The sequence below is a fragment of the Streptomyces sp. NPDC055103 genome, from assembly GCF_053607625.1.
Genome location: NZ_JBSGTX010000025.1, coordinates 1 through 105423, shown reverse-complemented (window position 1 = coordinate 105423; position 105423 = coordinate 1). Strand labels below are relative to the sequence as shown.

General features: G+C 72.0%; 102 protein-coding genes, 1 tRNA gene and 1 pseudogene. 34 read left to right on the top strand and 70 right to left on the bottom strand.

The annotated features are described in order from the left end of the window. Positions 1–78 precede the first annotated feature (78 nt). Positions 79–537, bottom strand: a complete 459-nt coding sequence (locus ACWFR1_RS18105) for an ATP-binding protein (RefSeq protein ID WP_358471494.1) — start codon at positions 535–537, stop codon at positions 79–81. A gap of 14 nt (positions 538–551) precedes the next feature. Then, entirely contained in the window at positions 552–905 is a 354-nt protein-coding gene (locus tag ACWFR1_RS18100; protein WP_015034520.1) for an STAS domain-containing protein, read from the bottom strand. Positions 906–985: 80 nt separating this feature from the next. Here ACWFR1_RS18100 and ACWFR1_RS18095 point away from each other — a divergent pair, with 80 nt between their 5' ends. Continuing rightward, a complete protein-coding gene (locus tag ACWFR1_RS18095) occupies positions 986–3442 on the top strand; it encodes a DEAD/DEAH box helicase (RefSeq protein ID WP_453552207.1) in 2457 nt (818 codons plus the stop codon). On the opposite strand, the gene ACWFR1_RS18090 is transcribed toward ACWFR1_RS18095, so the two are convergent. The 7 genes from ACWFR1_RS18090 to ssd all read right to left on the bottom strand — a co-directional run bounded on the left by ACWFR1_RS18090 (position 3405) and on the right by ssd (position 8581). After that, entirely contained in the window at positions 3405–3716 is a 312-nt protein-coding gene (locus ACWFR1_RS18090) for an Rv3654c family TadE-like protein (RefSeq protein WP_453552205.1), read from the bottom strand. The genes ACWFR1_RS18095 and ACWFR1_RS18090 overlap by 38 nt on opposite strands. Before the next feature lie 95 nt (positions 3717–3811). Further along, complete coding sequence (locus ACWFR1_RS18085; protein WP_453552203.1) at positions 3812–4183, bottom strand: TadE family type IV pilus minor pilin; 372 nt, start codon at positions 4181–4183, stop codon at positions 3812–3814. Further along, complete coding sequence (locus ACWFR1_RS18080; protein WP_453552220.1) at positions 4170–4454, bottom strand: DUF4244 domain-containing protein; 285 nt, start codon at positions 4452–4454, stop codon at positions 4170–4172. Before ACWFR1_RS18080 ends, ACWFR1_RS18085 begins: the two co-directional genes overlap by 14 nt. A gap of 50 nt (positions 4455–4504) precedes the next feature. Beyond that, a complete protein-coding gene (locus ACWFR1_RS18075; protein WP_453552201.1) occupies positions 4505–5302 on the bottom strand; it encodes a type II secretion system F family protein in 798 nt (265 codons plus the stop codon). Then, positions 5299–6159 carry a type II secretion system F family protein gene (locus tag ACWFR1_RS18070; RefSeq protein WP_453552199.1) on the bottom strand — a complete coding sequence of 287 codons (861 nt, stop codon included), beginning with the start codon at positions 6157–6159 and terminating at the stop codon, positions 5299–5301. The genes ACWFR1_RS18075 and ACWFR1_RS18070 overlap by 4 nt, the downstream gene beginning before the upstream one ends. A 38-nt stretch (positions 6160–6197) precedes the next feature. After that, a complete protein-coding gene (locus tag ACWFR1_RS18065; protein ID WP_453552218.1) occupies positions 6198–7373 on the bottom strand; it encodes a TadA family conjugal transfer-associated ATPase in 1176 nt (391 codons plus the stop codon). A 41-nt stretch (positions 7374–7414) separates the two neighbouring features. Next, positions 7415–8581 (bottom strand): septum site-determining protein Ssd, encoded by a 1167-nt coding sequence (gene ssd, locus ACWFR1_RS18060; protein ID WP_453552197.1) that lies wholly within the window; start codon positions 8579–8581, stop codon positions 7415–7417. 447 nt (positions 8582–9028) lie between these two features. On the opposite strand from ssd, the gene ACWFR1_RS18055 reads away from it, so the two are divergent. Beyond that, positions 9029–9880: an HAD family hydrolase gene (locus tag ACWFR1_RS18055; protein ID WP_453552195.1), complete on the top strand. Its 852-nt coding sequence runs from the start codon at positions 9029–9031 to the stop codon at positions 9878–9880. 358 nt (positions 9881–10238) lie between these two features. Here ACWFR1_RS18055 and ACWFR1_RS18050 read toward each other — a convergent pair whose 3' ends face one another. Further along, positions 10239–11099, bottom strand: coding sequence for an oxidoreductase (locus ACWFR1_RS18050; protein ID WP_453552193.1), 861 nt, complete (start codon positions 11097–11099; stop codon positions 10239–10241). 102 nt (positions 11100–11201) lie between these two features. Between ACWFR1_RS18050 and ACWFR1_RS18045 the strand changes: the two genes are divergently transcribed. After that, positions 11202–12188, top strand: a complete 987-nt coding sequence (locus tag ACWFR1_RS18045; protein ID WP_453552191.1) for an ATP-binding protein — start codon at positions 11202–11204, stop codon at positions 12186–12188. 201 nt (positions 12189–12389) lie between these two features. Here ACWFR1_RS18045 and ACWFR1_RS18040 read toward each other — a convergent pair whose 3' ends face one another. Further along, positions 12390–13718, bottom strand: coding sequence for a hypothetical protein (locus ACWFR1_RS18040; RefSeq protein WP_453552189.1), 1329 nt, complete (start codon positions 13716–13718; stop codon positions 12390–12392). Positions 13719–14044: 326 nt separating this feature from the next. Between ACWFR1_RS18040 and ACWFR1_RS18035 the strand changes: the two genes are divergently transcribed. The 6 genes from ACWFR1_RS18035 to ACWFR1_RS18010 all read left to right on the top strand — a co-directional run bounded on the left by ACWFR1_RS18035 (position 14045) and on the right by ACWFR1_RS18010 (position 22229). Beyond that, on the top strand, positions 14045–16573 hold the full coding sequence (locus tag ACWFR1_RS18035; RefSeq protein WP_453552187.1) for a SulP family inorganic anion transporter: 2529 nt from the start codon (positions 14045–14047) through the stop codon (positions 16571–16573). A gap of 193 nt (positions 16574–16766) precedes the next feature. Continuing rightward, positions 16767–18722, top strand: a complete 1956-nt coding sequence (gene acs / locus ACWFR1_RS18030) for an acetate--CoA ligase (protein WP_453552185.1) — start codon at positions 16767–16769, stop codon at positions 18720–18722. Between the two features lie 245 nt (positions 18723–18967). Next, the gene (gene nhaA / locus ACWFR1_RS18025; RefSeq protein ID WP_453552183.1) at positions 18968–20392 is read left to right on the top strand and encodes a Na+/H+ antiporter NhaA; all 1425 of its coding nucleotides are present in this window, start codon (positions 18968–18970) and stop codon (positions 20390–20392) included. Positions 20393–20481: 89 nt separating this feature from the next. Continuing rightward, complete coding sequence (locus tag ACWFR1_RS18020) at positions 20482–20967, top strand: phage holin family protein (protein WP_453552181.1); 486 nt, start codon at positions 20482–20484, stop codon at positions 20965–20967. Beyond that, complete coding sequence (locus ACWFR1_RS18015; protein ID WP_453552179.1) at positions 20964–21899, top strand: alpha/beta fold hydrolase; 936 nt, start codon at positions 20964–20966, stop codon at positions 21897–21899. The genes ACWFR1_RS18020 and ACWFR1_RS18015 overlap by 4 nt, the downstream gene beginning before the upstream one ends. A 135-nt stretch (positions 21900–22034) precedes the next feature. Continuing rightward, positions 22035–22229, top strand: coding sequence for a hypothetical protein (locus ACWFR1_RS18010; protein ID WP_453552177.1), 195 nt, complete (start codon positions 22035–22037; stop codon positions 22227–22229). A 33-nt stretch (positions 22230–22262) separates the two neighbouring features. Here ACWFR1_RS18010 and ACWFR1_RS18005 read toward each other — a convergent pair whose 3' ends face one another. The 3 genes from ACWFR1_RS18005 to nth form a co-directional block, all read right to left on the bottom strand. Continuing rightward, a complete protein-coding gene (locus ACWFR1_RS18005; RefSeq protein WP_453552175.1) occupies positions 22263–23462 on the bottom strand; it encodes a MarP family serine protease in 1200 nt (399 codons plus the stop codon). A 46-nt stretch (positions 23463–23508) separates the two neighbouring features. After that, a complete protein-coding gene (locus tag ACWFR1_RS18000) occupies positions 23509–24228 on the bottom strand; it encodes an NUDIX hydrolase (protein WP_453552173.1) in 720 nt (239 codons plus the stop codon). Between the two features lie 132 nt (positions 24229–24360). After that, positions 24361–25281 carry an endonuclease III gene (gene nth, locus ACWFR1_RS17995; RefSeq protein ID WP_453552171.1) on the bottom strand — a complete coding sequence of 307 codons (921 nt, stop codon included), beginning with the start codon at positions 25279–25281 and terminating at the stop codon, positions 24361–24363. Between the two features lie 282 nt (positions 25282–25563). Between nth and ACWFR1_RS17990 the strand changes: the two genes are divergently transcribed. Beyond that, a complete protein-coding gene (locus ACWFR1_RS17990; RefSeq protein WP_015034542.1) occupies positions 25564–26238 on the top strand; it encodes a Crp/Fnr family transcriptional regulator in 675 nt (224 codons plus the stop codon). Positions 26239–26319: 81 nt separating this feature from the next. Here the strand turns inward: ACWFR1_RS17990 and ACWFR1_RS17985 are convergent, their stop codons facing one another. The 5 genes from ACWFR1_RS17985 to ACWFR1_RS17965 all read right to left on the bottom strand — a co-directional run bounded on the left by ACWFR1_RS17985 (position 26320) and on the right by ACWFR1_RS17965 (position 30128). Continuing rightward, positions 26320–27198 (bottom strand): prohibitin family protein, encoded by an 879-nt coding sequence (locus ACWFR1_RS17985; RefSeq protein WP_453552169.1) that lies wholly within the window; start codon positions 27196–27198, stop codon positions 26320–26322. A 241-nt stretch (positions 27199–27439) separates the two neighbouring features. Next, positions 27440–28270 carry an MBL fold metallo-hydrolase gene (locus ACWFR1_RS17980; protein WP_453552167.1) on the bottom strand — a complete coding sequence of 277 codons (831 nt, stop codon included), beginning with the start codon at positions 28268–28270 and terminating at the stop codon, positions 27440–27442. Beyond that, positions 28267–29151, bottom strand: a complete 885-nt coding sequence (locus tag ACWFR1_RS17975; protein WP_453552165.1) for an NUDIX hydrolase — start codon at positions 29149–29151, stop codon at positions 28267–28269. Before ACWFR1_RS17975 ends, ACWFR1_RS17980 begins: the two co-directional genes overlap by 4 nt. Before the next feature lie 351 nt (positions 29152–29502). Further along, the gene (locus tag ACWFR1_RS17970; protein ID WP_125747240.1) at positions 29503–29973 is read right to left on the bottom strand and encodes a RidA family protein; all 471 of its coding nucleotides are present in this window, start codon (positions 29971–29973) and stop codon (positions 29503–29505) included. Further along, positions 29970–30128 (bottom strand): DUF4177 domain-containing protein, encoded by a 159-nt coding sequence (locus tag ACWFR1_RS17965; protein ID WP_015034547.1) that lies wholly within the window; start codon positions 30126–30128, stop codon positions 29970–29972. Before ACWFR1_RS17965 ends, ACWFR1_RS17970 begins: the two co-directional genes overlap by 4 nt. A 73-nt stretch (positions 30129–30201) precedes the next feature. On the opposite strand from ACWFR1_RS17965, the gene ACWFR1_RS17960 reads away from it, so the two are divergent. Beyond that, entirely contained in the window at positions 30202–31164 is a 963-nt protein-coding gene (locus tag ACWFR1_RS17960) for an ArsA family ATPase (protein ID WP_453552163.1), read from the top strand. Positions 31165–31409: 245 nt separating this feature from the next. Beyond that, on the top strand, positions 31410–32711 hold the full coding sequence (locus ACWFR1_RS17955) for an ArsA family ATPase (protein WP_453552216.1): 1302 nt from the start codon (positions 31410–31412) through the stop codon (positions 32709–32711). A gap of 58 nt (positions 32712–32769) precedes the next feature. Here the strand turns inward: ACWFR1_RS17955 and ACWFR1_RS17950 are convergent, their stop codons facing one another. Further along, a complete protein-coding gene (locus tag ACWFR1_RS17950) occupies positions 32770–33114 on the bottom strand; it encodes a WhiB family transcriptional regulator (RefSeq protein ID WP_015034550.1) in 345 nt (114 codons plus the stop codon). A 519-nt stretch (positions 33115–33633) separates the two neighbouring features. On the opposite strand from ACWFR1_RS17950, the gene ACWFR1_RS17945 reads away from it, so the two are divergent. Further along, positions 33634–34272, top strand: coding sequence for a hypothetical protein (locus tag ACWFR1_RS17945; RefSeq protein ID WP_453552214.1), 639 nt, complete (start codon positions 33634–33636; stop codon positions 34270–34272). Positions 34273–34445: 173 nt separating this feature from the next. Next, the gene (locus ACWFR1_RS17940; protein WP_453552161.1) at positions 34446–36674 is read left to right on the top strand and encodes a transglycosylase domain-containing protein; all 2229 of its coding nucleotides are present in this window, start codon (positions 34446–34448) and stop codon (positions 36672–36674) included. A 148-nt stretch (positions 36675–36822) separates the two neighbouring features. Here ACWFR1_RS17940 and ACWFR1_RS17935 read toward each other — a convergent pair whose 3' ends face one another. After that, entirely contained in the window at positions 36823–37287 is a 465-nt protein-coding gene (locus ACWFR1_RS17935; RefSeq protein WP_453552159.1) for a GatB/YqeY domain-containing protein, read from the bottom strand. 74 nt (positions 37288–37361) lie between these two features. Here ACWFR1_RS17935 and ACWFR1_RS17930 point away from each other — a divergent pair, with 74 nt between their 5' ends. From ACWFR1_RS17930 to ACWFR1_RS17920, 3 genes are all read left to right on the top strand, one after another. Further along, positions 37362–38300: a metallophosphoesterase gene (locus tag ACWFR1_RS17930; RefSeq protein ID WP_453552157.1), complete on the top strand. Its 939-nt coding sequence runs from the start codon at positions 37362–37364 to the stop codon at positions 38298–38300. Between the two features lie 17 nt (positions 38301–38317). Continuing rightward, the gene (locus ACWFR1_RS17925; protein WP_453552155.1) at positions 38318–39067 is read left to right on the top strand and encodes a Pr6Pr family membrane protein; all 750 of its coding nucleotides are present in this window, start codon (positions 38318–38320) and stop codon (positions 39065–39067) included. A gap of 38 nt (positions 39068–39105) precedes the next feature. Beyond that, positions 39106–39179, top strand: a tRNA-Pro gene (locus ACWFR1_RS17920). Between the two features lie 112 nt (positions 39180–39291). Here the strand turns inward: ACWFR1_RS17920 and ACWFR1_RS17915 are convergent. Together ACWFR1_RS17915 and ACWFR1_RS17910 are read right to left on the bottom strand one after the other, a co-directional pair. Beyond that, on the bottom strand, positions 39292–39597 hold the full coding sequence (locus tag ACWFR1_RS17915) for a carboxymuconolactone decarboxylase family protein (RefSeq protein ID WP_453552153.1): 306 nt from the start codon (positions 39595–39597) through the stop codon (positions 39292–39294). A gap of 65 nt (positions 39598–39662) precedes the next feature. Further along, on the bottom strand, positions 39663–40043 hold the full coding sequence (locus ACWFR1_RS17910; protein WP_453552151.1) for a DoxX family protein: 381 nt from the start codon (positions 40041–40043) through the stop codon (positions 39663–39665). A gap of 133 nt (positions 40044–40176) precedes the next feature. Between ACWFR1_RS17910 and ACWFR1_RS17905 the strand changes: the two genes are divergently transcribed. Continuing rightward, positions 40177–40710, top strand: coding sequence for a TetR-like C-terminal domain-containing protein (locus ACWFR1_RS17905; protein ID WP_453552149.1), 534 nt, complete (start codon positions 40177–40179; stop codon positions 40708–40710). A 31-nt stretch (positions 40711–40741) separates the two neighbouring features. On the opposite strand, the gene ACWFR1_RS17900 is transcribed toward ACWFR1_RS17905, so the two are convergent. Together ACWFR1_RS17900 and ACWFR1_RS17895 are read right to left on the bottom strand one after the other, a co-directional pair. After that, positions 40742–41620 carry a glycosyltransferase family 2 protein gene (locus ACWFR1_RS17900; protein ID WP_453552147.1) on the bottom strand — a complete coding sequence of 293 codons (879 nt, stop codon included), beginning with the start codon at positions 41618–41620 and terminating at the stop codon, positions 40742–40744. A 94-nt stretch (positions 41621–41714) separates the two neighbouring features. Continuing rightward, entirely contained in the window at positions 41715–42317 is a 603-nt protein-coding gene (locus ACWFR1_RS17895; RefSeq protein ID WP_453552145.1) for a gamma carbonic anhydrase family protein, read from the bottom strand. A gap of 146 nt (positions 42318–42463) precedes the next feature. On the opposite strand from ACWFR1_RS17895, the gene ACWFR1_RS17890 reads away from it, so the two are divergent. Then, entirely contained in the window at positions 42464–43657 is a 1194-nt protein-coding gene (locus ACWFR1_RS17890) for a protein kinase domain-containing protein (protein ID WP_453552143.1), read from the top strand. 19 nt (positions 43658–43676) lie between these two features. Here ACWFR1_RS17890 and ACWFR1_RS17885 read toward each other — a convergent pair whose 3' ends face one another. Next, positions 43677–43958 carry a hypothetical protein gene (locus ACWFR1_RS17885; protein WP_453552141.1) on the bottom strand — a complete coding sequence of 94 codons (282 nt, stop codon included), beginning with the start codon at positions 43956–43958 and terminating at the stop codon, positions 43677–43679. A 179-nt stretch (positions 43959–44137) separates the two neighbouring features. On the opposite strand from ACWFR1_RS17885, the gene ACWFR1_RS17880 reads away from it, so the two are divergent. Further along, on the top strand, positions 44138–45976 hold the full coding sequence (locus ACWFR1_RS17880) for an alkyl/aryl-sulfatase (protein ID WP_453552139.1): 1839 nt from the start codon (positions 44138–44140) through the stop codon (positions 45974–45976). 49 nt (positions 45977–46025) lie between these two features. Here ACWFR1_RS17880 and ACWFR1_RS17875 read toward each other — a convergent pair whose 3' ends face one another. Both ACWFR1_RS17875 and ACWFR1_RS17870 read right to left on the bottom strand, forming a co-directional pair. Then, positions 46026–47033, bottom strand: a complete 1008-nt coding sequence (locus ACWFR1_RS17875) for a YdcF family protein (protein WP_453552137.1) — start codon at positions 47031–47033, stop codon at positions 46026–46028. A gap of 109 nt (positions 47034–47142) precedes the next feature. Further along, complete coding sequence (locus ACWFR1_RS17870; RefSeq protein WP_453552135.1) at positions 47143–48597, bottom strand: tetratricopeptide repeat protein; 1455 nt, start codon at positions 48595–48597, stop codon at positions 47143–47145. A 304-nt stretch (positions 48598–48901) separates the two neighbouring features. Between ACWFR1_RS17870 and ACWFR1_RS17865 the strand changes: the two genes are divergently transcribed. Next, the gene (locus ACWFR1_RS17865) at positions 48902–49945 is read left to right on the top strand and encodes an Lrp/AsnC family transcriptional regulator (protein WP_453552134.1); all 1044 of its coding nucleotides are present in this window, start codon (positions 48902–48904) and stop codon (positions 49943–49945) included. A gap of 125 nt (positions 49946–50070) precedes the next feature. On the opposite strand, the gene ACWFR1_RS17860 is transcribed toward ACWFR1_RS17865, so the two are convergent. Beyond that, positions 50071–50901: a class I SAM-dependent methyltransferase gene (locus tag ACWFR1_RS17860; RefSeq protein WP_453552132.1), complete on the bottom strand. Its 831-nt coding sequence runs from the start codon at positions 50899–50901 to the stop codon at positions 50071–50073. 62 nt (positions 50902–50963) lie between these two features. On the opposite strand from ACWFR1_RS17860, the gene ACWFR1_RS17855 reads away from it, so the two are divergent. Both ACWFR1_RS17855 and ACWFR1_RS17850 read left to right on the top strand, forming a co-directional pair. After that, complete coding sequence (locus ACWFR1_RS17855; protein WP_453552130.1) at positions 50964–52811, top strand: prolyl oligopeptidase family serine peptidase; 1848 nt, start codon at positions 50964–50966, stop codon at positions 52809–52811. Between the two features lie 65 nt (positions 52812–52876). Continuing rightward, on the top strand, positions 52877–53617 hold the full coding sequence (locus tag ACWFR1_RS17850; protein WP_453552128.1) for an SURF1 family protein: 741 nt from the start codon (positions 52877–52879) through the stop codon (positions 53615–53617). Between the two features lie 69 nt (positions 53618–53686). On the opposite strand, the gene ACWFR1_RS17845 is transcribed toward ACWFR1_RS17850, so the two are convergent. The 10 genes from ACWFR1_RS17845 to ACWFR1_RS17800 all read right to left on the bottom strand — a co-directional run bounded on the left by ACWFR1_RS17845 (position 53687) and on the right by ACWFR1_RS17800 (position 64672). Beyond that, a complete protein-coding gene (locus ACWFR1_RS17845; protein WP_453552126.1) occupies positions 53687–55096 on the bottom strand; it encodes a hypothetical protein in 1410 nt (469 codons plus the stop codon). Further along, positions 55093–55821: a SigE family RNA polymerase sigma factor gene (locus ACWFR1_RS17840; RefSeq protein ID WP_453552124.1), complete on the bottom strand. Its 729-nt coding sequence runs from the start codon at positions 55819–55821 to the stop codon at positions 55093–55095. The genes ACWFR1_RS17845 and ACWFR1_RS17840 overlap by 4 nt, the downstream gene beginning before the upstream one ends. Positions 55822–56076: 255 nt before the next feature. Next, complete coding sequence (locus ACWFR1_RS17835) at positions 56077–57156, bottom strand: aspartate-semialdehyde dehydrogenase (RefSeq protein WP_453552121.1); 1080 nt, start codon at positions 57154–57156, stop codon at positions 56077–56079. Continuing rightward, on the bottom strand, positions 57153–58424 hold the full coding sequence (locus tag ACWFR1_RS17830) for an aspartate kinase (protein WP_453552118.1): 1272 nt from the start codon (positions 58422–58424) through the stop codon (positions 57153–57155). The genes ACWFR1_RS17835 and ACWFR1_RS17830 overlap by 4 nt, the downstream gene beginning before the upstream one ends. 115 nt (positions 58425–58539) lie before the next feature. After that, positions 58540–60459, bottom strand: coding sequence for a tetratricopeptide repeat protein (locus tag ACWFR1_RS17825; protein ID WP_453552116.1), 1920 nt, complete (start codon positions 60457–60459; stop codon positions 58540–58542). Continuing rightward, positions 60456–60893, bottom strand: coding sequence for a hypothetical protein (locus ACWFR1_RS17820; RefSeq protein WP_453552113.1), 438 nt, complete (start codon positions 60891–60893; stop codon positions 60456–60458). The genes ACWFR1_RS17825 and ACWFR1_RS17820 overlap by 4 nt, the downstream gene beginning before the upstream one ends. 18 nt (positions 60894–60911) lie before the next feature. After that, on the bottom strand, positions 60912–62924 hold the full coding sequence (locus ACWFR1_RS17815; protein WP_453552110.1) for a tetratricopeptide repeat protein: 2013 nt from the start codon (positions 62922–62924) through the stop codon (positions 60912–60914). 43 nt (positions 62925–62967) lie between these two features. Next, on the bottom strand, positions 62968–63630 hold the full coding sequence (locus tag ACWFR1_RS17810) for a DUF5063 domain-containing protein (RefSeq protein WP_453552107.1): 663 nt from the start codon (positions 63628–63630) through the stop codon (positions 62968–62970). A 35-nt stretch (positions 63631–63665) separates the two neighbouring features. After that, a complete protein-coding gene (recR, locus tag ACWFR1_RS17805; RefSeq protein WP_017240166.1) occupies positions 63666–64265 on the bottom strand; it encodes a recombination mediator RecR in 600 nt (199 codons plus the stop codon). 71 nt (positions 64266–64336) lie between these two features. Next, positions 64337–64672 carry a YbaB/EbfC family nucleoid-associated protein gene (locus ACWFR1_RS17800; protein WP_453552103.1) on the bottom strand — a complete coding sequence of 112 codons (336 nt, stop codon included), beginning with the start codon at positions 64670–64672 and terminating at the stop codon, positions 64337–64339. Positions 64673–64942: 270 nt separating this feature from the next. On the opposite strand from ACWFR1_RS17800, the gene ACWFR1_RS17795 reads away from it, so the two are divergent. Next, on the top strand, positions 64943–65710 hold the full coding sequence (locus tag ACWFR1_RS17795) for an SLATT domain-containing protein (protein WP_453552212.1): 768 nt from the start codon (positions 64943–64945) through the stop codon (positions 65708–65710). A 70-nt stretch (positions 65711–65780) separates the two neighbouring features. Here ACWFR1_RS17795 and ACWFR1_RS17790 read toward each other — a convergent pair whose 3' ends face one another. From ACWFR1_RS17790 to ACWFR1_RS17780, 3 genes are all read right to left on the bottom strand, one after another. Further along, positions 65781–66431 carry a hypothetical protein gene (locus tag ACWFR1_RS17790; protein ID WP_453552100.1) on the bottom strand — a complete coding sequence of 217 codons (651 nt, stop codon included), beginning with the start codon at positions 66429–66431 and terminating at the stop codon, positions 65781–65783. Positions 66432–66576: 145 nt separating this feature from the next. After that, positions 66577–67284 (bottom strand): GntR family transcriptional regulator, encoded by a 708-nt coding sequence (locus ACWFR1_RS17785; RefSeq protein WP_453552097.1) that lies wholly within the window; start codon positions 67282–67284, stop codon positions 66577–66579. A gap of 104 nt (positions 67285–67388) precedes the next feature. Then, on the bottom strand, positions 67389–68753 hold the full coding sequence (locus ACWFR1_RS17780) for an aminotransferase class III-fold pyridoxal phosphate-dependent enzyme (RefSeq protein ID WP_453552094.1): 1365 nt from the start codon (positions 68751–68753) through the stop codon (positions 67389–67391). Between the two features lie 143 nt (positions 68754–68896). Between ACWFR1_RS17780 and ACWFR1_RS17775 the strand changes: the two genes are divergently transcribed. Together ACWFR1_RS17775 and ACWFR1_RS17770 are read left to right on the top strand one after the other, a co-directional pair. Beyond that, positions 68897–69502 (top strand): DJ-1/PfpI family protein, encoded by a 606-nt coding sequence (locus ACWFR1_RS17775; RefSeq protein ID WP_453552092.1) that lies wholly within the window; start codon positions 68897–68899, stop codon positions 69500–69502. Next, entirely contained in the window at positions 69499–69954 is a 456-nt protein-coding gene (locus tag ACWFR1_RS17770) for a MarR family winged helix-turn-helix transcriptional regulator (RefSeq protein ID WP_453552089.1), read from the top strand. The genes ACWFR1_RS17775 and ACWFR1_RS17770 overlap by 4 nt, the downstream gene beginning before the upstream one ends. A gap of 23 nt (positions 69955–69977) precedes the next feature. On the opposite strand, the gene ACWFR1_RS17765 is transcribed toward ACWFR1_RS17770, so the two are convergent. The 5 genes from ACWFR1_RS17765 to ACWFR1_RS17745 form a co-directional block, all read right to left on the bottom strand. Next, the gene (locus ACWFR1_RS17765; protein WP_453552086.1) at positions 69978–70421 is read right to left on the bottom strand and encodes a PIN domain-containing protein; all 444 of its coding nucleotides are present in this window, start codon (positions 70419–70421) and stop codon (positions 69978–69980) included. Beyond that, a complete protein-coding gene (locus tag ACWFR1_RS17760; protein WP_453552083.1) occupies positions 70418–70684 on the bottom strand; it encodes a ribbon-helix-helix domain-containing protein in 267 nt (88 codons plus the stop codon). Before ACWFR1_RS17760 ends, ACWFR1_RS17765 begins: the two co-directional genes overlap by 4 nt. 86 nt (positions 70685–70770) lie before the next feature. Beyond that, a complete protein-coding gene (locus ACWFR1_RS17755) occupies positions 70771–71187 on the bottom strand; it encodes a hypothetical protein (RefSeq protein ID WP_453552080.1) in 417 nt (138 codons plus the stop codon). 28 nt (positions 71188–71215) lie between these two features. Beyond that, a complete protein-coding gene (locus ACWFR1_RS17750) occupies positions 71216–72007 on the bottom strand; it encodes a DUF2785 domain-containing protein (protein ID WP_453552078.1) in 792 nt (263 codons plus the stop codon). A 47-nt stretch (positions 72008–72054) separates the two neighbouring features. Then, the gene (locus ACWFR1_RS17745; protein WP_453552075.1) at positions 72055–72501 is read right to left on the bottom strand and encodes a hypothetical protein; all 447 of its coding nucleotides are present in this window, start codon (positions 72499–72501) and stop codon (positions 72055–72057) included. A 144-nt stretch (positions 72502–72645) separates the two neighbouring features. On the opposite strand from ACWFR1_RS17745, the gene ACWFR1_RS17740 reads away from it, so the two are divergent. Both ACWFR1_RS17740 and ACWFR1_RS17735 read left to right on the top strand, forming a co-directional pair. Beyond that, positions 72646–73494, top strand: coding sequence for a helix-turn-helix domain-containing protein (locus tag ACWFR1_RS17740; RefSeq protein WP_453552072.1), 849 nt, complete (start codon positions 72646–72648; stop codon positions 73492–73494). Next, the gene (locus tag ACWFR1_RS17735; protein ID WP_453552069.1) at positions 73491–73727 is read left to right on the top strand and encodes a DUF397 domain-containing protein; all 237 of its coding nucleotides are present in this window, start codon (positions 73491–73493) and stop codon (positions 73725–73727) included. The genes ACWFR1_RS17740 and ACWFR1_RS17735 overlap by 4 nt, the downstream gene beginning before the upstream one ends. Positions 73728–73730: 3 nt before the next feature. On the opposite strand, the gene ACWFR1_RS17730 is transcribed toward ACWFR1_RS17735, so the two are convergent. The 4 genes from ACWFR1_RS17730 to ACWFR1_RS17715 all read right to left on the bottom strand — a co-directional run bounded on the left by ACWFR1_RS17730 (position 73731) and on the right by ACWFR1_RS17715 (position 77163). Further along, on the bottom strand, positions 73731–74621 hold the full coding sequence (locus ACWFR1_RS17730; RefSeq protein WP_453552066.1) for a glycoside hydrolase family 19 protein: 891 nt from the start codon (positions 74619–74621) through the stop codon (positions 73731–73733). 197 nt (positions 74622–74818) lie between these two features. Continuing rightward, positions 74819–75667 carry an NAD(P)H-binding protein gene (locus ACWFR1_RS17725; RefSeq protein WP_453552063.1) on the bottom strand — a complete coding sequence of 283 codons (849 nt, stop codon included), beginning with the start codon at positions 75665–75667 and terminating at the stop codon, positions 74819–74821. Positions 75668–75848: 181 nt separating this feature from the next. Further along, positions 75849–76064, bottom strand: a complete 216-nt coding sequence (locus ACWFR1_RS17720; protein WP_453552060.1) for a hypothetical protein — start codon at positions 76062–76064, stop codon at positions 75849–75851. A gap of 157 nt (positions 76065–76221) precedes the next feature. Beyond that, a complete protein-coding gene (locus tag ACWFR1_RS17715) occupies positions 76222–77163 on the bottom strand; it encodes an NADP-dependent oxidoreductase (protein WP_453552057.1) in 942 nt (313 codons plus the stop codon). A gap of 181 nt (positions 77164–77344) precedes the next feature. Here ACWFR1_RS17715 and ACWFR1_RS17710 point away from each other — a divergent pair, with 181 nt between their 5' ends. After that, the gene (locus ACWFR1_RS17710; RefSeq protein ID WP_453552210.1) at positions 77345–78886 is read left to right on the top strand and encodes a substrate-binding domain-containing protein; all 1542 of its coding nucleotides are present in this window, start codon (positions 77345–77347) and stop codon (positions 78884–78886) included. Between the two features lie 25 nt (positions 78887–78911). Beyond that, positions 78912–80843: a serine/threonine-protein kinase gene (locus tag ACWFR1_RS17705; protein WP_453552054.1), complete on the top strand. Its 1932-nt coding sequence runs from the start codon at positions 78912–78914 to the stop codon at positions 80841–80843. Positions 80844–80893: 50 nt separating this feature from the next. Here the strand turns inward: ACWFR1_RS17705 and ACWFR1_RS17700 are convergent, their stop codons facing one another. The 3 genes from ACWFR1_RS17700 to ACWFR1_RS17690 all read right to left on the bottom strand — a co-directional run bounded on the left by ACWFR1_RS17700 (position 80894) and on the right by ACWFR1_RS17690 (position 83799). After that, positions 80894–81238, bottom strand: coding sequence for a hypothetical protein (locus ACWFR1_RS17700; protein ID WP_453552051.1), 345 nt, complete (start codon positions 81236–81238; stop codon positions 80894–80896). Then, positions 81238–81876 (bottom strand): DUF6232 family protein, encoded by a 639-nt coding sequence (locus ACWFR1_RS17695; RefSeq protein WP_453552048.1) that lies wholly within the window; start codon positions 81874–81876, stop codon positions 81238–81240. The genes ACWFR1_RS17700 and ACWFR1_RS17695 overlap by 1 nt, the downstream gene beginning before the upstream one ends. 639 nt (positions 81877–82515) lie before the next feature. Then, positions 82516–83799, bottom strand: coding sequence for an adenylosuccinate synthase (locus tag ACWFR1_RS17690; RefSeq protein ID WP_024760101.1), 1284 nt, complete (start codon positions 83797–83799; stop codon positions 82516–82518). Between the two features lie 142 nt (positions 83800–83941). On the opposite strand from ACWFR1_RS17690, the gene ACWFR1_RS17685 reads away from it, so the two are divergent. Next, a complete protein-coding gene (locus ACWFR1_RS17685; protein WP_453552045.1) occupies positions 83942–84811 on the top strand; it encodes a diacylglycerol kinase in 870 nt (289 codons plus the stop codon). 89 nt (positions 84812–84900) lie between these two features. Here the strand turns inward: ACWFR1_RS17685 and ACWFR1_RS17680 are convergent, their stop codons facing one another. Next, positions 84901–85440, bottom strand: a complete 540-nt coding sequence (locus tag ACWFR1_RS17680) for a GbsR/MarR family transcriptional regulator (protein WP_453552042.1) — start codon at positions 85438–85440, stop codon at positions 84901–84903. 84 nt (positions 85441–85524) lie between these two features. Between ACWFR1_RS17680 and ACWFR1_RS17675 the strand changes: the two genes are divergently transcribed. Next, on the top strand, positions 85525–86424 hold the full coding sequence (locus ACWFR1_RS17675; RefSeq protein WP_453552039.1) for an ABC transporter ATP-binding protein: 900 nt from the start codon (positions 85525–85527) through the stop codon (positions 86422–86424). Further along, a complete protein-coding gene (locus tag ACWFR1_RS17670; protein WP_453552036.1) occupies positions 86421–87992 on the top strand; it encodes an ABC transporter permease in 1572 nt (523 codons plus the stop codon). Before ACWFR1_RS17675 ends, ACWFR1_RS17670 begins: the two co-directional genes overlap by 4 nt. Before the next feature lie 96 nt (positions 87993–88088). On the opposite strand, the gene ACWFR1_RS17665 is transcribed toward ACWFR1_RS17670, so the two are convergent. The 14 genes and pseudogenes from ACWFR1_RS17665 to ACWFR1_RS17600 form a co-directional block, all read right to left on the bottom strand. After that, positions 88089–89324, bottom strand: a complete 1236-nt coding sequence (locus ACWFR1_RS17665; protein WP_453552033.1) for a cytochrome P450 — start codon at positions 89322–89324, stop codon at positions 88089–88091. Positions 89325–89351: 27 nt separating this feature from the next. Beyond that, positions 89352–90017, bottom strand: a complete 666-nt coding sequence (locus ACWFR1_RS17660) for a response regulator (RefSeq protein WP_453552030.1) — start codon at positions 90015–90017, stop codon at positions 89352–89354. Beyond that, positions 90014–91384: a sensor histidine kinase gene (locus tag ACWFR1_RS17655; RefSeq protein WP_453552027.1), complete on the bottom strand. Its 1371-nt coding sequence runs from the start codon at positions 91382–91384 to the stop codon at positions 90014–90016. The genes ACWFR1_RS17660 and ACWFR1_RS17655 overlap by 4 nt, the downstream gene beginning before the upstream one ends. Positions 91385–91550: 166 nt before the next feature. Next, positions 91551–92420 carry an alpha/beta hydrolase gene (locus tag ACWFR1_RS17650; RefSeq protein ID WP_453552024.1) on the bottom strand — a complete coding sequence of 290 codons (870 nt, stop codon included), beginning with the start codon at positions 92418–92420 and terminating at the stop codon, positions 91551–91553. 114 nt (positions 92421–92534) lie between these two features. Beyond that, positions 92535–93737: a kynureninase gene (gene kynU / locus ACWFR1_RS17645; RefSeq protein ID WP_453552021.1), complete on the bottom strand. Its 1203-nt coding sequence runs from the start codon at positions 93735–93737 to the stop codon at positions 92535–92537. Then, positions 93730–94623, bottom strand: coding sequence for a tryptophan 2,3-dioxygenase family protein (locus ACWFR1_RS17640; protein WP_453552018.1), 894 nt, complete (start codon positions 94621–94623; stop codon positions 93730–93732). Before ACWFR1_RS17640 ends, kynU begins: the two co-directional genes overlap by 8 nt. Before the next feature lie 124 nt (positions 94624–94747). Then, a complete protein-coding gene (locus ACWFR1_RS17635) occupies positions 94748–95569 on the bottom strand; it encodes a DUF3152 domain-containing protein (protein ID WP_453552015.1) in 822 nt (273 codons plus the stop codon). A gap of 318 nt (positions 95570–95887) precedes the next feature. Continuing rightward, positions 95888–96301: a DUF3151 domain-containing protein gene (locus ACWFR1_RS17630; RefSeq protein ID WP_453552012.1), complete on the bottom strand. Its 414-nt coding sequence runs from the start codon at positions 96299–96301 to the stop codon at positions 95888–95890. Positions 96302–96310: 9 nt separating this feature from the next. Then, positions 96311–97792 (bottom strand): MFS transporter, encoded by a 1482-nt coding sequence (locus ACWFR1_RS17625; RefSeq protein WP_453552009.1) that lies wholly within the window; start codon positions 97790–97792, stop codon positions 96311–96313. Between the two features lie 123 nt (positions 97793–97915). Beyond that, complete coding sequence (locus ACWFR1_RS17620; protein ID WP_453552007.1) at positions 97916–99910, bottom strand: YncE family protein; 1995 nt, start codon at positions 99908–99910, stop codon at positions 97916–97918. A gap of 132 nt (positions 99911–100042) precedes the next feature. Continuing rightward, positions 100043–100957: pseudogene (locus tag ACWFR1_RS17615) on the bottom strand (MalY/PatB family protein); the annotation flags it as partial. 133 nt (positions 100958–101090) lie between these two features. Then, entirely contained in the window at positions 101091–101432 is a 342-nt protein-coding gene (locus ACWFR1_RS17610) for a hypothetical protein (protein WP_453552004.1), read from the bottom strand. A gap of 246 nt (positions 101433–101678) precedes the next feature. Then, entirely contained in the window at positions 101679–102833 is a 1155-nt protein-coding gene (locus ACWFR1_RS17605; RefSeq protein WP_453552001.1) for a serine hydrolase domain-containing protein, read from the bottom strand. Between the two features lie 48 nt (positions 102834–102881). Then, positions 102882–103889 carry a hypothetical protein gene (locus ACWFR1_RS17600; RefSeq protein WP_453551999.1) on the bottom strand — a complete coding sequence of 336 codons (1008 nt, stop codon included), beginning with the start codon at positions 103887–103889 and terminating at the stop codon, positions 102882–102884. A gap of 264 nt (positions 103890–104153) precedes the next feature. Here ACWFR1_RS17600 and ACWFR1_RS17595 point away from each other — a divergent pair, with 264 nt between their 5' ends. Continuing rightward, positions 104154–104882 (top strand): MarR family transcriptional regulator, encoded by a 729-nt coding sequence (locus ACWFR1_RS17595; protein ID WP_453551996.1) that lies wholly within the window; start codon positions 104154–104156, stop codon positions 104880–104882. A 76-nt stretch (positions 104883–104958) separates the two neighbouring features. Here the strand turns inward: ACWFR1_RS17595 and ACWFR1_RS17590 are convergent, their stop codons facing one another. After that, complete coding sequence (locus ACWFR1_RS17590) at positions 104959–105276, bottom strand: hypothetical protein (RefSeq protein ID WP_453551993.1); 318 nt, start codon at positions 105274–105276, stop codon at positions 104959–104961. Between the last annotated feature and the right edge of the window lie 147 nt (positions 105277–105423).

Genomic DNA, 105423 nt, shown 5'->3' with positions numbered 1-105423 from the left:
CCGTTCCGCGCCCCACGCCACGCGCCCCCGCCCGGGGGGGGGCCTCTTCTCGTGGCGCGCGTAACGGGTCGGGCGGTGTCAGGACAGGACGTCCGCCGGGCTGGTCGGCCAGCTCATGCGGATGGTGCCGCCGTCCTCGCCGGCGCTCACCTCGACGTCGTCGACGAGCCCGCGGATCACCGCGAGACCCATCTCGTCCTCGCCGTCGGCGTCGTCGAAGTCGTCGGCCGGGGCCGAGGACCGCGCACCGGGCACGCCGGCGGCATCCGCCGCCGCCACGCCCGCGCCCGGCACCTCGTCGCCGACCTCGATGGAGAACGCCTTCTCCTCCTCGGTCAGCACGACCCTGATGGGGGTCGTGACGCCGTTGCTGCGGTGCAGCCCGACCGCACGGGAACAGGCCTCACCGACGGCGAGACGCACCTCGTCGAGGACCGCCTCGTCCACTCCGGCCCTGCGGGCGACCGCGGCCGCCACCAGGCGGGCCGTACGGACGTGCTCGGGCTGAGCGCTGAATCGGAGTTCAACGGTGGCCATGCGATCCCCCTGGGTCAGTCGACCGCGTTGACGGCCTCGTCGACCGACGTGTGGATCGGGAACACCTTGGTGAGCCCCGTGATCCGGAAGATCTTCAGAATGCGCTCCTGGTTGCAGACCAGGCGTAGCGAGCCCTCGTGCGCGCGAACGCGCTTCAGACCACCGACGAGCACACCCAGGCCGGTGGAGTCGAGGAAGTCCACGCCCTCCATGTCGACAACCAGGTGGTAGCTGCCGTCGTTCACCAACTCGACCAACTGCTCGCGCAGCTTGGGCGCGGTATACACATCAATCTCGCCACCGACCTCGACGACCGTACGGTCGCCACCAGCGCCGGACACATTGCGAGTCGACAGGGACAGGTCCACGGATCCTCCAGCACCTTGCTATCGGGCGATCGCCCCCTCGGGCCTCCCAGGCGGAGCCAGGGAACTGATCGCCAGCCGCAATGGCATTCAATCACTTACGGGCAGTCATGCACGACGCCTTGGAAGCATTGTCCGTCCTGGCAGTGACACACTCGGTGCCGATGGCCAAGAATCAGCGCCCCCGTCACCCAGCCGGGGACACGGGCAACCGCCCCTCCCCCGGCGTGGTCCTCGACCGCCTCTCCGCGGGCGAGAGCCGGGCCGCGCGCATCACCCATACGGAGCACATGCCCGCCCGGGAGGGCCGTCATGCCGTCTGGCCGCACCTCATTCGTCCCGAGGTGATCAGCGCGATCCAGGAGGCCGGGATCGAGCACCCCTGGGCGCATCAGGCGGAGGCCGCCGAGCACGCCCTGAACGGCGATTCCGTGGTGATCGCCACAGGAACCGCCTCGGGCAAGTCACTCGCCTACCTCGCCCCGGTCCTGACGACCCTCCTGGACGGCGCGGAGGCCCCCAACGGACGCGGGGCCACCGCCCTCTACCTCTCGCCCACCAAGGCCCTCGCCGCCGACCAGCGCCGCGCCGTACGCGAACTGGCCGCCCCGCTCGGCACCCGGATCCGCCCCGCCGTCTACGACGGCGACACCCCGGTCGAGGAGCGCGAGTGGGTCCGCCAGTACGCGAACTACGTGCTGACCAACCCCGACATGCTGCACCGGGGCATACTCCCCTCCCACCCCAGGTGGTCCTCCTTCCTGCGCGCCCTGCGCTACGTCGTGATCGACGAGTGCCACACCTACCGGGGCGTCTTCGGCTCCCACGTCGCCCAGGTGCTGCGCCGCCTGCGCCGGATCTGCGCCCGGTACGGCTCCGATCCCGTCTTCCTCCTCGCCTCGGCCACCTCCGCCGAACCCGCCCTGGCCGCCGGCCGCCTCACCGGACTGCCGGTCACCGAGATCTCCGACGACGCCTCCCCACGCGGCGAACTGGTCTTCGCCCTGTGGGAGCCGCCGCTCACCGAGCTCCACGGCGAGCGCGGCGCGCCCGTACGCCGCACCGCCACCGCCGAGACCGCCGACCTGCTGACCGACCTGACCCGGCAGGGCGTGCGCTCGGTCGCCTTCGTCCGCTCCCGGCGCGGCGCCGAACTGATCGCGGTGATCGCCCAGGAACGGCTCGCCGAGACGGACCGCGCCCTGGCCCGCCGGGTCGCCGCCTACCGGGGCGGCTACCTGCCCGAGGAGCGCCGCGCCCTGGAGCGGGCCCTGCACTCCGGCGAACTCCTCGGCCTGGCCGCCACGACCGCCCTGGAGCTGGGCGTGGACGTCTCCGGCCTGGACGCCGTCGTGATCGCCGGCTATCCGGGGACCCGGGCCTCCCTGTGGCAGCAGGCGGGCCGCGCCGGCCGCTCGGGAGAGGGCGCCCTCGCGATCCTCGTCGCCCGGGACGACCCGCTGGACACCTTCCTGGTCCACCACCCGGAGGCGATCTTCGAACAGCCGGTCGAGTCGACCGTCCTCGACCCCGACAACCCCTACGTCCTCGCCCCCCATCTGTGCGCCGCGGCCGCGGAGCTCCCGCTGACCGACGCGGACCTGACGCTCTTCGGCCCGGCCGCGCCCGGCCTGATGCCCCAGCTGGAGGGCGCCGGGCTGCTGCGCCGCCGCTCCACCGGCTGGTACTGGACCCGCCGCGAGCGGGCGGCCGACCTCACCGACATCCGGGGCGGCGGCGGCAGCCCCGTCCGGATCGTGGAGGTCGGCACCGGCCGCCTGCTCGGCACGGTCGACGAGGCCGCCTCCCACACAGCCGTCCACGAGGGCGCCGTCCACCTCCACCAGGGCCGCACCTACCTGGTGCGGGAGCTCGACCTGAAGGACTCCGTGGCCCTCGTGGAGGAGGCCGTCCCTCCGTACTCCACCACCGCCCGCGACACCACCTCCGTCTCCGTCCTCGAAACCGACACCGAGATCCCCTGGGGAGCCGGCCGCCTCTGCTACGGCTCCGTCGAGGTCACCAACCAGGTCGTCTCCTTCCTCCGCCGCCGTCTGATCACCGGCGAGGTGCTCGGCGAGACCAAGCTCGACCTGCCACCCCGCACCCTGCGCACCCGGGCCGTGTGGTGGACGGTCACCGAGGACCAGCTCGACGCCGCCCAGATCAACCCGGAGATCCTCGGGGGCGCCCTCCACGCCGCCGAACACGCCTCCATCGGCATGCTGCCGCTCTTCGCCACCTGCGACCGCTGGGACATCGGCGGCGTCTCCGTACCCCTCCATCCCGACACCCTGCTGCCGACGGTCTTCGTCTACGACGGCCACCCCGGCGGCGCGGGCTTCGCCGAGCGCGCCTTCCACACGGCGAGGGCCTGGCTGACCGCGACCCGCGAGGCCATCGCCTCCTGCGAGTGCGAGGCGGGCTGCCCGTCCTGCGTCCAGTCCCCGAAGTGCGGCAACGGCAACGACCCGCTGCACAAGCGCGGCGCCGTCCGCCTCCTCACGGAACTGCTTCGGGAGGCCCCGCCCGGGAGCTGACCTCCGGCCGGTACGGCCCGCGCACCACCCGGGCGGTCACCTCGGCGAGTTCGCCGCGCACGGCGCACCGCAGCAGCTCGGTGCCCTGCGCCGCGGCCACCCGGGAAGCGGCGGCGCACGCTTCGGCCTGGCCCCACAGGGCCCGGTCGGCCGCGGCGAGGGCGGCCAGATCGGCGGCGCCGCCGGCCCTGTGCCGGGCCACCACCGCCTGCCCGAGCGCGAGCACCGCCCCGAACACCACGCACAACGCACAGGCCGCGAAAGCCGTCCACACGGTCGCCGTCCCTCGATCACCCCGGCCACCCCGGCCGCCGCCTCGATCACCCCGGCCGCCGCCTTGGCCGCCGCGACCGAGCCGGCCGCCCGACGTCACGGCGGGCCCTCGAACCCCAAGCCATCGCCCACCCTGTCCTCCGCGAGGGCCGCCGCGCCCGCCCGCAAGGTCAGTCCCATGCCCCGAGGGCCCGGGGCCGCCACCTCCACCGTCACCCGCCACAGCTCCCCCGACCGCGTCACGGACACCCGGGCACCCTCGGGCGCGGCGGCCCGGGCGGCCCCCTCGGCGGCGGCGACCGGCTCGGAGCGGGCCGCCGCCCTGGCACCCGCCCGCGCCGCGTCCACACACCGGATCTGCGCGGCGGCGGCGGCGAGCGCCCACAGCAGGGTCACCGTGAACAGTGCGAGGACGGGCAGGACCATGGCCGCCTCCACGGTCACGAACCCCCGGTCAGAACGGCGCATTCAGAGCCCTGCCGATCATCGACTCGAGCGCTCCCGAGACGGTCCCGCTCGTCACGATCTTGTAGAGCACCGCGGCGAAAGCCGCGGCGGCGATCGTGCCCACCGCGTACTCGGACGTCGTCATCCCCGCGTCGGCCCGCGTCGCCCGTCGCCGAGCCAGCCACCACCCACGCAAGAAACCCTTCACCGGACCGGTCACCGGCCCCTTCGACAAGCACTTGGCCGAACCCTTCGCCAAGCCCCTCACCGAACCCGCCACCGAACCCGTCATCGCTGCTTTCCCCGCCATGTCGATCTCCTTGTCATGCCGTGTCGTCGTGTTCATCGATCCATCAGTCCCGTCGCCAGCCCGATCACCACAGGCGCCACCCCCACCGCCAGGAACGCGGGCAGGAAGCAGAGCCCGACGGGTGCGCTGATCAGTACCTGCGCCCGGCGTGCCCGGGCCGCGGCCGTCCTGGCCCTGGCCGACCGCAGGCCGGTCGCGTGCCGGGCGACGGCCTCCGCGGCAGGCGCGCCCGAGGAACCGGCCCGTTCCATGCAGCGGGCCAGCCCTTCGGCGCCCGGTATCGCGCCGAACCTCCGCCACACCTCCGCCGGTTCACCGCCGAGCCTCAGTTCGGCCGCCGTGCGGGTCAGGCGCTCGCCCAGCGGTCCGCCGAGCGAGCGGCCCACCGCCTCCGCCGCCTCTCCGGGCCCCGCCCCTGCGGAGGCGCAGGCAGCCAACAGGTCGGCCGCGAGCGGAAGGTGACGCACTGCCGCCTCATCGCCGGACGCCACGGCCGGCCGCCTCCGGCTCCGTCGCCATCGCGCTCCGCAGGCCGCCAGGACCCCCGCGCACAGCCCGCCGAGCCCGCCGAGCAGTGCCCAGCCGACGAGCGCCGCCGCGAGCGGCACCGCCCAGCGCCTCACCCGGGTCGGCCACCCGTCCCCGGCCTTCCGGGACGGGGACCTTCGGCCCATCGGCTTCCCGGGCCGTGGCGCGGACGTCGCCAGCAGGCTCGCCACCCGTCGCCGTGACCTTCGCGCCCGCCGCTCGTGCATCAACTCCCGTACGGCCTGCACACCCAGCACCATCACCAGGATCAGAAGCCACGCGAGCTGAACAGCCTCCGTCATGCCCTCTCCCCTCCCCGGACGATCCGCGCCGCCCACCACAGGCCGGCCGCCTCCAGCGCACCGCCCCCGACCAGGCACCCCAGGCCCGCCGGCGTGTGCAGGAGCACCCGCAGCGGATCGGCGCCAAGGGCCGCGCCGAGGGCGAGTCCGGCCGCCGGCAGCACCGCGAGGACCGTCACCGTCGCCCAGGCCCCGGCCAGTTCGGCCCGCAGCCGCTCGCGCTGCTCGTGGTGGTCACGCAGGGCCGCCTCCAGCCGGTCGAGGCCCGCCGCCAGTCCCGCACCACCGTCCACGGCCACCTGCCAGCAGGCCGCCAGGCCCGCGAGCCCGTCGGCGCCGTCCTGCCGGGCCGCCCGCCGCAGCGCCGCCGGCACGTCCCCGCCGAACCGGGCCGCCGCGAGCACCACCGCCTCCTCGTCGCCCAGCGCGCCCGTCTGCCGGGCCGCGAAGGACAGGGCCTGCGTCGGTTGCCAACCGGCCCTCAGCTCCCCGGAGACGGCCCCGCACAGGGCCACCACGCGCTCGGCGCGCGCCTCCCGTTCCTTCCGCCGCTCGGCCGCCCGCAGCCGCCGCGCCACCAGCGGCACGGCGACCGCCCCGACCGGCAGCGGCAGTGGCGACCCGCCCAGCAGCGCGACCACCCCCGCCACCGGCAGGCACAGCCACGCGCGCCGCCCGCGCGCCAGGGCCCACCACCGCATGGCCACCGCCCGCCACCCGCGACGCGCGGTGCTCTCGCCGCCGTCGTCCGGCACGACGCCCGCGAGCACCACCCGGGCCCGGACCGTCCCGCGCCGCCACTCGACCAGCCGCCACAGTGCGAGCCCCGCGCAGAACACCGCCGCCCCTTCCGTCACGGCCCTTACCGACACCAATTCCGCCACGAGCGCCGCACTCACCACGTCCCACCCCCGATCAGCGACCGCAGCCGCTCCCAGCCCCGCTCGGGCTCGAACCCGGCCGCACCCCACCGCAGCGCGGGAACCGTCCGCACGAGCCCGTCCCGATCCCGCTCCAGGACGTGGACCTCGGCGATCCGCCGCCGCCCGTCCCGGTCCCGTACGAGGTGGAGGACCACGGACAGGCCGGCGCCCAACTGGCTGTGCAGGGCCGCCCTGTCGAGCCCGGCCGCCGTCCCGAGCGCCTCGAGCCGGGCCGGTACGTCCGCCGCGGTATTGGCGTGCAGCGTCCCGCAGCCTCCGTCGTGTCCGGTGTTCAGAGCGGCAAGCAGGTCGACCGCCTCGCCGCCTCTGACCTCGCCGACCACCAGCCGGTCGGGCCGCATCCGCAGGGCCTGGCGGACCAGGTCCCGCAGGGTCACGAGACCGGCGCCCTCCTGGTTCGCCGGCCGCGCCTCCAGCCGCACCACGTGCGGGTGGTCCGGTCGCAGCTCCGCCGAGTCCTCGGCGAGCACGATCCGCTCCCGCTCCCCGACGAGCCCCAGCAAGGAGGCGAGCAAGGTGGTCTTCCCCGTCCCCGTGCCACCGCTGACCAGGTACGACACCCGGGCCTCGATCAGCGCCCGCAGGACGCGGGCTCCGCCCGGCGGCACGGTGCCCGCCTCGGCGAGTTCCTCCAGGGAGAAGGCGCGCGGGCGCACGACCCGGAGCGACAGGCAGGTCGAGCCGACCGCCACCGGGGGCAGCACCGCGTGCATGCGGGTGCCGTCGGGCAACCGGGCGTCCACCCAGGGCCGGGCGTCGTCGAGCCTGCGTCCCGCCACCGCCGCGAGCCGCTGCGCGAGCCTGCGGACGGCGGTGGCGTCCGGGAAGGACACCGGTGCCCGCTCGAGACCGGAGCCCCGGTCCACCCACACCCGGTCGGGCGCCGAGACGAGGACGTCGGTGACCGCCGGATCGGCGAGCAGCGGTTCCAGCGGCCCGGTCCCGATCAGCTCGGACCTGAGCCGATCGGCCGCGCCGAGCACCTCCGCGTCGCCGAGGAGTCGCCCCTGGGCCCGCAGCGCCGCCGCCACCCGCGCCGGGGTGGGATCGGCGCCGCTCGCCGCGAGCCGCTGCCGCACGGCGTCGAGCAGTCCCACGCCACCGGCCCCGAGTCCGCCACCGCCCATGCCTGCCCCGAACCCGCCGGCGCCCGCGACGTCGAGCCCGGTCATGCCGCACCGCCGGGGGTGAGGGCGCGCTCCCAGAAGGTGGCGCAGAATCGTCCGAGCGCTCCACGGGGCTCCGCACCCGGTGGTACGCCGGCGTCCTGGTCGGCGACGATCCCCGGGTCGTAGGGGAGTTCGCCGGCGAGCGGCAGCCGCAGCGCGTCGGCGACCCAGCGCTCGTCGAGCCCCGCCGCGTACGGCCCGCGGACCACGGCCCGCAGGTCGCGGACGACCGTGCCGAGGATCGAGGCGACGCGGTGGGCGGCCGCGACGGCTCGCAGCTCCCCCGGGACGACCAGCAGTCCGAGGTCGAGCTGGGCCAGGGCCTCGGCGGATGCCTCGTCGGTCCCGCGCGGCAGGTCGACCACGACGACCCCGCCGCGGCGGCGCGCGGCGGCGAGCACGGACCGCACGGCCTCGGGCGGCACCGGCGCCGCCGGCTCCCTGCCCCAGCTGAGGACCCGCACACCGCGCACGGCGGGCAGGGACTCCTCCAGGGCGCCGCCTGCCAGCCGTCCCTTCGAGGCGGCGAAGTCGGGCCAGCGTCTGCCGTCCTCGCGCTCGCCGCCGAGCAACACGTCGAGCCCTCCGCCCAGCGGGTCGCCGTCGACGAGCAGGGTGCGCCGGCCGGTCCGCGCGGCGGCCAGCGCGAGGCCGCAGGCGAGGGTGGAGGCGCCCGCGCCGCCGCGGCCGCCGACGACTCCGACGGTCAGCGCCTGGCGTCCGACGCCCTCGGCCGCGTCGGCGATGCGGTCGACGAGGACGCTCTCGGCCTCGGGCAGCCGCAGCACGCACTCCGCGCCGACCTCGACGGCCAGCCGCCAGACCGCCGGATCGTCCCGCTCGCGGCCTACGAGGAAGATCCCAGGGCGACGCGCCGCCGCCCGGCAGCGGGCCGCCACGTCGTCGCCGACCAGGACGAGCGGCGGGTCGGTCCAGCTCGCCCGCCGCTCCGGCACACGGTGATGCACCTCGGGGTCGACTCCGGCCGCGGCGCACAGCCGGAGGAGGTCGTCGAGGAGATCGAGGTCCTCGGTGACGATCAGCGGACCGGCGCGACGCGGCTCGTCCGCCCCACCCGACGCGGTGGCGCTCGCGGAAGTCCTCGCCGCGAGCCGCCCCGCCGCCCTCGCTGTGCCCCTGGCCCCGGAAGTCCTTGTTCCCTCCATGGCACACCCCTCTCGTGATTCCTGCCGCCGCGAACTTCGCGACAGGAATCACCGTGGGGCCGTACAGGAAATCCTGGAGATCTCATCGAAAAACTGTGGATAACCCCTGCCCTGTGAATATCCACGCCGCCCCTCCGGGGACTCCCCGGAACGCAGCCTGCCGGTTACTCTGAGTGATGAATCGAGTGCTCGACAGCAGGCCGGCCGGATCACGGCCGAGGCGCACGGAGAGAGGATCTGACGATGACGCGGAGGACCAAAACGGCTCCGGACATGCGACGACCCCCGCCGGGGGGGAGAGCGGGGGTCGTCTTTCCGGCCGACTCGGGGGGGGAGGAGCCGGACCGGGTTAGCACGGTCGCGAACGATCCGTGACTTCCATGGTGTACCCGAGAGCCTTCTCAGGCAAACCCACGCGCCCCAGCGTACGCCGAATGGCGGGCACCTATGCTCAGGCTTGTGGAAAACCACTCCTTGCCGCGCACAGCCGCCTTCTTTGACCTGGACAAGACGGTCATTGCGAAGTCCTCGACGCTGACCTTCAGCAAGTCCTTCTACCGGGGCGGACTGATCAGCCGCCGCGCCGCCCTGCGGACGGCCTACATCCAGTTCGTGTTCCTGGTGGGCGGAGCCGATCACGACCAGATGGAGCGGATGCGTGAATATCTTTCCGCGCTCTGCAAAGGCTGGAACGTCGCCCAGGTCAAGGAGCTCGTCGCCGAGACCCTGCACGACCTGATCGACCCGATCATCTACGACGAGGCCGCCTCCCTCATCGAAGAACACCACGCCGCAGGCCGCGACGTCGTGATCGTCTCCACGTCCGGCGCCGAGGTCGTCGAGCCGATCGGCGAGATGCTCGGAGCCGATCGTGTCGTCGCCACCCGGATGGTGGTCGGTGGCGACGGCTGCTTCACCGGCGAGGTGGAGTACTACGCCTACGGACCGACGAAGGCCGAGGCCGTCCGGGAACTCGCGGAGTCGGAGGGCTACGACCTTTCCCGCTGCTACGCCTACAGCGATTCGGCGACCGACATCCCCATGCTGGAGGCAGTCGGCCACCCGTTCGCCGTCAACCCCGACCGGACTTTGCGCCGCGAGGCCGTCGGCCGCGAATGGCCGGTCCTCTCCTTCGAGAAGCCGGTACGCCTCAAGCAGCGACTGCCGGAATTCCGGATGCCGCCCCGTCCGGCACTCGTCGCCGCGGCGGCCGTGGGCGCGGCGGCGGCGACGGCCGGACTCGTCTGGTACGCCTCCCGGCGCCGCCAGGCCGCACTCGCCGCATCATCCTGTCGGTGACTTTGCCCGAATTTGAGCCATGAGCAAAGAAGCGGAGCCAGCACTTTCACTTCCCCTCCGACAGGAGTAGAAAGGAATCAGGCCCGCGAGACCTAGGACATCCGAGAGGATCACCTGTTGAGCATGAAGGCCCCACGGACCTAGCACAGAAACCGAGCACCCACGCGACGTCGACCCGTCGATTACGGGCCAGCCGCACCAGGCCAAGGGCAAAGTTCCCGGCCTGATGGGCACTTATCGAGGACGCATGGTAACTGGGTAGACGTGCCAGCGGCGGTACCAGATCTGGTGCCGCCGCAACCCGTTTCCGGCCCGGCTCTGGATCGCAACTGGAGCCGGTGCCGGAACCGGACCCCCGTCAGGCCGCGCCGCGCTGGAGCGCCTCGCAGACGGCCGTCGACTCCCGGACCCCCAGCTCGACCGAGCGTCCGCAGTGCGCGATCCAGGCACCCACACCCTCCGGGGTGCCCGACAGATATCCCTCGAACGCCGCGAGGTACGCCGCCCGGCCCTGCTCGGCGTGGCCGACCTCGGCCGGGCAGATCGCCTTGGGGTCGAGGCCGCTGCCGACCAGCGCGATCCGCTCCGCCGCCCGCGCGACCAGACCGTTGTACGAGGTGAAGGGGCGCAGCGCCAGAAGTTCGCCGTGCACCACCGCGGCCGTGACGAGCGCCGGGGCCTCGCCGCCCGCGACGATCAGCTCCGCGAGCCCGTCGAGCCGGCCGGCCACCTCGGAAGGCGTCGGCAGCGGGGCCTCGATCAGCGGCTCGTCGACCGACTCGCCGTCCAGCCGGGGCCGCCCGACCGAGTCGCCGGGACCTCCGAGGCCGCCGTCGGAGCCGCCGCCCGGGATGCCCGCGTCGCCCGCGGCGACCAGATGGAGCCGGGCGAGTACCCGCATCGGCGACTGGCGCCAGATGGAGAGCAGTTGCCCGGCCTCCGCGCCCAGGCGCAGGGCGGCGCCGACCGTGCGGGCCTCGGGGTCGGCGCTGAAGTCGGTGCGCCGCCGGACCTCTTCCAGGGCCCAGTCGGCACCGGACAGGGCGGCCGAGCCGCGCGCCCCGCGCAGCGCCGCCTCGGAGGAGATCTCGTTGCTGCGGCGCCGCATCACACGGTGGCCGTAGACCCGGTCGACGGCCTTGCGTACGGAGTCCACCGCGTCGGCGACGCCCGGCAGGGAGCCGAGGGCGGCCAAGGGGTCAGAGGCGTGCGTACTCATAAGTAGGGAGGCTACGCGCCCCGGCGGCCCGCCCCACGATGGAGTGGTCTTCTTCACGCACCTTGACCACCCCACGCATCCATGCCGCTACGCTAGGTGAACATGAAGATCGCTTTCGTGGGGAAGGGCGGCAGCGGCAAGACGACGCTGTCCTCGCTCTTCATCCGCCACCTCGCCGCCAACGAGTCCCCGGTCGTCGCCGTCGACGCCGACATCAACCAGCATCTGGGCGCCGCGCTCGGACTGCCCGAGCCCGAGGCCGCCGCGATGCCCGCGATGGGCGCGCACCTGCCGCTCATCAAGGAGTACCTGCGGGGCTCCAACCCGCGGATCGTCTCCGCCGACACGATGATCAAGACGACGCCGCCCGGGGAGGGTTCGCGTCTCCTTCGGGTCCGCGAGGACAACCCCGTCTACGAGGCCTGCGCGCGGACGGTCGGGCTCGACGACGGCGACATCCGGCTGATGGCGACCGGCCCCTTCACGGAGTCGGACCTCGGGGTGTCCTGCTACCACTCGAAGGTCGGCGCGGTGGAGCTCTGCCTCAACCACCTGGTCGACGGGGCCGACGAGTACGTGGTCGTCGACATGACGGCGGGCTCCGACTCCTTCGCCTCCGGCCTCTTCACCCGCTTCGACATGACCTTCCTGGTCGCCGAGCCGACCCGCAAGGGCGTCTCGGTCTACCGCCAGTACAAGGAGTACGCGCGGGACTTCGGCGTCGCGCTCAAGGTCGTCGGGAACAAGGTGCAGGGCCAGGACGACCTCGACTTCCTGCGCGCGGAGATCGGCGACGACCTGCTGGTGACGGTCGGCCACTCGGACTGGGTCCGCGCGATGGAGAAGGGCCGCCCGCCCCGCTTCGAGCTCCTGGAGGCGGAGAACCGCATGTCGCTGCAGGCCCTCCAGGACGCGGCCGACGACTCGTACGTCCACCGCGACTGGGAGCGCTACACGCGCCAGATGGTCCACTTCCACCTGCGCAACGCGGAGAGCTGGGGCAACGCCAAAACGGGGGCCGACCTGGCGGCGCAGGTCGACCCCGACTTCGTCCTCGGCGAACCACTTGCCGTACCGCAGCTCGGCTGACGGCACAGGAACCGCCCGCTCACCGGCGGCGCCCGGAACCGCCCGCCGCCCGCCGCCCGCCGCCGGACGGAGTCCCGCGCAGCGCCCCGAAGCCCGTGAGGCGCCCCTGGCGCCGAGCGGCGCGAGGGGCGCAGAGACATAGGGGCCCGGGGGCCGACCTGGCGGCGCAGGTCGACCCCGGGTTTGTGTTGTCCGAAGGGCTCAGTGCCGTTCAGCCTGCTTGACGCCGGGGGCGGGGGCGCCCGCGGGGGCCGGCGGCTGGGCGGCCAGGAAGGTCTGCCATCCGCCCTGCGGGGCCTCGCCCACCTTCAGGGTGCGCATCTTGGCGATGACGTCGGGGTCCTGGGCGTCGAGCCAGTCGGCGAGCTGGCGGAAGGACACGCACTTGACGTCCTTCTGCACGCAGACCGTCGCGATGGTCTCCTCGATGGCGCGCATGTACGTGCCGCCGTTCCAGGACTCGAAGTGGTTGCCGATGATGAGCGGCGCGCGATTGCCCCGGTAGGAGCGCTCGAAGGCCTGCACCAGGCCGTCCCGCATCTGGTCGCCCCAGTACGCGTGCTGCGAGGGGTCGCCCTGGGTCGTGCCGGGTGACTGGTTGACGAGGAAGTTGTAGTCCATGGACAGCGTCTGGAAGGCGCGGCCGGGGACCGGCACGAGCTGCATCGACAGATCCCAGAGGCCCAGGTCCTTCTTGGGCCAGATCTGGTCGTTGACGCCGCTCGTGTCGTACCGGAAGCCCATCTCGCTCGCGGCCTTGACGAAATTCTTGCGCCCCTCCAGGCAGGGGGTGCGGGCGCCGACGAGCTCCTTCTCGTAGTCGAAGGGCAGCGGCTGCTCCGCGCGCAGGCCGGTGTTCGTCTTCCAGTTCCTGACGAAGGACTTGGCCTGGTTGATCTCGCTCTTCCACTCCTCGGGCGACCAGTTGCCGACGCCGCCCTCCTTCCCGCAGAAGTGCCCGTTGAAGTGGGTGCCGATCTCGTTGCCCTCCTGCCACGCCGCACGCAGTTCGCGGACGGTGTCACGGATGCCCTCGACGTCGTTGAAGCCGATGTCGGAGCGGCCCGCGTTGTGCTGCGGTGGGTCGTAGAGCTTCCGCTTCTCCTCGGGCAGCAGGTACACGCCGCTCAGGAAGTACGTCATGGACGCGTCGTACTTCCGGCCGACCGAGCGGAAGTGGGAGAACAGCTTCTGACTGTCCTCGCCCGCGCCGTCCCACGAGAAGACGACGAACTGCGGCGGGGTCTCCCCCGGCTTGAGCCGCTGCCAGACCGGCTGGTGGGGCTGGGCGCCGGTGAAGGCCGTGGAGCCGTCGCCGATCAGCCGGACCGCGTTCGGCGGAGCCGCGGCCGGCCCCTTCTTGGCGCCCGCACCGCCCGGCGCGGGCTTCGTGGCCGCGTCGTCGGAGCCCGAGCAGCCGGCGAGGCCGGTGATCAGGGCGACGGCGAGAGCCCCGGCGGCGAGCGCCCTCTTGGGGACTGCCTTGTGGACTGCCTTGTCGACTGCGGTCCTTCTCCCGGCGGCTGACATCCGCACACCTCTCCTCAGAGCACACGATCCGTACGAGCGGCGTCCCGTACGAGCGGCGTCAACGTCGCACCACACCCACCGGGGAGATGAAACGACAAGCGGCATTCCGCTCGCCTATCACTGGAACCGGTGAATCATTGCCCTGTTTGCCCCGAAAATAATGCCGCAGACTTTACTCTCCATTACGATCCATTTACCGAGCGTTGATCCTCCCCATCCCGGGGGTCCCGCCGGAATCCCGCCGCTGCACGCCGTGACCCACGGCCGCGACCCCCACGTTCGTCCCGCACGAGCCGCGACCGCGCTGCCCCGGAGGAGACGGGAACATGACCCTCTGCACCCCTGCCCACCAGACCGCCACCGCCCGCGAGTCCACTCGCGGCAAGACCAACCGGCCCCGGTCCCAGCGGCCGCACAGCCCGCCGGACGGCCCGCGCCGCTTCCGCGTGGCCGGAGCGGACCTGTCCGCCTCGGTCGCCGTCTTCCTGATCGCCCTGCCGCTCTCGCTCGGCATCGCGCTCGCCACCGGAGCCCCGCTCCAGGCCGGCCTGGTCGCCGCCGCCGTCGGCGGCATCGTCGCCGGCCGGTTCGGCGGCTCCCCGCTCCAGGTGAGCGGGCCCGCCGCCGGTCTCACCGTCGTGACCGCCGAGCTCATCCAGCGGTACGGCTGGCGCACCACCTGCGCCATCACGGTCCTGGCCGGACTCGCCCAGCTCGCCCTGTCCGCCCTGCGCGTGGCCCGCTCGGCCCTCGCCGTCTCACCGGCGATCGTGCACGGCATGCTGGCCGGCATCGGCGTGACCATCGCCCTCGCCCAGCTGCACATCGTGCTCGGCGGCACCCCGCAGAGCTCCGCCGTGGACAACGTCCTCGGTCTGCCCGCCCAGTTGACGCACATCCACCCGTCGGCGCTCGCCATCAGCGTCCTCACCGTCACCGTGCTGCTGTCCTGGCCCAAGTTGCCGGGTCGGGCCGGCCGGCTCGCGCGGAAGGTCCCCGCCGCGCTCGTCGCGGTGGCCGGGGCGACGGCGGTGGCCGTCGTCGCCGGGCTCTCCGTACCGCGCGTCGACCTGCCCTCCTGGAGCAGCCACGCGCTGCCCGGTCTGCCCGAGGGGCCGGTCCTCGGCATCGCCGCCGGAGTGCTCACGATCACCCTGGTCACCAGCGTGCAGTCACTGCTCTCCGCCGTCGCGGTCGACAAACTCGTCACCGCCCGCGCGGACCGCAGCCGGAGCGTCCCCCGCTCCAACCTCGACCGCGAACTCGCCGGACAGGGCGCGGCCAACATGGTCTCCGGCATGCTCGGCGGCCTACCGGTCGCGGGGGTCGCGGTCCGCAGCGTCGCCAACGTCTCGGCGGGCGCGGTGAGCCGTGCCTCCACGATGCTGCACGGGCTGTGGATCGTGCTGGCGGCCCTGCTGCTCGTCCCCGTGCTCGACCTGATCCCGCTGGCCGCGCTCGCCGCGCTCGTCATGGTGGTCGGCATCCAGATGGTCAGCATCACCCACATCCGTACGGTCACCCGGCACCGCGAGGTCGTGGTCTACGCGGTGACGGTGGCCGGTGTCGTCCTCGTCGGCATCCTGGAGGGCGTCGCCCTCGGCATCGCCGTGGCCATCGCCGTCGCGCTGAACCGCCTGGCCCGTACGCGGATCAGCCGCGAGGAGCGGGACGGGAACCAACTGCTGCGCGTACGGGGTCAGCTGACCTTCCTCGCCGTGCCCCGGCTGAGCCGGGCCCTGCACCAGCTGCCCCAGGGGTCCCATGTCGTGGTCGAGTTGGACGGGTCCTTCATGGACCACGCGGCCTACGAGACGCTGAGCGAGTGGACGTCCGGGCACCTCGCCCACGGCGGCACGGTCGAGACGACCGGTCCGTCCGGCACCCGGATCGCCGACCCCGCCCCCGGCACGTCCTCCGACTCCGCCGCGCCCACCTGCTGCCGCCCCTGGACCCCCTGGCACAACCACCAGTGCGGGGAGCGGCGGCCCGCCGAGTACACCGAGCCCGACGCGTCCGCCGGGACCGCTGGGACCGGCGGGACCGCCGGGCCGGACGCGCCCCCAGCCCCCGCCGAGCCCCGGCGGACGGCGGGGCTGCACCTGGCCAGCGGCATCGGCAAGTTCCAGCGGAACACCGCCCCACTCGTACGGGACGAACTCGCCCGGCTCGCCCGAGAAGGCCAGCGACCCTCGCAGCTCTTCCTGACCTGCGCGGACTCCCGCGTGGTCACGAGCATGATCACCTCCAGCGGCCCCGGTGACCTCTTCACCGTGCGCAACGTCGGCAATCTCGTCCCCCTCCCCGGCGAGGAGAGCGGGGACGACTCGGTGGCGGCGGCGATCGAGTACGCGGTGGACGTGCTGCGGGTCGAGTCGATCACCGTGTGCGGTCACTCCGGCTGCGGCGCGATGCAGGCCCTCCTGGGCAGCGGCCCGGGCGATCCGGCGACACCGCCGACCCCGCTGTGGCGCTGGCTGCGGCACGGCCGGCCGAGCCTGGAGCGGATGGCGAGCCGACGGCACGCCTGGGCCAGGATCTCCGGGCGGCTGCCGGCCGACGCGATCGAGCAGCTCTGCCTGACGAACGTGGTGCAGCAGCTGGAGCACCTCAGGGCGTACGAGTCGGTGGCGCGCCGGCTGGCCGAGGGCAGCCTCACGCTGCACGGCATGTACTTCCACGTGGGCGAGGCACAGGCGTACCTCCTCAGCGGCACGGACGAGGTGCACAGCTACGACGACGTCTTCACGCAGGTCATGCCGACGGGCCACGGGGAGGCGGACCACAAGGAGGCGGACCACGGGGAGGCTGAGCATCCGGCGACGGTCCGCCTGGAGACCGCGCGCGCGTCCTGAACCATCGGCTCCGCCCGTCCGTGAGACTGTGTGGCCCCTTCTCCCGCCGCTCGGGAAGGAGGGGCCACCGCACGTTGCACACCTCACAGGTCTAAACCAATTTCCTGGTTGCTCTTGTCACCCGGGCATCTGACTGGTGAGGTATGACGCGGGACACATACGCACAGAGGACGCCCTGGGAAAGGGAGATGTCGTGAGCAACGAATCCTTGGCCAACCTGCTCAAGGAAGAGCGGCGGTTCGCGCCGCCCGCCGAGCTGGCCGCGGACGCCAATGTGACGGCGGAGGCGTACGAGCAGGCCAAGGCGGACAGGCTGGGCTTCTGGGCCGAGCAGGCCAAGCGCCTGACCTGGGCCACCGAGCCGACCGAGACGCTCGACTGGTCGAACCCGCCGTTCGCCAAGTGGTTCGCGGACGGCGAGCTGAACGTGGCGTACAACTGCGTCGACCGGCACGTCGAGGCCGGTCACGGCGACCGGGTCGCCATCCACTTCGAGGGCGAGCCGGGCGACAGCCGCGCCATCACCTACGCCGAGCTCAAGGACGAGGTCTCGCGGGCCGCCAACGCCCTGACCGAGCTGGGCGTACGCAAGGGCGACCGGGTCGCCGTCTACCTGCCGATGATCCCCGAGGCGGCCGTCGCGATGCTGGCCTGCGCCCGCGTCGGCGCCGCCCACTCGGTGGTCTTCGGCGGCTTCTCGGCCGACGCCGTGGCCTCCCGCATCCAGGACGCCGACGCCAAGCTGGTCATCACCGCCGACGGCGGCTACCGCCGCGGCAAGCCCAGCGCGCTGAAGCCGGCCATCGACGAGGCCGTCGCCAAGTGCCCGCAGGTCGAGCACGTCCTCGTGGTCCGCCGCACGGGCCAGGAGACCGCCTTCACCGAGGGCCGCGACGTGTGGTGGGACGACATCGTCGCCCGCCAGTCCGCCGAGCACACCCCGGAGGCGTTCGAGGCGGAGCACCCGCTCTTCATCCTCTACACCTCCGGCACCACGGGTAAGCCGAAGGGCATCCTGCACACCTCCGGCGGCTACCTCACCCAGGCCGCGTACACGCACCACGCCGTCTTCGACCTGAAGCCGGAGTCCGACGTCTACTGGTGCACCGCCGACATCGGCTGGGTCACCGGGCACTCGTACATCGTCTACGGCCCGCTGGCCAACGGCGCGACGCAGGTCATGTACGAGGGCACCCCGGACACCCCGCACCAGGGCCGGGTCTTCGAGATCGTGCAGAAGTACGGCGTCACGATCCTCTACACGGCGCCGACGCTGATCCGCACGTTCATGAAGTGGGGCGACGACATCCCCGCGAAGTTCGACCTGTCCAGCCTGCGGGTGCTGGGCTCGGTCGGCGAGCCGATCAACCCCGAGGCCTGGGTCTGGTACCGCGAGCACATCGGCGCCGACAAGTGCCCGATCGTGGACACCTGGTGGCAGACCGAGACCGGCGCGATGATGATCTCGCCGCTGCCGGGCGTCACCGAGACCAAGCCGGGCTCCGCCCAGCGCGCACTGCCCGGCATCGCCGCGACCGTCGTCGACGACGAGGCGAACGAGGTGCCGGACGGGGGCGGCGGCTACCTGGTCCTCACCGAGCCGTGGCCGTCGATGCTCCGCACGATCTGGGGCGACGACCAGCGGTACATCGACACGTACTGGTCCCGCTTCGAGGGCAAGTACTTCGCCGGTGACGGCGCCAAGAAGGACGAGGACGGCGACATCTGGCTGCTCGGCCGGGTCGACGACGTCATGCTCGTCTCGGGGCACAACATCTCGACCACCGAGGTCGAGTCGGCGCTCGTCTCCCACCCGGCCGTGGCCGAGGCGGCCGTCGTCGGCGCCGCCGACGAGACCACCGGCCAGGCCATCGTCGCCTTCGTGATCCTGCGCGGCACGGCGAGTCAGGACGAAAACCTCGTCGCCGACCTGCGGAACCACGTCGGCGCGACCCTCGGCCCGATCGCCAAGCCGAAGCGGGTCCTGCCGGTCGCGGAGCTGCCGAAGACCCGCTCGGGCAAGATCATGCGGCGTCTGCTGCGCGACGTGGCGGAGAACAGGGAGCTGGGCGACGTCACGACGCTCACCGACTCCTCGGTCATGTCGCTCATCCAGACCCAGCTGCCGACCACGTCCAGCGAGGACTGAGTCGCCACAGCGGTACGAGGCGAACGCCCGCCCCAGCGGTCAGGGGGCGGGCGTTCGCCTCGTCCGGCGCCGGACGTCGACGGGACGAACCAGCCGTATGTCCATAAAGTGAATCCCGCCGGACACACCTCGCGCTCGTTAGGTAAAGTAAGGACCGCGTCAAGGACGCGACAGAAAGATCTAGGTGCGCCGGGAAGTCTGGTCGGCATGTGCTTCGCCCTGCCCGCCCGACGGAGGTCTCCCACGTGTCCGCACCCACGCCCACCCCCACCACACCCCCGCCCACACCCACCGACCGCAAGTTCCTCGGCCGGCTCTCCCTGCCCGAGCGGCGCTACCTCGCCGACGCCCTGCGCACCGAGACCGTGGGCGGCGTGCTGCTCCTCCTCGCCGCCGTCGCCGCCCTCGTCTGGGCCAACACCCCCGCGGCCGAGAGCTACAAATCCGTACAGAACTTCCACATAGGCCCTGCCTCCCTCGGTCTCGACCTGTCGATCCAGCACTGGGCGGCCGACGGCCTCCTCGCGCTCTTCTTCTTCGTCGCCGGCATCGAGCTCAAGCGCGAGCTCGTCGCGGGCGAGCTGCGCGACCCCAAGGCCGCCGCGCTCCCCGTCATCGCCGCGATCTGCGGCATGGCCGCGCCCGCCCTCGTGTACGCCCTGGTCAACACCATCGGCAACGGCTCGATGGACGGCTGGGCCGTGCCCACCGCGACCGACATCGCCTTCGCGCTCGCCGTCCTCGCCGTCATCGGCACCTCGCTGCCGTCCGCGCTGCGCGCCTTCCTGCTCACCCTCGCCGTCGTCGACGACCTCTTCGCGATCCTGATCATCGCGGTCTTCTTCACCAGCGACCTGAACTTCGCCGCGCTCGGCGGCGCCGTCGCCGGACTCGTCCTCTTCTGGGTCCTCCTCCGCCAGAACGTCCGCGGCTGGTACGTGTACGTCCCGCTGGCCCTCGTCATCTGGGCCCTGATGTACAACAGCGGCGTCCACTCCACCATCGCCGGCGTCGCGATGGGCCTGATGCTGCGCTGCACCACCCGCGAGGGTGAGAAGCACTCCCCCGGCGAGCACATCGAGCACCTCGTACGACCCCTCTCGGCCGGCCTCGCCGTACCGCTGTTCGCGCTCTTCTCCGCCGGTGTCAGCGTCTCCGGCGGGGCGATCGGCGACGTCTTCACCCAGCCGGTCACCCTCGGCGTCGTCCTCGGTCTCGTCGTCGGCAAGGCCGTCGGCATCTTCGGCGGCACCTGGCTCGCCGCCCGCTTCACCAGGGCCGAGCTCAACCCCGAACTGACCTGGCCGGACGTCTTCGCCGTCGCCTCCCTCGCCGGGATCGGCTTCACCGTCTCGCTGCTCATCGGCGAACTCGCCTTCGCCGGCGACGCCGCACTCACCGACGAGGTGAAGGCCGCTGTCCTCATCGGCTCCCTCATCGCGGCCGTCTTCGCCTCCGTCCTGCTGAAGCTCCGGGTCCGCAAGTACCAGGCGCTCATCGCCGAAGAGGAGCGCGACGAGGACCAGGACGGCATCCCCGACATCTACGAGCAGGACAACCCGGAGTACCACGCGCGCATGGCCGAGATCTACGAGCGGAAGGCCGCCGAGCACCGCGAGCGCGCCCGAGCGGCGGGGGCATCGCGCGACGGGGCCGACCGTCCGGCATGATCTGAGGCGGACCGCAGAAGTCGGACCGCAGAAGAGGACTCGCACCGTAGATGAGGACCTCGGACCGCAGAAGAGAAGAGGGAGCAGCGATGAGCGACCCGTTCGACGGAACCGAGCGCAGCCTCGGCCAGCTGGTCGCCTCGGCGACCGCCGAGATGTCCGCGCTGGTGCACGACGAGATCGCCCTGGCCAAGGCCGAGGTCAGGCAGGACGTCAAGCGCGGCGCGATCGGCAGCGCCGCGGGCATCGCCGCCGGCGTGGTGCTGCTGTTCTCGCTGCCGATGCTGAGCTTCGCGCTCGCGTACGCCATCAACACCTGGACCGGCGGGCACAACGGCAACGGGGGCTGGAACCTCGTCTGGTGCTTCCTGCTGTCCTTCACGGCGAACGTGCTGCTCGCGGGGCTCCTCGGCCTCCTGGCGTACGCCAAGTTCAAGAAGGTCAAGCCGCCGGAGAGGTCCATCGCCTCCGCCAAGCAGACCGCCGCGATCATGCAGAACGCGAAGCCGCACCCCCGCCCGGAGCAGCGCCCCGCGCTGGAGAAGGCCTCCGCTGTGGCACGCTCGTCCGTATGACCCTCCCCGAGAGCAGCAGCGGCAACGGCGGGCCCGTCCGGCTCGACGGGCCGTGGACCCATCGCGACGTGGCCGCCAACGGCGCCCGCTTCCACATCGCCGAGATGGGCGACGGCCCGCTGGTGCTGCTCCTGCACGGCTTCCCGCAGTTCTGGTGGACCTGGCGCCACCAGCTCCCGGCACTCGCCGACGCGGGGTTCCGGGCCGTCGCGATGGACCTGCGCGGGGTGGGCGGCAGCGACCGCACACCCCGGGGTTACGACCCCGCCAACCTGGCCCTCGACATCACCGGCGTGATCCGCTCCCTCGGGGAGCCGGACGCGGCGCTCGTCGGCCACGACCTGGGCGGCTACCTCGCCTGGACGGCGGCCGTGATGCGGCCCAAGCTGGTGCGCCGGCTGGCCGTCTCCTCGATGCCGCACCCGCGCCGCTGGCGCTCGGCGATGCTCGCCGACTTCTCGCAGTCGCGGGCCGGCTCGCACATCTGGGGCTTCCAGCGGCCGTGGCTCCCGGAGCGCCGGCTCGTCGCGGACGACGCGGCGCTCGTCGGGGAGCTCATCCAGGACTGGTCGGGGCCGTGCCCCGCCGACGAGGAGGCCGTCGAGGTCTACCGGCGGGCGATGCTGGTGCCGTCGACGGCACACTGCTCGATCGAGCCGTACCGCTGGATGGTGCGCTCCCTGGCCCGCCCGGACGGCATCCAGTTCAACCGGCGCATGAAGCGGCCCGTACGCGTGCCGACGCTGCACCTCCACGGCTCCATGGACCCGGTGATGCGGACCCGCAGCGCGGCCGGATCGGGCGAGTACGTGGAGGCGCCGTACCGTTGGCGGCTCTTCGACGGGCTCGGTCACTTCCCGCACGAGGAGGACCCGGTGGCCTTCTCCACGGAGCTCGTCAACTGGCTGAAGGACCCCGAACCCGACCGCTGACGCACCGTCTGCGCAGCCGCCCGCCCGGTCTTCTGACGCACAGGCATCCGTCGAACGGCCATGTGCCCGGCGCATACTCCGATTGGCGGGCCCCCGGGCGATTACCGACCTTGGGGCACGGGCAGACGTCGAGGTATGGGCTGGACGCACGACTACGGTGACACAGCACGCAACCGCCGCTCGGCCGCTGGGCCGGGCTCCCGAGAGAGGGGTGGCCCGCAGGACCAGGGCCACGCGCACGCCGTGCAAGGAATAGGGATCTCGCGCATTCTGCGCCGCCGGGCCCGCTGGGTCTCGGCGCGCCTCCGGCATCCACGCGATACCCCCTAGGGGGGGTGGGTGCCCGGCGGGTGTCGGCGGGGACTACAGCGCGCAGGCCTGCGTGTCGACCTGCTGGACCGCGGTCCGGCCGCGCTCGATGTCCCCGCGGATCTCGTCGACCGTCAGGGCGTAGCCCGTGTTCACGTCGTCGAGGGAGCGGGCGAAGATCACGCCGTACACCTCGCCGTCCTCGGTGAGGAGCGGGCCGCCGGAGTTGCCCTGGCGGACCGTCGTGTACAGCGAGTACACGTCCCGGCGCACCTCGTCCCGCTGGTAGATGTCGGGGCCCTTGGCGCTGATACGGCCCCGGACGCGCGCCGAGCGCACGTCGTACGAGCCGTTCTCCGGGAAGCCGGCGACGATCGCGCCGTCGCCGCTGCGGGCGTCGTCCTCGGTGAAGGTCAGCGGCTCGGCCTTGAGGGCCGGCACGTCCAGGACGGCGATGTCGCGCTGCCAGTCGTAGAGGACGACCTTGGCGTCGTAGAGCTTGCCCTCGCCGCCTATCTGGACGGTCGGCTCGTCGACCCCGCCGACGACATGGGCGTTGGTCATGACCCGGCGGTCGGCGAAGACGAAGCCGGTGCCCTCGAAGACCTTGCCGCAGCTCTGCGCGGTGCCGACGACCTTCACGATGGAACGCTGGGCGCGGGCGGCGACCGGGCTGTCGGCGAGCGCCGGGTCGGGCGGTGTGACCTGGGTGATCGGCTCGTTGGCGAAGGGGCTGAAGACCGGCGGGAAGCCGCTGCGGGCCAGGGTGGAGCTGAAGTCGGCGAACCAGCCGGACGCCTGATCGGGCATCACCTGCTCGACCCCGAGCAGGACCTTGGAGTTCCGCACCTCCTTGCCCAGGGTGGGCAGCGAGGTCTGGGCGAGGGCGGAGCCGATGAGCCAGGCCACCAGCAGCATCGCGACGACGTTGACCAGCGCGCCGCCGGTGGCGTCCAGGGCGCGCACCGGTGACCAGGTGATGTGCCGCCGCAGCTTGTTGCCGAGGTGGGTGGTGAACGCCTGGCCGACCGAGGCGCAGACGATGACCACCATCACGAAGACGATCGTCGCCGTGGTGGAGACCTCGCTGTTGTCGGTCAGCTGGTCCCAGAGGACCGGGAGCAGCAGAACGGCGACGAGACCGCCGCCGAGGAACCCGATCACCGACAGGATGCCGACGACGAATCCCTGGCGATATCCGATGACGGCGAACCACACGGCGGCGAGCAGCAACAAGATGTCCAGCACGTTCACCGTCGTTAGCCTCGCAAATTCGTTTCGGTCGCCCGAGGTCAGCCTGTCATGAGCGCCAGTCGAGCGGGACCTGCTTGGCCCGGTCCCAGGGGCGCTCCCAGCCGGCGTAGTGCAGTAGTCGATCGATCACGCCGGCCGTAAAACCCCAGACCAGGGCGGACTCGACGAGGAACGCGGGGCCCTGGTGGCCGCTCGGGTGGACGGCCGTCGCGCGGTTCGCGGGATCCGTGAGATCCGCCACGGGCACGGTGAAGACACGGGCGGTCTCGCCGGGGTCGACGACCCCGACCGGGCTCGGGGCGCGCCACCAGCCGAGGACGGGGGTGACGACGAAGCCGCTGACCGGGATGTAGAGCCTCGGCAGCACGCCGAAGATCTGGACACCCGCCGGGTCGAGCCCGGTCTCCTCCTGGGCCTCCCGCAGGGCGGCGCGCAGCAGACCGCCGTCCGCCGGGTCGCCGTCCTCGGGGTCGAGGGCGCCGCCGGGGAAGGAGGGCTGGCCGGCGTGCGAGCGCAGGCTGCCGGCGCGCTCCATGAGCAGCAGCTCGGGCCCGCGCTCGCCCTCGCCGAAGAGGACGAGGACGGCGGACTGCCGGCCGGCGCCGCTCGCGGGCGGCAGGAAGCGGCTCAGCTGCTCGGGCGCGACCGTGCGGGCGGCCCGGTCGACGGGGCCGAGCCAGCCGGGCAGCCCGGACCGGTCGAGCAGGCCGCCGGTGCCGGTGCCGGGGCCGTGGCCCTCTTGGATGTCTTCGTCAGTGCGCGTCATAGGCACCCCGTGTTTCACAACGCGATCGGTGGACGGGTTCGTTCCCGGCGGCTCGGCCGGCCCTCTCGGTCCTCCCGGCCTGCCCTCCGGTCCTCTCGGCCCTCTCGGCCCTCTCGGCCCTGAGGGTCGATCTCAGCCACTCGCGCCCAGCGGGGGCGCGGGGCGGCCCGGGTAGCCCGGCGGCGGGTCGAGCCGCTGGCCCGGGAAGCCGCCCATCTCGTACTTGAGCAGCTTCTTCGCCTTCTCCGGGTCCGTCTCGCCCTCGCCGTACGAGGGGCAGAGATGGGTGATCGGGCAGGCGCCGCAGGCGGGCTTGCGGGCGTGGCAGATCCGGCGGCCGTGGAAGATCACCCGGTGCGAGAGCATGGTCCACTCGCTCTTCGGGAAGATCTCGGCGATCTCCGCCTCGATCTTGACCGGGTCCTCCTGCTCGGTCCACTTCCAGCGCCGGACGAGCCGCATGAAGTGGGTGTCGACGGTGATGCCGGGGACCCCGAAGGCGTTGCCGAGGACGACGAACGCGGTCTTGCGGCCGACGCCGGGGAGCTTGACGAGGTCGTCCAGGCGGCCGGGGACCTCTCCCCCGAAGTCGTCCCGCAGGGCGGCGGCCAGGCCCATGATCGACCTGGTCTTCGCCCGGAAGAAGCCGGTCGGACGGATCAGCTCCTCGACCTCCTCGGGCACGGCGGCCGCGAGGTCCTCGGGCGTGGGGTACTTCGCGAAGAGGGCGGGGGTGGTCTGGTTGACCCGCAGGTCGGTGGTCTGCGCGGAGAGGACCGTGGCGACGAGCAGCTCGAAGGGGTTCCGGAAGTCGAGCTCCGGATGGGCGTACGGGAAGACCTCGGCCAGCTCGCGGTTGATCTTCCGCGCCCGCCGGACCATCGCGAGCCGCGACTCGGGCTTGGCGGGCTTGACCGAGCCGGCAGACACGGGCTTGGCGGGCTTCACCGGCGCAGTCTTGGCGGGCTTCACCGACGCGAGCTCGGCGGGCTTGGCCGAGGCGGCCGGCGGGGCCGACTTGGAGGCCGCGACCTTCCGATTTGAGGCTTTCACCCGTTTCGACACGCCGTGTTCGCCCACAGCGGAATTACCTTCGGCCGACACTCTTTCAGCCCCCTTGGCCTGCGCTCTCACCGGCGAGTTGGACACCCGGCCAGCCTAGGGGCCGCCACCGACATCCGCCCCGGGCATGGCCGATCGGAGCCCAATCGGGCCCCTGCCGTACGCACGGGTAGCCAAGTACGTCAAACTTGTTGTGATTGATCGCACTGTTTTGTGCGTCCGGCATCATGGGACCCAGGTCCTTTGAGCAGGTCGACAGTATGGAGAGAACTCGTGGACGACGTTCTGCGGCGCGCCCCGCTCTTCGCGGCGCTCGATGACGAGCAGGCCGCCGAGCTGCGCGCCTCGATGAGTGAGGCGACGCTCGCCCGTGGCGACGCGCTGTTCCACGAAGGCGACCCCGGTGACCGCCTGTACGTGGTCACCGAAGGCAAGGTGAAGCTGCACCGCACCTCCCCCGACGGCCGGGAGAACATGCTGGCGGTCCTCGGCCCCGGCGAGCTCATCGGTGAGCTGTCCCTCTTCGACCCGGGCCCGCGCACGGCGACGGCGACGGCGCTGACCGAGGTCAAGCTGCTCGGCCTCGGCCACGGCGACCTCCAGCCCTGGCTGAACGCCCGCCCCGAGGTGGCCACCGCGCTGCTCCGCGCGGTCGCCCGCCGGCTGCGCAAGACCAACGACCAGATGTCCGACCTGGTCTTCTCCGACGTGCCGGGCCGTGTCGCCCGCGCGCTCCTCGACCTGTCGCGCCGCTTCGGCGTGCAGTCGGAGGAGGGCATCCACGTCGTCCACGACCTCACCCAGGAGGAGCTGGCCCAGCTGGTCGGCGCCTCCCGCGAGACGGTCAACAAGGCCCTGGCCGACTTCGCCCAGCGCGGCTGGCTGCGCCTGGAAGCCCGCGCCGTGATCCTGCTGGACGTGGAGCGCCTCGCGAAGCGCTCGCGGTAGGCACCTCCGTACGTGCACGAAAGGCCGCCCCGGTCGTCGGACCGGGGCGGCCTTTCGTTACGTACGCGAGTACGGGTGCGGTCAGCGCTTCGAGCCGTCCACGATCACCGGGGCCGAGCTGCCGTTCGCGCAGGGCACGGTGTAGATCGCGTTCTTGGCCGCGGCCTCCTTGAACGCGTCGATGCACTGGTTCATGAGGACCTTGTCCGTCAGCGAGTCGTTGAGGATCTTGTTGGCGCGGGCGATGCCCTCCGCCTCGATCCGGCGCCGGTCGGACTCGGCCTGGGCGGTACGGGCGGCCTCAAGGGCGCGCTCGGTCGCCTGCTGCTGCTGGATCTTGCGGTCGATCTGGTCCTGCAGCGCCTTCGACGGCTTCACGTTGCGCAGGTTGACCGTGGTCACGTCGATGCCGCGCGGGGCGAGCCGCTCCTTGACCAGTGCGCCGATCTCGGCGTTGATCTTCTCGCGGGCGGAGCTGTAGCCCTCTTCGCTCGTGTGACGGGCGAAGACATTACGGATGATCTCCCGGCTGTCCGGGAAGACCAGCCGCTGCTGGATGGCGGCCTCGCTGCCGGCGAGCCGGTACAGCTCCACGGCCTTGGTCGGCGCGACGGCCCACTTCACCGTCACCTCGACCTCCATCACGCCGCCCTGCGAGGAACGCACCTCGACCACGTCCCGGTCGGAGAGGTTCAGGTCGACCGGGCGGGTGGAGAAGGTGGTGACCGTCGTGAACGGCGAGATCACGTTCACACCGGGCGTCATGGGCGAACCCACCTTGCCGAAGGTCACCGGCACACCGACCTCGTACGCGCCGACCACGTGGACGATGCTGGTGACGCCGGCGAGGAGAGCGGCGATCAGGGCGCCCAGCGCGCCGAGACGCAAGGGGGCGCGGTCCATGGACCGCCCCACGACGAAGAGCACCCCTGCCGCGATGAGCAGAAGAATGGACAGCACGAGCACGAGAATCCCCCCGATGAAACGACTACCTGCTGATACTGATGCAAAGGGACCGTAAAGCATGGCGTGTCCCCTGGACCATGCCGGGCCCCGGCAAAACCACCACGGGTTCCGCTGCCGAACCCGGAGCCCGCTCCGGGTCGAGCCTTGCCCCCGGCCCCCGGGCCCTTTGAGCCTGCCCCCAGACCCCGGAGCTCCACCCCTGAGCCCCCAGAGCTCGCTCCCGAGCCCCCAGCGGTCAGATCGCGCCGTGCTCCCGCAGGTACTCCAGCTGCGCCCGTACGGACAGCTCCGCCGCCGGCCACAGCGAGCGGTCCACGTCCGCGTACACGTGCGCGACGACCTCCGCCGCCGTCCGGTGGCCGCGCTCGACCGCCGTCTCGACCTGGGCGAGCCGGCCGGCCCGGTGCGCCAGATAGAACTCCACGGCCCCCTGCGCGTCCTCCAGGACCGGCCCGTGCCCCGGCAGGACCGTGTGCACCCCGTCGTCGACGGTGAGCGAGCGCAGCCGCCGCAGCGAGTCCAGGTAGTCGCCGAGCCGCCCGTCCGGATGCGCGACCATCGTCGTGCCGCGCCCCAGGATCGTGTCCCCCGTCAGGACCGCCCGGTCGGCGGGCAGGTGGAAGGAGAGCGAGTCCGACGTGTGCCCGGGCGTCGGGACGACCCGCAGCTCCAGACCGCCGACCGTCACCACGTCCCCCGCGCCGAGCCCCTCGTCGCCCAGCCGCAGCGCGGGGTCGAGCGCCCGTACGGCGGTCCGGGTCAGCTCGGCGAAGCGGCCCGCACCCTCCGCGTGGTCCGGGTGCCCGTGGGTGAGCAGGGTGAGCGCGACGCGCTTGCCGAGCTTCTCCGCCGTCTCGACGACATGACGCAGATGGCCCTCGTCGAGCGGCCCCGGGTCGACGACGACGGCGAGGTCCGAGCCGGGCTCGGAGAGGAGCCAGGTGTTGGTGCCGTCGAGGGTCATCGCGGACGCGTTCGGCGCGAGGACGTTCACCGCGCGGGCGGTCGCGGGCCCGGAGACGACGAGCCCGCGCGGCTGCCCGGGCAGGGCCGCGGCGTCGCTCATCGTGCGCCGCCGACCGGGATGATCTTCGTGAACTCCTCGTGCCCCGGCCAGCTCAGGACCAGCTCGTCGCCCTCCAGGCGCGCCTGTGCGAGCACGGGGGCCAGGTCCTGGCCCTCGGCCGCCTCCAGCGCCTCCGCGGCCGTGTCGTACGGCTCCAGGGTGCGCAGGGTCGAGATCGTCGGCGGCATCATCGTCAGCTCGCCGCGGTCGTAGCCGGCCGCGGCCTCCGCCGGGCGGATCCAGACCGTGCGGTCGGCCTCCGTGGAGGCGTTCCGGGTGCGCTGCCCGGCCGGGAGCGCGGCCACGAAGAACCACGTGTCGTACCGCCGCTGCTCGAACTCCGGCGTGATCCAGCGGGCCCACGCGCCGAGCAGGTCCGAGCGCAGGACGAGCCCGCGCCGGTCGAGGAAGTCGGCGAAGGACAGCTCCCGGGCGACGAGCGCTTCCCGGTCCCGCTCCCAGTCCTCGCCGGTGGTGTCGCCGACGACGGTGTCCGCGGTCTCCCCGGCGAGCAGGACGCCCGCCTCCTCGTACGTCTCGCGCACGGCGGCGCAGACCACGGCCTGGGCCTGGGCGGCCTCGCCCGCGTCGAACCCGAGCCGCTCGGCCCAGACGCCGAGGGAGGGCCCCGCCCAGCGCACCGGCTGCTCGTCGCGCGGATCGACCCCGCCGCCGGGGTAGGCGTACGCGCCGCCCGCGAAGGCCATCGATGTGCGACGGCGCAGCATGTGCACGTCGGGCCCCGCGGCCCCGTCCCGCAGGAGGAGCACGGTGGCGGCCCGCCGGGGGCTCACCGGGGTGAGCTCGCCCGCGGCGAGGGCGCGGATGCGGTCGGGCCATTCCGGCGGGTACCACTGACCGTTCGGCTGAGCATTCGACATGGGCGGATGCTATGCGCAAGCACGCGAATGCACGAGGGCCGGAATGGCCTGGACCGGCCGGAGGACCGTGGACGGGCCGGAGGACCGTGGACCGGCCGGAGGACCGTGGACCGGCCGGAGGGACCGTGGACCGGCCGGAAGCCCGTGGACGGGCCGGAGGACCGTGGACGGGCCGGAGGACCGTGGACGGGCCGGAAGCCCGGCTGGCGGCCAACCGGCCGGAGGACTGCGGACCGGCCGGAAGACCGGCGAGCGGCCAGAAGGCCAAGGCCCGGCCGGAACGCAAGAGAGCCGGTTCCCTCGCACGAAGGACTCGCGCGCCGGAACCGGCTCTTCACCGACAGGGGGAGGTCAGGCCTCGACGAGCTCCACCTGGACCTCGACCTCGACCGGCGCGTCGAGCGGCAGCACGGCCACGCCGACGGCGCTGCGCGCGTGCACGCCCTTGTCGCCGAGGACCGCGCCGAGCAGCTCGCTGGCGCCGTTGATGACGCCCGGCTGCCCGGTGAAGTCGGAGGCGGAGGCGACGAAGCCCACGACCTTCACGACCCGCTTGATCCGGTCCAGGTCACCGGCGACCGACTTCACGGCCGCGAGGGCGTTCAGCGCGCAGGTGGCCGCGAGCTGCTTGGCCTCCTCCGCGGTGACCTCGTCGCCGACCTTGCCGGTCACGGACAGCTTGCCCCCCACCATCGGGAGCTGGCCCGAGGTGTAGACGTACACGCCCGACTGCACGGCCGGCTGGTACGCGGCCAGCGGGGGCACGACCTCCGGCAGGGTCAGGCCGAGCTCGGCGAGCCTCGCCTCGACGGCCCCGCTCACGACTTGGCCCGCTTGAGGTAGGCCACGAGCTGCTCGGGGTTGTTCGGCCCGGGCACGACCTGGACGAGCTCCCAGCCGTCCTCGCCCCAGGTGTCCAGAATCTGCTTCGTCGCGTGCACCAGAAGCGGCACGGTGACGTACTCCCACTTGGTCATGGGGCCGACTGTATCCGCTGCCATGGGGCGGCCTCCTGATTGGGCGCCGCCGCCAGTGGTTAGGCTCGACAGCGTGAGCAGGCTCCAGGTCGTCAGCGGCAAGGGCGGTACCGGTAAGACGACGGTCGCCGCCGCCCTCGCGCTCGCCCTCGCGACGGAGGGCAAACGCACCCTCCTCGTCGAGGTCGAAGGCAGACAGGGCATCGCACAGCTCTTCGAGACGGAAGCGCTTCCGTACGAGGAACGCAAGATCGCCGTCGCGCCGGGCGGCGGGGAGGTGTACGCGCTGGCGATCGACGCCGAGCGCGCGCTCCTCGACTACCTCCAGATGTTCTACAAACTGGGCAGCGCGGGGCGGGCCCTGAAGAAACTCGGGGCGATCGACTTCGCGACGACGATAGCCCCGGGGGTACGGGACGTCCTGCTGACCGGCAAGGCGTGCGAGGCGGTCAAGCGGCGCGAGAAGCACGGCGGGCACACCTACGACCACGTGGTCATGGACGCGCCGCCCACCGGCCGCATCACCCGCTTCCTCAACGTCAACGACGAGGTGGCGGGCCTGGCGAGGATCGGCCCGATATACAACCAGGCGCAGGCCGTCATGCGGGTCCTCAAGTCGCCCGAGACGGCGGTCCATCTGGTGACCCTCCTGGAGGAGATGCCGGTCCAGGAGACGGCGGACGGCATCGCGGAGCTCCGCGCGGCCGAACTGCCGGTGGGGCGGGTCGTGGTGAACATGGTCCGGCCGCACGTCCTCGACGAGGCGGCGGTACGGGCCGCCTCCGGCGACCACCGGGACGCGATCGCGCGGAGCCTGGCCTCCGTAGGCGTCACGGGCGGCACGCGTCTCGTCGACCCGCTCCTCGACCAGGCGGCCGAGCACGCCCGGCGGGTCGAGCTGGAGCGGGAGCAGCGGGCGGTCCTGGACGGCGTCGGCGTGCCCGCGTACGAACTCCCCTTCCTCGGGGACGGCGGGGACATCGCGGGGCTCTACCGGCTGGCGAAGGAACTGCGGAAGCAAGGGGTGGGCGCGTGACGGAGAAGGCGACGGCAGAAGCGACCACCGAAGCCACGGCCACGAGCGGCACCGGCACGACCGGGCCCGACACGACCGGGCCCGACACGACCGGGACCGACGCGACCGGCCTCGACACGCCCGAGCTCGGCACGCCCGGCCTCAACACGACCGCGACCGGGACCGACGCGACCGGCCTCGCCCCGGCCGGGCTCGACGCGTCCGGGACCGGGACCGACGCGACCGGGCTCGACGCGGTCCCCGTCCTGGAGCTCGACCCGCTCATCGACGACCGCGGCACCCGCATCATCGTCTGCTGCGGCGCGGGCGGGGTCGGCAAGACGACCACGGCGGCGGCCCTCGGCGTACGGGCGGCGGAGCGCGGCCGACGGGTCGTCGTCCTCACCATCGACCCGGCGCGGCGGCTCGCGCAGTCGATGGGCATCGACTCGCTGGACAACACCCCGCGCAAGGTCGACGGAATCAAGGGTTCCGACGGCGGCGAACTGCACGCGATGATGCTGGACATGAAGCGGACCTTCGACGAGATCGTCGAGGCGCACGCGGATCCCGAGCGGGCGCGGGCGATTCTGGACAACCCCTTCTACCAGTCCCTGTCGGCCGGATTCGCCGGTACGCAGGAGTACATGGCGATGGAGAAGCTGGGCCAGCTCCGGGCGCGCGACGAGTGGGACCTGATCGTGGTCGACACGCCGCCGTCCCGTTCCGCCCTGGACTTCCTGGACGCGCCGAAGCGGCTGGGGTCCTTCCTCGACGGGAAGTTCATCAAGCTGCTCATGGCCCCGGCGAAGGTGGGCGGCCGGGCCGGCATGAAGTTCCTCAACGTCGGCATGTCGATGATGACGGGGACACTCGGGAAGCTGCTCGGGGGTCAGTTCCTCAAGGACGTGCAGACCTTCGTGGCGGCGATGGACACGATGTTCGGCGGCTTCCGGACCCGCGCCGACGCCACGTACCGACTGCTCCAGGCCCCGGGCACGGCCTTCCTCGTCGTCGCCACGCCGGAGCGGGACGCGCTGCGCGAGGCCGCGTACTTCGTGGAGCGGCTCGCGGCGGAGGAGATGCCGCTGGCCGGTCTCGTCCTCAACCGCGTCCACGGCAGCGGGGCTGCCGGCCTCTCGGCCGAGAGGGCGCGGGCCGCCGCGGAAAATCTTGACGAGGGGCGCATGACGGATCGGGGGGACGGGAAGACTCGACGGAGTGGCTCCCCGGCCACGTCGCCCGAGCTGTCAGACCTCGCCACCACCGCCGCCGCCGTTCCTTCCGTACCCGAGGCTGCCCCCACAGCCGAACCGGCCGCACAACACCCAGACGTCGACGACGTGAACGACGTGGACGTACGACATCTCACTGCGGGACTTCTGCGCCTGCATGCCGAGCGCATGCGGGTGCTCGCGCGTGAGCAGCGCACGCGGGACCGCTTCACCGCACTCCACCCCGAGGTGGCGGTGGCCGAAGTGGCCGCCCTGCCCGGCGATGTGCACGACCTCGCCGGGCTGCGGGCCATCGGTGACCGGCTCACGGCCGGCCGGATGCCCTCGGCCTGAGCCCCACCCACCTCGCACGAACCGTCCCGTACGAGCTGTCCCGTACCGAGCTCGGGGACTAGCCGACCGCGGCGTACGCCTCGTACGTCGCGTCGTCCTCGATCGCCACGGGCAGCAGGCCCGCACCGCGCTCGTACTCCGTCCGCGCGGTCTCCAGGAGCCGGCGCCACGAGGTGACGGTCGGCCGTCGGCGCAACAGGGCACGTCGCTCGCGCTCCGTCATGCCGCCCCACACACCGAACTCCACGCGGTTGTCGAGGGCGTCGGCGAGGCACTCGGTCCGCACCGGACACCCGGTGCACACCGCCTTTGCCCTGTTCTGTGCCGCTCCCTGCACGAAAAGTTCATCCGGATCGGTAGTGCGGCAGGCCGCCTGCGCACTCCAGTCAGCTACCCAGCCCATACCGGCGCCGTCCTCTCCCGAATCGAGGCTCCCCCACGGCGGCAGCGGCATATTCACCGCTGCCAGTTGGGACGTTACGGAAGGTGGGCACAGCGCAACACCCCCTTCGGGCCCAATCTTGAATGGCCCGAACGGACTATGCGTGCGCGTCAGATCACCCAGGGGAGTGATCGAAGGACATGCGTGTGATAGGGGACATACCGCCTGGATACGCCCTTCCTCACCGCCGCCACTTCGGACACCGGGTGACGCATGATCCGGAAACGGACACGAGCTTCCCGTGTTTCGGGGTCACGGGAATTCATGTCGATGTCACGCGCGGGTCTTGATGCGAGACCGCACTGCTGTGACAGTTGTGAGCAGCTTAGGCCAAGGCATATACGCGTGTCCGGCGAATGAGAACGTAGGCGCCTCACGTTGCTGCGCCGGCACGCCTCCGCCGGAGTCCTGAGCAAGGAGCTCCGGCGTAACTGAGAGGCGAGATGGGCGGGGGCGCGGAACACTGCCCTGGTGATCGTGATGCAGCCGGTTCTGGAGATCTACGCCCCTGACGGCTTCGCCCTATGGCCTGTCGCCGACGTCAAGCCGGACGGTTTCCTGCCACTCAGTGGCCGGCTCGATCCCCTTGAGGTCGGAACAGCGCTGATGCGCATCGCCGGCTGCAACGACATCGATCCGGACCCAGAAGAAGAGGACCGTCCGCCTCGGCCCGCGGACCCCCTCGGATCCTTCCTCCACGGACTGCTCACCCTCGACAACCTCTTCGCGCCCGGCGGCCTGCGGGTCACGGACAGCTCCACGGGAGTCTCGTTCCTTCCGGGCTGCTGCGCGGGGCTCGAGGACTGGCGTGGCTGGCACGAGGTTTTCGATGGCAGCGGGAGTCCCTGGTTCGGTCATGATCCCGACCCTCTCGCCGAGCGCCTTGGGGACACCGTCCGGCTGACCGTTGACGTCGAACAGAGCGACAGCCCGGTGATCGAGGTGTCCGTCACCGAGCTCCGTCGTCTTCTCGCCGATGCCGAGCGCGACCTGATGGGCTTCGTCGCCCTCACATCCGACTGGGCGGCTCAGTACCTGCCTGACCACGCCGCTTCCGTCACCTCCGCCGTCGCCAGGGTCCTGGCCCTTCCCGCGTCGGCCGTACCGCCCAAGCCGTGAGGTGACGTCCTGTGGTCAGCCGGTGAGTCCGCCGTCAGCGCCGGACCGTGCGCCGATCTACGCTGTGACCTTCACGGCCCGGCCGCACCCGGATGTCACGGTCTGGTACTCGAACGCTCCGAGAAGCACCCGCTCCTGCAGTTCGCACATCACTACGGATTAGGCTGCCCCCCATGGCAAAGAAGCGCTCGGGCGGTGGTCTGACCGGGACCCAGCAGGCCGCCAAGTTCCTCGGTGTCAGTGTGCTCTCCGGAGCCGTGCTGGCGGGCATCGCCCTGCCCGCGGCCGGAGCACTCGGCTTGGCCGCGAAGGGCACGGTCGAGGGATTCGACGAGATTCCCTCGAACCTGAAGACCCCGCCGCTGAGTCAGCGCACCACCATTCTCGACGCCGAGGGCGGCCTCCTCGCCACGGTGTACTCGCGGGACCGGAAGGTCGTCCCGCTGGACAAGATCTCCCCGTACATGCAGAAGGCGATCGTCGCGATCGAGGACGGCCGCTTCTACGAGCACGGGGCGATCGACCTCAAGGGCGTGCTGCGCGCGATCAACCGCAACGCGCAGTCCGGCGGGGTCGCGCAGGGCGCGTCGACGCTCACCCAGCAGTACGTGAAGAACGTCTTCGTCGAGGAGGCGGGTGACGACCCCGAGAAGGTCGCGCAGGCCACCCAGCAGACCATCGGCCGCAAGGTCCGCGAGCTGAAGTTCGCGATCCAGGTCGAGGAGGAGCTGGGCAAGAAGAAGATCCTCGAGAACTACCTCAACATCACGTTCTTCGGGCAGCAGGCGTACGGCATCGAGGCCGCCTCCCAGCGGTACTTCTCCAAGCCCGCCGCCAAGCTGGACCTCGGCGAGTCGGCGATGATGGCCGGTCTCGTCCAGTCGCCGAGCCGCTACGACCCGATCAACGACATCCAGGAAGCCACCAAGCGCCGCAACGTGGTCCTCCAGCGGATGGCCGACGTGAAGGACATCAGCCAGGCGGAGGCGGACAAGGCGAAGGCCGCGCCGCTCAAGCTGAAGGTGAAGACGCCGAAGAACGGCTGCATCACCGCCGTCGACGGCGCCGGCTTCTTCTGCGACTACGTCCGCAAGACGATCCTGAGCAGCCCGGTCTTCGGGAAGACGGCCGAGGAGCGGCAGAAGCTGTGGAACCTCGGCGGTCTCACCGTCAGGACCACGCTCTCCCCGAAGGCACAGGCCGCGGCCAACGAAGCCGCAGTGGCCAAGGTCAACAAGGACGACGGGGTCGCGACCGCCGTCGTCCAGGTCCAGCCCGGCACCGGCAAGATCCTGTCGATGGGCCAGTCCCGCCCGTACGGCCTGGACCAGAAGCAGCACCAGACGACGCTCAACCTCGCCGTCGGCAGCAAGATGGGCGGCACCACGTACGGCTTCCCGGTCGGCTCGACCTTCAAGCCGATCACGGCCGCCGCCGCCCTGGAGAAGGGGCTGAGCCCGGCGCAGAGCTTCGACACGCCGTGGAAGATCTCCATGAAGGAGAACGACTACACGCGCTGCGACGGCAAGCCGGCGGGCTACGCCGACTGGTCCGTCCAGAACGAGCTTCCGTCGGAGAAGGGGGCGTACGACATGACGAGCGCCCTCGGGAAGTCCATCAACACGTACTTCGCCAAGCTGGAGCAGATGGCCGGCCTGTGCGAGACGCTGACGATGGCGAACAAGGTCGGCTATGAGCGTGAGCTGGGCAAGCGCATCGCGCAGAGCCCGTCGGCCACGCTCGGCAGCCTCGAGAGCACCCCGCTCGACATGGCCTCCGTCTACGCCACCTTCGCCAACCGCGGCATGTACTGCGTCCCGGTCGCCATCGAGTCGATCCGGAACGCGTACGGCGAGAAGCTCAACGTGCCGCAGACCAAGTGCACGCGCGCGATGTCCGACCGCACCGCCGACACCATCAACCAGATGCTGAAGGGCGTGGTCGAGGACGGCACCGGTACGCGGGCCGGTCTGACCGACCGGGACAACGCGGGCAAGACCGGTACCACCGAGGGCCGCAAGGACGCCTGGTTCGTCGGTTACACGCCGGACCTGTCCACCGCCGTCTGGGTCGGCGACGACGTCGGCAAGCGCGACGAGATGTTCGACCTCACCATCGGCGGCGTCTACTACGACAAGGTCTGCGGTGGCTGCCTCCCCGGCCCGATCTGGCGGATCGCCATGACGGGCGCCCTGGGCGACGAGAAGCCCGGCTTCAACCCCATCTCCGTACCGCGGGCCGAGAAGCCCAAGGAGAAGGAGGGCGAGGAAGGCCCGAACAAGCCGACGAAGCCGGGTGACGCCAAGCCGGGCGACACGAAGCCGCCGACGAACCCGTTCCCCGGGATCACGCTCCCGCCGGACATGTTCGGCGATGGCAACCGCCGCGGCGGAAACCGCTGACGTACGGATAAACGGATAGGACGAAGGGCGCCCCACGAGAAGTGGGGCGCCCTTCGTCGTACGTGCGCGGTGTCGGCGTACGTGCGCGGTGTCGGCGTACGCGGTCGGTGTCGGCGTACGCGGTCGGTGTCAGCGTACGCGGTCGGTGTCAGCTCGCGAGGAGCTTCTTCACCGAGGCGGCTACGCGGCCGCCGTCGGCCTGGCCCGCCACCTTCGGGCTCACGATCTTCATGACGGCGCCCATGGCACGCGGCCCCTCGGCTCCCGCCGCCTTCGCCTCCTCGACGGCCGCCGCGACGATCCCGTCGAGCTCCTCGTCACTGAGCTGCTTCGGCAGGTACGCGTCGAGGAGGACGCCCTCCGCGCGCTCCCGCTCCGCGGACTCGGCACGGCCGCCCTGGGCGAAGGCCTCCGCGGCCTCGCGGCGCTTCTTCGCCTCCTTGGCGATCACCTTCAGCACCTCGTCGTCGGAGAGTTCGCGCTTGGACTTGCCCGCGACCTCCTCCATGGTGATCGCGGTGATGGTCAGCCGCAGGGTCGAGGAGCGCAGTTCGTCGCGCCCCCTGATCGCGGCGTCGAGGTCGGCCTTGAGCTTCTCCTTGAGCGTGGTCATGGGGTCAAGTGTGGCAGGTGCCCCACCCCACCCGCCCGCACATTTCCACCCGCCGGGTCTGCGACGATGGTGCGATGCGCGCACGGTACGGGATCCCCCTGAAGGTCACGGCAGGTCTCACGGCGACGGCCGCGGCCGGAATCGTCTACGCGGCCGGCTTCGAGGCCCGCTCGTTCCGGCTCCGCCGGGTGACGGTGCCCGTACTCCCGCGCGGCATGCGCGACCTGCGGGTCCTTCAGGTCTCCGACATCCACATGGTGAGCGGCCAGCGCAAGAAGCGGGCCTGGCTCCAGTCGCTCGCGGGGCTCCGCCCGGACTTCGTCGTCAACACCGGCGACAACCTCTCCGACCCCGACGCCGTGCCGGAGGTCCTGGACGCGCTCGGCCCGCTGATGGAGTTCCCGGGCGTGTACGTCTTCGGCTCCAACGACTACTACGGGCCGAAGCTGCGCAACCCCGCCCGCTACCTCATGGAGAAGGCCCAGGGCCGCCACGGCCTCAACGGCAACAAGCCCGTCGTCGGCGCCGTCCACAACCCGTGGGAGGGCATGCGGGACGCCTTCGACGCGGCGGGCTGGGTGGACCTCACCAACACCCGCGGCACGCTCAAGCTGCCCGAGGCCGCACTGGCCTTCACCGGCCTGGACGACCCGCACATCAAGCGCGACCGGTACGAGCGGGTGGCCGGCGGCCCCGACACCTCGGCGGACTTCACGGTGGGCGTCGTCCACGCCCCGTACCTGCGCTCGCTCGACGCCTTCACGGCCGACGGCTACGAGCTGATCCTCGCCGGGCACACCCACGGCGGCCAGCTGTGCATCCCCTTCTACGGGGCGCTCGTCACCAACTGCGACCTGGACACGGACCGCGTGAAGGGGCTCTCCACGCACACGGTCGGCGACCACACCTCCTACCTGCACGTCTCGGCGGGCTGCGGCACCAACCGGTTCACCCCGGTCCGCTTCGCCTGCCCGCCCGAGGTCACCCTGCTCACGCTGACGGCGCGCGCCTAACCACCTACGGTGGGGGGATGCTCACGCCGCCCCCCTCCACGGGTTCGTCGCCCGTACCCGCCTCCGCCGTCGTACCCCCCGCCCAGCGCCGCCCCTACGCGGCGGCCTTCCGGGGCCTGATCGCCCTGTGCGCGGCGACGGGAATCGTCATCGAGTGCGTCCACGGAAGCGTGCTCGTCGTCCTGAGCTTCTTCACGATCTGGTCGAACATCCTGGTCGCCGTGGTGTTCGGCTGGGGCGCCGTCCGCGCCTGGAGCCGCCGCCCGCCGCTCCCCGCGCTGTGGACCGGCGGCGCCCTGCTCTGCATCTCGGTGGTCGGCCTCGTCTTCCACCTGGTCCTCGACAACGAGGCGAGCGAGTTCAACCAGGCCGCCGAGATCGCCCGTCTCACCGGCGCGAAGGCCGTCGCCAACCAGCTGCTCCACACCGTCACCCCGATCGGCGCGGCGCTCGACTTCCTGCTCCTCACCCTCCCCGGCGCCCTCCACTGGCGCTACGCCGCCCGGTGGCTGGCGGCCCCGGGCCTCTACTTCGTCTTCGCCCTGATCCGCGGCGAGCTGATCTCCCCGGACGCCCCCACCCGCTACACGTACCCGTTCCTCGACGTCACCGCCCACGGCTACGCCGGCGTCCTGACCAACGCGGTCGTGCTGGGCGCGGGCTTCTACGTCCTGGGCCTCGCGATCGTCGGCCTCGACCGCGTCCGACCTGCGGTGCGGCTCTCCGAAAACCGGATTTCGCCTCAGCGCGCGCGTGGGCTAAAGTAAGCGATGTCGCCGCGACGTGAAGAACAGAGCAGCGACATCGGGGTGTAGCGCAGCTTGGCAGCGCGCTTCGTTCGGGACGAAGAGGTCGTGGGTTCAAATCCCGCCACCCCGACAGCCGTAAGACCAGGTCAAGGGCCTGATTCGAGAAATCGAATCAGGCCCTTGACTGGTTTCCGGGGTCGACGGTCATCAGGTCGCGGGCCCCGGCGGATACGCCTGCCGGCTCACTCGCTCGCCGTGTAGTACGGCGTCTCGCGCCAGGCCGCGACCGCGGATATCCGCTCCTCGCTCATACCGGCCTTGCGTGCCTGCTCCGCACCGGCGTCCACGCAGTATCCGCATCCGTTGATCTGGCTCGCGCGCGGGTGCACCAACTCCAGGGTGGCGTCGGGCACACCACCCGCGCGGGCGCTCTTCATGAGCTGGTGGATGTCCTGCACCACGCCGGGGAGGACCATCGCCGGGTTCTTCATCCGCGGCTTGACGGCCACGGGTGCCTCGGTGGCCTGGTTCGCATACTCGGGGGTCATGACGTGCGCTCCTTGGTGTGCTCCGTCTGATCGGTGTGGCGGTGGTGCCCCGCATGTGTCGACGGTCAGGCGAAGGACTCCGGGCCGAATCGGCCCCAGGCCACGAAGACGGCCATGGCGAGGTAGAGCACCTCGGCAACGGCCGTGGCCCACAGACCGCGCCTGACCCGGACGACTATCGCCCCGACGAACAGCAGGGCCACGCCGGTCGCGGCCACAGGAACCAGGGTCGGCGCGATGCCGAGTACAGCGGGCAGGATCAGGCCCATCGCGCCCATGAGGTCCACGACCCCGAGGGCCTTCAGCGCGGCCGGACTGAAATCCTCGGCCCACGCGGCGAAGCCTCCCGCGGCCAGAATCTTCTCTTTCGGGATCACCAGCTTGGCGCTGCTGGCGAAGAGCGCGGCCGCCAGCACGCCGGCGACGATCCACAGAGCGACGTTCATGGTCGAGAGCCCCCAGGCTTCGTGTCGGAATCGGTTCTCACGTCTCTGACGGCCGGCGGCAAGGAAAGGGAACACGTGGATGGCGACTCGTTGCTCGCGAAGCGGTTCGAGAGCACGGTCAGGGCTTGACGACGTGCAGCACCCGCAGGCCGCGGGGACCCACTTCGTCGTGGTGGACCAGCCACTTTCCCGCCGGGCAGGCGTGGGCAAGCACACGGTCCACCGCCGCTGGCCGTCCAAGGCCGCCCTGATCTTCGATGCGCTCGGCCATGCCTGGACCACTGGCCTGGACTACCGCGATACCGGGGATGTCCGCGCGGACCTCCGCGCACAGTTCCTGCGCTCCAGCGCAGCGCTCAGCGAGCCACCTCTCGGACCGCTCCACCGTGCCGTGATCGCCGAAGCGCAGGCGGATCCCGACCTGCGGGCAGACCTGCACCAGCGTTTCCTGGCCACCGTCGAACAGCGCGCCTTCGACCGCGTCACGCGCGCTCAGCGCGCCGTCGAACTGGCCGCTGACGCGGACCTGGCCTTCCCCACCGAAGTCCTGTGCGGCACCCTCTACTACCGCTACCTGCTCTCGAACCGGCCCGTCGGCCCAGCCGAGGTCGACGCGCTGATCGAGATGTTCCTGCTCGCGTACGGGACCCGCGGAACCCGCGGCTGAGCCCTGCCAGGTACCACCTTCCGTCCCGGCGTCAGATGATCGGCGGGCGGCCCAGGCGGGTCATGCGGGCGACTGTGGACCAGCGCATGGGGTGGCGGGGGCCGCAGGGGCGGCGGACGCCCTCGGCGAAGCCGGCGAACCAGGCCGCGAGGCCCGGGGCGGAGCGGGTGCGGGCCAGGGTCAGGAGGGTCCAGACGCCGAGGTAGACGGGGACCAGCGGGACGGGGAGGTTGCGCTTGGCCAGCCAGACGCGGTTGCGGGCGGTCATCCGGTAGTAGACGGCGTGCCGGGCCGGGCTGGTCTTCGGGTGCTGGAGCAGGAGTTCCGGCGCGTACAGGACCTTCCAGTCCGCGTCGAGGGCCCGCCAGGCGAGGTCGGTCTCCTCGTGGGTGAAGAAGAAGTCCTCCGGCCAGCCGCCGATCCGGTCGAGCATCGCCATCGACAGGCCGTGGCCGCCGCCGAGGAACGTCGTCACCTCGCCGCCGATCAGCGGGTCCTTCGCCCCGAGGCGGGGGACGTGGCGGCGCTGGGTCTCGCCCGTCTCGTCGGCGATGCGGAACGACACGATCCCGAGGGCCGGGTCGGCCTCGTACAGGTCCGCGAGGCGGCGCAGGACGTCCGTGTCGACGAGCAGGCCGTCGTCGTCGAGGTCCACCACCACGTCCACGTCGCCGAACGCGCGCAGCGTGTCGATGGCGACGTTCCGGCCACCCGACACTCCCCTGTTCTCGGGCAGTTCGACCCCGGTGACGCCTTCGGGGAGCTCCGGGAGCGAGCCCGTGCCGTTGCCGACGACGACGATCCGGGCAGCCGGTTCGTCCTGCCTGGCCACGGCGTCGAGCAGAGCCCGCAGCTCGTCGGGGCGCGAGCCCATGGTCAGTACCGCCACACCCGTACGAGGTCGTGCCACGACCCACTCCGTCCCACACTCGGCGACAACGCCGTGATGCTAACGGTCGGGCGTCACCTTCCGTTCACCCGTGTCACGTGCGGCGGCCAACTCCTCAGAGCTGCCGGTCTTCCCGGTGGCGGGCCAGCGCGCGGCCGTAGCGTTCGGAGACGGCCGGCATGAGGCTCTCGCCCTCCGCCGGGCGGTCCAGGCCGAAGACGTAGCCGGGGAAGTCCAGCTCCCTCTGCGTCTCCCAGATCTCGCCGTGGTCGTTCGGCGGGAGGATCCGCGCCGGGTCGCCGACCGCCACCCAGCCGATCGGCACCGTCGCGTCGGCGGGGAGCACCGTCCGCAGGTGCACGATCCCGTTGATACGGACCTCCGAACGCGCGCCGATCCGGGCCCCGTTGAACACCCGGCTGCCCGTCGCGAGGAAGACGTCGTCCTCCACAGTGCAGCCGGCGAGGGACGACGCCGGGCCGACCAGGACGTGCCGGCCGAGGGTAAGGGGGTCGCGGCGGGTGCCGCGCAGGACCGCGTTCTCCATGACGATGCAGCCCTCGCCGAGCTCCACCGGGCCGCCCTCGGCGGTCAGTACGGCTCCGAAGAGGATCCGGCAGTCCGCGCCGACGCGCACGTCGCCGGAGAGCGTCGCCGTCGGGGCCACGTACGCGGTCGGGTGGACGGTCGGCGCGTGGCCGTCGTGTTCGATCAGCATGCCGCCATCATCCCCGGAGGGGTGGGAGGCGGTTCGGGGAGGGTGGGGGCGGTTCGGAGGGGGCGCGCGGCGAGGGGCGTCGGGTGGCGGCTCTACGCTGGTTCCCTTCCGTCAAGTTGATCGATCGTCGAAAGGGTGGTCTCCAGGTGCTGGTCGCGGACCGATATCGGCTTCATGTGTGTATCGGCCGGGGCGGTATGGGCGAGGTGTGGCAGGCCACCGACGAGGTCCTCGGGCGGTCCGTGGCAGTCAAGCTGATGCTGGGCCACGGCTCCGACCCGTCCGCGAGCGACCGCTTCCGGCTGGAGGCGCAGACCGCCGCCCGGCTGAGCCACCCGCACGTGGTGGGCGTCTTCGACTTCGGTACGTGGGACGGGAAGCTGTACCTCGTCATGGAGTTGGTCGAGGGCGACAGCCTCGCCGGCAGCCCGTCCGATCCGCTGGTCCTGCCGGCCGAGCGGGTCGCCGTGGTCGCCGCGCATGCCGCCGCCGGGCTCGCCGCCGCCCACCGGCAGGGGGTCGTGCACCGCGACATCAAGCCGGGGAACCTCCTGGTCGACGCCGACGGCACGGTCAAGCTGGCCGACTTCGGCATCGCGCGGTTCGTCGACGATCCCTCCGGGGCTCTCACCACGACCGGCCAGATCGTGGGCACCGGGCTCTACCTCGCGCCCGAGCGCGCCCTCGGGCAGTCCGCTTCGTCGGCATCCGACGTGTACTCGCTCGGGTGCGTGCTCTACCAACTCCTCACCGGACGCCCGCCGTTCCGCGCGGACACGGCCACCGCCCTGCTGTACCAGCACATCGACACAGCGCCGATGCCGCCCGGCCGGCTGGGCGTGGCGCTGCCGCCCGTCTTCGAGACGTATCTGCTGAGCCTGCTGGCCAAGCAGCCCGAGCAGCGGCCCTCGGCGCAGGCGATCGCGGACTGGTTCTCCTCCGGCGCCTGGCGCGGCTATCCGCAGCAGGCCCCTCAGCAGGCGCATCAGCCTCAGCAGGCGCGCCCGTCACACCAGTCACACCAAGCGCGCCCGTCACATCAGGCGCACCAGCTTCCGCAGCACGTCCAGCCCCAGCAACACGCGCCTACCTCACACGCCCCGCGGCCGCCCGCGCACCACACGGCTCCCGCGCATCAGCCTCCGCACCAGCCCGCGCCCCGGCAGGTGCCCGCCGCCGCACCAGCCTCACGGCGGCGCGAGCGCCCCGCCGGCGGCAGCGGGCCCAGCACCGGCGGCCTCGCCGAGCTGTCCCGGCGCCGTCCCCGCAAGACGGCCGCCGTCGCCGGGGCCATCGCCTTCGTGGTCTTCCTGGTCATCGGCATGGCCCTGCTCTCCTGAGGAGCTCCTCAGGAGCCCCTCAGTACAGTCTCGGCGCCATCACCTGCGGCTCCCCGTCCGCCCTCGCGAGCAGCAGGCAGCGCGGTACGCCGGGCCCCGGCGTCGCCCGTACGGAGACGGCCGTCGGCGGGTCGGTCGGCAGCTCGATCGGGATCGTGACCGGCCGGTCGTCCTTCGTCGTGGCGTACCCCGTCTCCTTGCCGTCGACGAGCACCTCGACGACGGGTGAGTGCCCGGTCTGGACGGTCACGGAGACCGAGTGGCCGAGGTAGTCGATGTGGAAGTGGTGGCGTCGCCTCATGGGGCACCTCCGTACCTCCAGAGTAGGTACACCCCGTCGCTCCCGCCGCTCCCACCGCTCCCACCGCTTCCGCGGCCTCGCGGTCTCACGGATCCGCTCCGAAGTGCGGTCGTAGGGGCCCGGTGTTCAGATGGATCGGAACGCCGATCACCGCCCTCGCGGAACGGAGCACCCCGTACATGAGCGACCCCCTGCCCTCCTTCGAGGACACCACCGACTTCGAGAACGCGGACAGGGGCTTCATCGGCGCCCTGGTGCCCGGCTCGGTCACGGCCGCCGACGGCCGGACCGTGTGGGACGGAGACGCGTACGACTTCCTGAAGGCGGAGTGCCCCGACACCGCGCACCCCAGCCTCTGGCGCCAGGCCCAGCTCTGCTCCCGCCAGGGTCTGTACGAGGTCACCGCCGGCATCTACCAGGTGCGGGGCCTCGACCTGTCCAGCATGACGATCGTCGAGGGCGAGCGCGGGATCATCGTCATCGACCCGCTCATCTCCACGGAGACCGCCGCCGCCGCGCTCGCGCTCTACAAGGAGCACCGCGGCGACCGGCCCGTCACCGGCATGATCTACACCCACTCGCACGGCGACCACTTCGGCGGCGCCCGCGGCATCCTGCCCCACGGCACCGAGAACGGCGTGCCCATCATCGCCCCGGCCGGCTTCCTGGAGCACGCGGTCAGCGAGAACGTGTACGCGGGCAACGCGATGACCCGCCGCGCGGCCTACATGTACGGCGCGAACCTGCCGAAGGCCCCGGACGCCCAGATCAGCGCCGGCCTCGGCCAGACCACCTCCCTCGGCACGATCAGCCTCATCCCGCCGACCGTGGACATCACGGACACCGGCCAGGAGGTGACGGTCGACGGCGTGCGGATCGTCTTCCAGCTGACCCCGGGCACCGAGGCCCCGGCCGAGATGAACTTCCTCTTCCCCGGCCTCCGCGCCCTGTGCCTGGCCGAGAACGCCACGCACAACATGCACAACATCCTGACCCTGCGCGGGGCGGTCGTCCGCGACTCCCGCGTCTGGGCCGCGTACCTCGACGAGGCGATCGAGTACTTCCACGGGATGTACGACGTCGGCTTCGCCTCCCACCACTGGCCGACCTGGGGCCACGACAACGTGGTGCGGTTCCTGACCGAACAGCGGGACCTCTACGCGTACATGCACGACCAGACGCTGCGGCTGCTGAACGAGGGGCTCACCGGCCCGGAGATCGCCGAGGCGATCGAGCTGCCGCCGGCCCTGGCCGCGTCCTGGCACGCGCGCGGCTACTACGGCTCGCTGAGCCACAACGCCAAGGCGATCTACCAGCGCTACCTGGGCTGGTTCGACGGCAACGTCGCCCATCTCTGGGAGCACCCGCCGGTCGAGACGGCGAAGCGGTACGTGGCCCTGGCGGGCGGTCCCGCCGAGATGCTCGTCAAGGCCCGTGAGTACGTCGATGCGGGCGACCTGCGGTTCGCGGCGACCCTGCTCAACCACCTGGTCTTCGCCGAGCCCGGGAACATCGAGGCGAAGGAGGCCCTGGCCTCGGTCTACGACCGGCTGGGGTACGGCTCCGAGAACGGCACCTGGCGCAACTTCTACCTCACCTCGGCGCTGGAGCTCCGCGAGGGCATCGTCAGGACGGACCTCGACACGTCCAACCCCGAGATGGCGATGGCCCTCACCGTCCCCATGCTCCTCGACTCGATCGCCGTACGGATCGACGGGCCGCGCGCCTGGCACGAGGAGCTGACCGTCGACCTGGTCCTGACGGACGGCCCGACGGGCGCGGGGACGCGGCGCCGCCTCACCCTGCACAACGGCGCTCTCACGCACCGGGAGATCTCCGAGCCCCGCACGGCCGCCGGGCTCACGCTCACGCTGGCCAAGCCGCAGCTCCTCGGCCTGCTGGCGGGCAGGACGGTCCAGGAGCTCGGGGTCGGCGTGGAGGGCGACCTGGCGCTGCTCACACGGCTCCTCTCGTACGTGACGACGCCCGACCCGCAGTTCCCGATCGTCACCCCGTGACCGGCCACGGGGCCCATGGGGCCCGGTGGGGCGGCCGGACGCCGGACGGTCAGCGCACGAACCACGCCAGTACGCCGAGCAGGATCAGGCCCGCGCAGATCCCGAGGTTCACCACCTTGTACTGGAGGAAGACGGCGACGAACTCGCGCATGGTCGCCGACGGCCAGAAGTAGGCGGCGGTGGGCGAGCCGACGACCTGGCCGTCCACGCCCGCCTTCCGGGCCATCAGCGCGGCCCGGAAGGCGTGGAAGTTGTTGGTGACGATCACGCAGGAGGAGCCGGGTCTGTCCCGCTCCATCAGTTCCTTGCTGAAGAGCATGTTCTCCTCGGTCGTGCGCGAGCGGTCCTCGCGCACGACCGACCCGGCCGGAAAGCCCCGCTCGACGAGGTAGTCGGCCATCGCGTGGGACTCGGGGAGCTCCTCGTCGGGGCCCTGGCCGCCCGAGACGACGAGGACGGGCGCGTCCCCGGCGCGCGCGGCCAGCGTCTCGTACACCTGCCGGCCCCGGTCCAGGCGGCTCGCGAGGAGCGGCGGCACACGGCGACCGCCGATGAGCCCGGAGCCGAGGACGACCACGTAGTCGGCGTCGCGGCGGAGCCGCATGCGGCCGTACAGGAACGCGTAGCCGACGAAGCAGAGGAACAGGAACGAGACGTAGCCGAGCACGAGCAGGGTGGTGACGGCGATCAGGCCGAGGGCCGGCGAGTGCGTGAGGACCGCCGCCACCATCAGGCCCATCACCCCGAACATGCCGAGGCCCGCGAGGAGCGAGAGCAGGTTCGCCGGGCGTCTGCCCTCCTTGCGGACCATCTTCACGCCGTTCGCGCAGAGCAGGCCGGCGAGCACGACCGGGCCGAGTCCGAGCACCAGCAGGACCAGGATCATCACGGTCTCGGAGACGCCCGGCGGGGCGGCGTCGATCTCCGCGAGGAGACCGAGCCCGAGGAAGGTGACGGCCAGGCCGAGGTACACGGCATTGCCGAAGCGGCGCCGGTCGCGCAGCACACCGGCCCCGAAGAGCAGCAGGAAGACAGCGGCTACGACGAAGGCGAACATTCCGACATCGTAGACACCGCGACTGACAATCCGACCGTCGACGGAGCGCGGGGGCCGGGGCCGGTGGCCGGTGGTCGGGGTCGGTGGTCGGGGCCGGTGGTCGGGGGTCCTATGCCTCGTTCGCCAGGGCGAACAGGCCTCGGCGGGCGCCCTCTTCGTACGCGCGGCGCAGCTGCCGGTCGTCGAGCAGCCTCCGCAGCAGCCTCTCGCTGCGGTCGCGTGAGGTCACGCAGCACTGCGCGGGGCGGTACGTCCCCTCGAAGACCGAGGACCGCAACAGATCGGCCGCGCCCAGGAGATGGGCGGCGGAGGTCATCCGACCGACCATGACCCGCATCTGGGCGAGGAGTTCGGCCGCGCAAGCCGCCCCGACCGCGGTGCCGAGGGCCAGATGCGCGCGGAGCGCGCGCCGGGCGTGTTCGGCGGCCCGCTCGCGTTCCCCGTCCCAGGCGAGGAGTTCGGCCCGCGCGTGGTGCGCCCAGGCGTCGGCCCACAGGTCGCGCCCGGTCCAGGGCCGCCGTCCCGCCGCCTCCGCGACCGACTGGTCCAGGGCCTCCTGCGCGGCCTCCGGGTCGGTCCGGCTGAGGGTGAGGGCGAGCGCGACCCAGCACAGCTCGCGGCTGGGCCCGGACTCCGGGTGCTCCTCCATGAGGGTGAGCGCCTCCCGGAACTCGGCCGCCGCCTCGCGCGTGCGCCCCTGGAAGAGGGCGGTCGCGCCGCGCAGATGGGCCAGCATCCCGAGGCACCGGTCGTCCCCGTCCCGTACGGCCGCCGCCCAGGACTGGACGAGGAGCGGGTCGGCGTCCTCGGGGCGGCCCGACTCCAGCTCCAGATAGGCGGCGAGCCACAGGGCGCGCGCGGGCGCCGGGCCGGAGTGCAGGGAGAGGGCGTGGCGCAGCCGGGTCCGGCCCTCGGCGACCCGCCCGCAGGCCACCCACAGGAACCACAGGGAGACCGCGATCTCGACGGACGTCCCGGCCTCGGCGCTCGGCGAGGGCGGGGCGGTCGTCGGGTCCATCGCGGCGACCAGGTCCGGCAGCTCCCGCAGGGCGAGGTTCCTGGCGTCGATCTGACGGCCGCTCCGCCACCAGTCGGCGGCCTGCCGGGCCAGCTTCACGCACCACCTCCGGTGGTGCAGGACGACGGTCCAGCGGTCGCCGCGTTCGGCGAGGCGGCGGGCGCCGACGGCCCGCATGGGGTGCGGCATCCAGTAGCGGGGCGCTCCGTCCTCGCCGTCGAACAGGTCGTCGACGGGGAGGAGTGCGAGCGGTGCGAGCCGGTCGAGGGCCGCCTGGATCTCCCCGGCGGGCAGGGTCCCGGAGGCGCAGACCTCGCGGACGGCCTCCCGGCCGAAGGCTCCCTCGAAGACGGAGAGCCGCTCCCACAGGAGGCGTTCGACGGGGCCGCACTGCGCGTACCCCTGCTCGGCGGCGGCCAGTTGGTCGGGACCGACCGGTTCGCCCCACAGCGGTTCGGTGTCCGGCGCCTCCCCCGCCCGCGCGCTCCCGGTGGTCCCCGGGATCTCCTGGATCTCCTGGAAGTCCGGGAAGTCCGGGAACTCCACGATCCCCGCAATCCGTTTACTTCCGGGGATCCCCGCGCTCCCCGAATTCACCCTCCTCCTTGTGCTCCTCGTACTGCTCGCGCTCCGCGGGCTCCTCGGATTCCCCATGTGCCCCATGGATTCCATCCCCCGTACCACCTTGTCCTGTTCTGTCCCGTCCTGGTCCTGTCCGAAACTGTGACGTATGCCTGCCTTAATGGCGAACAGTCGCCGTCACGGCTTGAATGCATATGCCTCAGTCCACATCCTGGGGCGCCCTGGCGCCCACACCCACGGTTTCCCGGGGATCCGGCCAAGGAGGCATATGCATACCGGGGAATCCGTCCTGGGCGAGGCGGATCTGTCGTTGATCCACGCAATGCAGGTCGCTCCGCGTGCCAGCTGGACCCAGCTCTCGGCCGTCCTCGGGTCGAGCCCCGACACGCTCGCCCGGCGCTGGGACCACCTCACCACCGGCGGCTGGGCCTGGAGCTCGCTCATCGTCGCGCGAGGCGGGGACGCCACCCTGTACTCCTGGGTCGAGCTGGAATGCGTCGCGGGCGCCGCCGACGCCACCGCGACCGAGCTCGCGAGCGATCCGTACACCCTGGGCGTCCACCAGGTGACCGGCGAGGCCGATCTGGTGCTGCTCGTGGTCTGCCCGGACCTCTACGCCCTCGACGCCTACCTCGCGGGCCGGGTGCGCCGGCTGCCCGGGGTGCTCCGCTCCCGTACGCAGGTCGTCACCCAGCTGCACAACCGCCCGTACCGGTCACGGATCGAACAGCTCGCCCCGGGACAGGTCCGGCTCCTCGCCGAGGTCACGGGTGGCGAGAAACGGCCGCGCCCGCCGGGCCGCCCGCACCCTCCCCTCACCGAGCTCGACCGGAAGCTGGTCGCGGAGCTCGCGGGGGACGCCCGCCGCAGCGCCGCCGAACTGGCCCGGCAGTGCGACACGAGCGAGTCGACGGTACGGCGCAGGCTCGACGCCCTCATGGCGGCCGGCGCGCTGCACCACCACTGCCTGCCGGCCCCGAGGTTCTCCGGGCGCCCCGTGTGGGCGCTGGTCACGGCCGACATCCCGCCCCTTGAGGTGGCGGCGACGGTGGCGGCGCTCAACCGGCTGCGTCACAGCCGTCTGATCACCTCGGTGACGGGGCCGCACAACCTGGTGCTCGCGATGTGGCTCCGTACGGTCGAGGAGCTGCACGAGGTGACGGCGACGCTCGTACGGGCCGCCCCGACACTGCGGATCACGGGCACCCAGGTCTCGCTGCGGACCCACAAGATCGGGGCGCAGGTCCTCGGCCCGGACGGCCGGCGGACGCACCACATACGGCCCGATCTGCCCTGTGGCCCGTCCCTTTGAGGGCAGACGGGCCGTTCCCCCGGGACGGCGTGCGTGGTCCCATGGCGGCATGGAGTTCGCCGTGTTCGTGACGCTGCCCGGTCTGGTCATCCTGCTCACGGCTCGGACTGCCCTCCAGGCCGGGCTCAGGTCGGGCGGGATGCCTTGATCGAGTACATCAGGGGGGTCCGGGGGCGGTCGGCCGGGAAGCGGTAGTAGCCGTCCTCGTGCCGCTGGAGCGCGCCGTAGCGGGGGACGAGCGAGACGTCGTGCTCGTGGAGCGACTCGATCCGCAGGCCGGCCCGGGCGATCGCCGTGACGACCTCGCCGATCGGGTGCACCCACTCCACGCTGCGGTTGTGGACGGTCTCGGCGTCGATCTCGGCGTACGTGCCCGGGGTGGTGCCCACCCACGGCTCGCGGACGAAGTAGTCGTGGACGATCCGGCTTCCGGTCTCGTCGTCGAGGGAGTCGGCGACCGGGTGGAACTCGGCCACGTAGAGGAAGCCGCCCGGGGCGACGAGCGAGGCGGCGGTCTCCGCCCAGCGCTCGATGTCGGGCAGCCAGCAGAGCGCCCCGGTGCCCGTGTAGACGATGTCGTACGTGCTGTCCGGGACGGCCTCGGCGGCGTCGTACACGTCGGCGGCGACGAAGGCGGCGCGGTCCTGCGAGAAGCCGAGGTCGGCCGCGAGCGAGCGGGCCGTGTCGACGGCCGGCTCGGAGAAGTCCAGGCCGACGACGTGCGCGGCGCCGTGCCGGGCCCAGGAGAGCGTGTCGAGCCCGATGTGGCACTGGAGGTGCAGCAGGGAGCGACCGGTGACGTCGCCGACCTCCGCGAGCTCGAAGTCCCGCAGGGCGTCCTTGCCCGCCCGGAAGGATTCGAGGTCGTAGTAGGCGCTGGCGGCGTGGATCGGCACGCGCTCGTCCCAGCGTGCGCGGTTGGCCTCGTGCCAGTCCTCGGGCGTCGGAGAGTACATGGGCGCGAGGTTATCCACAGGTTGCGGGCGACGCGACCGGATTGTCCGCCGCTCGGAGCATGATGGGTGCCATGACTGAGAGCAAGGACTTCCCCCAGACCCCGGCTTCGGAGCGGACCCCCGTGTGGGAGCAGCGGTTCCGCGCGCCGCGCGTCTCCCTGCCCGAGTGGGCCGAGGAGGCCCCGGACCGTTCGCTGTTCGTCTCCAACGCCACGGGGACGTACGAGCTGTACGCCTGGGACCGGGCAAGCGGTGAGCAGCGGCAGGTCACGGACCGGCCGAACGGGACGACGGACGGCACGCTCTCCCCGGACGGCGCCTGGATCTGGTGGTTCGCCGACACCGACGGTGACGAGTTCGGGGTGTGGATGCGCCAGCCGTTCGGGGGCGGCGCGGACGAGCCCGCCGTGCCCGGCCTCGACGCCTCCTATCCGGGCGGCCTCGCCATCGGCCGGGAGGGCACGCTGGTGATCGGCCGCTCCACGGACGAGGACGGGTCGACGGTCCATCTCGTACGCCCGGGGGCCGGCGCCCCGGTCGAGATCTACCGGCACCGGGAGTCGGCCGGGGTCGGCGACCTCTCCCACGACGGTTCGCTGATCGCGATCGAGCACACCGAGCACGGCGACGCGATGCACTCGGCGCTGCGCGTGCTGCGCGCCGCCGACGCGAGCGTGCTGGCCGAGCTCGACGACACCAAGGGCGGCACGGAGGAGCTCGGGCTCGCGGTCCTCGGCTTCGCCCCGCTGGCGGGCGACTCCCGGCTGCTCGTCGCGCACCAGCGGCGCGGCCGCTGGGAGCCGATGCTCTGGGACGTGACGGCCGGCACCGAGACCGATCTGCGGCTCGACCTGCCGGGCGACGTGTCGGCGGAGTGGTATCCGGACGGCTCCGGGCTGCTGATCGTGCACAGCTTCGAGGCCCGCAGCGAGCTCTTCCGGTACGAGATCGCCACGCGCGCCCTGGTCAGGGTGGAGACCCCGGCCGGTTCCGTGTCGAGCGCGACGGCCCGGCCCGACGGCAGCGTCGAGTACCTGTGGTCCTCGGCCGCCGAGCCGCCGGTGGTGCGCTCCACGGACGGCGGGATCGTCCTCGACCCGCCCGGCCCCAAGGCGCCACCGTCGGTGCCGGTGGAGGACGTGTGGGTGGACGGGCCCGGCGGCCGGGTCCACGCGCTCGTGCAGCGTCCCGCGGAGGGCGAGGGGCCGTTCCCCACGGTCTTCGAAGTGCACGGCGGTCCCGCCTGGCATGACAGCGACGCCTTCGCCTCGGGCCCGGCGGCCTGGGTGGACCACGGCTACGCGGTGGTGCGGGTCAACTACCGGGGCTCGACGGGGTACGGCCGGGAGTGGACGGACGCGCTCAAGCACCGGGTCGGGCTGATCGAGCTGGAGGACGTCGAGGCGGTCCGCGAGTGGGCGGTGGCGAGCGGTCTCGCCGACCCGGCGCGCCTGGTCCTCTCCGGCGGCTCGTGGGGCGGCTACCTCACGCTCCTCGGGCTCGGCACGCGGCCGGACGCCTGGGCGGTCGGTCTCGCCGCGGTCCCGGTCGCGGACTACGTCACGGCGTACGAAGACGAGATGGAGGCCCTGAAGGCGCTGGACCGGACGCTGCTCGGCGGCTCGCCCGAGGAGGTGCCCGAGCGGTACGCGGCCTCGTCTCCGCTGACGTACGTGGACGCGGTGAAGGCCCCGGTGCACATCTCGGCCGGCGTCAACGACCCGCGCTGCCCGATCCGGCAGATCGACAACTACGTGGACCGGCTCGCGGCGCGGGGCGCGGTCCACGAGGTGTACCGGTACGACGCGGGCCACGGTTCGCTCGTGGTGGAGGAGCGGATCAAGCAGGTCGCCCTGGACCTGGCCTTCGCCGCCAAGCACCTGGGGGGTGACGCGCCGGGCGCGGCCTGATCGGCACGTCGCGCCCAGGGGACCCGGGCGACGGAGGGCCGAGCCCGCTTGCGTACCGTGGGGGTGTGTACCGGTTCCTGAGAACGCCCCGCTGGTGGGGGATCAACGTCTTCGTCCTGCTGGCGATCCCGTTCTGCGTGTTCATGGGGACCTGGCAGCTGGGCAAGTTCGAGGATCGCGTCGACTCCCACCAGGAGGCCGAGCGGCTGCCCGTCCCCGGCTCGCTGAAGGCGGCCCCGCTGGACACGCTCCTGCCGGTGGACAAGGAGACCTCGGGGCGGCCCGCCGAGGCGCGCGGCCGGTTCGGGGAGCAGTTCCTCGTCCCCGAGCGTGACCTGGACGGCCGGACCGGTGCGTACGTCCTCACGCTGCTGAAGACGGACGGCGGACGCTCGCTTCCGGTGGTCCGGGGCTGGCTCCCCACGGGCGCGAAGGCCCCGGCCCCGCCGTCCGGCGAGGTCACGGTGACGGGCGCGCTCCAGGCCTCGGAGAACCCGGGGACGAAGGGTGTCCACAGCGCGGGCGGCCTCCCCGAGGGCCAGCTCGGCATGATCAGCGCGGCGGCCCTGGTGAACGTGGTCACCGACGACGTCTACGACGCCTGGATCACCCTCACCGACTCCCCCGCCGGTCTCACGCCGGTCCCGGCGACGGCCGCCGCGGGGACGAGCCTGGACGTGAAGGCCTTCCAGAACCTCGGCTACACGGCGGAGTGGTTCGTCTTCGCCGGCTTCGTCCTCTTCATGTGGTTCCGCCTCGTGCGCCGCGAGGCGGAGGCCTCCCGCGACGAGGCGCTGGGCCTGTAGGAGACGGGCTCAGGAACCGGCTCAGGAACCGGCTCACGAACCAGCTCAGGAACCGGCTCACGAACCAGCTCAGGAGCCGGCGAGAATACCGGTCCGGTAGATGGTGCCCGCGCAGGCGTTCGCGACGGTCGCCACGCCGACGGGGCCGCCGGGCTCCGCCGTGTGGCTGACCGAGACGCTGCCGTCCGCGGGACCGCCGTCCTCCCGGAGGAGCTGCGGCTCCGTGCCGCCTTCGGCGCCCGTGCCGGTACCCGTCCCCGTGCCGGGGTCCTGGGTGGTCGGCGCCGTCGTCGCCGGCTCCGTGGTCGGCGGCACGGTGGGCGGCTCCGTGGTCGGCGGCGCGGTGGGCGGCTCGGTCGTCGCCGGCGCGGTGGGCGGCTCGGTCGTCGGGGTCCCGGACGTCGGGCAGGTCTCGCTCGGCACCCAGACGAACCTCACCTCGTACGAGCCGCTGGGCTTGAGGAGGAGCGCGGACGCCTCCTGCGCGGGATCGGGCAGTCCGCTGCCGTCCCCCGCGGTGTGCCGGACGACCGAGATCCGGCCCGGGTCGGCGGCGCCCCGCGCCTCGAAGCTGACGATGCCGCTGCCGTCCACGACGCAGCTCGTCCCGGAGACGTTGGCGACGCGGAACGTGCCGTACACGTTCCCCGAACCGTCCGGACCGCCCGTCTGGGTCGCGCTGACACCGAGCTGACCGGCGCGGCACCGCGGCGCGTCGCCGGGCACCGGGTTCTCCGAGACCCGCGGCCCGCCGGTGCCGGTGCCGGTGCCCGGCTGCTGCGGCTTGCCGGTGGCTCCGTCGACCGCGCCCTGGCTCGGGGACACCTGGCCAGCCGGGGCCTTGGTGGTCTTGCCTCCCTCGACGCCCGTCTCGGCTCCGGTGCCGCCCTGGGCGTCCTCGCCGTGGCCCGCGTTCACGGGGTTGGCGGCGGTGACCCCGCCCGAGTTCGCGACATGCACGAAGGCGGGCACGGCCGTCCCGATGAGGACGGCGGCAGCGGCGGCGCCGACGACGGCCTGCCGCTTGCGGGCGCGCCTCGCGGGCACGGCGCGGCGCAGCTGGTCCAGCGAACCGGTGGTGGGCTCCAGGCCCGCCACGGCGCCCTGGAGCAGCCGCCGCAGCGCGAGCTCGTCATCCGGACCGCCCCCGAGGGCGTTGCCCAGACCGCCACCGAGGCCGCCGCCGAAAAGGCCACCGCCCACGGTGCCGTTCTCGGAGCCGCCCACGGAGTCCGGCTCCGCGCCCCGCTCGGAATCGGGCTCGGAATCCGGCTCGGAACCAGGCTCGATGTTCAGCATCCGTCGTCCACTCAGGTCGTCACGTTCATCACGGGCGTCGGCCTCGGCACCAGCGGCGGTCTCGGCGTCGGCACCGGCGGCAGGCTCGGCGGCGCGCTCGGCGTCAGCACCGGCAGCACGCTCAGGCTCGGCGCCGGCGGCGCGCTCGGCGGCGCGGGGCTCGTTCTCCTCGTGGCTCATGCGTTCGCCTCCATCGCGACGCGCAGCGCCGCGATGCCCCGCGAACCGTACGCCTTCACCGAACCCAGCGATATCCCGAGCGTCTCGGCGACCTGGGCCTCCGTCATGTCCGCGAAGTACCGCAGGACGAGCACCTCGCGCTGCCGCCGCTGCAGCCCCTTCATCGCCTTGATGAGGTCGTCCCGCTCCAGCTGGTCGTACGCCCCCTCCTCCGCGCTGGCCATGTCCGGCATCGGCTTGGACAGCAGCTTGAGGCCGAGGATGCGGCGGCGCAGCGCGGACCGGGAGAGGTTCACGACGGTCTGGCGGAGGTAGGCGAGCGTCTTCTCGGGCTCGCGCACCCGCTTGCGGGCCGAGTGGACGCGGATGAACGCCTCCTGGACGACGTCCTCGCAGGAGGCCGTGTCGTCGAGGAGGAGCGCCGCGAGGCCGAGCAGCGACCGGTAGTGGGCGCGGTAGGTCTCGGTCAGGTGGTCGACGGTGGTGCCGGCGGCCATGGCCCCTTCAGCGCTCGTACGGGGAGACGGGATGCCGTCCATCGTGCTCGTGCGGGATCCGGCGGGCACAGGGGAGATCACCGGCATCCCACCGAGCCCGCGCTGACGCCCGAAGGGGCGGATCTCCGGGCCGCGTACGGGCATGACGGCGGTGCTCCGCACGGGGAGCACCACTGTGCCCGCGCCGCGCAGCGGAGCGATGGTCGCGATGTCGAGTACCTCTGCCACGCCTGTTGGACACGTCTCCCCCTGTCAGGGTTGTACGCGTACGCCACCGAATTCGATGGTGACCCGTTTGTCCTCATGCGTAACCGTTCTCCCCCGATGCCCCGCTTTCGCAGCGTGTTCCGCGCCCGACGGCCATGAGTGAACGCAGAGACGCGCCCCACGCAACTCGTGGTTGCAACATGGGGAAAGAGCATCGTCGAACACGGAATCACCGCAGTTCAAGGGGTTTCTGACGCCTTTTTGCTCACAACGCTTTCACAGATGCCACAAACCTGCGACAACCGATTCCGCGATCTGCAGCGCGTTCAGCGCCGCGCCCTTGCGGAGGTTGTCGGCGCAGACGAAGAAGTCCAGCGCGCGCTCGTCGTCCATGGACCGCCGCACCCGTCCGACCCAGGCGGGATCGGTGCCGACGACGTCGGCCGGGGTGGGGAAGTCGCCCGCACCGGGATCGTCGTACAGCACGACCCCCGGCGAGGTCGCCAGGACCTCGTGCGCGCGGCCGACCGTGACGGGGTGCTCGAACCGCGCGTGGACGGAGACGGAGTGGCCGCTGACGACGGGCACGCGCAGACAGGTGGCGGCGATCCGCAGTCCGGGCAGCCCGAGGACCCTGCGGGTCTCGTCACGGACGCGCTCCTCCTCGGAGGAGGCGCCGTCCTCGCCGACCGTGCCGGACCAGGGCAGGACGTTGAGCGCGAGGGGTCCGGGGAAGGGGCCGTCGTCGCCGACGGCGCGGCGCACGTCGCCGGGGTGCGTGCCGAGCTCGCCGCCGGCCACCAGGCCGAGTTGCGCGCGGAGCGCGTCGACGCCCGCCTGCCCGGCGCCGGCACCGCTCGCCGCCTGCTGGGCGGTGACGACCAGTTCGGTGACCCCGGACTCCGCGTGCAGGGCGCCCACGGCGGCGATCAGCGCGAGGGTGGTGCAGCCGGGGCTCGCGACGATGCCCCGGGGGCGTACGCGCGCCGCGTGCGGATTGACCTCGGGGACGACGAGCGGCACGTCCGGGTCGCCCCGGAAGGCCGTGGAGGTGTCCACGACGACCGCGCCCTTGGCGACGGCGACGGGCGCCCACCGGGCCGCAACCGCCTCGGGCACGAGGAAGAGCGCCAGGTCGACGCCGTCCAGGACGTCCTCGGAGTCCTCGCCGAGCGCGAGGATCTCGCACTCGACCCCGCGGACGGCGGCCTTGGATCCGACCGCCGTCCCCGGGCCCGTGAGGTCGAGCAGGCGTATCTCGCCCCAGACGTCCGCGTGGTGCGTGAGCAGCTGGAGCATCACCGAGCCGACGGCTCCGGTCGCACCGACGACCGCGAGCGTCGGCTTCGGCGTCATCGGCCGGAGCCTCCATAGACGACGGCCTCGTCCGAGTCGCTGTCCAGTCCGAAGGCGGAGTGGACGGCGCGCACGGCCTCGTTGACGTCGTCGACACGGGTGACGACCGAGATGCGGATCTCGGAGGTCGAGATGAGCTCGATGTTCACACCCGCGTCGGAAAGCGCCTTGAAGAAGTCCGCGGTGACACCCGGGTTGGTCTTCATACCGGCGCCGACCAGGGAGATCTTGCCGATCTGGTCGTCATAGCGGAGCGAGTCGAAGCCGATCGCGCCCTTCGCCTTCTCCAGGGCGTCGATGGCCTTGTGGCCCTCGGCCTTGGGGAGGGTGAAGGAGATGTCCGTCAGACCGGTGGAGGCGGCGGACACGTTCTGCACGATCATGTCGATGTTGATCTCGGCGTCCGCGACGGCACGGAAGATCGCCGCGGCCTCGCCCGGCTTGTCCGGCACGCCGACGACGGTGATCTTCGCCTCGGAGGTGTCGTGGGCGACGCCCGAGATGATGGCCTGCTCCACCTTGCGGTCCCCTTGCGGCTCGTTGCTGACCCACGTGCCCTGCAGCCCCGAGAAGGACGAGCGGACGTGGATCGGGATGTTGTAGCGACGCGCGTACTCGACGCACCGGTGCAGCAGCACCTTGGAGCCGGAGGCGGCGAGCTCCAGCATGTCCTCGAAGGAGATCCAGTCGATCTTCTTCGCCTTCTTCACGACGCGCGGGTCGGCCGTGAACACACCGTCGACGTCGGTGTAGATCTCGCAGACCTCGGCGTCGAGTGCGGCGGCGAGCGCCACGGCCGTGGTGTCGGAACCGCCACGGCCCAGCGTGGTGATGTCCTTCTTGTCCTGGGACACACCCTGGAAGCCGGCGACGATGGCGATGTTGCCCTCGTCGAGGGCGGTACGGATACGGCCCGGCGTGACATCGATGATGCGCGCTTTGTTGTGGACCGAGTCGGTGATGACACCTGCCTGGCTGCCCGTGAACGACTGGGCCTCGTGGCCCAGGTTTTTGATCGCCATGGCCAGCAGGGCCATGGAGATCCGCTCTCCGGCGGTCAGCAGCATGTCGAACTCGCGCCCGGCAGGGATCGGGGATACCTGCTCGGCGAGATCGATCAGCTCGTCCGTCGTGTCGCCCATCGCGGAAACCACGACGACCACCTGGTGGCCGTTCTTCTTGGCATCCACGATCCGCTTGGCGACGCGCTTGATGCCTTCGGCATCGGCAACGGAGGAGCCTCCGTACTTCTGCACGACAAGGCCCACGTGCGCTCCTCGCTCAGTGTGTGCCGCAGCCGGCGCTGCGATCGGCTCAGTCTAACGAGGGACCCGGAAACACCAGGGTGATATCGGATGGTGAGACGCGCCGCTCAGGGAGTGATCACTCGGCCTCCGCCTCCGCGAAAGCCTCCGCCCCCGCGAGGGCATCCACCACGAGGAGCGTGTGCGGGTGGTTCTCACCGAGGACGCGTACGCAGACGGGCAGCAGCTTCTCGAAGTCGGCCCGGGCCCGCTCGGTCTGCCCGGCGGCCCCGTACAGACCGGCCAGGCTGATCCGCGCCACCAGGGTCTCCAGTTGGTCCTCACCGAGTGCGATCGACAGCTGGGCCGCGCCGTGCGCGCCCGCCGCGATGGCGTCGAAGGTCCGGCGCGCGGACCGGTAGATCCCGGAGAGTTCGACGAACGCCGCCGACGTCTCCGGGTCCCCGTCGCCCAGGAAGCGGATCATGTCCGCGATGACGCCCTCGTGGAGGACGACCGCCTCGTCGACGAGACCGGCCCGCTCGTGGGCCTGCGCGAGGCTTCGCCGCGCCAGGAACACGACCCGGTCGTGGGCCCCGTACACCTCGGTCATGCTCCGCACCACCTGGGCCGCGAGGTCGATCGCCTCCGCTCCGCGTCCCGCCTCCGCGAGGATCATGATCATCGCGCCGCGCACCCCGACGCTGTAGGGATGCTCCGGGCCGTGCAGCCTCTCGGCGCCGGCCAGCGCCCGTTCCTGGACGGCGACCGCTTCCTCGGGCAGTCCGTTGAGCGCCAGGTACAGGCCCGTCGCCACCAGCGTCCCGAGCAGCGGCTGGTCGTCCTCCCCCGGAGGGGAGAACCGCAGGTACGCCTCGATGTGCGGCAGGAGGCCGCGCCACGTCTCCCAGTGCGCCGGATCCATGCTGTCCGGCGGCGCGGCGGCACCGACCGCCGTCTCCGCCGCCACCCGCGCCCTCGCGATCAGCCCCGGCTCCCGGTGCGGATCCTCCGGGTCCGGCCGCCGGGCGACCGCCTGCACCAGCCGGTGTACGGAGACCGACCCGTCCTCGTGGAGCGTGACCATGCTGTGCGCGGCCAGCTCGCCGAGCGCCTCGCGCGCTTCGGGCGTCGACGGCAGGAGCAGCGGGGGAATGCGGTCCGGCGCGAACCAGGCGAGCAGCCGCAGCAGCTCCCCCGCGTGCGGGTCGGAGGCGTCGAGCCGGTCGAGCGTGACGCGCAGGGTCCGGGCGACGGCCTCCTCCGCGTTGCCGGGGCCGCCGCGCCGGCCCAGCTCCGCCAGGTACGCGAGCGGGGGCGTGGCCGTGCGGCCGCAGTACGCGGCGGCGATCTCGACGGCCAGCGGCAGCTGCCCGAGGGTCTGGCAGAGCCGTTCGGCGCCGGTGGTGTCGCGGGGGCCGGCGTGGGTGGCGACCCGGGTGAACAGCTCGACGGCGTCGGCGGCGGGCAGGACGGGCAGGGTGAGGACGCGGCCGATGCCGTACCAGGCGTCCGTCGTCCGGCTGGTGACGACGATCCGTCCCCGGCCGCCGGTCCTGGCCAGCAGGCCCGCCACATCGCCCGGCTCGGTGACGTTGTCGAGGACCAGCAGCCAGCCGTCGTGCGCCGACAGCCACTGCAACGCCCGCTCGCGCAGGGCCTCTTGCGGGAGTACGTCGATCAGCGCGGGCTGCATCGCGGCGGCGAGGGCCGCGAGCCCCGCGTCCACGTCGGCGCGGCTCTCGGCGGTGATCCACCACACGGGGTTACGGTGCGCCGCCTGCCGCAGGGCCCAGCGGGCGGCGAGCGAGGACTTGCCGACCCCGCCGAGGCCGCAGATCACGACGGTCTCGGCCTCGCGGTCGAGCAGGTCGCCCTCCTCGTCGCGCCCCACGAAGTGGGCGGCCTTGCGGGGCACGCTGACGAGCCCGGGCGGACAGACCGCGGGCCCGAGGGCCTCCGGCGGCAGCGCGGTCACCCGGTCGCCGGTGTGCACCCACCCGATGTCCCCACCGGCCGCGACGGCCCGCTCCCCGGAAGCGGAGACGCCCCCGCTCACGCGTCGCCGGTCGATACGGACCCGATGTCGCCGCCCGCGGCGACGGACCGGTCACCGGAGGCGGTGACGGGGCCTGACGCGGTGACGGGGCCCGACGCGGGAGCGGGCCCCGAGGCGGTGGCCCCGCCGGCCGGCATGGCGGGCGGCACGGGCGGCGCCTGCACCCCGTCGCCGGTGACCACGACCCCGATGCTCCCGCCGGCGGCGACCGATCGGGCGCCGGAGGCCTCCACGGGAGCCTGGCCCCGGCTCCCGAACTGCGCCCAGAGGGAGAGTCCGAGCCCGGCGAGGGCGAGCACGGCTCCGGCGACGCTGGCGATCTGATCGGCCTTGCCGAGGTCGGCGACGGCGACGAGGAGGAGGGCGACGAGGCCGACTCCGGCGACGCCGATTCCACTCCGGAGGAGCGCCTTCGAGGGGGTTGTTGCTGCCATGGGTCCATGATGACGGCGTCAGTCACCCAAGGACAGTTTTCCCTCTGCGAGTTGCCGAATGATGTGCGTCAACTCACCTTCTCCCAGCACGGCTTGGAGTTGCCCCAGGAGTCTCCGGGCCAGCGCCCGAGCGCGGTCGAACTCTCCGACCTTCACCAGGACGACGGCGACGAAGGAGCGGGCGTCGAGGGTGTGCGGATGCGTGTCGCCGAACCGCGCCCGAACCTCGTCGGCCGCCGCCTCGGCGAGCGCGAGGGCCTGTACGGGCCTGCCCGTCTCCGCCAGCGCGATGATGAACTGCCGCTCGATGGCGTCCACCACGTCGTGTCCGTTCGGCAGGACCGCCGCGGCCCGGGCGTAGAGCCGCTCCAGCTCCGGACAGCCGGTGCCGGGGTCGGGATCCGCGACGATCAGGGCGAGCCGGGCGGCCAGGGTCTCCGGAGCGTCCGGCCCCAGCGCCCGGCTCGACCGGTCGACGTTCTCCCTCAGCATCGCCTCGGCCGGGCACGGGGCCGAGGGCAGGAGCGCCTCCGCCAGCTTCCCCCGGGCGGTGATCGTGCGGGGGTCGTCAGGGCCGTACAGCCGGATGTGGAGCGCGAGATGTTCCTCGAACAGCCCGATCGCCGTCGAGGAGCCCTCGTGGAAGTGGAGTGACTGCGTCACGAAGCCCGACATGCGCAGACAGCGTTCGTCCTCCTCCCCGTACAGGCGCGTGTAGCTGGTGAGCGCCCGCGCGGCGAGGAAGACAGCGCGCCTGTCGGTCCCCAGCTCGAACACCAGGCCGGCCCACTCGAAGAGCATGGCCCAGGTGGCGTCGTCCCCCTCCGGGTCCGTGAGCCGGGCGAATTCCTCGGCCTGGGCCGCGACCGTCCGCCACACGGCAGGGTTCGCCACCACCTCGTCCAGTGACGACCCACCGAGCGACCCCGCCACCAACAACGCCCCCGCCGCCTCCCGCCCCTCGCCCCCGTCCCCCGCCCGGACCACCGCCTGCACCAGTCTGTGCACCCCGATGGCGGCGCCGTCCAGCGTGATCATGCTGTGCGCCCGCAGCCGCCGCACCGCCTCCGTCACCTCCAGGGGCGTCCCCAAGGGGTCCAGGAGCCGCCTCGGGATGCCCTCCGGGGCCCACCAGGCGAGGACGCCCAGGATCCAGCCGGCCAGCGGGGTGTCTTGGAGGCGGTCCAGCGTCACCTGCCAGACCCGCGCCACCGTCCGCCCCTCCTCGCCGCCCTCCGCCGGCGCCGCGAACATCTCCCCCGGGTACGCGGCCAGCAGGTCCAGGTACGCCCGCGGGGTGATGACCGCCTCCGCGCAGTACGCCGCCGCCTGCTTCAGCGCCAGGGGCAGGTATCCCAACTCCGCGCAGAGCGCGTCGAGTCCGTCATCGGCGCCGGCGTCCGCCTCGCACACCCCCGCGAAGAGCTCCGCCGCCTCCCCCGGTCCCAGGACGTCCAGGACCACCGTCCGTCCGATGTCCTGCCAGCCGCTCGCCCGTCGCGAGGTGACGACGATCCGGCCGCGTCCCACCCGTGCGAGCAGGGGGCGCAGGTCGGCCGGGGCGGCGACGTTGTCGAGGACGAGGAGCCAGTCGTCGTGGGTGGCCAGCCACTGCAACGCCCGCTCGCGCAGGGCGTCTTCGGGCAGGACGCCCACGACGCCCGGCTGCATGGCCCGGGCCAGGTCGGCGAGGCCCGCGTCGAGTTCGGCGGGCGTCTCGGCCGTGATCCACCAGACGACGGCGTGATCGGCCGTCCGGTCCGCGGCCCACCGGGCCGCGAGGGTCGACTTGCCGATGCCGCCGAGTCCGCAGATGACCTGGAGGTCCGAACCCTCGTCCAGCAGGGCCAGTTCGCGGGTGCGGCCCACGAACAGCCGCGTGGGCTCCGGGAGATGGACCAGTCCGGCCGCCGACGCGACGGTGAGCGCCTCCGTCGGCAGCACGGTCACGCGGTCGCCGGTGTGCACCCACCCGATGTCCCCGCCCGCCGCGACCGACCGTTCCCCCGACGCGTCCGCCGTCCCTGCCATCGGGCCATGATGGCAGGGGACCGGCCCGAGCGGTGTGCCGGTTCTACTTCCTGAGCGACCGCAGGCCCAGCGGTGCCGCGATCTCCTCCAGCATCACGCGCCCCGCCGCCTCCGCGAGTTCCTCCTCCGCCAGGTCCTCGTCCGTGTCGAGGCCGTCGAGCTCGGCCAGGGGCTGGTCGAGGCGGACGTGGGCCACGAGGGACTGGAGCGCGCGGAGGGTGGCCGAGGCCGTGGGGCCCCAGTTGGAGAAGTACGAGAACTGCCACCACCACAGCGCCTCGCTGGTGCGGCCCGCGCGGAAGTGGGCGAGGCCGTGCCGGAGGTCGGTGACGATGTCGGCGAGGTTGTCGGAGATCCGGGCCGGCACCGGCGCCTTGCGCGGCTCGTACGGGTCGAAGACCTCCGAGAAGACGTCCACCGGTTCCAGCATCACGGCGAACCGCTCGCGCAGGTCGTCGACGTCCGGCTCCGGGCCCGTGTCCGGCTCGTACCGCTCGTCCGGGACGATGTCCTCGTGCGCGCCCAGCCGGCCGCCGGCGAGCAGGAGCTGGGAGATCTCCAGGAGCAGGAAGGGCACCGCGCTGTCCGGCTCGTCGCCCTTGGCGACCTCGGTGGTCGCGACGATGAAGCTCTCGATCGAATCGGAGATCTGGACCGCGAAGTCGTCCGGGTCCTGCGTGACGGAGTGCAGTGTGGCGTCAGACATCGAGGAGCCTCCCTGAGAGCGCGCCGGCCCTGTCGTCATACATCTAGCAGCCTCCGTCCCTCGAAGGCACGGCCGAGGGTCACCTCGTCGGCGTACTCCAGGTCGCCGCCGACCGGGAGCCCGCTCGCGAGCCGGGTGACCTTCAGCCCCATGGGCTTGATCATCCGCGCCAGGTACGTCGCGGTGGCCTCGCCCTCCAGGTTCGGGTCGGTGGCGAGGATCAGTTCGGTGACCGCACCGTCCGCGAGCCGGGCGAGGAGCTCACGGATGCGCAGGTCGTCCGGGCCGACGCCCTCGATCGGGCTGATCGCACCGCCGAGGACGTGGTACCGCCCCCGGAACTCTCGCGTCCGCTCGATCGCGACGACGTCCTTCGGCTCCTCGACCACGCAGATGACGGTCAGGTCGCGCCGCGGGTCTCGGCAGATGTTGCACTGCTCCTGCTGGGCGACGTTGCCGCAGACCGCGCAGAACCGGACCTTCTCCTTGACCTCCAGGAGCGCGTGCGCCAGCCGCCGAACGTCGGTGGGCTCCGCCTGGAGGATGTGGAAGGCGATCCGCTGCGCGCTCTTGGGACCGACGCCGGGCAGCCTGCCCAGTTCGTCGATGAGGTCCTGAACCACGCCTTCGTACAACGGAACGCCCTTCTCAGAGGTGCTTGATTCTTACGGTAGTGGCTGGAAGTGCACCTTTGAAGGTGTACGGGTCAGAAGCCCAGACCCGGCATGCCGCCGATGCCCTGCGCCAGCGGGCCCAGCTTCGCCTGCTGGAGCTGCTGCGCGTTCTCGCCGGCGGCCTGCACGGCGGCGACGACCAGGTCGGCCAGCGTCTCCGTGTCGTCCGGGTCGACCGCCTTGGGGTCGATCACGAGGCCGCGCAGCTCGCCGGAGCCGGTGACGGTCGCCTTGACCAGGCCACCGCCCGCCTGGCCCTCGACCTCGGTCGCGGCCAGTTCCTCCTGGGCGCGGGCGAGGTCCTGCTGCATCTTCTGGGCCTGCTGGAGAAGCTGCTGCATGTTGGGCTGGCCACCACCGGGAATCACGGTCACTCCTGAGGTTCGGTACGTCCGTATGTCGGGTACGCCCGAGCCTACGTGGTCGCCGCCCGCCCTGCCTCCATCACTCTTTCGGGTGAGAAACTGCGGGCTTCTCTACCTGATCAACACCCTCTTGCGGGCGGAAATCCCGGGATTCCGGGCCCGCCGCCCACCATTCGGCGGTAGGAAGGGCAGGCACCACGTGCACCGCACGTCACAGAAGGACACGCGCGCTGAGCTGAACAGAGGAGTCCCCCGGTGAGCCAGCAGCCGGACATGCAGCCGCCGGGTCAGTCCGGGGGGAACGGAGAGAACGGAGAGAACGGGGCGAACGGGGAGAACGGGGAGAACCGGGAAGACGCAGAGCGGCCGGACCGCGATCTCACCGGTACGCCGTTCCCCCTGGGCGACTGGGGCGAGCCCGCCGAGCGGCTCGACGAGCTGTACCGCTGGGCCGAGGCCCATGCCCTGCGCACGGCGGAGTGGTACCTCTCCGACCGGGTCCGGAAGCGCCGCAGCGCCAGGATCCTGCGGGTGGGCACCGCCGTCGGCGTGATCGCGGGTGCCGCGCTGCCGCTCCTGGACGTGACCGGGGCGGCCGACGGCGCGGCCGGCTGGGGCTATCTGTCGCTGCTGCTCGGCGCGGCCTGCGTGGCCTGCGACCGGTACTTCGGGCTGACGTCCGGCTGGATGAGGGACGTGGCGACGGCACAGGCCGTGCAGCGCCGTCTCCAGGCCCTGCAGTTCGACTGGGCCTCGGAGAGCGTCCGGGAGGTCCTGGGCCCCACGGAGGGCACGGCCAGCGAGGCGGCCGAGCGATGTCTGGGCGTGCTGCGCCGCTTCTCGGAGGACGTGACCGAGCTCGTGCGGGCGGAGACGGCGGACTGGATGGTCGAGTTCCGCTCGGGTCCCGCGCCGCTCATGCTCCAGTCGGCGGGCGTGGTGCACCAGCGCACGGAGAGCGTCCACCCGTCGGGCCGCTTCCCGCTGCCGCCGGGCACCCGTCCGAACATGCCGCGCCAGCGGCCCCCCGAGGCGCGCTGAGGCCCGCTGAGGTCTACGGAAGCAGACCGGGCCCCTCCGGAGCGTCTCCGGAGGGGGCGGGCCGCCCGTCTCAGCTCAGGATGATCATCGAGCCCTGTGCCAGGCTCCGGGTCGCCGCCGCGTGCAGCCCCAGCCACACGTGACGCTCCCGCGCGAAGGGGCTGTCGTCGTGCGGGATCGGTCCGGCCGGCTCCTCCAGCGAGGTCGGCCGCTCCGGCGGCACCGGGGTCGCCGGCGGGTTCATCGGGTCGATGCCGATCGCGGGCGCCACGAACTCGAGCTCCCGCAGCAGCCCGTACGAGGAGCCGAGCGGGCCGCCCCGCTCCAGGAGCTCGTCGGTGGAGAGCGGCGCCGGGAAGTCGACGGGCACGTACGAGCCCGCGTGGTCGTAGTGCCAGACCAGGTGCGACTGCTGCGCGGTCGCCTCGAACATCTCCAGGAGCTGTTCGTAGTCCCCGCCGAGCTCGCCGACCGGTTCGACCGGCAGCCCGCACACCTGGAGGAGGTACGCGCGGCGCAGGAAGTGCAGGGCCTCGTAGTCGAAGCCCGCGATCGGGGCGACGTCGCCGGAGAGCCCCGGCATGTACGCGTAGACGGGCACGGTCGGCAGGCCGGACGCGCTCAGCACGGCGTCGTAGACCGCTATCTCTTCGGCGAAGGGGTTGTCGGGGCTGTGGCACAGCAGGTCGACAAGGGGGACCAGCCACAGGTCACAGGCCAAGGGAGGCTCGCTCTCCGTCAGTTGCAGGGACGGCCAGGGTAGTCGGCGGGGCCGACCACGCCCACCCGCTCAGGAACTGCCCCCGGAGCCCCGGCCTCAACCCGAAGGGTTCCCTTCGGAGCCCTCCGCGCACGCGCGGAAGGCCTCAGCGGGCCCGGGCCTCCAGGCGGTCGGCCCACTCCAGCGAGTGGGTGTTGTAGTCGCGTACGACCGCGACGGCCGCCTCGGCGTCGCCGCGCGTGACCGCGTCCACCAGCTCGACGTGTCCGCTCCACAGCCAGCCGAGCATGTCCCGCTCGGAGCGCAGGTAGGGCACGGAGAAGACCCAGGCCTGGACGCGGAGGCGGTGCAGGAAGTCGGCGATGTAGTCGTTGGAGGCGACCAGGCGGGCCAGTTCGCGCCAGTAGCGGATGTCGTAGCCGATGAGGACGTCCAGGTCGCCGCCGCGGGCGGCGCGGGCCGCGGCCTCGCCCCTGCGCCGTACGGAGACGAGCGCGACCCCGACCCCGAGGTCGGGTTCCGTGACCGCCGAGCGGGGCGGCACCATGGCGGCGTCGCGGCGGAAGATGCCGTCGACGACGAGCATCCGGGCCTCGACGATGCGCCGGTAGTCGTCGACCGAGTACTGGTGGACGCGGAAGCCGCGGTGCTGGTCGGAGTCGAGGAGGCCCTGTGCGCAGAGGTCGACGAGGGCTTCCCGTACGGGCGTCGCCGACACCCCGTACTGTTCCGCGATCTGCTTGACCGTGAACTCCTGGCCCGGCTGGAGACGCCCCGCGAGCACCTCGTCACGGAGCGCGTCCGCGATCTGCTGTCGCAGGGTGTTGCGGGTGACAGCTCCGCTCGCGGGCATGTGGTCGGTCCCCTCCGTCCGGCTGCGGACACCCTAGTCCAAACGGAGGGAACCTCCCCGAATCGCCTTTACGCCGCGACTCGATCACATGCTGTACGCACCGCTCACGCGGTGAACTCGTCGGCCACCGACAGCGCCGCGTCCAGGGCCGCCAGGCCCTCCTTGGCCTCCGCCTCGGAGACGTTGCAGGCGGGGACGGCGTGGGTGCGGTTCATGTTGATGAAGGGCCACAGGCCGTTCTTCTTCGCCGCGGCGCCGAGGGCGGCCATCGGCGCGGCGGCCTCGCCCGCGGCGTTGTACGGGACGAGCGGCTCGCGCGTCTCGCGGTTCTTGACGAGCTCCAGCGCCCAGAAGACGCCCATGCCGCGCACCTCGCCGACGGACGGGTGACGCTCGGCGAGTTCGCGCAGGCCGGGGCCGAGGACGGTCTCGCCGATGAGGGCGGCGTTCTCGACGACCTTCTCGTCCTCCATCACCTGGATGGTGGCGACGGCGGCGGCGCAGGCGAGCGGGTGACCGGAGTAGGTCAGTCCGCCCGGGTAGGGGCGCTTGTCGAAGGTCGCGGCGATCTCGGCGTTGATGGCGACGCCGCCGAGGGGCACGTAACCGGAGTTCACGCCCTTGGCGAAGGTCATCAGGTCGGGCACGACGTCGAAGTGCTCGGCGGCGAACCACTGGCCCGTGCGGCCGAAGCCGGCCATGACCTCGTCGAGGACGAAGACGATGCCGTACTTGTCGCAGATCTCGCGGACGCCGGCGAGGTAGCCGGGCGGCGGGGTCATGATGCCGGCGGTGCCGGGCACGGTCTCCAGGATGATCGCGGCGACGGTCGCGGGACCCTCGAAGGCGATCGTGTCCTCCAGGTGCTGGAGGGCCCGCGCGCTCTCCTCCGCCTCGGTGGTGGAGTAGAAGGGCGAGCGGTAGAGGAACGGCGCCCAGAAGTGCACGACACCGGCGGACGCGGTGTCGGAAGGCCAGCGGCGCGGGTCACCGGTCAGGTTGATCGCGGTGGAGGTGGCGCCGTGGTACGAGCGGTAGGCGGAGAGCACCTTCGTGCGGCCGGTGTGCAGCCGGGCCATACGGACGGCGTTCTCGACGGCCTCGGCGCCGCCGTTGGTGAAGAAGATCTTGTCCAGGTCGCCCGGGGTGCGCTCGGCGATGAGGCGTGCGGCCTCGGAGCGGACGTCGATGGCGAAGGCGGGCGCGAAGGTGGTGAGCTTCGCGGCCTGCTCCTGGATCGCGGCGACGACCTTGGGGTGCTGGTAGCCGATGTTGGTGTAGACGAGGCCGCTGGTGAAGTCGAGGTAGCGGTTTCCGTCGTAGTCCCAGAAGTACGAACCCTCGGCGCCGGCGACGGCGAGCGGGTCGATCAGACCCTGGGCGGACCAGGAGTGGAAGACGTGCGCGCGGTCGGCGGCCTTGACGGCCGCGCCGGCCTGCGGATCGGGTGCGGCGGCATGAGGGGTCATGCGCACGAGGGTAAGGAATCGCAGGTGGGGCGGGCCATGGCCATCTTGTCCACCGAGACCGGGCGGGACGCGACACCTTGCTCTGCCGCGCCTCCCCCTCCCCTGCTATTGACAGCAAGCTGTCATCCTGACAGTCTTCTGTCATGGGAACAGAGACTGACACCAAGACCGTTCATCTCGCCGTCTACGACACCCTCGCCGACTGGGAGACGGGCCACGCCACGGCCTGGCTCGCCCGCGCCGGCTACACGATCCGGACCGTCGGCCCGGTCGCCGGTGAGCCCGTCACGACGATCGCCGGGATCCGGATCGTCCCCGACCTCGCGCTCGCCGACCTCCGCCCCGAGGACAGCGCCCTGCTGATCCTTCCGGGCGCGGAGAAGTACGACGAGGGCGACGAGCTCGCCCCCTTCACGGCCGCGGCCCGTGACTTCCTCGACTCCGGTGTGCCGGTCGCCGCGATCTGCGGCGCGACGGCGGGCCTGGCGAAGGAGGGCCTGCTCGACGACCGCCCGCACACGAGCGCGGTCTCCTTCTACCTCGCCGCCACCGGCTACAAGGGCGGGGACCACTACGTCGACGCGGACGCGGTGACGGACGGGGACCTGATCACGGCGGGCCCGACGGAGCCGGTCGCGTTCGCCCGCGAGATCTTCGCCCGGCTCGGCGCGTACGAGGGAAAGCGGGACGCCTGGTACCGCCTGTTCCACGACTCGGACCCGGCGGCCTTCGTCGAACTGAACTCGTGAGCCGCGAGCAGCAGGACGCCCTCTCCCGTACGGCCCTGGGCGTCTTCCGTCTGAACGGCCAGTTCCTCGCCGTCTCGGAGAAGCTGGCCGAGCCGGCGGGCCTGACCGCCGCCTGGTGGCAGGTCCTCGGAGCCGTACTCCGGGAACCCCTCCCGGTCGCCGGGATCGCCCGCGTCATGGGCATCACGCGCCAGAGCGTCCAGCGGATCGCGGACCTGCTCGTCCGGGAGGGCCTGGCGGCGTACGAGCCGAACCCGGCCCACCGCCGCGCCAAGCTCCTCACCCCCACGGAGACGGGCCGCGCGGCGATCGCCCGCATCAACCCGGGCCACGCGGAGCTGGCGGCCCTCCTCATGGACGCGCTGGGCGGCCAGGAGGCCTTCGACGAGACGGTACGGGTGCTGGAGCGGCTGTCGGCGGCGCTGGAGGCGGTCGCGGCCGATCACCAGTAGGTGATCCGCCGGGCGCGCCGGGCTCAGAGCGGGAGATCGTCGGGCAGCACCCGGAACGCCTTGTGGCGCCCGAGCGGACGGACGGCGCGGAAGTCGCGGCGGTCGAGGGTGAGGATCGCGTCCGTGTCGTACTCGGCGGCCAGAGCCACGTTGACAGCATCGGCCAGGTCGAGGTCGAGCGCCCCGTAGCGCAGCCGGACCATCTGGGCGACGCCCAGGCGGTCCTCGGTGATCTCGGGCATGGAGATCCGGCCCCGGCGCATCCAGTGCCGGATGTCGTCCACCGCGCTGAGCGCGGCCTCTCGGCCGAGTTCACGCGTGGCCACATGGTCGAGTTCGGCCAACAGGAGCGGGGACATGACGAGCAACCCCGCGGCCTGGATCGCTTCGTTGGCGACCGCGTTCTCGGGGTGGGTGGAATCAAGGGCGGCCAGCAGCCCGGAGGTGTCGGCCACGACGATGATCACGCAGCGGTCTCCGCTTCCGCGCCCGGCTCACGTCGGACGGCGTCGGCCACGACATCGCGGACCTCGGTCTTGGCCAATGTCCGACCGCGCCCCTCGAACGTGCGTGAGAACAGGGGCTCATCCCAGACCCGGTTGGCCATGGCCGCGAGGTGGATCCCCTGCCGGATGATCTCGGCCTCGCTGACACCGCGCCGCTTGGCGGCCTCCTTGATGATCGCGAGGTCCTCGGGGTCGGCGTACACGTTCGTCCGCTTCATCGACATGTACCAACCCTAGCCTATGTACCAGATTGATGTATGTCCGTCGCCGGCGCCGCGCTTCGTCGCTCAGCACGCAGTCGCCCGAACTGCTACGGGCCCGTCTTTCCCGTGAACGGGAAGATCGGATAGCCGTCCGTGCACGGGCCCCCGGGCGGGTGGTACGGCCACTCCATCCCGACCCGGTACAGCAGGGTCAGGGCGATGGCCGCCGCGAGCGGTGCGAGCCACATGACCGCCCGCCCGCCCCGGAAGGGCCGGCGCCGCAGCGCGAACGGGAGCAGAGACAGCAGCAGTGTCATGCAGACCCAGATGAGCAGCATCAACGCGTTCAGCCCGATGTTGCTGCTCGCGTCGTTCCCGAGCGGGCAGCTCGCCCACGACCGAACGGTCCACGCGGTGCCGCCGTACGTGCCGAGGGCAGCGAGGGCGCCGGCCATCCAGTACCAGCCGCACCCCGGAGCGGAAACGGGCGGCGGCGCGCCTTTCGTCGTCGTCGATCCGCGCATCCCCCGCGCCCTCCCTGAAGCCCGCCGATCAGCGCCTGACGATCCGGTCGAGGACCTCGGCGAGGCGGGCCTTGACCGCCGGGGCGTGGCGGAGGGGCTGCGGCTCGCCGTCGCGGGTCATCCGGACGCCTCGGTCCGCGAGAACGTACAACATGCGGAGCGTGCGCAGGCAGTTGGAGAGGTGGGCGCGCACCGGGACGCCGATGTCGTCCGCGCCGAACTCGGCGGCGATCACGTCGAGCCAGGCCGTCGCGTCGCGCTCGCTCAGGTCCGGGCGCGTGAGGACACGGGCGATCGCCCGCGCCAGCCGGTCGTCCTCCAGCTGGTCCCACACGTGGTCCGTCGGCGCCGTCAGCCGCGCGGCGGCGAGCTCCAGCATCCGCACCGGGTCCACCTCGGCGTGACGCCCCAACACGCCGAGCAGGTCCGCCCCGTGCGCCACCGCGTGGAGCCAGCCGAGCTTCTCGTCGTGACCGCGCAGGTCCTTCTCCGCCGGGTACCAGCGCGCGAACGCGTCCACCCAGCCCGCCCCGAGCTCCCCCTCGCTCACGAGCATGTCGAGCACGAGCGGCGCGAAGGTGCGGGCCTGGATCTCCGGGTCCTCGAAGCGCGCCGCGATCTCGTCGCCGAGCGCGAGCCTCCGGGGCCCGTCGATCACCCCGCGCTCGATCCAGGTCGCGAGGACCGAGTAGGCCGCCCCGTCACGGATCCCCGGGTCGGGATCCGCGAGCGCGCGGGACAGCTCTCCTGTCAGTTCTTCCAGGTCAGAGGCGTCAGGGAGGGCGTAGTCGGCGGCTTCGATGCCGTTCCAGTCGGTCACGGCGGAACCATAAGCACATACCGCCGCCTCCCGCCGAGAATAGAATTTCACCCGTCCCGAGCGCTCGTGTCCGCGTACGCGTACGGGTCCGCGAACAGCTCCGTCACAGCGCTCCGCAGCAGCAGCGTGTGCACGAACCGGTCCGGCGCCGTCGGCGGGAACCGCCAGGCGAGCGGCCAGGTCCTCCCCGTCAACGCGGGCACCGGCACGTAACTCACTTGGGAAGGAGCCGCGTTGAACCGCGTCACCCCGCGCGGCCACGCCCGGTGCGCCGTCGACCCCGGCGGCACGAGGAAGTAGACCCCCTGCCGCCCGTTCGCCTCGATCACGACAGGCCCCGGGTCGCCGCCCGTCAGCACCTCTATCCAGTCCGCGAGCCGTCGACCCTCCGCGCCGTCGACCCGCACCGCGTCGAATTGCACTCCCGCCTTGCGGAGTTGGAATCCGGAACTGGGAATCCAATCCGCGTTTACTTCCCGATTCTCTGCATTCACGAGGACATGTTCCCGCGCCGCCGCTAGCGTTTTCCACGACTGCGGTGGGCGCGTCGGTAACCCCTTGACCTGCACCAACGCACCTTGTGTGCAGTCGAATTCGGCGGGGAGCAGTTGAGACCGGTTGAGACCGGTTGAGTTCGGATGGGGATCGCGATGGCGCGAGAAGAGAACAAGGAATCGGTGGGGCCCGCGGCAAGGATGGCCGCGACGGTGGCGAAGAGAATGCGGGTGAAGAAGGGCCTGACACAGGAACAGCTGGGCGCGCAGATGGGATACACCGGCGCGGCGATCAGCGCGATGGAACGACTCCTGCACGCGGTGAGCGACGAGATGCTGGTCCATCTCGAACGCGTCCTGGGCGGCGGGACGGGCATCTTCGAGGGGATGCGGGAGCTCGTACGGCTGGAGAAACTGCCGGAGCAGTTCCGTGGCTACGCGCCGATCGAGCAGAAGGCGGTGGCGCTGTGGCTGTACGCGAACCACGTGGTGCATGGGCTGTTCCAGACGGAGGCGTATGCGCGAGCGCTGATCGCGGGCGGGCATCCGGAGCCCACTCCGGAGCGGGTCGAGGAGCTGGTCGTCGCCCGGATGGCGCGGAAGGCGTTGTTCGACCGCAAGCAGGTGTGCGAGATCGAGCTGATCCTTGACGAGTCGGTTCTGCGGCGGCCGATCGGGAGCGAGGAGGTCATGCGGGAGCAGTTGGCGTACCTGGCGGAGTGCTCACGGAGGCGGAACGTAAACCTCCAGGTGCTGTCGCTGAATGCCGGTCTGGGCGACGAGTACGCGGCAGACCGAGGCAATCTGACTGTCATCGAGACACCGGCCCACGACCGCGTGACCTACCTGGAGATTCAGGGCGAGAGCCTGTTGATCACCGACCGGGCGAAGGTGAGTGCACACATGCAGCGGTATGCGAAGATCCGGGCACAGGCCCTGGACCCGCGCAGGTCGCTTGGCCTCATCGAGGAGTTGGCGGGAGTACAGAGATGAACGACACCCTGCACTGGTTCAAGTCCAGCTACAGCGACAGCGGCGGCGGTGAGTGCGTCGAGGTCGCCTTCGACTGGCACAAGTCGTCATACAGCGACAGCGGGGGCGGCAACTGCGTAGAAGTCGCCACCTGCGCCCACGCCGTCCACCTTCGGGACTCGAAGGTCAGCGACGGGCCCACGTTCGCCGTGGAGCCCGCCGCCTGGACCACGTTCGTCGCCTGGCAGGACTGACAGCTAGCAGTACAGGTTCGCACCGGCCGGGACGCCCAGGATCTGGGTGAACTGCTGGTACTTGGTGACCCGGCTCTGCACCTGAGCCGGGTTGCCGCCGTTGCACTCCAGCGAGCCGTTGATCGCCCAGATGGTCTGGCCGAAGCCCGCGCCGTTGACCATGGCGTTGTGGGCGGTCATCGTGCCGGGGCCGTTCTGGGTGTTCCAGTACCAGAGGCCCGTCTGCATCGCGACGGCCGGATCCTGCTCGACCCGCCACGGGTTGTTGAGCAGGTCGATGCCGAGGGCGTCACCGGCCGCCTTGTAGTTGAAGTTCCAGGAGAGCTGGATCGGGCCCCGGCCGTAGTACGCGGCCTGGCCGGCCGGGCAGCCGTAGGGCTTGCCCGCGTCGCAGTAGTGCGGGTAGTTCGCGGTGTTCTGCTCGACGATGTAGTAGAGGCCGCCCGTCTCGTGGGAGACGTTCGCGAGGAAGGCCGCGGCCTCCTGCTTCTTCACCGTGTCGCCGCCGGTGGTGGCGAAGGCGGGGTAGGACTTGAGCGCGGCGGTGAGGCCCGCGTACGTGTAGAAGGGGTTCCTGTTCGGGAACATCTGGTTGAACTGGGCCTCGGAGACCACGAATCCGGAGGGGTCCGGGTCCGTGCCGCCGCCGCCCGTGCCGCAGACGCCCTCGTCGCGCCAGACGTCGGAGGAGCCGGGGCGTTCGTTCTGCGTCCACCACTTCGCGTACCAGTTGTGACCGTTGTACGAGGCGGTCATGCCGCCGGTGTAGACGCTGCCCGAGTTCCAGGCACCGACACAGGCGGGGGCCGCGCCGGCGGTCGTGGCGGGGACGAGTACGGCGAGTCCGACCGCCGTACAGAGGGCGGCGATCAGAGTGATCAGCCTTCGCAGCATGGGCTGTCCTTCCGGGTGGGGTCCGGGGTGGGGAAGGACAGCGAAGCGTGATTGGTCTGGACCTGTCAAGGTCTAGACCAGAACTTGCGACAGGAGGGATTCCACTTGCACCTGTGGCACGGGCGACGCTCAACGGGCCTATGACATAGGCCCGTTGAGATCACGAGACGGTGTTCCGACGTGCGGGGTTCTACCGTTCAGCGGAAGTCCTCCGCGTGGTCCACGGCCCACTCGCGGAAGGACCGGGCCGGCGTGCCCGTGATGCGCTCCACCTCGTCGTTGACCGGCTCCGGCTCTTCGATCATCTTCGCCTGGGCCGGGAGCACGGCGTCCACCAGCTCCGCCGGCCAGCCCATGGCCCTCATCTGCGCCGCGGCCTCGTCCAGCGAGACCTCCTCGAACCGCACCGGGCGCCCGATCGCCTCGCCGATCAGGGCCACCTGCCGTTCCTGGGTGACCAGTTCGGGGCCGGTGATCAGGGGGCGGGCGCCGAGCAGGGCGTCGGTCGTCAACGCCCGAACGGCGACCGCGGCCATGTCCGCCTCGTGGATCAGCGGGCGGGCCAGGTTCGCCAGCGGCGCCCGTACCGTACCGGTGGTGCGGATCTCCTCCGCCCAGCCGAGCGCGTTGCGCGCGAACCCGGTGGGCCGCAGCGCCGTCCACTCCAGGCCCGACGCCTCGATCATCCGCTCCAGCTCCGCGTGCAGCACGGTGATCGTCTCGCCGGGTTCCTCCTCGACCCCGACGCCGGAGGACGACAGGTACACCACCCGCCGGGCGTGCTTCCCGATCGCGTCGATCACGTCGGACGCGCCCTCGGCGCTGAGGAACGGCCACACCAGGAAGACCGCGTCGACGCCCTCCAGCGCCGCACCCAGCGACGCGGGATCACCGAGGTCGCCGCGTACCGCCTGTACGCCCTCCGGGAAGTCGGCCTCGCCTCGTACCAGCGCCCGCACGGGCACGCCCGCCGCGTGCAGGTGGGCCACCACCGCGCCGCCGACCTGTCCCGTCGCGCCGGTCACCAGGATCCTGGGCTGTGTCATCGGAAACTCCTCGTCTCGCCGTTCGGTGACACGACTCTCGTACCTCAACCGAGGTTCAGGTCAAGGGGAGTTCCGGAGGGTCCGCATCCCGGACAGCGACGTGCCCTCCACCGGGACAGGGGGGCCGGTGAAGGGCACGTGTTCTGGGAGCGGTGACCAGCCGCTGACTGCTGACTACTGACTACAGGGGGAGCGCCGAGGTGACGTTGCCGAGCGCGGCGGGGTTCGCGGCGTCCGTGACGGCGCCCAGGGGGGAGTCGGACTGGCTGGCACCGGCGACGGGGCCGAGCAGGCCCGTCGCGCTCGCCAGGGGGTCGGCGGCTGCGGCGCCCGCCCCCAGGCCGATGGCGGTGGCGGCGAGGGCGAGGGCGGTGAGGACGCGCTGGGAAGAGTTCATGCCCGGCTAACGATCTCCCGCGCCCCAGGTACCGGCGTCTCCGTCATCCGCCCCGGGTCGGGGCACCCGGGGCGGACGAGGTTGACGGTTCAGATCATCGGTTCGGTCCGGCTCGGCGGGGCGGGTCGGCGGGGTCGGCCCTGATCAGCGGGTCCGGTCAGATCATCAGCACGATGCGCCCCGGGCGGTGGCCCGCCTCCGCGCGGCGGTGGGCCTCGGCGACCTCTTCCAGGGGGAGGACGTCGGCCACCCGGGTGATCACCTCGCGGGCCGCCACCTTCTCCAGGGTCTGCTTCAGGCGGGCGGCGTCCGGCACCGCCCGGACGGCCTCGACGCGGATGTTCCGTTCGGGCGCCGGAATCCGGTCAGGAGCGATCGCGACGAAGACGCCGTCGTCCTTCAGCAGGGGGAGGAGCCCCTCGCCGACGAGCGCCCCGTCCAGGATGCCGTCCACCCGCTCCGGGGCGACCGCGAGCACCCTGGCGAGCACGTCCTCCGGCGCACCGCGCGGCACGGCGTGCTCCGCGCCGAGGATCTTCAGCTCGCTCTCGTCGCCCTCGTGGGCGACGGCCACCACGCGCAGTCCGGCCGCCGCCGCGTACTGGACGACGAAGCGGCCCACCACGGCGCTCGCGCCGGTCACCAGGAGCGTCGCGCCCGCGGGGAGCCCGAGCCGGTCGAGGCCCGTCTGGGCCGTGGCCGAGGCCAGCGGGACGGACGCGGCCACGGTGAACTCCACGTCGTCCGGGACCGGGGCCAGCCACTCCGGGGCGACCCGGACGACCTCCGCGTACGTGCCCTCGCCGGTCAGCTCGTCGTACCAGGGCACGAAGCCGGCCACACGGGTGCCCGGGGCCATCCCCGGCACGGGGTCGAGCAGCTTCCCCGCGAAGTCCGTGCCCAGGACGAACGGGGGCTTGAGCGTGCCGACGGCGTCCGCGTACCGGCCGGCCCGGATCCGCAGGTCCGCCTGGTTCACACCGGCGGCCTTGAGCCGCACGCGCACCCTGCCCGGGACGTCCCCGGCCTCCGGCTCCGGCCGGCGGGCCATTCTGAGGACCTCGGGTCCGCCGTAGGCGGTCACTTCGACGACACGCATGGGGTTCTCCTCAGACTGAAGGCCCCCTCGTGGCCATTACACCCACGCCCGAGACGCCCCAGCAACCCCGGTTGGCCCGCCCGGGCCCCCGGCCAAGGGCCGCCTGAAGGAAGGGCGAACTCCGAGTGACGAGGGGCTACGCATCCCACGGAACCGCACACACGTGCGTACCGTCGCGCGGGTGGACTGGCTCACCGCTGAGAACCTCATCGCCCTGGTCACCGCCCTCCTCGGTGTCCTCGTCTCCACCGGCGCCGTCTGGTACGAGCGGCGGGTGCCGCACCAGCGGCGGATCGGCTACCGCGTCCAGCTCGACACGGCCATCGGCAACGCCGCCGCGAACGGGGCGGTGACCGGGACCGGCGCGGCCGAGCGGCGCGGGTTCTTCAACGCGACCCCGGGCCTGCGGGACGCCACCATCGTCCTGCTCCGGATCGAGAACGACGGCGCCATGTCGGTCGGCGCCGACCACTACACGGACGGTGACGACCACGGGCTCACGGTCGCGTTCGAGAACCGGCGGGTGAAGGCGGTCGTCGTGACCGCTCCCGACCACCCCCGGCTGCTCAGCCACTTCTCCGCCAGCTGGGTGGGCCCCGCGGAGGGCGACGCCACCGTCCAGCTGCCCAAGGTCCCGCTCAACCGCGGCGCCCACTACAAACTGCTCGTCCTGCTCACCGGCGGCCCGATCGGCGACCCGGTCTCGGTCGACGGCAACATCGCCGAGGGCCACGTCCACCTCAACCACAGCACCACCCCCGACGACAAGCCGCCCGTCTTCAGCCGGGTCGCGCGGACGGTCACCGTCGTCCTCACCGTCTGTGTCGTCGCGCTCGCCGCGATCATCGTCCGCGAGCAGACCCCGCCGCCGATCGGCTGCGCCACGGGCACGCTCACGATCAACGGCTCGACCGCCTTCGCGCCGGTCGTGCGCGAGCTGGCGAAGAAGTACGAGAAGGACTGCCCGGGCTCGACGGTGAACGTGTCCGCGCACGGCTCGACCGCCGGGATACGGGAGCTGGAGGCCTCCGGGACGAAGCCCGTCAAGGGCGCCCCCGCCGTCGTCGCCCTCTCCGACGGGCGCAAGCCGAGCGGCTATCCGCAGCTGCGGGAGAGCATGGTCGCGGTCTCCCTCTTCACGCTCGTCCTCAACGACGGGATACCCGTCGAGAGCCTCACCCTGGACGAGGTCCGCCGCCTCTACCGGGGCGAGATCACCAACTGGAAACAGCTGGCCCCCGGCGTCGACCAGCCGGTCCGGCTCATCAGCAGGGACGCCAACTCCGGTACCAGGGAGGTCTTCCAGCGCCGCGTCCTCGGCCGGAACGAGCTGGCCAACTCCTCCCTGAACTGCGAGACCATCGACGACCCCGCGTCCGCGGTGATCCGCTGCGAACTGGACTCCACCGAGCAGGTCCTGTCGGCCGTCGCCGAGCTTCCCGGCGCCATCGGCTACACCGAACTCCGCAGCGGCAACGGACTGAAGGGGCTGCACCGGGTGGCCATCGACGGGCGCAGACCCGTCGTCGAGGAGATCGGCGAGTCCAGCTATCCGTACCGCGAGATCGAGTACGCGTACACCTGGGGCCAGCCGCCGGCCGACTCGCTGACCTCCAGCTTCCTCAACTATCTGATCCGGGGCAGCGGCCAGGACGTCGTCCTCACCCACGGCCACCTGCCCTGCTCCACCCCGAAGGGGCTGAAGATCTGCGGGGACGGCTGACGCGTGGTCTGGCATGCTCGTCGCCGTGGAGCCATTGAACACGGAAGACCCGGTCAGCATCGGTCCGTTCCGTCTGATCGGCCGTCTCGGGGTCGGGGGGATGGGCCGGGTCTTCCTCGCGCGCTCGGCCGGCGGCCGGACGGTCGCGGTGAAGGTGGTGCACGCCGAGCTGGCCGCCCAGGAGGAGTTCCGGCTGCGGTTCGCCCGCGAGGTGTCCGCCCTGGAGCGGGTCGGCGGGACGGGCACGGCTCCCGTGCTCGGCTCGGACACCTCCGCCGAGGCTCCGTGGGTGGCCATCGGGTACGTACCGGGTCCCTCGCTGCGAGCCGTCGTCGGCGACGAGTTCGGGCCGCTGCCGCCCGCGACCGTACGGGCGCTGGCCTCCGGGCTCGCCCGCGCCCTCGTCCACATCCACGACGCCGGGCTCGTCCACCGCGACCTCAAGCCGTCCAACGTGCTGCTGACCGTCGACGGGCCCCGGCTCATCGACTTCGGCATCGCCCGCGCCGTCGACACCGTCGCCGACGGCGGCGGACTGACCACCACCGGCGCGGTCGTCGGCTCCCCCGGCTTCATGTCGCCCGAGCAGGTCCGGGGCGACCGCGTCACGCCCGCGTCGGACGTCTTCTGCCTCGGTTCCGTCCTCGCGTACGCGGCGACCGGCCGCTCCCCCTTCGGGACGGCCGACAGCGGGGTCCACGCCACGATGTTCCGCATCGCGCACGACGAGCCCGACCTGACGGACCTCGCGCCCGAGCTCTCCGGCCTCATCCGGGCCTGCCTCGCCAAGGACCCGGAGGCGCGCCCCTCGGCGACCGAGATCGTCGAGACCCTGCCGGTCGCCGACCCCTGGCTCCCGGCGGACGTCCTCGCCCGGCTGGGCCGTCACGCGGCGCGCCTCCTGGAGGCGGAGGCGGAGGACTTCGAGGCGGCCGCCGCCGGGGCCGGGGCGCGGGGCTCGGCCGCCCGGGGCTCGGCCGCCCGGGGCTCGGCCGCCGGGGGCTCGGTCGCCGGGGATCCGACGCCCGCCACGCCCCTGCCGGCCACCGCCCGCACCGCGCCCCGGCCCCGGCGCCGTCCGGCCCTGGTCGCCGCCCTGGCGACGCTGGTGGTGGCCGCCGCGGCCACCACCACGTACGCCTTCCGGCCCGACGTGTTCACCGCCGGCGACGAGCCGGAGAAACCCGGCAGGGGCGGGACCGGCGGCGTCTCCGCCCAGCCCGCCGGGATCGTCCCCGCCGCCTTCCTCGGCGCCTGGGAGGGCGTCCTCCAGGGGTCGCCCCAGTTCCCCCGGGAGACCGCACGGATCGAGATCACCCAGGGCGCAGCGGGCTCCAAGAGCGCGGTCTACGTCCAGGTCACCGAGAACCGGCTGTGCATGGGCCGCTCCCGGCTCGTCTCGGCCGACGAGGACAAGGTCGTCTACGGCGAGTCCGACGTGACCACCAGCGTGCCCGCCGCACGCTGCACCCCCGCCGCCCACCAGACCCTCACCCTGCGCTCCCCCGACGTCCTGGAGTGGAGCTCGGGCACCGCGAAGGCCACGTACCGCAAGGCCCCCAGCGGCCCGGCGGTCGTCCCCGCCCGCTTCCTCGGCCACTGGTCGCGCATCCCCGCGCCGGAGATGTACGGCGCGGAGGACGAGCGTTACACCTCGGAGGTCACGATCACCCAGGGCCCCGTCGGAGCCCCCGTGATCAGCGTCATCGACGGCTACCCGCGCACCGTCGACGGGGTGACGACCACCGAGGACTGGGCCTGCGGCACCACGGCCGTCCTCGCCGGCGCCGGCGACATGCTGGTCCTCGGCCCCGGCACCCGCGACACGACCGCCTGGGACCGCGAATGCCAGGAGGGCCTCTCCCGCTTCGCCGTCGTCGACAAGCTGAAGGGCAAGGACCGGCTCCTCATCTACCCGATGCTCGACGGCGAACCGAACGAGTACTACCGGTCCTAGGTCGCGTCGGGGGCTCCGGGAGCTCCTCAGCCGGGGCTCCCGGGAGCTCCTCAGCCGCCGAGCATCGGCAGGATCTGGTGGACGAGGGCGAGCGCGGGCGCGCCGACCGTCCCCACCGACTCGAGGATCCCGCCGACCCGCTCCAGTGCGGTCCGCCGCACCTCCGGATCGGAGGAGTCGCCGATCTCCGCCTCGGCGGCCTCCACGGTCCGCGCCGCGAGGGGCTGGAGCAGCCCGCGGAGATCCTGGAGCAGCGGCAGCAACTCCTGTACGGCCCGCTCCAGTTCGGGGGCGCCGGTCGCCCCGCCCGCCACGACGGTCCGCTTGTCGATGCCGACGCTGTTCGTGGTGTTCTCCATCCGCACCACGTCGCCGTGGTAGTGGTCCCCGGCCATCACTTCGCCACCCCCGTGTTGCCGCTGCCGCCGTACATGTTCACGGAGTCCCCGAAGTAGTAGTTGCCGTAGTTGGTGATCGCGAGCGTCCCCACCGCGGCCTGCAGCTCGGCGTCCGGCTTGTCGATCGCCTCGGCGATCGAATGGACCAGCCCCTCCAGGTACGCGCGCTTCCCGGTCACCAGGGCGGTGGACCGCCCGTTCGTCTCGATGGCGAGGACGTCGTGGGACAAGGCGAAGACCACCGAGCACATGTCGCCGATGAAGTAGATCAGCAGCACCGCGACGAAGAACAGGGCGACCCCGAGGAAGCCCTCCGCGTCACTGCTGCTCGATCCGTACGAGTCCCACGAACTCGACGACGAGTCCTCGAAGTACATCAGGATCAGGAGCACCAACAGCGTCAGCCCGCCCCGCTTCACGAAGCGGGCGAAGGCCTCGCCCCGGCGGGGCCGGAGCACGAACGTGTAGACGCGGACGATGTTCTCCAGCGGGTAGGCGCCTCCGTGCACCCAGAGCAGCCGCTTGCTGATGAACAGCCCGTGCCGGGGCGGCGGGGCGGCCGGCGGCGGCGCGTGCGCCGGTTTCGGCACCGGCGTGTGCGTCGGCTTCGGTGGCGGCGTTCCGTTCGACTCCATGCATCCCCCCGAGGTGGACCACTACAGCGTGCCCCTCATTACGCAGCCGAACCACCCGCCGCACAAGGCACGTTCAAGCCTCCCGGGCGACGACTTCGGCCGCCGCGCGGGCGTAGTCGCGCACCTGGGGGCGGGTGTCGTCGGCGCGCCAGGCGAGGACGAGGTGGCTCGGGGTGAGGCCGCGGACGGGGCGCACGGCGACACCCTCGCGGGCGAGCAGCGGCACGTTGAACCCGGAGCCTTCCGTACGAGCCTCTTCGGCAACCACAGCCTCAGCGGTGACGGCATCGCCGACTACGCGGACACCGTGGGCGGCACCCGTGCCTTCGTGGAGACGGGCGGCGGCACGCAGGCGGGCGACCCGGCGAAGGCCGCGGCGGCGGTCCTGACCGGCCTGGACGCCGAGGAGACCCCGCTGCGGCTCGCCCTCGGCGACGACTCCATCGACACGATCCCGGGCCACCTGGAGCAGGTGCGGGGCGACCTCACGGCCTGGGAGAAGGTCGGCCGGGACACGAAGCTGGACGACCGAACGAGCATGACGAAGGGCCCGCACCCCGGTTCGTCACCGGTGTGCGGGCCCTTCGCCGTGCGTGCTCCTACAGGGTCGCGTGGACTCCTACAGGGTCGTGCGTACTCCTACAGGAAGGAGTTGATCTCGATCGTCTCGGTGCGGCCGGGGCCGACGCCGATCGCGGAGATCGGGGCGCCCGACATCTCCTCCAGGGCCTTCACGTACGCCTGCGCGTTCTTCGGCAGGTCGGCGAAGGTCTTGGCCTTGGTGATGTCCTCGGACCAGCCCGGCAGCATTTCGTAGATCGGCTTCGCGTGGTGGAAGTCGGTCTGCGAGTACGGCAGCTCCTCGACGCGCTTGCCGTCGATCTCGTACGCGACGCAGACCGGGATCTGCTCCCAGCCCGTCAGCACGTCGAGCTTCGTGAGGAAGAAGTCCGTCAGGCCGTTGACGCGGGTCGCGTAACGGGCGATGACCGCGTCGAACCAGCCACAGCGACGGTCACGGCCGGTGGTGACACCGCGCTCGCCACCGATGCGGCGCAGCGCCTCGCCGTCCGCGTCGAACAGCTCCGTCGGGAACGGGCCGGCGCCGACACGGGTCGTGTAGGCCTTGAGGATGCCGATGACCCGGCTGATCTTCGTCGGACCCACGCCGGCACCGGTGCAGGCGCCGCCCGCGGTCGGGTTCGACGAGGTGACGAAGGGGTACGTGCCGTGGTCCACGTCCAGGAGCGTGCCCTGGCCACCCTCGAAGAGGACGACCTTGTCCTCGTCGAGCGCGTTGTTGAGGATCAGCGTGGTGTCCGCGACGAACGGCTTGATCTGCTCCGCGTACTGGAGCATCTCCTCGACGATCTGGGCGGCGTCGATCGCGCGGCGGTTGTACAGCTTGGCGAGGAGCTGGTTCTTGCCCTCCAGCGCCGCCTCGACCTTCTGGACCAGGATCGACTCGTCGTACAGGTCCTGGACGCGGATGCCGACGCGGTTGATCTTGTCCGCGTAGGTCGGCCCGATGCCGCGACCGGTGGTACCGATCTTGCGCTTGCCGAGGAACCGTTCCGTCACCTTGTCGAGGGTGACGTTGTACGGGGTGATCAGGTGAGCGTTGCCGCTGATCAGGAGCTTCGACGTGTCCACGCCGCGCTCGTTCAGCCCGCTCAGCTCGGAGAGCAGGACCGCCGGGTCGACGACGACACCGTTTCCGATCACCGGGGTGCACCCCGGCGAGAGGATTCCGGAAGGGAGAAGATGCAGCGCGTACTTCTGGTCGCCGACGACGACGGTGTGGCCGGCGTTGTTGCCGCCCTGGTAACGCACTACATAGTCAACGGATCCACCGAGGAGATCGGTGGCCTTTCCCTTGCCCTCGTCACCCCACTGAGCACCGAGCAGCACAAGTGCGGGCACAGGCGTACACCCCTTCCGGGTGGGGCATGTCCAAGGTCAGGGGCCGAGGCCGCCTCACCGGTGTGCCCCGGAATAGACGAAGCCCCTGGCGCAATAGCGCAAGGGGCTCTTGCACAAAGATGCTACCCGAGGAAGGACCGAGGTGTCGGATCACGACCAGCTGCTGGTCATCGTCGACCCGGTCGCCCGCCGAAGTGACGGCGAGTCCGTACGGATCGCGAAGGATGTTCTGTCAGCGCGCGCGGAAACGAAGATCTGCCTGCCGGACGGCCCGGAGGAATTCACCCGGGCCCTGGCCCGGCGCGGCTCCCGGCACCCCGTGGTGCTCGGCGACGACCGCGCGCTGCTCCTTACGGTGACGCTGCTGCACCGGGAGCGGGAGCTCGCCGAGGGGGCACTCTCCCTCGTCCCGATCGGCCCGCCGGGCGCCCTGGAACTCGCGCACGCGCTCGGCGTGCCGCGCTCCACCCCGGCGGCCGCGCGGGCGGTCCTCGACGGGGCGGTACGGCGCCTCGGCCTGCTCGTCGACGACAGCGACGGGGTCGTCCTCGGCGACCTCCACATCCCCGGCGTACCGGCGGTCCCCGCCCTGTCGGCGCCGACCTCGTCCGTCTGGGGCACCTGCCGCTCCCTGGTCCGCACGCTGGTCCGCCCGGCCCCGACGGCCCTCGCGGTCCGCACCCACCGGCTGCGGGTGGAGGCGGACGGGGTGCTCCTCGCGGACGTGGACACCCCGGTGGAGGGCGTCTCGGTCCGATCGGTCGCCGGCACGGCGGAGGTCACGGTCCACCCGGCCCACCACGCCCCGGACCACCAGTCACTGGCCCGCACCCTCACGGTCTCGGGCCCGGACTTCCGCTACCGCGCGGACGGCCGCGTCTCGGGGCCGGTACGGCGGCGGACGTGGACGGCCAGAGCGGGGGCGTGGGGACTGACGCTGCCGCGAGACGCCGAGGAACTCACCCTTCCCGGGACCGGCAGCCTTCCCGGCCCGACGCTGCCGAGAGGCTGACGTATCGCCGGGACACACACGCCTCTAGCCTCACCGTGGGCCCGTGGGGGTGGTGGGCTACCGGGAAGGGGGGGTGTCTTGGAGATCGGTCAGCCCGCTGCCTGAGCGTCCTTGTGGGCGCGCCAGCGGTCCATGATTCCCAGCATCTCCGTCTGGAGGAACGCGAAGAAGTCGGCGGTCTCGGCGGTCCGGCGGCCCGCCGCCGTGTCGGGGCCGAGCGTCTCGACGCCGTCGCGGAGCACCTTCTCCCAGCGGGTGAGGGTGTGGTCCCGCTGCGTGAAGGTCTCGTACCAGAGCTCGTTGTGGAGGACGTACCGCTCGCGGCGGGTGCCCGGCTCGCGCTCGCGGCTGACCATGCTGACCCGGCTGAGGTAGCGGATGGCGCCGGAGACGGCCGCCGGGCTGATCCGCAGCTGTTCGGCGAGCTCGGCCGAGGTCATGGAGGCCGTCTCGGAGGCGAGAAGCGCGGCGAAGACCCGGGAGGACATGCGCTGCATGCCGGCCTCCGTCATCTCGGCGGCGAAGCGCTCGACGAAGCGGGAGGTGGCCTCATCGGTCACCTCGGTCACACCGGTCGACTCGGTCACACCGGTGGCTTCGGTCCCTTCGGTGGTGCTCATGCCCGTCATCGTCTCCCTCGCTCGCCGCTCCACCCCGACTTTATACGGTTCCTTAACTTCACAACTTTATGAAAGTACCGTACGTTCTGAAGCATGACGAAGGCAATCAGCGTCGCCGGACTCCACAAGTCCTTCGGGCGCACCCACGCGCTGGACGGTCTCGACCTCACCGTCGAGGCCGGCGAGGTCCACGGCTTCCTCGGCCCCAACGGCGCCGGGAAGTCCACCACCATCCGGGTCCTCCTGGGCCTGCTCCGCCCCGACTCCGGCGCCGCCGCCGTCCTCGGCCGGGACCCCTGGCGGGACGCCGTCGAGCTGCACCGCCGCATCGCGTACGTCCCCGGCGACGTCACGCTCTGGCGGAACCTCTCCGGCGGCGAGGTCATCGACCTGTTCGGGCGGCTGCGCGGCGGCGGCCTCGACAAGGCCCGGCGCGCCGAGCTCGTCGAGCGCTTCGAGCTCGACCCCACCAAGAAGGGCCGCACCTACTCCAAGGGCAACCGCCAGAAGGTCGCGCTCGTCGCCGCCTTCGCCTCCGACGTCGACCTGCTCGTCCTCGACGAGCCGACCAGCGGCCTCGACCCGCTGATGGAGGGCGTCTTCCAGAGCTGCGTCGCCGACGCGCGGGAACGGGGCCGGACAGTCCTCCTGTCCTCGCACATCCTCAGCGAGGTCGAGAGCCTCTGCGACCGGGTCAGCATCGTCCGCAAGGGGCGGATCGTCGAGTCCGGTTCGCTCGCGCAGCTGCGTCACCTGACCCGTACGAGCGTCACCGCCGAACTGGCCTCCCCGCCCAACGGGCTCACCCACCTCCCCGGCGTCCACGACCTGGACGTGACGGGCCACCGGGTGAAGCTCCAGGTCGACACCGACAAGCTCGACGCCGTCCTGCGGTCCCTGACCGGGTCGGGCGTCCGCAGCCTGACCAGCACCCCGCCCACCCTGGAGGAGCTCTTCCTTCGCCACTACGCGGAAGAGGGGGCCCCGCGATGACCAGCGTGACCGGCACCGGGACCCTCACCCGGCTCGCCCTGCGCCGCGACCGGGTCATGATCCCGCTCTGGGTCCTCGTCACCGGCGGCCTGGTCGCCAGCGGCGCCGGCTCCCTGGAGGGTCTCTACGGCACGGCCGCCGAGCGCGCCGAGGTCGCGGCCTCCATGAACGCCAACAGCTCGATGCGCTCCTTCTACGGGCCGGTCTTCAGCGACTCCCTCGGCGGGCTCGTCGCCTGGCGCTTCGGCGTGTTCGCCGCCGTCCTCGCCGCCGTCGCCAGCCTGATGGTCGTCGTCCGGCACACCCGCGACGAGGAGGAGACGGGCCGTCAGGAGATGCTCTCCGCAGGGGCGGTGGGCCGCCGCGCCCCGCTCACCGCCGCCCTCCTCGCCGCGCTCGCCCTCAACGGCGCCGTCGCCCTCGTCGTCACGGCGGGCCTCGCCGGACAGGGCGCCGCCGGGGCGCTCGCCCTCGGTCTCGCCGTCGGCGGCACCGGCATGCTCTTCGCGACCACGGCCGCCCTCACCGCGCAGCTCACGGAGAGCGCCCGGCTCGCCCGGGGCCTGGCGGCGGCCGTCCTCGGCCTCGCCTTCGTCCTGCGGGCGGCCGGCGACGCCGGTACGGCCTCCGGGGACTCCGTCCTGACCTGGCTCTCCCCCTTCGGCTGGGCCGAGAACGTCCGCGCCTTCGCCGGCGAGCGCTGGTGGGCCCTGCTCCTGATCGGCGCGGCCGTCCTGGCGCAGACAGCGGTGGCGTACGCGCTGACCGGCCGCAGGGACGTCGGCGCGAGCTTCCTCGCGACCCGGCCGGGGCCGGCGGAGGGGCGACTGGCGACGGCGGGGGCCCTCGCGTGGCGGCTCCAGCGCGGCTCGCTCCTCGGCTGGTCGCTCGGCTTCCTGCTCGGCGGGCTCGTCTTCGGCGGGATGGCCGAGGGCGCGGCGGACATCGTCGGCGACAACGAACAGGCCCGTCAGATCTTCGAGCGGATGGGCGGGCAGAACGGCCTCACGAACGCCTTCCTCGCCACCATGGTCTCCCTCTTCGGCATGATCGCGGCGCTGTTCGCGGTCGGGTCGGTGCTGCGGGCGCACGGCGAGGAGACCTCCGGCCGGGCCGAACCCCTCCTCGCGAACGCGCTCGGCCGGGTCCGCTGGGCCGCCGGGCACCTGACGATCGCCTTCGGCGGCTCGGCCCTGATCCTGCTCCTCGCCGGCCTCGGACTCGCCGTCTCCGCCGGGCGGGACCCCTGGCCGCTCCTCGGCGCCTCCCTCACCCAGCTCCCTGCGGTGTGGACCCTCGCCGCGCTCGCCGTCCTCCTCTGGGGCGCCGCCCCGCAGGCCGCGACCGCCGCCTGGGGCGCGGCCGGGGTCTGCCTGGCCCTCGGCTGGATCGGCCCGGCGCTCGACCTGCCGCAGGCGGCCCTGAACCTCTCCCCCTTCGGCCACCTCCCGAAGCTCCCCGGCCAGGAGATGACCTGGCCCCCGGTCCTGACCCTGACGGCCCTGACGGCGACCCTGATCACGGCGGGCCTGGCGGCGCTGCGGCGCCGGGACCTGACGACGAGCTGACGACGAGCCGGCCGACGACGGGACCCCCCATACCGCGCTGACCGACGACGGCCCCCGTACCGAGCCCCGCTCCAGGAGAGCGGGGCTCGGCGTGCCTCACACCTCCACGAGCAGCGCCTCGAAGCCGCGGATCACGTACCCCGGCGTGCGTACCGGCTCCGCCGTGAGTCGCATCCCTGGCGCCTGCCGCAGCAACTCGCCGAAGACCGCTTCCAGTTCCAGGCGGGCTAGGGGTGCGCCGAGGCAGTAGTGGATGCCCGTGCCGAAGGTGATGTGCGGGTTGTCGGCGCGGGTGAGGTCGAGCTCGTCGGCCGTCGGGCCGAAGCGGGCCGGGTCTCGGTTGGCGGAGCCGAAGAGGAGGGCGACCTCGGAGCCGCGCGGGATGACCTGGCCGCCGATCTCGATGTCGTCGAGGACCCAGCGCTCGAACATCTGGAGCGGGGTGTCGTAGCGCAGAAGTTCGTCCACAGCTGTGGACAACTTTTCGGGATCCGGCCGCACGCCCTTCCGCAGGAGCGTCCACCAGCCGGTGACCGTGGTGTTCACGGTGGCCTCGTGGCCGGCGTTCAGGAGCAGTACGCAGGTGGAGATCATCTCCTGCTCCGTCAGCTCCTCCACCCCGATGAGCCCCGAGATCAGGTCGTCCCCCGGGCTCTTCCGCCGCCGCGCGATCAGCTCCCGCAGATAGTCGGAGAACTCGATCGAAGCCGCGACCGCCCGCCGGGCCGTCCCCTCCGAGGGGTTCAGCTCGAACATCCCGCAGATCGCCGCCGACCAGGGCCGCAGCCTCCCCCGCTCCTCGTCGTCCTCCGGGATGCCCAGCATCTCGGCGATCACCGCGACGGGAAGCGGTTCGGCGACCGAGGCGAGCAGATCGCCGCCGCCCCGCGCGACCAGATCACCGACGAGTCCGGCGGCGAGCCGCCGTACCGTCGGCGCCAGGTTCTCCACCGTCCTCGGCGTGAACGCCTTCGACACGAGCCGCCGGATCCGGGTGTGGTCGGCCGCCTCCAGATCGAGCAGCCCGTGGTCGTTGAGCGTGTGGAACGGCTCGTACGCGGCGGCCGGCGCCTCCCGCCCGAACTCCTCGTGCGTGAACCGGTGCGTGTACGTGCGCCCCAGCCGCCGGTCCCGGAGCAGCGCCGACACGTCCGCGTGGTGCGGGATCAGCCACTGCCGGGTGGGCCCGTGCCAGTGCGCGCGGCCGGCGGCGCGCAGCCGGGCGTAGGCGGGGTACGGATCGGCGACGAACTCGGGGGACCAGGGGTCGTACACGGCGTCGGTAGCGGTAGCGGCGGTATCGGCAGCGGTTCGGGCTTCCTTGGCGTCCATGAACGGACGCTACCGCTCGGAGCGGCGTCAGCCCCCGACCCGCACCAGCCCCGCCTCGTACGCGAAGACCGCCGCCTGTGTCCGGTCGCGCAGCCCCAGCTTCACCAGGACGCGGCTCACATGCGTCTTGATCGTGGACTCGGCGACGACGAGGTGCGAGGCGATCTCGACGTTCGACAGGCCCTGCGCGATGAGCACGAGCACCTCCGTCTCCCGCTCCGTCAGCTCCCCGATCCGCGCCATGGCCGGCGGGCGCGGGGAGTTGCCGGGGGCTTTCGCGAACTCGGTGATCAGCCGCTTGGTGACGGTCGGCGCGAGCAGCGCCTCGCCGCTCGCGACCACCCGCACGCCGTCCGCGAGCTGCCGGGCCGAGGCGTCCTTGAGCAGGAAGCCGGAGGCGCCGGCGCGCAGCGCCTGGTACACGTACTCGTCCAGGTCGAAGGTGGTCAGGACGAGGACCTTCGCGTCCGCGTCGGCGGCGACGATCTCGCGGGTGGCCTCGATGCCGTTCAGCTCGGGCATGCGGATGTCCATGAGGACGACGTCCGGACGGAGGGCGGCGACCTGGGCGATCGCCTCCCGGCCGTTGACGGCCTCGCCGACGACCTCGATGTCGGGCATCGCGCCGAGCAGCACGGAGAAGCCCTCACGGACCATGATCTGGTCGTCGACGATCAGCACTTTGATGCTCATGCCCCGGCCTCCTCGCGGTTCTCCTCGCGGTTCTCCTCGCGGGTCCCTTCGTGTGTCTCACGGCTCACCGGGATGAAGGCCGCCACCTCGTAGCCGCCGTCGGCCGTCGACTCGGCGGTCATCTCACCGCCCAGCATGGCCACCCGCTCCCGCATGCCGGTGATGCCGTGCCCGGCCCCCGGCGACGGCTTCACCAGACCCCGCGCGGGCCCGTTGGCGACGCGCAGACCCAGGCCGCCGAGGACGTACGACACCTCGACCTTCGCCGCCGCGCCCGGCGCGTGCCGCAGCACGTTCGACAGGGCCTCCTGGACGATCCGGTACGCCGAGAGCTCCACGCCCTGCGGCAGTTCCCGCACCGCGCCGGTCACCGTCTTCTCGACGACGAGCCCGGCCTCGGTGACGTTGCGGACGAGGGAGTCCAGGTCGCCGAGCGTCGGCTGCGGGGCGTCGGGGGCCTCGTAGTCCTCGGCGCGGACGACCCCGAGGATGCGGCGCAGCTCGGTCAGCGCGGCGACGGCGTTCTCGCGGATCGTGAGGAAGGCCTGCTCCAGCTCCGGCGGCGGGTTCTCGACCCGGTAGGGCGCGGCCTCCGCCTGGATCGCGACCACCGACATGTGGTGGGCCACGACGTCGTGGAGCTCACGGGCGATGGTGGTGCGCTCCTCCAGGACGGTCCGCTTGGAGATCTCCTGGGCGGTGACGGTCTGCTGGGCGGTGACCTCGCGGGTCGCCTGGCGGCGGACCTGGATCACGGTGACGGTGAGGAGGGCGAGGGCGGAGACGAAGAGCAGGGGGACGGAGTCGGAGCCGCGTCCGACCCCGACGAGGAACATCTCGGTGAAGAGCGCGTAGGCGGCCGTTCCGGCCCACATCCAGCCCGCGGCGCGGGGCCCGGTGCGGGCGGCGACGACGGTGAGGACCACCAGGTGGGCGGCGAACATGTTCTGCGTCCAGGGCCAGCCGCCCCAGTAGCCGCCGACGAACGCGAGGAAGGGCGTCGCGCCCAGCGAGGCCCAGTAGGCGAAGACCGGCCTGATCAACGTGGCGAGGACGATCGCGGCCGGCACGCACGCGAAGACGAACGACAACGGCCCGATGGCGCCGTCGATCCGGTCCGTGCCCAGCGCGAAGACGATGAGGGCGCAGAAGGCGACGGCCGCGTGCGGCAGCAGCCCCGCGTACACCCGTATCCGCTTCGGCAGCCGGCGCACCGGCCCGCTGTTCACGTCCATGCGCGGCAGCGGACGGTAGGCGAAGGCGTCGTGGAAGAGTTCCTGCCGCAGCCCCCCGAGGGCCACCTGCACCAGGCGGATCTCAGGGCTGCGGCTCGACTCGGAGGTCTGTGTCTGGGTCACGCCGTCCACGGTACGGGCGGTGGGGGACCCGGTCGTCCCGCTCGATACGGATCCTCCGCCGTCCCCCCTGAGGACTACGCGTCCGTCACGCGTCCGTCGCCGCGTCCGTCGCCGCGTCCGTCGCCGCGTCCGTCGCCGTGTCCGTCGGCCGCAGCCGTCGCCGTCGCCGCGTCCGTCACCAGGCGAGCTGGGCGATCTCCTCCGAGACCACCGCGCACGCGTCCGCCGCCGGGTCGATCAGCGGGAAGTGACCGACGCCTTCGAGGAGCGTGAAGCCGACCTCCTCGCCGGCCTTGGCCGCCGCGTCCGCGTACGCCTCGGCGACGGTGTGCGGGACGACGACGTCCTCGCGGCCCTGGACGACGGTGGTCGCGATGCCCGTCGGGAGGAGGACCGCCGGGTCCGCGAAGGCCGCCCGGGAGGCGTACTCCGCCTCGCCGCCCAGAAGTTCGGTGACCGCGCCGCCGCACACGCCGAGCTCCACGGCCCGCTCGAAGTGGGCGATCGGGGCGAGGGCGACGACCCCGCGGAGCGCGGGCGGGGCGGGCAGCCGCCATGGTGAGCCGACGGGCAGCACGTGCCGGGCGGCGGCCCAGAGGGCGAGGTGGCCGCCCGCCGAGTGGCCGGTGAGGACGATCCGCGCCGTGTCGGCCTGCGGCAGGTGGACGGCGGCGAGCGCCGGTACGGCGTCGAGCGCGGCGGCCACGTCGTCGAAGGTCTCCGGCCAGCGCCCGGCGACCGGGGCCGTACCGCCCTGGCGGGGGATGTCGCTGCCGCGCCGGTACTCGACGCTGGCGACGGCGAAGCCGCGGCGGGCGAGGAAGTCCACGAACGGGGTCAGGTGCTGCCGGTCGTACGGCGCCCGCCAGGCGCCGCCGTGCAGGGCGACGACGAGCGGGGCCCGGGTGCGGCCGTCGCGCGGGGCGTAGAAGTCGACCACCTGGTCCGGGTGGTCGCCGTACGCGGCGGAGGCGTCCGGGGCGACGGCCGGGTGCGAGAAGGCCGAGGCTTCTTCGGCGGCATCGCGCGCGGCGGGGTCCGGCATGCTGTTCCAACCTCTCGGAGACGCGGCCGAATTGGCCTGACCTGCGGGGACGGTACCAGCACCGGAGCCCCCGCAGATCAGTCGATCATCGGACCGTTCGGCCTCCGGCCGACCTCAGGCGGGGAGGTCGGTCAGGACCTCCGCCAGGATCCGGGCCGCCCGCTCCGTGTCCGCGAAGCCGACGTACAGCGGCGTGAAACCGAACCGCAGCACATCCGGGCGGCGCAGGTCGCCGACGACCCCGCGCTTGATCAGCTCCGCCATCACGGCCGGCGCGTTCGCGCAGCTCAGCGCGGCCTGGCTGCCGCGTTCGGCGTGCGCGCCGGGGGTCACGGAGGTGACGCGGCCCTCGGGGACGTACGCCCGCACGCACTCCAGGAAGAAGTCCGTCAGCGCGAGGGACTTGGCGCGCACGTCCTCGATCGCGACCCCGTCCCACACGTCGAGCGCCGACTCCAGCGCCAGCATGGAGAGGATGTCGGGCGTCCCGACCCGGCCCCGCAGCGCGCCCTCGGCCGCCACGTAGCCGGGGGTCATCGCGAACGGGTCCGTGTGCGAGTTCCAGCCGGGCAGCGGCGAGTCGAAGGCCGCCTGGTGGCGCTCGGCGACGTACAGGTACGCGGGCGAACCGGGGCCGCCGTTCAGGTACTTGTAGGTGCAGCCGACGGCCAGGTCGACCCCGTGGGCGTCCAGGCCGACGGGCAGGGCGCCCGCGCTGTGGCACAGGTCCCAGACGGCGAGCGCGCCCGCCGCGTGGAGCGCGGCGGTGAGGCCCGGCAGGTCCTGGAGCCGGCCCGTCCGGTAGTCGACGTGGTTGACGAGCGCGAGCGCCGTGCGGTCGCTCACCGCGTCCGCCATGTCAGCCGGGTCGACCGCCACGATCTCGTGACCCGTCATGCGCGCCGCGGACTCCGCGATGTACCCGTCCGTGGGAAACGTCGTGGCGTCGACGAGGATCTCGTCCCGCTCGTCGCCGTTGATCCGGGCCGCGGCGACGACCGCCTTGAAGACGTTGACGCTCGTCGAGTCGCCGACCACGATCTGCCCGGGGGAGGCGCCGACGATCGGGGCGATCCGGTCGCCGATCCGCTCGGGCGCGGTCCACCAGCCCGACTCGTCCCAGGAGCGGATGCGCAGCTCGCCCCACTCGCGGGTGATCACGTCCGCCATGCGGGCCGGGACGTGCGCGGGGAGCGCGCCGAGGGAGTTGCCGTCGAGGTAGACGGTCCCGGCGTCGAGGGCGAACCTCTCTCGGTGCTTGGCCAGGCCGTCGGCGGCGTCGAGCTCCTGGGCCTTCTGTCGCAGATCGTCAGACATGGCTGCGGGCCGTCCAGAGCTCCGGGAACACGTTCTTCTGGGCCCGCTTCTCCAGCCAGGCCACGCCCGCCGAGCCGCCGGTGCCGGTCTTCGCGCCCATCGCGCGCCGGGTGGCGACCAGGTGATCGTTGCGCCATCGCCAGACCAGTTCGGCGACGTCGCTCAGGGCCTCGCCGAGCCGGACGAGCTCGGTGTTCTGGTCGGCGTCCGCGTAGATCCCGGCCCAGACGGCCTCGACGGCCGGCGAGGGCTCGTACCGCTGCCCGAGGTCACGGCCGAGGACCGACTGCGGTACGGGCAGGCCGCGCCGGGACAGCAGGGCGAGGACCTCGTCGTACAGGCTCGGCTCCTGGAGCGCCTTCTCCAGCTCGGCGTGGACGCGGGGCGCGCCCCGGTGCGGGACGAGCATCGACGCGGACTTCTCGCCGAGCAGGAACTCCATGCGGCGGTACATCGCCGACTGGAAGCCGGAGCCCTCGCCGAGCGCGGCCCGGTAGGCGTTGAACTGGCCGGGGGTGAGCTGGGCGAGCGGCCGCCACGAGTGGTTGAGGGCCTCCAGCTCGCGGACCGAACGCTTGAGCGCGTCCATCGCGACGGGGACGCGGTCCTCGCGCAGGGCGCGGCTCGCGGTCTCCCACTCGTGGACGATGACCGTGAACCACAGCTCCATGACCTGGGTGGTGACCAGGAAGACCATCTCGCCCGGGTCGTCCGAGCGGAGGTGCTGGAGGTGGGTGAGGACGTCCGCCTGGACGTAGTCCTCGTACGGCGTGGTGCCCGCGAAGTCGAGGTTCGGGTCGACGGCGACCGCGTCGGCCGCGGACTCGGCCGCGGACTCGGCCGCGGACGCGGCCGCGGAGTCGGGAGTACCGGGGGTGGATGACATTTCTGTCTCCTCGAGACGAACTACCGGGTAGCGGTCTGCTCCACCGCCCGCGCGTACTGCCCTGCGGCACGGGAGCCCCGGTCCCCTCGGGAGGCGTGCTGCGTCGCGCGCCGTCCCAACGGCATCATGACACGATCGGCCCCTCGATGTAGCTCCCGTCTTCGTCATACGGAAACGCGTTCGAGCGGCAGCCGTTCAGTCCCTTGATCTGCTGCATCATCGCGGGCGCGAGCTTGCCCGGACCCGGGCAGCCCATGTGCTGCCGGATGCCGATCTCGTGCCCGACCTCGTGGTTGATGATCAGGTGGCGGTACTCGGCCGCCTCCCCCACGAAGGTCGGCGAGCCGGTCATCCACCGCTTGAGGTTCACCACGACGCCTTCGGTGGTCTCGCAGTTCAGCTCGCCGTGGGTGTTCAGGCCCTGCCGGAGGCAGAGTGCGTCCGCCGTGTCCGGGGTGGCGATCCGGATGACGAAGTCGGCGTTCTGCGAGACCAGCTGGAAGCGGCCCCGGCCGTGCGCGGCCCAGCTGCGCGGATGGGCCAGGATCTGCTGGATCTCGGCGGCCGCCTCATGCGCCGACAGCCCGATGCCGTCCTCGACCTGGACCCGGTAGCGGCGCAGCGAGCCGCCGGTGCCGACCGCGTCGCCGGAGGCCTGCGCGGTGGAGAAGGTCCCGGCGCCGGACTGCGGCACGGCCGTCTTCTTCGGCGTGGGTGTCGGCGTCGGCTTGGGTGTCGGCTTCGCCGTCGTCGGCTTCGGCTTCGGCTTCGCCGTCGTCGGCCGGGACGTGGGGGCGTCCGTCGTGGGCGCCTCGGTCACGGTCGCCGTCTCCGGCGCGGGGGCGGCGGTGTCGTCGGCCACCTGGGCGTTGTAGTGGGCGAGGGCGGCGCCGCCGCCGAGCGCGACGGTCATCAGGACCAGGACGGGCAGCAGGAGCCGGCGCACGGGGCCGCGTCTGCCTCTGCCCCGCCGGCGGCTCTGTGTTCCTCGCCGTCCTACGGGTGCGGCACGCTTGCCCACGACAGTCTTCTCCCCTGCGTCGGCCGGTGTGGGGGAAGAGGTGGTGGGGCCTCGGAAACCGGCGTCTTCGGTGCTGCGGTCCCGGGGATCGTACCGGCCCACTTCGAACGCCATCGAACGCGGGCGGACGCGTCGAGGGGTCTGTCCCGTTTTCCCCCCGCCCTGCCGGACAGGGGGAGAACGGGACGGATCACGTCGTGCGGAAAGCCCGGGAGAAGATCGTCCAGGAGGGCTTTCGCCAGGTCAGCCGAGCGTCTCCGCCGCGGTCTCCGAGGAGTCCCGCAGGAAGGTCGTGCAGCGCGCGAACTCTTCCTTCTCGCCGATCGAACCGGCCGCCCGGGCGAGGGCGTGCAGCGCGCGCAGGAAGCCGCGGTTCGGCTCGTGCTCCCAGGGCACCGGGCCGTGGCCCTTCCAGCCGTTGCGGCGCAGCGCGTCCAGGCCGCGGTGGTAACCGGTACGCGCGTAGGCGTACGACTCGACGACCCGGCCGCCCTCGAAGGCGTCGTCGGCGAGCTGGGCCCAGGCGAGCGAAGAGGTCGGGTACTGCGCGGCGACCTCGGCCGGCGCCGTACCGTTCGCTAGCAGTTCGCGCGGACCCGGCTCGTCGGGCAGGTGGGTGGGGGCCGGTCCCCCCAGCAGGTTCTCGTGGATGGCCATGGGACCACCCTAGGGGGTGTCGGGCCGGTCGAGCTGATCACCGTCTCGGGCCGAGGTGTCCCGCTGCCCCGGGTCCAGCGGCGGTGACGTCACCCCGCAGTGCACCCGGCACTCCGGGTGGCACGCGGCCCCGGCCGGGGTGCGCATCGTCGTCCAGGCCAGCACCGCCCCCACCACCAGGATCCCCGCGCACATCGGCATCGCGCGCTTGAAGGTCTCGTCGAACTCCTCCGCCGAGCGGTACGTCTCCGGGCCCATCCCGGCGAGCAGCGGCAGCGCCGCCACCGCGAGGAGCCCGGCCGCCCGCGCCGCCGCGTTGTTGATGCCGCTCGCCAGCCCCGCCCTCCCCACGTCCACCGAGGCCAGGACGGTCGCGGTCAGCGGCGCCACCAGGGCCGTCATGCCGAGCCCGAGCACCAGCAGGGCCGGCAGGACGTCCTGCACGTACGAGGCGTCCTCCCCGACCCGCAGCATCAGCAGCATCCCCGCGGCGCACAGCAGCGGCCCCACCGTGAGCGGGATCCGGGGCCCGATCCGCTCCCCCAGCGCCCCGGACTTCGCCGAGAACAGCAGCATCAGCACGGTCGTCGGCAGCAGGGCCGTACCGGCGCCGAGCGCCGAGTACCCGGACACCACCTGGAGCTGGAGCGCGGCCAGGAAGAAGAAACCGCCGAACGCCGCGTACACGCACAGCGTGACCAGGTTGACCGCCGTGAACATGCGGGACTCGAAGATCGACGGCGGCGCCATCGCACGCTCGCCGCGCCGCCGCTCGACCGCCACGAACCCCGCTCCCAGCACCAGCCCGGCCGCCCCCGCCCACCAGGCCTCGCCGATCAGCGCGTACGTCACGAGCCCGAGCGCCGCCGCGCCCAGGACCGCGCCGAGCACGTCGAAGCGGCCGTGCGCGGTCTCGTCCCGCGACTCGGGCACATGGCGCAGGGCGACCGGCACGCAGAGCGCGGCGAGCGGCACGTTCAGCAGGAACACCCACCGCCAGCCGGGCCCGTCCACCAGCCAGCCGCCGACGAACGGCCCGACGGCCGCGCCGACCCCGCCGAAGCCGGACCACAGACCGACCGCCCTGGCCCGGTCGTCCGGGTGGAAACCGGCCTGGATCAACGCGAGCGAGCCGGGCGTGAGCAGCGCCCCGCCGATGCCCTGGAGTGCGCGGGCCGCGATCAGGATCTCGGCGTTCGGCGCGAGGCCGCACAGCAGCGAGGCCAGCGCGAACCACACCACGCCGATCACGAAGACCCGGCGCCGCCCGTAGCGGTCGCCGAGCGCCCCGCCGAGCAGGATCAGACCTGCCAGGGTCAGCATGTAGGCGTTGACGGTCCACTGGAGCGCGCCGAGGTCGGCGTCGAGGTCCTCGCCGATGTGCGGCAGGGCGACGTTGACGACGGTGGAGTCGAGCAGCACCATCCCGGACCCGAGGACGGTCGTGAACACGATCCACCGGCCGGTCCCGGAGCTCAGCCGGATGTCCATGCCTTGCATGGTCCCGCGAACGACGAAGCCCCGCCCGCCGGAATCGGCGGACGGGGCAACGGCGGACGGGTCGACGGTGCCGACGGGTCGGCGGGTGGCCGACGGGTCAGCGGTGCCGACGGGTCAGCTGGTGACGGTGAAGTACTTCCACACGCCGTTGATCGAGGTGTTCACGTTGTCGCCGGACTCGGTGTCCACGTACGCCGTACGGATCCGGGCGCGGACGCCGACGGCTCCGTTGAGGTCGAGCGAGACGTACGCCATGCCACCGCTGGTCAGCGCGAAGTACTGGGTGGCGGTGGTGTGCCAGGCGCCCGAGTACCAGACCTGGAGCTCGACCTTGGTCCTGCGGCCCGGGTACGGGTTGTTCCACGCGGTGATCAGCAGATCGGTGTTCTGGTGGTACGTCTGGTACCAGATGGTGCCGATCTTCGACCACTTGTAGTGCCGGGTCAGCGCGGTCGTCAGGCCGGCCCGGGTGTACACGGTGGACCCGGTGTGGGCCCAGCCGGAGCGGGTGTCACCGAGGTAGTCCGCGGTCACCCACATGTCCCGGGTCATCCTGGTCGTCACCGACAGCTTGCCCGCCGCGTCGACCGTGCCGCGCTTGAGCAGCCGCTTGGGCTCCGGCCCGTACGGGTCGGCCCAGATCTCCACGACGCGGTTGCGGTACGTCCAGCCGAGGGTCGCCGTGTACGTCACGTTGGTGCCGTAGTTGACGGTGCGACGGTTCTGGTCCAGCGTCAGCACGGTCTTGAACGGCGTCACCTTGAGCAGCGCGGTGCCGCTCGCACCCACGTGCGTGGCGTCGCCCGCGTACGTCACGCGGTACGTGACGTTCCCGGCGGCCGTCGGGGTGTCGGGGAACGAGAACGCCCCGTTCGCCCCGAGCGACCTCGTCCCGAGGGCCTTGCCCTTCGGGTAGTCGGCGTCGTACCGCGTGACGCTGAGCGGCGTACCCGCCGGCAGCCCCAGCGTCGCCGCGACCGTGCCGGAGACGGTGATCGCCTTCATCACCTGCACGGTGGCCGGGAGCTTCACGGTGACCGTCGGAACGGACTTGGTGGGCTGGTCCAGGACCTGCAGGCGGGTGCTGCCGCCGCTGCTGGCCAGGGTCACCGCGAACAGGCGGCTGCCGCCCGGCTCCCAGGCGAGGGCGCTGTGGGCGAGGCCGTCGCCGCCGCTGTAGACCCCGGTGTTGGGGAAGTCGTACTGCCGCACGGCCTTCGTCTCGCCCGGCCGGTAGACGAACACGTCCGGGTCGTACGGGGCGGAGGATCCGGCCGCCACCGTGCCGTCGGCCGCGACGGCCACCGCGGCGCCGTGGTACTCGCTGGCGTAGGACGGCAGCTCGGCCATGTCGGTGGTCTGCCACACGCGGTGGCGGTTACCGGCGGTGGCCGTGATGAGCTTGGCGCCGTCCGGCGTGTAGGCGAGGTCGTTGGCCATGCCCACCGAGCCGACGTCGGGAGCGGTGCGCGCGGTACGGGTCACGGCGTCCGGGGACACGTGGTACGCCCCGAGCAGGAACCGGTGGTAGTACGAGGACATGGCCGCGAAGGCGTTCGGGTCCGTCGGCGAGGAGACGAGCCTCGGGGCGCCCGAGTAGTTCAGCTCGGTGTCCTGGGCCAGCGTCACCACGGGTGCGGCGCCGGAGGCGTCGACCGATCCGATGTCGCCGTGGTCCCCGTTGCCGTAGCCGAACCAGATCTTGCCGCCCGCGAGGGCCACGTACTGCGGATCGGTGCCCTCACCGGTGGCGTACCGGGCCGTCTCGGTCCCCGACTGCGCGTCCAGGGCGACGACCGCGTCGGCGCCCGGAACCGCGGCGTACAGGCTCGTCGCGTCGGCGGAGAGCGCGAGCCCGGTGACGCCGGGCAGGCCGGTGACGGTGTTCAGCACCGTGCCCGCGTAGTCGGTCGCGACGACCTTCCCGAGGTACGGGTCACTGATGAAGATCTTCCGGTGGACGCCGTCCACCAGCATGTCGCCCACGGACGACATCGGAAGTGCCTTGCTGCTGTCGGCGGCCGCCTGGCCCGCCGTACCCGCGACCAGTGCCGCGGAGCTGACAAGGACCGCGAACGAGGTCGCGGCAGAGAGAGTGCGCTTGCGCACGATGAAGAGACCCCCCAAAACCATGGTCTCCGGCCCCAGAACGGGGCACGGTGCACGAAGACTAGAACACGTCTCCGACACCGCGCCTCCCGGTATCCGCGGTCAGCCGCGGTCAGCCGCGGTCAGCCGCAGTCAGCCGCGGCGCAACCGGGCCGCCGCCCGGACCAGCGCGTCCACGCCCCGCTCGGCCTTCTTCCGCGGGCATCCGACGTTCAGCCGGACGAAGCCGGGCGTCCCGTACACCCCGCCCGGCATGATCGCGACCTTCTCCACGGACACCAGCTCCTCCTGGAGCCTGGTCTCCTCGATCCCGAGCGGCCGCAGGTCGATCCAGGCCAGATAACCGGCCTGCGGCGGCTGCCAGACGACGCCGGGCAGACCCGTGGCCAGCCGCTCCGCGACCCTCCCCATCGTGCCCGCGACATAGCCGCGCAGCTCGTCCAGCCACGGCGCGCCCTGCCGGTACGCGGCGATGTGGGCGGTCATCGAGAGGACGGCGGGCGAGGCGAGGCCCTCGCCGGTCTCCATGCGCCGGACGAAGGTCTCGCGCACGTCCGGGTCGCCGACGATGCCGTACGAGCCGGAGAGCGCGGGGAAGTTGAAGGCCTTCGTACCGGAGGTGATCAGCGCCCAGCGGCGGCCCCGGCCCGGCTCGGCCACCCGGGTCCACGGGACGTGGCGGTGACCGTCGGTGGTGAGGTCGGCGTGGATCTCGTCGCTGACGACGGCCGCGCCGTGCCGTTCGGCCAGCTCGGCGAAGACGGCGAGCTCCTCCTCCGTCCACACCCGGCCGGTCGGGTTGTGCGGGGAGCAGAGCAGCAGCATCCGGCTGTCCGGGCGGGCCAGCTCGCGCTCCAGGCCGTCGAGGTCCCCGAGCGGCACGCCCCGCAGCTCGCGCCCGAGCCCGGTGACCGCTTTGCGGAAGCCGTCGTAGGTCGGGGTGTGGACGACGACGCCGTCGCCGGGCTCCGTCCACATCCGCAGGAGCTGCGAGAGCTGGTTGAGCACGGACGGCGCGTACACCAGCGCCCCCGGGTCGATCTCGGTCGTTATGTAGCTTTCTTTGCTTGTTGTTGACCTGGCCCGTGGAGAACACGATGACGCAGGCCAGCACCCATGAAGGACGGATGCTGGCCTGCAACAGCTCAGAGGGCCGGTCGGTCCCGGTTCCAGTAGTGGTTCAGGGCAAGAGTTCCTGGAGGTCCTCCGCAGTGTGCTCGAAGTCGTTGAGGAAGAGGTGGAAGCGGAGTGTGCCGCGGTAGTCGGCGAGTGCGGCCGCGTCCTCAGCGGATCCGAATCGGATGTCCGGTCCGCCTGGCGCCAGGCGGACCAGGGCGTAGACCGCATGGACTTCAAGGTGGCCGGCGAGGACGTGCAGAGCTCGCGCGCGTTCGGGTAACGCCCCGAACTTCCCCTCGCTGGTTTTCATGCCCTTGACCTGGACGAGGACCCGTGTGGAGTCCCGCTTGGCGAGGAGGTCGGCGAACCGGAAGTTCTTCGCCAGCTTGTTCAGGTTGATCACGTCCCAGCCTGCGGCGGCGAGCGCGGCCTCCGCGGCCTCTTCAAGCAGAAGCGGGCGTCGCTGCGAGCAGTGGCCCGCAACGGCTTCCAGCAGTGCGCGCAGTGGCGCACCCGCCCGGCCATGCCTCCACCGTATGTTCGGCCCGGCAGGGTGTGTATGCGCCCGCCAGGCGGCCACCGGGTAAACGTCCGCCCCGCAGAAGGACACGGCCCGTGGAGCCCTCCGCCGTACGAGTACTCCCGGCCGTCAGCTTCCGGCAGCCGCACCGAACTCGGTGGTGAGGATGTCGTCGAAGACGCCCAGGCCGCTCCAGTCGCCGTTGACCTGGCTGGTGAGCAGGTGCTTGCCGTCACGGGAGCCCATGGCGTAGGTCCATGAGCCGTACGTCGCGCCCGCGTTACCCCAGACCGTGACGCCGGACGGTAGTGACCGGGAGAACACGCCCAGGCCGTACCGGGTGACCGGGATCCACGGGACGGGTCCCGTGGTGTCGACGGTGGTGAACATCTCCTGCTGCTGTTCGGCGGGCAGCAGGTGGCCCCGGAGCAGCGCGCCGAAGAATCGCTGCAGGTCACCCGTGGTCGAGATGATGCCGCCGGCCGCCCACGCGAAGGACTGGTTCATCTCGGTCGCGTCGTGGACCTCGGGCCGGGCATCGGAGGCGAAGAGGGTGGAGTAGTGCCGGGGGTGCGGCCCTCGGATCGTCGGTTCCGTGCCCGGCAGGTAGGTCCCGGTCAGCTCCAGAGGGTGGACGATCCGCTGGGTGAGCGCTTCGTCGAACGTCCCGCCCGTGACCTTCTCGACGATCAGGGCGGCCAGGAAGTAGTTGGTGTTGGAGTAGAGGAAGGCGTCCCCCGGAGCGAAGGGCGGTGGGGTGGCCAGACCGATCCTGATCAACTGCTCGGGGGCGTAGGTGTCGTAGCGGTGCTGGAACCACTGCGCGCCGATGCCCTTCTTGAAGAACTCCGCGTCGTTGCCGTAGTTGAAGATGCCGCTGGTGTGGTTGAGCAACTGCCGGATGGTGATCGCACGGCCGTCGTAGCCGTTGCCCGCCACCATCCCGGGCAGCCACTGCTCCATCGTGTCGTCAAGGCCCAGCCGGCCTTCGGCCGCCAGCTGCAGGACCAGCGTGGCGGTGAACGCCTTCGTCGTGCTCCCGATCCGGAACCGCTCGGACGGCCGGCGTTTCTCCCCGGTCCCGGTGTCGGAGACTCCTGCCGAGCCGAACCACGCGCCACGGCCGTCTCGCACTTCGACGACGATGCCGGGAGCGCCGCCCGGGGCGGCGGCGCGGTCCAGGGCGTGCTGCACTGCGGAGCGGTCGGGGGTGGCCGCGATGGCGGCTGCGGGCGCCGTCGGCGCACCCTCTGTGGTCGCCTCGGCGGAGAAGGGCCTGGTCATGTTGATCTTCCTTTCAGGTGTTCGGTTCGTCGGATCAGGGAAGTGGCGTCAGCGCGCCGGGTGGAAAGGCTCGGGGTTCTCGGCCGGCTGGGCCGTGGCGCGCTCGGCCGTGGCGCGCTTGGCGGTCACGATCACTCGTGCGGTGGTCCCCACCGTGAGCAGCAGCACTGCGACGACGGCGAGGAGGGTGGCGGTGTCCGGATGGATCAGGGACTGTCCGCGCCACGCCTGCCAGGTCACCACCGCGACCAGCCCGGTGTAGCCGAAGGCGGCACTGCCGACCAGGCGGGCCCGTACCTTCTCGTCGCGCAGCCAGACGTGCTCGGCGGCCAGGGCGGCCAGTACCGCGGTGATCAGGAGGAGCACCTGAATGCCGTGCAGGGCGAAGAAGTGCGGTACCCGGAAGTCGCCGCCGGTCACGCTCCAGTTGGTGAGGGGCATGCCGTGGCCGTCGGGGTCACCGATGCCGTGGCCCTGGTACATCTGCACGGAGTGGCCGTTGGCGTCCGTCACCGTACGGGAGTGGATCTCGGTGACCATCCAGAAGACCGGCACGACCATGCCGAAGGTGGCGAGCGCGAGACCGGAGCGGATGGCACGGTTGAGCGCCGCGCCGCCCGTGCGCTGGATCAGGACGACGATCGCAAGGACGAACTGCGCGATGACGATGAGCATCACGCCGAAGGTGAGGAGAGGGACCAGGGCCAGGGTGACCGGGTCGGTCTGGTCCGCGTTGAAGTGACTGAAGGTGCCGCGCGCCGCCTGGGCGGTGATGGCGCCCACCTCCACAGTGGCGGCCACCGCGAAGATGGTGCCCAGCCATCGTCCCAGCCGCCTGCCCCTGGTCAGCTTGGTCAGCAGCCATGCCAGCGTGCCCGCGTAAAGGCCGAAGGCGAAGCCGAACTTGAGCGGCTTCACCCACACCGACTCGTCCAGCAGTGTCCGTCCGTCGACGACGGCACCGACGCCGGAGACGAGCACCAGGCCGAGCATGAGGGCGGCGCAGACCACCAGCGGCCGGTGCCAGGCACGCACGGGGGTGAGGAAGGACGTCATGGGGGCTCCGATCAGGGCGACGAGCAACCCTCGTCCGGGCCTGCTCGGATCACACCGCTTGTTCGCGATTGACTAAAAGCTAAATTGCTTTCACTCTTTCGTCAATCAAAAGGTCGTCGCGGGCCGTAATTGCGCAGGTCGCAGCGGGAAACTCTTGCAATGACAATGAAGGCGAATGCAAATGTGACCTCAGGGGATTTGCAATGAACTGGCCGTGAAAGCAATACTGGCCACACCCGCGGACCTGACACGGAGGCAATGCCGATGCCCGGAGGCAGACTGACCCACCACGAGCGACAGGAGATCGCCGAGGGGTTGAGGGAAGGACTCACCTACACCGACATCGCCGGCCGCTTGGGCAGGCCCATCTCCACCGTCAGCCGGGAGGTGGCCCGCAACGGCGGCCCCGCCGCCTATCGGGCCGACGCGGCCCATCGCGCCACCACAGGGCGCGCCCGGCGCCGCAAGCAGCCCCCGGCGCCGGCCGCCACCCCGACCGCGAGCGACATACACGGACGCGACCCGGAGGCTGTCCTCGAACTGGAGGAACAGTTCACAGCGATGATGGTCGGTACGGGTCTCCCGCGGATGACCGCCCGAGTACTGACGTGCCTGTACGTCACCGATGGAGGCAGCCTGACCGCCACCGAGCTCACTCAGCGCCTACAGGTCAGCCCCGCCTCCGTCTCCAAGGCCGTCGGCGAACTCGAACAGCAGGAACTCATCAGGCGCGAACGCGACACCGGTAGGCGACGCGACCGGTACGTCATCGACGCCGATGCCTGGTTCCGTGGCTGGATGGCCAGCGCCCGTCAGAACACCATGCTGGCCGACTTCGCCCTTCACGGCTCCCAGGTCCTCGGCGCCACGACACCCGCCGGCACCCGGATGCAAGAGATCGGCCACTTCTTCGTGCACGTCGGCCGAACCATGGTCCAGGCGGCGGAGCAATGGCGGCAGGCCGATGCCGCGAGGCGAAGCACACCCGACTGAGGCGTCGGCGGGAACAGGGGCCGCGGGCTTGTGTCGTGCTCCATCCCCTTCACCGATGGAGCAACGTGGCTCTCGTTCACCCTGTCGAAAACACCCTGAGCTGGTCCTCGTTGATGTGGTCGACGCGGTCGGCGCCCAGGTTCCACCGGTCCTTGGCCGGACGGCCGTGACGGTCGACGGTCCACCCCTGCTTCACCTCGTCCCAGCTGGACTCGGTGTTCAGCGGGATCGTCGCGCCGAAGGCGATCGCCAGATCGCCGGCGAGCGAGGCGGTGACCTCCTTGAACCAGGTCGGATTCGCCCGGCTCCCCAGCTCCTCCAGCGTGCGCCGGTACGGACCGGCGTCGTCCAGAACCAGGACGCGCAGCGTCATCCGGACCCGGCACCACAGCACGGCGCGGGCCGTCCTCGCGTCGTCGTGTGGGCGCTGGGGTACCGTGCATGTCTGAAGTGACCCCTCAGGTCCCGACACTTCCGTTTTATGCCGCGAGGCTCAGCCGTTGATGGCAGCGGACCCTCGCCTGGTACGGCGTGATGTAGC

Coding starts and splice junctions, on each gene's coding strand:
- ACWFR1_RS18105 (WP_358471494.1), bottom strand. CDS start 537: ATGGCCACCGTTGAACTCCGATTCAGCGCTCAGCCCGAGCACGTCCGT.
- ACWFR1_RS18095 (WP_453552207.1), top strand. CDS start 986: ATGGCATTCAATCACTTACGGGCAGTCATGCACGACGCCTTGGAAGCA.
- ACWFR1_RS18085 (WP_453552203.1), bottom strand. CDS start 4,183: ATGCGCCGTTCTGACCGGGGGTTCGTGACCGTGGAGGCGGCCATGGTC.
- ACWFR1_RS18080 (WP_453552220.1), bottom strand. CDS start 4,454: ATGACGGGTTCGGTGGCGGGTTCGGTGAGGGGCTTGGCGAAGGGTTCG.
- ACWFR1_RS18075 (WP_453552201.1), bottom strand. CDS start 5,302: ATGACGGAGGCTGTTCAGCTCGCGTGGCTTCTGATCCTGGTGATGGTG.
- ACWFR1_RS18065 (WP_453552218.1), bottom strand. CDS start 7,373: ATGGGCGGTGGCGGACTCGGGGCCGGTGGCGTGGGACTGCTCGACGCC.
- ssd (WP_453552197.1), bottom strand. CDS start 8,581: ATGGAGGGAACAAGGACTTCCGGGGCCAGGGGCACAGCGAGGGCGGCG.
- ACWFR1_RS18055 (WP_453552195.1), top strand. CDS start 9,029: ATGCTCAGGCTTGTGGAAAACCACTCCTTGCCGCGCACAGCCGCCTTC.
- ACWFR1_RS18050 (WP_453552193.1), bottom strand. CDS start 11,099: ATGAGTACGCACGCCTCTGACCCCTTGGCCGCCCTCGGCTCCCTGCCG.
- ACWFR1_RS18045 (WP_453552191.1), top strand. CDS start 11,202: ATGAAGATCGCTTTCGTGGGGAAGGGCGGCAGCGGCAAGACGACGCTG.
- ACWFR1_RS18040 (WP_453552189.1), bottom strand. CDS start 13,718: ATGTCAGCCGCCGGGAGAAGGACCGCAGTCGACAAGGCAGTCCACAAG.
- ACWFR1_RS18035 (WP_453552187.1), top strand. CDS start 14,045: ATGACCCTCTGCACCCCTGCCCACCAGACCGCCACCGCCCGCGAGTCC.
- ACWFR1_RS18020 (WP_453552181.1), top strand. CDS start 20,482: ATGAGCGACCCGTTCGACGGAACCGAGCGCAGCCTCGGCCAGCTGGTC.
- ACWFR1_RS18015 (WP_453552179.1), top strand. CDS start 20,964: ATGACCCTCCCCGAGAGCAGCAGCGGCAACGGCGGGCCCGTCCGGCTC.
- ACWFR1_RS18010 (WP_453552177.1), top strand. CDS start 22,035: ATGGGCTGGACGCACGACTACGGTGACACAGCACGCAACCGCCGCTCG.
- ACWFR1_RS18000 (WP_453552173.1), bottom strand. CDS start 24,228: ATGACGCGCACTGACGAAGACATCCAAGAGGGCCACGGCCCCGGCACC.
- ACWFR1_RS17980 (WP_453552167.1), bottom strand. CDS start 28,270: ATGAGCGACGCCGCGGCCCTGCCCGGGCAGCCGCGCGGGCTCGTCGTC.
- ACWFR1_RS17975 (WP_453552165.1), bottom strand. CDS start 29,151: ATGTCGAATGCTCAGCCGAACGGTCAGTGGTACCCGCCGGAATGGCCC.
- ACWFR1_RS17965 (WP_015034547.1), bottom strand. CDS start 30,128: ATGACCAAGTGGGAGTACGTCACCGTGCCGCTTCTGGTGCACGCGACG.
- ACWFR1_RS17950 (WP_015034550.1), bottom strand. CDS start 33,114: ATGGGCTGGGTAGCTGACTGGAGTGCGCAGGCGGCCTGCCGCACTACC.
- ACWFR1_RS17945 (WP_453552214.1), top strand. CDS start 33,634: ATGCAGCCGGTTCTGGAGATCTACGCCCCTGACGGCTTCGCCCTATGG.
- ACWFR1_RS17940 (WP_453552161.1), top strand. CDS start 34,446: ATGGCAAAGAAGCGCTCGGGCGGTGGTCTGACCGGGACCCAGCAGGCC.
- ACWFR1_RS17935 (WP_453552159.1), bottom strand. CDS start 37,287: ATGACCACGCTCAAGGAGAAGCTCAAGGCCGACCTCGACGCCGCGATC.
- ACWFR1_RS17930 (WP_453552157.1), top strand. CDS start 37,362: ATGCGCGCACGGTACGGGATCCCCCTGAAGGTCACGGCAGGTCTCACG.
- ACWFR1_RS17925 (WP_453552155.1), top strand. CDS start 38,318: ATGCTCACGCCGCCCCCCTCCACGGGTTCGTCGCCCGTACCCGCCTCC.
- ACWFR1_RS17915 (WP_453552153.1), bottom strand. CDS start 39,597: ATGACCCCCGAGTATGCGAACCAGGCCACCGAGGCACCCGTGGCCGTC.
- ACWFR1_RS17910 (WP_453552151.1), bottom strand. CDS start 40,043: ATGAACGTCGCTCTGTGGATCGTCGCCGGCGTGCTGGCGGCCGCGCTC.
- ACWFR1_RS17895 (WP_453552145.1), bottom strand. CDS start 42,317: ATGCTGATCGAACACGACGGCCACGCGCCGACCGTCCACCCGACCGCG.
- ACWFR1_RS17885 (WP_453552141.1), bottom strand. CDS start 43,958: ATGAGGCGACGCCACCACTTCCACATCGACTACCTCGGCCACTCGGTC.
- ACWFR1_RS17880 (WP_453552139.1), top strand. CDS start 44,138: ATGAGCGACCCCCTGCCCTCCTTCGAGGACACCACCGACTTCGAGAAC.
- ACWFR1_RS17875 (WP_453552137.1), bottom strand. CDS start 47,033: ATGTTCGCCTTCGTCGTAGCCGCTGTCTTCCTGCTGCTCTTCGGGGCC.
- ACWFR1_RS17865 (WP_453552134.1), top strand. CDS start 48,902: ATGCATACCGGGGAATCCGTCCTGGGCGAGGCGGATCTGTCGTTGATC.
- ACWFR1_RS17860 (WP_453552132.1), bottom strand. CDS start 50,901: ATGTACTCTCCGACGCCCGAGGACTGGCACGAGGCCAACCGCGCACGC.
- ACWFR1_RS17855 (WP_453552130.1), top strand. CDS start 50,964: ATGGGTGCCATGACTGAGAGCAAGGACTTCCCCCAGACCCCGGCTTCG.
- ACWFR1_RS17845 (WP_453552126.1), bottom strand. CDS start 55,096: ATGAGCCACGAGGAGAACGAGCCCCGCGCCGCCGAGCGCGCCGCCGGC.
- ACWFR1_RS17835 (WP_453552121.1), bottom strand. CDS start 57,156: ATGACGCCGAAGCCGACGCTCGCGGTCGTCGGTGCGACCGGAGCCGTC.
- ACWFR1_RS17820 (WP_453552113.1), bottom strand. CDS start 60,893: ATGGCAGCAACAACCCCCTCGAAGGCGCTCCTCCGGAGTGGAATCGGC.
- ACWFR1_RS17815 (WP_453552110.1), bottom strand. CDS start 62,924: ATGGCAGGGACGGCGGACGCGTCGGGGGAACGGTCGGTCGCGGCGGGC.
- ACWFR1_RS17810 (WP_453552107.1), bottom strand. CDS start 63,630: ATGTCTGACGCCACACTGCACTCCGTCACGCAGGACCCGGACGACTTC.
- ACWFR1_RS17795 (WP_453552212.1), top strand. CDS start 64,943: ATGCAGCCGCCGGGTCAGTCCGGGGGGAACGGAGAGAACGGAGAGAAC.
- ACWFR1_RS17785 (WP_453552097.1), bottom strand. CDS start 67,284: ATGCCCGCGAGCGGAGCTGTCACCCGCAACACCCTGCGACAGCAGATC.
- ACWFR1_RS17780 (WP_453552094.1), bottom strand. CDS start 68,753: ATGACCCCTCATGCCGCCGCACCCGATCCGCAGGCCGGCGCGGCCGTC.
- ACWFR1_RS17775 (WP_453552092.1), top strand. CDS start 68,897: ATGGGAACAGAGACTGACACCAAGACCGTTCATCTCGCCGTCTACGAC.
- ACWFR1_RS17760 (WP_453552083.1), bottom strand. CDS start 70,684: ATGTCGATGAAGCGGACGAACGTGTACGCCGACCCCGAGGACCTCGCG.
- ACWFR1_RS17755 (WP_453552080.1), bottom strand. CDS start 71,187: ATGCGCGGATCGACGACGACGAAAGGCGCGCCGCCGCCCGTTTCCGCT.
- ACWFR1_RS17740 (WP_453552072.1), top strand. CDS start 72,646: ATGGGGATCGCGATGGCGCGAGAAGAGAACAAGGAATCGGTGGGGCCC.
- ACWFR1_RS17735 (WP_453552069.1), top strand. CDS start 73,491: ATGAACGACACCCTGCACTGGTTCAAGTCCAGCTACAGCGACAGCGGC.
- ACWFR1_RS17730 (WP_453552066.1), bottom strand. CDS start 74,621: ATGCTGCGAAGGCTGATCACTCTGATCGCCGCCCTCTGTACGGCGGTC.
- ACWFR1_RS17725 (WP_453552063.1), bottom strand. CDS start 75,667: ATGACACAGCCCAGGATCCTGGTGACCGGCGCGACGGGACAGGTCGGC.
- ACWFR1_RS17720 (WP_453552060.1), bottom strand. CDS start 76,064: ATGAACTCTTCCCAGCGCGTCCTCACCGCCCTCGCCCTCGCCGCCACC.
- ACWFR1_RS17715 (WP_453552057.1), bottom strand. CDS start 77,163: ATGCGTGTCGTCGAAGTGACCGCCTACGGCGGACCCGAGGTCCTCAGA.
- ACWFR1_RS17700 (WP_453552051.1), bottom strand. CDS start 81,238: ATGGCCGGGGACCACTACCACGGCGACGTGGTGCGGATGGAGAACACC.
- ACWFR1_RS17695 (WP_453552048.1), bottom strand. CDS start 81,876: ATGGAGTCGAACGGAACGCCGCCACCGAAGCCGACGCACACGCCGGTG.
- ACWFR1_RS17680 (WP_453552042.1), bottom strand. CDS start 85,440: ATGACGGGCATGAGCACCACCGAAGGGACCGAAGCCACCGGTGTGACC.
- ACWFR1_RS17675 (WP_453552039.1), top strand. CDS start 85,525: ATGACGAAGGCAATCAGCGTCGCCGGACTCCACAAGTCCTTCGGGCGC.
- ACWFR1_RS17670 (WP_453552036.1), top strand. CDS start 86,421: ATGACCAGCGTGACCGGCACCGGGACCCTCACCCGGCTCGCCCTGCGC.
- ACWFR1_RS17665 (WP_453552033.1), bottom strand. CDS start 89,324: ATGGACGCCAAGGAAGCCCGAACCGCTGCCGATACCGCCGCTACCGCT.
- ACWFR1_RS17660 (WP_453552030.1), bottom strand. CDS start 90,017: ATGAGCATCAAAGTGCTGATCGTCGACGACCAGATCATGGTCCGTGAG.
- ACWFR1_RS17650 (WP_453552024.1), bottom strand. CDS start 92,420: ATGCCGGACCCCGCCGCGCGCGATGCCGCCGAAGAAGCCTCGGCCTTC.
- kynU (WP_453552021.1), bottom strand. CDS start 93,737: ATGTCTGACGATCTGCGACAGAAGGCCCAGGAGCTCGACGCCGCCGAC.
- ACWFR1_RS17640 (WP_453552018.1), bottom strand. CDS start 94,623: ATGTCATCCACCCCCGGTACTCCCGACTCCGCGGCCGCGTCCGCGGCC.
- ACWFR1_RS17630 (WP_453552012.1), bottom strand. CDS start 96,301: ATGGCCATCCACGAGAACCTGCTGGGGGGACCGGCCCCCACCCACCTG.
- ACWFR1_RS17625 (WP_453552009.1), bottom strand. CDS start 97,792: ATGGACATCCGGCTGAGCTCCGGGACCGGCCGGTGGATCGTGTTCACG.
- ACWFR1_RS17605 (WP_453552001.1), bottom strand. CDS start 102,833: ATGACCAGGCCCTTCTCCGCCGAGGCGACCACAGAGGGTGCGCCGACG.
- ACWFR1_RS17600 (WP_453551999.1), bottom strand. CDS start 103,889: ATGACGTCCTTCCTCACCCCCGTGCGTGCCTGGCACCGGCCGCTGGTG.
- ACWFR1_RS17595 (WP_453551996.1), top strand. CDS start 104,154: ATGCCCGGAGGCAGACTGACCCACCACGAGCGACAGGAGATCGCCGAG.